Annotated in this window: 99 protein-coding genes, 1 pseudogene and 1 riboswitch (2 of these 101 only partly in view); of the genes and pseudogenes, 71 read left to right on the plus strand and 29 right to left on the minus strand. The window is 34.1% G+C overall.

Translation table 11 applies throughout. The features are described 5' to 3' along the window. Together CIB95_RS08880 and CIB95_RS08885 are read left to right on the plus strand one after the other, a co-directional pair. On the plus strand, window positions 1-946 hold the 3' portion of the coding sequence (locus CIB95_RS08880; protein ID WP_094924341.1) for an McrB family protein. It extends 1,241 nt beyond the left edge of the window; only the last 946 of its 2,187 coding nucleotides appear in the window; its start codon lies beyond the left edge, outside the window; it ends in the stop codon at window positions 944-946. Window positions 947-955: 9 nt separating this feature from the next. Then, window positions 956-2,527 (plus strand): LlaJI family restriction endonuclease, encoded by a 1,572-nt coding sequence (locus CIB95_RS08885; protein ID WP_094924343.1) that lies wholly within the window; start codon window positions 956-958, stop codon window positions 2,525-2,527. Between the two features lie 25 nt (window positions 2,528-2,552). Here the strand turns inward: CIB95_RS08885 and CIB95_RS08890 are convergent, their stop codons facing one another. Together CIB95_RS08890 and CIB95_RS08895 are read right to left on the minus strand one after the other, a co-directional pair. After that, the gene (locus CIB95_RS08890) at window positions 2,553-3,848 is read right to left on the minus strand and encodes an McrC family protein (protein WP_094924344.1); all 1,296 of its coding nucleotides are present in this window, start codon (window positions 3,846-3,848) and stop codon (window positions 2,553-2,555) included. Between the two features lie 5 nt (window positions 3,849-3,853). After that, window positions 3,854-5,413, minus strand: coding sequence for an McrB family protein (locus tag CIB95_RS08895; RefSeq protein WP_094924346.1), 1,560 nt, complete (start codon window positions 5,411-5,413; stop codon window positions 3,854-3,856). Window positions 5,414-5,562: 149 nt separating this feature from the next. Here CIB95_RS08895 and CIB95_RS08900 point away from each other — a divergent pair, with 149 nt between their 5' ends. From CIB95_RS08900 to CIB95_RS08915, 4 genes are read left to right on the plus strand one after another with little or no spacing between them, the layout of a single operon-like run. Further along, window positions 5,563-5,766: an antitoxin gene (locus tag CIB95_RS08900; RefSeq protein ID WP_094924347.1), complete on the plus strand. Its 204-nt coding sequence runs from the start codon at window positions 5,563-5,565 to the stop codon at window positions 5,764-5,766. A 2-nt stretch (window positions 5,767-5,768) separates the two neighbouring features. Continuing rightward, the gene (locus CIB95_RS08905; protein ID WP_094924349.1) at window positions 5,769-6,719 is read left to right on the plus strand and encodes a DNA cytosine methyltransferase; all 951 of its coding nucleotides are present in this window, start codon (window positions 5,769-5,771) and stop codon (window positions 6,717-6,719) included. Beyond that, a complete protein-coding gene (gene dcm, locus CIB95_RS08910; protein ID WP_198949183.1) occupies window positions 6,706-8,253 on the plus strand; it encodes a DNA (cytosine-5-)-methyltransferase in 1,548 nt (515 codons plus the stop codon). Before CIB95_RS08905 ends, dcm begins: the two co-directional genes overlap by 14 nt. A 3-nt stretch (window positions 8,254-8,256) precedes the next feature. Then, window positions 8,257-8,451, plus strand: coding sequence for a hypothetical protein (locus CIB95_RS08915; protein ID WP_094924351.1), 195 nt, complete (start codon window positions 8,257-8,259; stop codon window positions 8,449-8,451). A 15-nt stretch (window positions 8,452-8,466) separates the two neighbouring features. Here CIB95_RS08915 and CIB95_RS08920 read toward each other — a convergent pair whose 3' ends face one another. Next, complete coding sequence (locus tag CIB95_RS08920; protein WP_094924352.1) at window positions 8,467-9,288, minus strand: tyrosine-type recombinase/integrase; 822 nt, start codon at window positions 9,286-9,288, stop codon at window positions 8,467-8,469. 241 nt (window positions 9,289-9,529) lie between these two features. Beyond that, window positions 9,530-10,348, minus strand: a complete 819-nt coding sequence (locus CIB95_RS08925) for a hypothetical protein (protein WP_094924354.1) — start codon at window positions 10,346-10,348, stop codon at window positions 9,530-9,532. Between the two features lie 418 nt (window positions 10,349-10,766). On the opposite strand from CIB95_RS08925, the gene CIB95_RS08930 reads away from it, so the two are divergent. Further along, on the plus strand, window positions 10,767-13,466 hold the full coding sequence (locus CIB95_RS08930) for a hypothetical protein (protein WP_094924355.1): 2,700 nt from the start codon (window positions 10,767-10,769) through the stop codon (window positions 13,464-13,466). 108 nt (window positions 13,467-13,574) lie between these two features. Here CIB95_RS08930 and CIB95_RS08935 read toward each other — a convergent pair whose 3' ends face one another. Further along, entirely contained in the window at window positions 13,575-14,144 is a 570-nt protein-coding gene (locus CIB95_RS08935; RefSeq protein ID WP_094924357.1) for a hypothetical protein, read from the minus strand. Between the two features lie 212 nt (window positions 14,145-14,356). Here CIB95_RS08935 and CIB95_RS08940 point away from each other — a divergent pair, with 212 nt between their 5' ends. The 8 genes from CIB95_RS08940 to CIB95_RS08975 all read left to right on the plus strand — a co-directional run bounded on the left by CIB95_RS08940 (window position 14,357) and on the right by CIB95_RS08975 (window position 30,252). Further along, window positions 14,357-14,785 carry an HNH endonuclease gene (locus CIB95_RS08940; protein WP_094924358.1) on the plus strand — a complete coding sequence of 143 codons (429 nt, stop codon included), beginning with the start codon at window positions 14,357-14,359 and terminating at the stop codon, window positions 14,783-14,785. A gap of 341 nt (window positions 14,786-15,126) precedes the next feature. Further along, a complete protein-coding gene (locus tag CIB95_RS08945) occupies window positions 15,127-16,272 on the plus strand; it encodes an ImmA/IrrE family metallo-endopeptidase (protein ID WP_233144099.1) in 1,146 nt (381 codons plus the stop codon). Window positions 16,273-16,760: 488 nt separating this feature from the next. Further along, a complete protein-coding gene (locus CIB95_RS08950) occupies window positions 16,761-20,159 on the plus strand; it encodes a hypothetical protein (RefSeq protein WP_094924361.1) in 3,399 nt (1,132 codons plus the stop codon). Continuing rightward, the gene (locus CIB95_RS08955; protein WP_094924363.1) at window positions 20,122-25,350 is read left to right on the plus strand and encodes a DEAD/DEAH box helicase; all 5,229 of its coding nucleotides are present in this window, start codon (window positions 20,122-20,124) and stop codon (window positions 25,348-25,350) included. Before CIB95_RS08950 ends, CIB95_RS08955 begins: the two co-directional genes overlap by 38 nt. Continuing rightward, complete coding sequence (locus CIB95_RS08960) at window positions 25,351-27,477, plus strand: UvrD-helicase domain-containing protein (RefSeq protein ID WP_094924365.1); 2,127 nt, start codon at window positions 25,351-25,353, stop codon at window positions 27,475-27,477. Between the two features lie 352 nt (window positions 27,478-27,829). Next, window positions 27,830-28,891 (plus strand): DarT ssDNA thymidine ADP-ribosyltransferase family protein, encoded by a 1,062-nt coding sequence (locus tag CIB95_RS08965; RefSeq protein ID WP_094924367.1) that lies wholly within the window; start codon window positions 27,830-27,832, stop codon window positions 28,889-28,891. Between the two features lie 2 nt (window positions 28,892-28,893). After that, on the plus strand, window positions 28,894-29,613 hold the full coding sequence (locus tag CIB95_RS08970; RefSeq protein WP_198949184.1) for a macro domain-containing protein: 720 nt from the start codon (window positions 28,894-28,896) through the stop codon (window positions 29,611-29,613). 210 nt (window positions 29,614-29,823) lie between these two features. Next, entirely contained in the window at window positions 29,824-30,252 is a 429-nt protein-coding gene (locus CIB95_RS08975) for a hypothetical protein (protein WP_094924369.1), read from the plus strand. On the opposite strand, the gene CIB95_RS16600 is transcribed toward CIB95_RS08975, so the two are convergent. Beyond that, window positions 30,230-30,499, minus strand: coding sequence for a serine hydrolase (locus tag CIB95_RS16600; protein WP_142296494.1), 270 nt, complete (start codon window positions 30,497-30,499; stop codon window positions 30,230-30,232). The two genes, CIB95_RS08975 and CIB95_RS16600, sit on opposite strands and share 23 nt — an antisense overlap. A gap of 425 nt (window positions 30,500-30,924) precedes the next feature. Here CIB95_RS16600 and CIB95_RS08980 point away from each other — a divergent pair, with 425 nt between their 5' ends. The 3 genes from CIB95_RS08980 to CIB95_RS08990 all read left to right on the plus strand — a co-directional run bounded on the left by CIB95_RS08980 (window position 30,925) and on the right by CIB95_RS08990 (window position 33,767). Then, window positions 30,925-31,806 carry a carbon-nitrogen hydrolase family protein gene (locus tag CIB95_RS08980; RefSeq protein WP_094924371.1) on the plus strand — a complete coding sequence of 294 codons (882 nt, stop codon included), beginning with the start codon at window positions 30,925-30,927 and terminating at the stop codon, window positions 31,804-31,806. A gap of 11 nt (window positions 31,807-31,817) precedes the next feature. Continuing rightward, complete coding sequence (locus CIB95_RS08985; protein ID WP_094924372.1) at window positions 31,818-32,480, plus strand: GNAT family N-acetyltransferase; 663 nt, start codon at window positions 31,818-31,820, stop codon at window positions 32,478-32,480. A 129-nt stretch (window positions 32,481-32,609) separates the two neighbouring features. Continuing rightward, complete coding sequence (locus CIB95_RS08990) at window positions 32,610-33,767, plus strand: GGDEF domain-containing protein (RefSeq protein WP_094924374.1); 1,158 nt, start codon at window positions 32,610-32,612, stop codon at window positions 33,765-33,767. A 667-nt stretch (window positions 33,768-34,434) separates the two neighbouring features. On the opposite strand, the gene CIB95_RS08995 is transcribed toward CIB95_RS08990, so the two are convergent. Then, window positions 34,435-35,556, minus strand: coding sequence for a serine hydrolase domain-containing protein (locus CIB95_RS08995; protein WP_094924375.1), 1,122 nt, complete (start codon window positions 35,554-35,556; stop codon window positions 34,435-34,437). A 14-nt stretch (window positions 35,557-35,570) separates the two neighbouring features. Then, a complete protein-coding gene (locus CIB95_RS09000; RefSeq protein WP_094924377.1) occupies window positions 35,571-36,473 on the minus strand; it encodes a helix-turn-helix domain-containing protein in 903 nt (300 codons plus the stop codon). A gap of 346 nt (window positions 36,474-36,819) precedes the next feature. Here CIB95_RS09000 and CIB95_RS09005 point away from each other — a divergent pair, with 346 nt between their 5' ends. The 8 genes from CIB95_RS09005 to CIB95_RS09040 all read left to right on the plus strand — a co-directional run bounded on the left by CIB95_RS09005 (window position 36,820) and on the right by CIB95_RS09040 (window position 46,156). Continuing rightward, window positions 36,820-39,156, plus strand: a complete 2,337-nt coding sequence (locus CIB95_RS09005; RefSeq protein WP_094924378.1) for a hypothetical protein — start codon at window positions 36,820-36,822, stop codon at window positions 39,154-39,156. A gap of 174 nt (window positions 39,157-39,330) precedes the next feature. Further along, window positions 39,331-40,086, plus strand: a complete 756-nt coding sequence (locus tag CIB95_RS09010) for a DUF4230 domain-containing protein (protein ID WP_094924380.1) — start codon at window positions 39,331-39,333, stop codon at window positions 40,084-40,086. 106 nt (window positions 40,087-40,192) lie between these two features. Next, window positions 40,193-40,702, plus strand: coding sequence for a YkvA family protein (locus CIB95_RS09015; RefSeq protein ID WP_094924381.1), 510 nt, complete (start codon window positions 40,193-40,195; stop codon window positions 40,700-40,702). Between the two features lie 160 nt (window positions 40,703-40,862). After that, window positions 40,863-41,927, plus strand: a complete 1,065-nt coding sequence (locus tag CIB95_RS09020) for an ATP-binding protein (RefSeq protein ID WP_094924383.1) — start codon at window positions 40,863-40,865, stop codon at window positions 41,925-41,927. Between the two features lie 138 nt (window positions 41,928-42,065). Beyond that, the gene (locus CIB95_RS09025) at window positions 42,066-42,734 is read left to right on the plus strand and encodes a DNA alkylation repair protein (protein ID WP_094924384.1); all 669 of its coding nucleotides are present in this window, start codon (window positions 42,066-42,068) and stop codon (window positions 42,732-42,734) included. A 332-nt stretch (window positions 42,735-43,066) separates the two neighbouring features. Beyond that, window positions 43,067-44,041: a tRNA dihydrouridine synthase gene (locus tag CIB95_RS09030; RefSeq protein WP_094924386.1), complete on the plus strand. Its 975-nt coding sequence runs from the start codon at window positions 43,067-43,069 to the stop codon at window positions 44,039-44,041. A 120-nt stretch (window positions 44,042-44,161) separates the two neighbouring features. Continuing rightward, complete coding sequence (locus CIB95_RS09035; protein WP_158217595.1) at window positions 44,162-44,965, plus strand: inositol monophosphatase family protein; 804 nt, start codon at window positions 44,162-44,164, stop codon at window positions 44,963-44,965. A 255-nt stretch (window positions 44,966-45,220) separates the two neighbouring features. Then, window positions 45,221-46,156, plus strand: coding sequence for an NADP-dependent oxidoreductase (locus CIB95_RS09040; RefSeq protein WP_094924389.1), 936 nt, complete (start codon window positions 45,221-45,223; stop codon window positions 46,154-46,156). Between the two features lie 67 nt (window positions 46,157-46,223). Here the strand turns inward: CIB95_RS09040 and CIB95_RS09045 are convergent, their stop codons facing one another. Continuing rightward, entirely contained in the window at window positions 46,224-47,453 is a 1,230-nt protein-coding gene (locus CIB95_RS09045) for an MFS transporter (protein WP_094924390.1), read from the minus strand. Between the two features lie 542 nt (window positions 47,454-47,995). Between CIB95_RS09045 and CIB95_RS09050 the strand changes: the two genes are divergently transcribed. The 4 genes from CIB95_RS09050 to yiaA all read left to right on the plus strand — a co-directional run bounded on the left by CIB95_RS09050 (window position 47,996) and on the right by yiaA (window position 50,643). Further along, window positions 47,996-48,775, plus strand: coding sequence for a TerC family protein (locus tag CIB95_RS09050; protein WP_094924392.1), 780 nt, complete (start codon window positions 47,996-47,998; stop codon window positions 48,773-48,775). Between the two features lie 312 nt (window positions 48,776-49,087). Then, window positions 49,088-49,693 (plus strand): YkoF family thiamine/hydroxymethylpyrimidine-binding protein, encoded by a 606-nt coding sequence (locus CIB95_RS09055; RefSeq protein WP_094924393.1) that lies wholly within the window; start codon window positions 49,088-49,090, stop codon window positions 49,691-49,693. Beyond that, a complete protein-coding gene (locus CIB95_RS09060) occupies window positions 49,693-49,983 on the plus strand; it encodes a DUF6407 family protein (protein ID WP_094924395.1) in 291 nt (96 codons plus the stop codon). Before CIB95_RS09055 ends, CIB95_RS09060 begins: the two co-directional genes overlap by 1 nt. 189 nt (window positions 49,984-50,172) lie before the next feature. Beyond that, window positions 50,173-50,643 (plus strand): inner membrane protein YiaA, encoded by a 471-nt coding sequence (gene yiaA / locus CIB95_RS09065; RefSeq protein ID WP_094924396.1) that lies wholly within the window; start codon window positions 50,173-50,175, stop codon window positions 50,641-50,643. A gap of 106 nt (window positions 50,644-50,749) precedes the next feature. Here yiaA and CIB95_RS09070 read toward each other — a convergent pair whose 3' ends face one another. Further along, complete coding sequence (locus CIB95_RS09070; protein ID WP_094924398.1) at window positions 50,750-51,046, minus strand: hypothetical protein; 297 nt, start codon at window positions 51,044-51,046, stop codon at window positions 50,750-50,752. 264 nt (window positions 51,047-51,310) lie between these two features. Between CIB95_RS09070 and CIB95_RS09075 the strand changes: the two genes are divergently transcribed. The 8 genes from CIB95_RS09075 to CIB95_RS09110 all read left to right on the plus strand — a co-directional run bounded on the left by CIB95_RS09075 (window position 51,311) and on the right by CIB95_RS09110 (window position 59,457). Beyond that, window positions 51,311-51,841: a hypothetical protein gene (locus CIB95_RS09075; RefSeq protein WP_094924399.1), complete on the plus strand. Its 531-nt coding sequence runs from the start codon at window positions 51,311-51,313 to the stop codon at window positions 51,839-51,841. Window positions 51,842-52,006: 165 nt separating this feature from the next. Continuing rightward, a complete protein-coding gene (locus CIB95_RS09080; protein ID WP_094924401.1) occupies window positions 52,007-52,267 on the plus strand; it encodes a hypothetical protein in 261 nt (86 codons plus the stop codon). After that, window positions 52,264-52,659, plus strand: coding sequence for an aspartyl protease family protein (locus CIB95_RS09085; protein WP_094924402.1), 396 nt, complete (start codon window positions 52,264-52,266; stop codon window positions 52,657-52,659). Before CIB95_RS09080 ends, CIB95_RS09085 begins: the two co-directional genes overlap by 4 nt. A gap of 139 nt (window positions 52,660-52,798) precedes the next feature. After that, window positions 52,799-53,173, plus strand: coding sequence for a nucleotide excision repair endonuclease (locus CIB95_RS09090; protein ID WP_094924404.1), 375 nt, complete (start codon window positions 52,799-52,801; stop codon window positions 53,171-53,173). 90 nt (window positions 53,174-53,263) lie between these two features. After that, window positions 53,264-53,764, plus strand: a complete 501-nt coding sequence (locus CIB95_RS09095) for a YehS family protein (protein WP_094924405.1) — start codon at window positions 53,264-53,266, stop codon at window positions 53,762-53,764. A 12-nt stretch (window positions 53,765-53,776) separates the two neighbouring features. Continuing rightward, window positions 53,777-54,484 carry a M48 family metallopeptidase gene (locus CIB95_RS09100; protein WP_094924407.1) on the plus strand — a complete coding sequence of 236 codons (708 nt, stop codon included), beginning with the start codon at window positions 53,777-53,779 and terminating at the stop codon, window positions 54,482-54,484. A 605-nt stretch (window positions 54,485-55,089) separates the two neighbouring features. Further along, window positions 55,090-58,833 (plus strand): carbohydrate binding domain-containing protein, encoded by a 3,744-nt coding sequence (locus CIB95_RS09105; protein WP_094924408.1) that lies wholly within the window; start codon window positions 55,090-55,092, stop codon window positions 58,831-58,833. 150 nt (window positions 58,834-58,983) lie between these two features. Beyond that, entirely contained in the window at window positions 58,984-59,457 is a 474-nt protein-coding gene (locus CIB95_RS09110) for a DinB family protein (protein WP_094924410.1), read from the plus strand. 85 nt (window positions 59,458-59,542) lie between these two features. Here the strand turns inward: CIB95_RS09110 and CIB95_RS09115 are convergent, their stop codons facing one another. Next, window positions 59,543-60,184, minus strand: coding sequence for a 2OG-Fe(II) oxygenase (locus tag CIB95_RS09115; RefSeq protein ID WP_094924412.1), 642 nt, complete (start codon window positions 60,182-60,184; stop codon window positions 59,543-59,545). A 200-nt stretch (window positions 60,185-60,384) separates the two neighbouring features. Next, complete coding sequence (locus CIB95_RS09120) at window positions 60,385-60,930, minus strand: hypothetical protein (RefSeq protein ID WP_094924413.1); 546 nt, start codon at window positions 60,928-60,930, stop codon at window positions 60,385-60,387. A 336-nt stretch (window positions 60,931-61,266) separates the two neighbouring features. Between CIB95_RS09120 and CIB95_RS09125 the strand changes: the two genes are divergently transcribed. The 4 genes from CIB95_RS09125 (at window position 61,267) to CIB95_RS09140 (ending at window position 66,691) form a co-directional block, all read left to right on the plus strand. Then, on the plus strand, window positions 61,267-63,009 hold the full coding sequence (locus tag CIB95_RS09125; protein ID WP_233144100.1) for an ABC transporter ATP-binding protein: 1,743 nt from the start codon (window positions 61,267-61,269) through the stop codon (window positions 63,007-63,009). Beyond that, a complete protein-coding gene (locus CIB95_RS09130; RefSeq protein ID WP_233144101.1) occupies window positions 63,006-64,814 on the plus strand; it encodes an ABC transporter ATP-binding protein in 1,809 nt (602 codons plus the stop codon). The genes CIB95_RS09125 and CIB95_RS09130 overlap by 4 nt, the downstream gene beginning before the upstream one ends. Window positions 64,815-64,938: 124 nt before the next feature. Then, the gene (locus tag CIB95_RS09135) at window positions 64,939-65,895 is read left to right on the plus strand and encodes a TRM11 family SAM-dependent methyltransferase (RefSeq protein ID WP_094924418.1); all 957 of its coding nucleotides are present in this window, start codon (window positions 64,939-64,941) and stop codon (window positions 65,893-65,895) included. Between the two features lie 28 nt (window positions 65,896-65,923). After that, window positions 65,924-66,691 (plus strand): alpha/beta hydrolase, encoded by a 768-nt coding sequence (locus CIB95_RS09140; protein ID WP_094924419.1) that lies wholly within the window; start codon window positions 65,924-65,926, stop codon window positions 66,689-66,691. Between the two features lie 40 nt (window positions 66,692-66,731). On the opposite strand, the gene CIB95_RS09145 is transcribed toward CIB95_RS09140, so the two are convergent. Further along, window positions 66,732-67,304: a cupin domain-containing protein gene (locus CIB95_RS09145; protein WP_094924421.1), complete on the minus strand. Its 573-nt coding sequence runs from the start codon at window positions 67,302-67,304 to the stop codon at window positions 66,732-66,734. A 113-nt stretch (window positions 67,305-67,417) separates the two neighbouring features. Between CIB95_RS09145 and CIB95_RS09150 the strand changes: the two genes are divergently transcribed. Together CIB95_RS09150 and mscL are read left to right on the plus strand one after the other, a co-directional pair. Continuing rightward, window positions 67,418-68,014 carry a class I SAM-dependent methyltransferase gene (locus CIB95_RS09150; RefSeq protein ID WP_094924423.1) on the plus strand — a complete coding sequence of 199 codons (597 nt, stop codon included), beginning with the start codon at window positions 67,418-67,420 and terminating at the stop codon, window positions 68,012-68,014. 67 nt (window positions 68,015-68,081) lie between these two features. After that, on the plus strand, window positions 68,082-68,522 hold the full coding sequence (mscL, locus tag CIB95_RS09155; protein ID WP_094924424.1) for a large conductance mechanosensitive channel protein MscL: 441 nt from the start codon (window positions 68,082-68,084) through the stop codon (window positions 68,520-68,522). A gap of 56 nt (window positions 68,523-68,578) precedes the next feature. Here mscL and CIB95_RS09160 read toward each other — a convergent pair whose 3' ends face one another. Together CIB95_RS09160 and CIB95_RS09170 are read right to left on the minus strand one after the other, a co-directional pair. Continuing rightward, window positions 68,579-69,865, minus strand: coding sequence for a glycoside hydrolase family 18 protein (locus tag CIB95_RS09160; RefSeq protein WP_094924426.1), 1,287 nt, complete (start codon window positions 69,863-69,865; stop codon window positions 68,579-68,581). 177 nt (window positions 69,866-70,042) lie between these two features. Further along, a complete protein-coding gene (locus CIB95_RS09170) occupies window positions 70,043-72,310 on the minus strand; it encodes a beta-propeller domain-containing protein (RefSeq protein ID WP_094924430.1) in 2,268 nt (755 codons plus the stop codon). A 163-nt stretch (window positions 72,311-72,473) separates the two neighbouring features. Here CIB95_RS09170 and CIB95_RS09175 point away from each other — a divergent pair, with 163 nt between their 5' ends. The 7 genes from CIB95_RS09175 (at window position 72,474) to CIB95_RS09205 (ending at window position 81,191) form a co-directional block, all read left to right on the plus strand. Then, entirely contained in the window at window positions 72,474-73,946 is a 1,473-nt protein-coding gene (locus tag CIB95_RS09175; RefSeq protein WP_094924432.1) for a protein adenylyltransferase SelO, read from the plus strand. A gap of 195 nt (window positions 73,947-74,141) precedes the next feature. Beyond that, window positions 74,142-75,140 (plus strand): EAL domain-containing protein, encoded by a 999-nt coding sequence (locus tag CIB95_RS09180; protein WP_094924434.1) that lies wholly within the window; start codon window positions 74,142-74,144, stop codon window positions 75,138-75,140. A gap of 234 nt (window positions 75,141-75,374) precedes the next feature. Continuing rightward, a riboswitch (cyclic di-GMP riboswitch) is annotated at window positions 75,375-75,460 on the plus strand. A gap of 66 nt (window positions 75,461-75,526) precedes the next feature. Beyond that, window positions 75,527-76,222, plus strand: coding sequence for a hypothetical protein (locus CIB95_RS09185; protein ID WP_094924436.1), 696 nt, complete (start codon window positions 75,527-75,529; stop codon window positions 76,220-76,222). A gap of 89 nt (window positions 76,223-76,311) precedes the next feature. Beyond that, on the plus strand, window positions 76,312-77,223 hold the full coding sequence (locus CIB95_RS09190; protein ID WP_094924438.1) for an HD-GYP domain-containing protein: 912 nt from the start codon (window positions 76,312-76,314) through the stop codon (window positions 77,221-77,223). 168 nt (window positions 77,224-77,391) lie between these two features. Next, window positions 77,392-78,723 carry a lysine N(6)-hydroxylase/L-ornithine N(5)-oxygenase family protein gene (locus CIB95_RS09195; RefSeq protein ID WP_094924440.1) on the plus strand — a complete coding sequence of 444 codons (1,332 nt, stop codon included), beginning with the start codon at window positions 77,392-77,394 and terminating at the stop codon, window positions 78,721-78,723. A gap of 166 nt (window positions 78,724-78,889) precedes the next feature. Further along, window positions 78,890-80,500, plus strand: coding sequence for a sensor domain-containing diguanylate cyclase (locus CIB95_RS09200; protein ID WP_158217596.1), 1,611 nt, complete (start codon window positions 78,890-78,892; stop codon window positions 80,498-80,500). A 166-nt stretch (window positions 80,501-80,666) separates the two neighbouring features. After that, window positions 80,667-81,191: a DUF421 domain-containing protein gene (locus CIB95_RS09205; RefSeq protein WP_094924444.1), complete on the plus strand. Its 525-nt coding sequence runs from the start codon at window positions 80,667-80,669 to the stop codon at window positions 81,189-81,191. 46 nt (window positions 81,192-81,237) lie between these two features. Here the strand turns inward: CIB95_RS09205 and CIB95_RS09210 are convergent, their stop codons facing one another. Continuing rightward, window positions 81,238-82,014: a 3-hydroxybutyrate dehydrogenase gene (locus CIB95_RS09210; protein ID WP_094924446.1), complete on the minus strand. Its 777-nt coding sequence runs from the start codon at window positions 82,012-82,014 to the stop codon at window positions 81,238-81,240. 259 nt (window positions 82,015-82,273) lie between these two features. Here CIB95_RS09210 and CIB95_RS09215 point away from each other — a divergent pair, with 259 nt between their 5' ends. From CIB95_RS09215 to trhO, 4 genes are read left to right on the plus strand one after another with little or no spacing between them, the layout of a single operon-like run. Next, entirely contained in the window at window positions 82,274-82,678 is a 405-nt protein-coding gene (locus tag CIB95_RS09215) for a hypothetical protein (protein WP_094924447.1), read from the plus strand. A 42-nt stretch (window positions 82,679-82,720) separates the two neighbouring features. After that, window positions 82,721-83,959, plus strand: coding sequence for a vWA domain-containing protein (locus CIB95_RS09220; RefSeq protein ID WP_094924449.1), 1,239 nt, complete (start codon window positions 82,721-82,723; stop codon window positions 83,957-83,959). Between the two features lie 55 nt (window positions 83,960-84,014). Continuing rightward, a complete protein-coding gene (locus CIB95_RS09225; RefSeq protein ID WP_094924450.1) occupies window positions 84,015-84,776 on the plus strand; it encodes a CBS domain-containing protein in 762 nt (253 codons plus the stop codon). Window positions 84,777-84,830: 54 nt separating this feature from the next. After that, entirely contained in the window at window positions 84,831-85,748 is a 918-nt protein-coding gene (gene trhO / locus CIB95_RS09230; RefSeq protein ID WP_198949188.1) for an oxygen-dependent tRNA uridine(34) hydroxylase TrhO, read from the plus strand. 107 nt (window positions 85,749-85,855) lie between these two features. Here trhO and CIB95_RS09235 read toward each other — a convergent pair whose 3' ends face one another. Then, entirely contained in the window at window positions 85,856-86,713 is an 858-nt protein-coding gene (locus tag CIB95_RS09235) for a DUF2785 domain-containing protein (RefSeq protein WP_158217597.1), read from the minus strand. Window positions 86,714-86,905: 192 nt separating this feature from the next. On the opposite strand from CIB95_RS09235, the gene CIB95_RS09240 reads away from it, so the two are divergent. The 4 genes from CIB95_RS09240 (at window position 86,906) to CIB95_RS09255 (ending at window position 94,308) form a co-directional block, all read left to right on the plus strand. Next, window positions 86,906-88,474, plus strand: coding sequence for a catalase (locus tag CIB95_RS09240; protein ID WP_094924455.1), 1,569 nt, complete (start codon window positions 86,906-86,908; stop codon window positions 88,472-88,474). A 146-nt stretch (window positions 88,475-88,620) separates the two neighbouring features. Continuing rightward, a complete protein-coding gene (locus CIB95_RS09245; RefSeq protein ID WP_142296486.1) occupies window positions 88,621-89,634 on the plus strand; it encodes a hypothetical protein in 1,014 nt (337 codons plus the stop codon). A gap of 501 nt (window positions 89,635-90,135) precedes the next feature. Beyond that, window positions 90,136-93,090: a lipase family alpha/beta hydrolase gene (locus CIB95_RS09250; RefSeq protein ID WP_158217598.1), complete on the plus strand. Its 2,955-nt coding sequence runs from the start codon at window positions 90,136-90,138 to the stop codon at window positions 93,088-93,090. A 174-nt stretch (window positions 93,091-93,264) separates the two neighbouring features. Continuing rightward, a complete protein-coding gene (locus tag CIB95_RS09255; protein ID WP_094924460.1) occupies window positions 93,265-94,308 on the plus strand; it encodes a PHD finger domain-containing protein in 1,044 nt (347 codons plus the stop codon). A 75-nt stretch (window positions 94,309-94,383) separates the two neighbouring features. Here the strand turns inward: CIB95_RS09255 and CIB95_RS09260 are convergent, their stop codons facing one another. The 5 genes from CIB95_RS09260 to CIB95_RS09275 form a co-directional block, all read right to left on the minus strand. Continuing rightward, on the minus strand, window positions 94,384-95,775 hold the full coding sequence (locus CIB95_RS09260) for a M20/M25/M40 family metallo-hydrolase (RefSeq protein WP_094924462.1): 1,392 nt from the start codon (window positions 95,773-95,775) through the stop codon (window positions 94,384-94,386). A gap of 179 nt (window positions 95,776-95,954) precedes the next feature. Beyond that, window positions 95,955-96,986, minus strand: a complete 1,032-nt coding sequence (locus CIB95_RS09265; RefSeq protein WP_094924464.1) for a helix-turn-helix domain-containing protein — start codon at window positions 96,984-96,986, stop codon at window positions 95,955-95,957. A 161-nt stretch (window positions 96,987-97,147) separates the two neighbouring features. After that, window positions 97,148-97,297 carry a hypothetical protein gene (locus CIB95_RS16195; protein WP_158217599.1) on the minus strand — a complete coding sequence of 50 codons (150 nt, stop codon included), beginning with the start codon at window positions 97,295-97,297 and terminating at the stop codon, window positions 97,148-97,150. A 28-nt stretch (window positions 97,298-97,325) separates the two neighbouring features. Continuing rightward, window positions 97,326-98,192, minus strand: coding sequence for a permease (locus CIB95_RS09270; protein ID WP_094924466.1), 867 nt, complete (start codon window positions 98,190-98,192; stop codon window positions 97,326-97,328). Between the two features lie 72 nt (window positions 98,193-98,264). Then, entirely contained in the window at window positions 98,265-98,591 is a 327-nt protein-coding gene (locus CIB95_RS09275; RefSeq protein WP_094924468.1) for an ArsR/SmtB family transcription factor, read from the minus strand. Between the two features lie 262 nt (window positions 98,592-98,853). Between CIB95_RS09275 and CIB95_RS09280 the strand changes: the two genes are divergently transcribed. Beyond that, complete coding sequence (locus tag CIB95_RS09280; RefSeq protein WP_094924470.1) at window positions 98,854-99,522, plus strand: hypothetical protein; 669 nt, start codon at window positions 98,854-98,856, stop codon at window positions 99,520-99,522. Between the two features lie 45 nt (window positions 99,523-99,567). On the opposite strand, the gene CIB95_RS09285 is transcribed toward CIB95_RS09280, so the two are convergent. After that, window positions 99,568-100,767, minus strand: coding sequence for a DNA cytosine methyltransferase (locus CIB95_RS09285; RefSeq protein ID WP_094924471.1), 1,200 nt, complete (start codon window positions 100,765-100,767; stop codon window positions 99,568-99,570). Window positions 100,768-101,256: 489 nt separating this feature from the next. Between CIB95_RS09285 and CIB95_RS09290 the strand changes: the two are divergent. Next, a pseudogene (locus CIB95_RS09290) lies at window positions 101,257-101,505 on the plus strand (HNH endonuclease); the annotation flags it as partial. Window positions 101,506-101,576: 71 nt separating this feature from the next. Here CIB95_RS09290 and CIB95_RS09295 read toward each other — a convergent pair. Beyond that, the gene (locus CIB95_RS09295) at window positions 101,577-101,768 is read right to left on the minus strand and encodes a hypothetical protein (RefSeq protein WP_094924475.1); all 192 of its coding nucleotides are present in this window, start codon (window positions 101,766-101,768) and stop codon (window positions 101,577-101,579) included. A gap of 214 nt (window positions 101,769-101,982) precedes the next feature. Here CIB95_RS09295 and CIB95_RS09300 point away from each other — a divergent pair, with 214 nt between their 5' ends. The 8 genes from CIB95_RS09300 (at window position 101,983) to CIB95_RS09335 (ending at window position 108,514) form a co-directional block, all read left to right on the plus strand. After that, the gene (locus CIB95_RS09300; RefSeq protein WP_094924477.1) at window positions 101,983-102,657 is read left to right on the plus strand and encodes a hypothetical protein; all 675 of its coding nucleotides are present in this window, start codon (window positions 101,983-101,985) and stop codon (window positions 102,655-102,657) included. A gap of 166 nt (window positions 102,658-102,823) precedes the next feature. Then, the gene (locus tag CIB95_RS09305) at window positions 102,824-103,879 is read left to right on the plus strand and encodes a GGDEF domain-containing protein (protein ID WP_094924479.1); all 1,056 of its coding nucleotides are present in this window, start codon (window positions 102,824-102,826) and stop codon (window positions 103,877-103,879) included. Window positions 103,880-104,043: 164 nt separating this feature from the next. Next, a complete protein-coding gene (locus CIB95_RS09310) occupies window positions 104,044-104,763 on the plus strand; it encodes a YebC/PmpR family DNA-binding transcriptional regulator (protein ID WP_094924481.1) in 720 nt (239 codons plus the stop codon). A gap of 189 nt (window positions 104,764-104,952) precedes the next feature. Further along, on the plus strand, window positions 104,953-106,050 hold the full coding sequence (locus CIB95_RS09315) for a threonine aldolase family protein (protein ID WP_094924483.1): 1,098 nt from the start codon (window positions 104,953-104,955) through the stop codon (window positions 106,048-106,050). 112 nt (window positions 106,051-106,162) lie between these two features. Beyond that, window positions 106,163-106,543 carry a hypothetical protein gene (locus tag CIB95_RS09320; protein WP_094924485.1) on the plus strand — a complete coding sequence of 127 codons (381 nt, stop codon included), beginning with the start codon at window positions 106,163-106,165 and terminating at the stop codon, window positions 106,541-106,543. A 21-nt stretch (window positions 106,544-106,564) separates the two neighbouring features. After that, on the plus strand, window positions 106,565-106,870 hold the full coding sequence (locus CIB95_RS09325) for a hypothetical protein (RefSeq protein ID WP_094924487.1): 306 nt from the start codon (window positions 106,565-106,567) through the stop codon (window positions 106,868-106,870). Window positions 106,871-106,886: 16 nt separating this feature from the next. After that, a complete protein-coding gene (locus CIB95_RS09330; protein ID WP_094924488.1) occupies window positions 106,887-108,008 on the plus strand; it encodes an NAD(P)/FAD-dependent oxidoreductase in 1,122 nt (373 codons plus the stop codon). A 47-nt stretch (window positions 108,009-108,055) separates the two neighbouring features. Then, window positions 108,056-108,514, plus strand: a complete 459-nt coding sequence (locus CIB95_RS09335; protein ID WP_094924490.1) for an SRPBCC family protein — start codon at window positions 108,056-108,058, stop codon at window positions 108,512-108,514. Window positions 108,515-108,539: 25 nt separating this feature from the next. On the opposite strand, the gene CIB95_RS09340 is transcribed toward CIB95_RS09335, so the two are convergent. The 4 genes from CIB95_RS09340 to CIB95_RS09355 all read right to left on the minus strand — a co-directional run bounded on the left by CIB95_RS09340 (window position 108,540) and on the right by CIB95_RS09355 (window position 111,454). After that, complete coding sequence (locus CIB95_RS09340; protein WP_094924492.1) at window positions 108,540-109,313, minus strand: alpha/beta hydrolase; 774 nt, start codon at window positions 109,311-109,313, stop codon at window positions 108,540-108,542. Then, entirely contained in the window at window positions 109,310-109,651 is a 342-nt protein-coding gene (locus tag CIB95_RS09345) for a hypothetical protein (protein WP_094924493.1), read from the minus strand. Before CIB95_RS09345 ends, CIB95_RS09340 begins: the two co-directional genes overlap by 4 nt. Window positions 109,652-109,717: 66 nt before the next feature. Continuing rightward, the gene (locus tag CIB95_RS09350) at window positions 109,718-110,551 is read right to left on the minus strand and encodes a DUF7164 domain-containing protein (RefSeq protein ID WP_094924495.1); all 834 of its coding nucleotides are present in this window, start codon (window positions 110,549-110,551) and stop codon (window positions 109,718-109,720) included. 12 nt (window positions 110,552-110,563) lie between these two features. After that, window positions 110,564-111,454, minus strand: coding sequence for a glycosyltransferase family 2 protein (locus CIB95_RS09355; protein ID WP_094924496.1), 891 nt, complete (start codon window positions 111,452-111,454; stop codon window positions 110,564-110,566). A gap of 110 nt (window positions 111,455-111,564) precedes the next feature. Between CIB95_RS09355 and CIB95_RS09360 the strand changes: the two genes are divergently transcribed. Next, window positions 111,565-112,641, plus strand: coding sequence for a hypothetical protein (locus tag CIB95_RS09360; RefSeq protein WP_094924498.1), 1,077 nt, complete (start codon window positions 111,565-111,567; stop codon window positions 112,639-112,641). Window positions 112,642-112,647: 6 nt separating this feature from the next. Here CIB95_RS09360 and CIB95_RS09365 read toward each other — a convergent pair whose 3' ends face one another. Then, complete coding sequence (locus CIB95_RS09365) at window positions 112,648-113,646, minus strand: phosphotransferase (RefSeq protein WP_094924499.1); 999 nt, start codon at window positions 113,644-113,646, stop codon at window positions 112,648-112,650. A 132-nt stretch (window positions 113,647-113,778) separates the two neighbouring features. Between CIB95_RS09365 and CIB95_RS09370 the strand changes: the two genes are divergently transcribed. After that, on the plus strand, window positions 113,779-115,343 hold the 5' portion of the coding sequence (locus tag CIB95_RS09370; RefSeq protein WP_094924501.1) for a glycosyltransferase family 2 protein. Its footprint extends 1,423 nt past the window's final position; only the first 1,565 of its 2,988 coding nucleotides appear in the window; it begins with the start codon at window positions 113,779-113,781; its stop codon lies beyond the right edge, outside the window.

The raw sequence follows: 115,343 nt of genomic DNA on the forward strand, positions 1-115,343 counted from the left end.
ATATGTACCCATTGACTATAAAGATGCAGATAAATTTAACATTAAGATTAATGGGAAAATATATTCATGGGGAACATTTATTAAAAAGGTTAATGAGAAAGTCACACAAATTACTGAGAGTGATGATAAACAATTGGGTAACAGGTTTGTAAACACCTCCAATATGGATATTGATGAAGATATATTTATTAATAAAGTATTATTTTACTTATGGAATGATATTTATAAAAATGAAGATACAACAGACTCAAGGTACATATTTAAGTATGTTGAAGAACACTCACACGATGAAAAGACATTTAGGTTCAATGATTTATATACAGAAGATAGATTTAAAATTATTAGGGGATTCTTCCTATATAATAATATTCTTGATAGATTTGCAGAGTATAAAGAGGTATTTATAAACTCAAGTGACGAACAAGAAATAGAAAAAATAATCAGCAGCGGGTATTTAATCCCTAACTCTTTATTTAATATAGAAGACAAATATAAAAAAGAAATTATTAATAAAATTATTGAAAATAAGGAGAAAGGTGGGTTAAGTACAGAAGAAGATATCAATAAATTTATTAAATCTATTTATTGTGACTATTTGAGTGAACAATTATATAAATTGCAAACTAAAGAAGAATTAAGTGAAATATTGACTAATTTCCTTCAATATGATTTATGCGATGATATAAGTGAAATAAATTCTAATGAAATAGAAAAAATAGCAGAAGCAATAGAAAGTAATAAAATAGAAAAAGATGATGATAAAGATATTGTAGGAATACAGGATATTATTTCTTACCTTTATCCTGAACAAGATGAAAGTAAAGAAGATAGTGAAGAAGATAATGATCTATCTGACAATAGTGAGGAAGAAACACCTGCTAATATTGAAGAAGAAGATCCAAGCGAGAAAGAAGAATCTTCAGATGTAGAAGGGGATCAAAAGTAGGGGAATAATATGAAATTTCTATTTGAAGGACAAAAGTTTAATTTGGATGAGAGTTTTATTAAAGAAGAAATTAGTAGGCTCACTGATGAAAATACGGGGAAAATAAACAAAGTGGGCTATTTTAAAAATAGGGAAAATGATATTTATATTATTTTCCCTAAAAGTTTTAGTAATGACAAGGAATTTATAAGTAATCAATTATCGCACGATAAACAAGGCAAGGCCATCCTCTTATACAAAACCCTTAGAAGATATGCAAGTATAAATCAAAATGCTTCTAATGAAATAATTAGTAATATAAAAGAAGAACATAATACTTTCTTAGATATAATACTATCCATAATAAAATTTCATAATCAGCACCCGCATATGTATTTAACTACAAAGGTAATTGAGAAAAACAGGGGGAAAAGGGTACTTTGGAGTAAAACAATAAAAAAAAGTAATCCAATTATCAATAAAAAGGATATTTTGTATATAGATGCTCTTAAGCAGAATAATAAATTAGTAAACGAAGACATACTTTTTACGCTATTTTACTCAGTATTATATTCAATTAAAAAGAAGTTTAACTTTGCCATATCCTTGAGTGAAGGGCTGCCAATACTAAAAGGTCACCAGTTTAATAAGTTAGAAAAAAAGGCGTTAAAGATACTAAATACGATAAAACATAATTATTACTCTGATAACCAAAGAAGAATAGTGCAACTATTAATTTTTTATTTTCAGATAGAAGAGAATTCAAGGTCTAAAGAAGGTAGCCATGAGTACTTACTCACCTCCTCATTTAATTTACTGTTTGAAAAAATAGTAGATGAGATAATATCTGATAAAGAAAGCGTTCTAAATTTAAAAAAACAGATTGACAATAAGGAATTAGACCATGTGTATTATGACCAATCCTTTTTTTCTAAAAGGAATACAATATTTGTAGGGGATTCTAAGTATTATATAGGTGAGTCTATTGGAACAATGGATAGTTCATCAAAATATAAACAATACAATTATATCAAAAACGTAATTGATATTTTTGTGTTAAAAAAAGCCTCAAAATATTTTAAAAAAAACAACATAATTTTAAGAGATGAAACCTTTGAATGGTATGAACTTTTACCTAATTTCTTTGTGTTTTCAACTACAGAAAAGAACTCAAAGTTAAATAATTTAAACCAATTCTTCTGGAAAACAGATGAAAAACCTATAGAAAAAACTCATTTTCAGAATAGGATATTCGACCGAGACTCACAGTATATATTCTCTTTTAAATTAAACTTGGATTATGCAATGAAGATATTCACACAGAACGTAAGTTCTCACCAGAAAAAGGAATTTAGACACATCATAAGAGAAAGTATTAAAAAATTTTTACAAGAAAAATATGACTTTTATATCGTTGTCGATAAGTTAAAATTCCCAAATATATTAAATAGCAATTTTAAGACATTCAATGGCAAGTTTATAACTACGGATAAATCAGATTATATAATTGTCTTAGATAAAGAATTACATAAAGATAGTGAGAAGATATTAAAGATATTAAGGGATCATAAATGTGATTTAAATAATTTTAAGTTAATTTGACAAGAGGGGGTAGGTATACTACTCCCTAATTTAATAATGTTCTCTTTAAATCTTTTATAATCTCCCATTCTCCCTCTTGTGTATATAATTTATTATTAAGATTTACAGTACAAACTTGGAGTTTAGATGGTTCATCCTCATAGAAATGATATATGTCGGCCACTTCTTGAATATATTTTGGATAAAGTAACACGATTTTAGGTTTATTGTATTTATGATAATACCCAAACATTTGATATAAGTCTTTATCACTAACTCCTTTTCTTGGTTTCCCCAAATTTAATCTTTTATATTTTGTATCAATAATCAATTCAATAACTTTCTTATTTTCAATAGATATATCAGGCTGAAGGTTAAAGCACCCATTGTTATACTCGTCAAAAATAAGGTGTTTACTTCTTTTTTGTGTTTGTACTGTGCTGTTGTTATTAAAGATTTCAGGTGCGTATTCTTTTAACAATTCAGAAATGTAATCTTGATAAACAGTATTCATGTCGATATTAAATACAAATACATTATTCTCCCCATTACCTCTAAAATTGACAGATTGACTGAAAAAATAAAACTTGGCAAAGTTTAATAATTTTTCGTATTCACCCAGTAATCTGTCATATTTAACTTTATTAAAAGAAGTTTCAGAAACAGATATATCACTAACATTAGACAGGGTTTGTAAAATATTTTTAGCAATAATTCTATTCTGTTGCCATTGTGTAGTATTTAACATTTCTTTTACTACAAATTTGAAAATTTGATTAACTAGGTTGTCATCTGTGTAATTATCATATTCGTTGTAAATTTTTGTGTTTATAGGATTTCTTACAATGTTTTTACTAACTAATATCTTTCCTTTTATATAATTAGAATTTTCTTCTTCTCTTACATATGTTCTATAAAGTCCTTTGAATAATTTTAAGGATAATCCGTCCAGAAAAAGATTAATTAAGAAATCAAGTACATCGCCTCTAGAAACATTAAATTGGTTATAATCTATGTTATTGGTTGGAACCTTTAATGCTTTATTGATCATATAGTATAAATTCTTATAAATTTCAGTCTTGGTGCTACCATCCATGTTATCGTTTTCATGTTTAAATATTTTAGGTAATATCTCAATTGTTGCTTCATCAATCTTTATTATTCCTACAAAATTTTTAATATATATTCCTTCTAAATCTGTTCTTAATAGGTGAGAGTATTTTTCACTGATTAAATTATTAAGTTTCTTTAAACTTTCATAACTAGATTTTTCATTGCTTTGATTAGGGAAAATATCATGATAAGATATATGAGAATATTCATAAGTTGTTATAACTTTCATCTGTATCAACCCTTAGTGGCAATTTCTTTTATAATATCTAATAATTCCTGACAAGATATTTCATAGTTGATAGAGAAAGATAAGTTTTGTCCCTCATCAATTACTAGTTTACCTAATAGAGGTGTGATTTCACTTGGATTAGTATAAAAATACTCTTGTAGCAATGGTAATATTTGATAAATCCAAATATACTTTATGTCATTTGGAAGTTCACTTTCAGGTTGATCTAATAACCTAAAGAAGTAACTGTGACCAATCATATGCTCTCGATCAATAGTATTTTTTATTTTATTATTTATTACTTTAATTGCACTAATAGTAGTTAATATTAGTTCATTTGTAGTATTTAACAATGTAAAATCAGGTGTAATTTCATAAAAAGTAAATCTTCTTCTTAAGGCAATATCGATTAAGGCAATTGATCTATCAGAAGTATTCATTGTACCAATAATATAAAGGTTTTTTGGTACAGAAAAGGAACTATTGGAGTAAGGCAACTGTACTGTTGTTTCTTCATGTTCTCCTGCTCTTTTTGATTTTTCAATAAGTGTTATTAGTTCTCCAAAAATTTTAGATATATTTCCACGATTTATTTCATCAATTATTAATCCATATTTAAGGTTAGGATTTTCTTTAGCCTTTTTACATAATTTTAGAAATGCACCATCTTGTACAAGATACTGTAATTGACCCGTTTGGTCATTTACTTTCGCTGTAATACCTTCAATAAACTGTTCATATGCAAATGATTGATGGAATGTAATCATTTCAGAATAATCAAATACGTCTTTTAATTGGTTGGTGTAATAAGTTTTACCAGTTCCGGGAGGTCCATATAATATTAAGTTTGGATTTTTATCAAGAAGTTCTATTATTTGACTTGTTTTTTTACTTTGATATAAACTCTTTTTTTCCTTTATTCTAGGTGATAATCCGTCTGTAACTTCTACATGAGTCGGATAGACCTTTTTACTTACCGTTAACCCTTTAAAGGAATCTAACTGATACTTTGATTCATCGTTTTCCTTGATACCTAAAACAAGGTATTTTAATTTTTTTCTATATTTCAGGAAAATTATATAGTCACCGGTATACAACAGTTTCCTAAAATCAACAAATTCCATTGAATCTTCTTCAATATATGATATTTCTACTTGTTGAGAATTATCTCCTCTTCTACTCCTAGCAGTTGTAGTATAGCAATTAACTTTTTTACTATCTTCTATTGTTCTTCCTTCAAGGTAGTTTATGTTATTAGATATAATAATGATTGGTAACTCAAGAATATATCTTCTTTTAAAGGAATTAATTTTGTCTTGTTTCTCTAGATAGTTGAAGTTATGTAAATAGGGAAAAATGTCCATTTCGCTTGCTGTTAATGCAATATGAGTTTGGTTTGTAGAAGTGTTATGTGTAATTGTATTGGAAGTCGCAAGTTTTTTTACAAGCATGGCGTCAAAAGTATCATTTAGATTTTCAATATTTAGATTAAGGTCCTTGCTATTAAGTTTTTGATCTTTGATTATTTCTTTAATAGATTCCATTGTTTCATCAAAAATAGGCATTATTTTCACTCCTTTAAGACTTTAAGTAAAGGATATCACAAATAATGGAAACTAGTAATTAGAAATATAGAATGCTATTTATACCCTGATAAAAACATGATATAATTAATTTTAATACGAACAAACGATCTATGGGAGGATAGAGAGAGATGGGGAAGAAAGTAGGACGACCCTCTGGTAGGAAAAAGACTAGTAAAATTGAAATATTATTAGAACCAGTAACAAAAGAGAAATTTATGGAATACTTACGGGAGGAAGGTAAGTGTGCATCAACAGAAATTGGTTACTGGATTAGAGACTATATTAGAGAGTATGAAACTAGTTTGGATAATAGATTTGATGGAGGGAAATAAGAATGCTTAATGTTGTTTCATTATTCAGTGGTTGTGGTGGATTGGATTATGGTTTTATGAAAGCGGGATTTAACGTGGTATGGGCAAACGATGTTGATAAATTTGCTGTGCAAACTTATAGGGAGAATTTTGGAAACCATATAGTTTTAGATGATATTCAAGACATTGATATTGAATCTATACCAGACCCAGATATATTATTAGCCGGATTTCCTTGTCAGCCCTTTAGTATGATGGGTAGTGAGTTAGGTTTTAATGACGCAAGAGGAACTTTGTTCTTTCATATAGCCAAAATTATAAATGCTAAAAAACCTGAAATTATAGTATTAGAAAATGTTAGAACACTTAGGACTCATGATGGCGGGAAAACTTATAAGGTAATAATGAATATATTAGAAAATGAACTAGGATATAAAGTGTTTGATACAGTATTAAATAGTGCAGACTTTGGTGTCCCACAGAAAAGAAATCGAACGTTTATTGTAGGGTTTAGAGACCACACCTTTGAATACGAATTTCCACAAACAATTGAATTAGACAAAACTATGCAAGATTTGTTAGAGAAAGATGTTCCACAAAAATATTTCTTATCTGAGAGGATATTAAAAACAATTCTATCACATGGCACAAAAAACTACAGAGCAACTCCAGAAATAGATTTAAAAGTTGCAAGACCATTATGTGCTACAATGGCTAAGATGCATCGTGCTAGTCAAGATAATTATGTAACTGATAATGGTAAAGTAAGAAGACTAACACCAAGGGAGTGTGCAAGACTTCAAGGTTTTCCTGAGGATTTCAAAATTGTAGTATCCGACACTCAAGCATATAAACAATTTGGCAATGCAGTTACAGTAAATGTTTCTTATTACGTTGCAGTTAGTATATTGCAGGCCATTATAAGACAAGAAAACAAGAAAGATAATGAGGTGCAAGAAGTTGCAACCACTTAAAGATTTATTAAGAAAAGAAAGAAAAGAGTATATTACATTATTAAATGAAATTCAGTCTTTGCTGTCATTAGAATTTACTAATATAAATGTAAAAGAACAGTTGGTTATAGAAGATTTATATAAATATGTTTATAAACGAATTGGTATTATAACAAGTGATAACAGTGAACATGAAATTGTACAACTAAAAGAATTTATTAATCAAAATATGGAATACGATTATAATGATTTTATCAACTCTATTATTGAATTGACAAAGCATTATTGCTTTGAAGAATCTCCACTTTGTAACGAATGTCCTATACAAAATTATTGTGAAAAGTACAGAACTGACAAGATAGAAGAACAGAAAAAGAGTAATAACCCTTTGTTAATTGATTTATTTTGTGGTTCGGGTGGAATGTCCTTAGGATTTAAACAAGTTGGATTTAATATTGCATTAGCAAATGATATTGAGAAGTGTTGTATAGATACTTATACCCATAATCATCCCGAAGTTCCTAGAGAAAATGTAGTATTAGATGATATTAAAGAATTATTAACGTATGCAAATGGTTTACTCCCAAATAAAGAAATCGATTTAATTATTGGGGGACCGCCTTGCCAAGGGTTCAGCAATGCTAATCGCCAAAGGGTAATTGATGATCCAAGGAATAAATTGTACAAGCATTTTGTCGAATTTGTTAACATAATAAAACCAAACTTTTTTGTTATGGAAAATGTTAGGGGTATGAAAAACATATCTGAACAAGTAATTGAGGATTTTGAGGAGTTAGGTTATAACGTACATTGTGAAGTATTAAATGCTGCGGATTTTGGAGTTCCTCAGAATAGAGAAAGAATAATCTTTATTGGAAATTTGATGGGGATTGATAGTAAAGGAATATTTGAGGAAATTCACCATAGAAACAAAAGAATAAATAAATATGTCTTAAGAGATGCACTATATAATTTGAGAGAACTTAAGGCACTAACAATTAAGAATTCTACAGAGGTTGATTCAGAAGAATCTGGAAGAAAAATCGATATGAATCAAAAGTATAAACAAGAAAATGATTACATTAGTATTATTAATAATGGGAAGAGTTCAAAATTTATTTATAATCACAAGGCTCGTTACAATAATGATAGGGATATTGAAATTTTTAGAAGACTTGATCAAGGAGATAAGTCTGATGACCCTAAAATTGCAGACATAATGCCTTATAAAAATAGAAATCACATTTTTAAGGATAAGTACTTTAAACTTCAGAATGATAAGTACTCCAAAACAATTACTGCTCATATGAAGTTTGACTGTAATATGTATATACACCCAACCCAAGCAAGAGGCTTAACTCCAAGAGAGGCTGCAAGGATCCAATCATATCCGGATAGTTATTTCTTTAAGGGACCTTATACAAAAACATATATGCAAGTTGGAAATTCTGTCCCTCCATTAATGGGTAGAGGAATTGGAGTAATACTAAAAGAATATATAGATTTGTATAAAAAGAACAATGAAAGTAAGGAAGAGCCTAAAATAGGAGTGTAAAAAGTGATTTGTGAATGTGGAGGTATATTTTTCGTAGAAAAAGTTCATGAAGTAGATGATAGTTTAGACAGAAAAGGTAATACATTATCAAATAGATTATGTGATGTGAAATGCATAAAATGTGGTTCTTATAGATATTATCAACCATATGATCTTGGTAAACAAATTAACTTAGTCCCAAAAAGCACCGAGAAGTAGAGATCTCGGTGCTTTTTACTGTTCTATATATAAGTTTTCAAGGGCATATTGTTTATCATATAATGTAGGGGCTGAGTATCTTAGTATCATGTCAGCATTAGCATGCCCACTTAATGCCTGAACAACACTTATATCTTCACCACTTCTAATTAAGTTTGTTATAAATGTGTGACGAAGTGCATGAACATTAAATCCATATTTCTCTAATAAGTGCTGAACAGATCTAGCACTTATTCTCTTCCCTCGATTAGAAAGAAATAATGCTATTTCACTGTCAGTCCGTTCTTCTAAATACCTTGTTATCGTCCTTCTTGCTTCGCTATTTAAGGGAATATCACGTTCCCTATTTCCCTTACCAATTATTTTTGCATTTCCTTTTCGATTACTTATTTCAATTGAAGTTATATTTAAAGAGACCAATTCATACAATCTTATTCCAGTATTAGAAAGCAACGTAACAATGGCGATATCTCTTTTGTTGCCAGTCCTATCGACTTCGCGTAGAAGACGATTAAGTTCATTCCTATTCAATGCTTTTGGTGCTTCATTTCGGAAGTCCTTTACTTTAATAATATTAATATCTTCGATTGTTTCTTCTTTTCCTGCCCATCTACTGTACTTCTTGATTGCATTCCATATTTTATTAATTGTTGCTGCACTTTTATCTCTACTGGCTAAATAGTTTAAATATTGTTGGACATCGGTTCTAGCATATTCTTGTAGATTTGTTCCAGCACCATCTAACCATTCTTCAAATTTTAGAATAGCATGTTCATAGGTTTTAACTGTGGTATTTGATTTACCTCTTAATCCATTCTCAAGAAATTGTTGTAACATGGTACACTTTTCACCCCTTAATTAGTGATAAATAATTCTACGCAATCATTTTCCTTTGTTATTTACGATAATATAGTGTCAATTCAATAAAATCTAGCCTTGTAATTGCATAGAATACAAATTCTACGCAAAAATTCTACGAAGTAGAAAACTTTTATACTAAGTTGCATTTCTTTTGTTTTGATTACTTATATTTCTTACATTTTTCACAAGGAATTCTTATGCCCTTATTAAATTCAGTTTATTTTTTTGTAAATATCCAAAAATGCAGTTTAACGGGAGTTTGTAAATAGGTTCCCACGTCAAGTGTTGTATTTTCTATATGAAGTGATGAACCAAAAGTTTCTTTAATAAAGGCGTCAATAGTATTTAATGCATTTGGGTTGTTTTTATTAAATTCAGTAATTTGTTTGTAGTGATTTTTTAAAGAGTACCATTTTGGATCGAAACCTAAAGGAAAATCTATTAAAACTAAAATTTCAAAATAAGAAATACGATCATCAATTAATGTAAATTTATCCATTCGTTCGATGTCAGCAAAAATGTAATTATTACTTTTCAAAGTAGTATTTGTTAGTTGATATATTACTTCACATTTAAATTCAATCAGGGTAGTTAATGGGAAAATAGGGTTATTTTTAGGGCGTTTTTCCGGATATTCAAATAAGGCAAGGTCAATTGCTTGAGTTGAACTTAATTCATGAATGAAACATAAATTTCTTAACTCAGGAGGAAGATTTTTTAATTTCTCTTTTTCTTGGGCTCTTAATTCTTTTAATTCTCGCTTTTTGCTATTCAAGATTTTTAAGTCAATGTTTAATTTTTTGCAAAATACTTCAAAATGAATTCTTGGGATTCCCCAAGGTTCAGAAATTTGCCACTCTCTAATCGGAAATACTCTTGTGTTTCCTTGAGAGAATTGGTCAGAAAAGTATAAAGAAAGTTTATCTCTAAATAAATATTCACTCTTACTTTGGAAAGACAATTGTGCTAATTCATTAGGTAAAGAATATGTAGGGATGGAGTTAATAGCATCTTTAATATGTTGCATAGTTAACAAAATTAATCACTCCTTTTCTTTAATGAGAATTATTAAGTAACAGTTTATAAGTGATATTCTCTTCAACTAAACTAGTAATCATTCTATCAATGTAAATTATATTATACATAACAGGAAAAAATTACTAAAGGAAACATATTCTTAATAAAGTTTGAGTGTAATTTATTAGAAAGTAGTTTCAATAGCAATAAATTGCTAGATTATATTTCACACTAAGAAAACATTTAATAATTTGTTATTAATATGTTGAAAAATACTGACGCTAAAAATTTGAGATCAATAAATAAGTAACATATAATCATTTTAATCCACTGGTAAAAACCAGAAATTTAAGGAGGTTGTTAAACAAGAGGAAAAGTTGAGAGTCAAAATGTAGCATAATAATGTAGTAGTGACTCTCCTGCAAAGGAGGGATAAAATGTTTAACGAAAAATGTAGTTTGAATAACTTAAAGGACTTCAAGGTGAAAGTAAGTTTAGATGTAAGTGGGCTAGAGGCTAAACCACAAGGTGAAAGTGAGATTATCAGAATAAATAATCGTATAGCCAAATACCCTAAGGAAATTAAAGTTTGTGAATTAGCCGAGAAAATCATCACTCCTAGTGCGAGAAGTTTTTGTCCAGCAGTATTTACCAATGGCAGTAGGAAAAATGCAAATTGGCAGAGTCAACAAATATTCGCTCTGGATATTGATGAAGGCTTAAAGGTGTCAGAAGCACTGCAAAGATGTGAAAGGTATAATATTAACCCTATTATTGTATATGCAACTTTCAGGCATACTGAAAGACATCAAAAATTTAGATTGCTCTTTCTATTAAATGAAGAATTAACAGATATTCGAGCAAGAGATTATGTGCAAAAATCATTAATGTACTTGTTTCCAGAAGCAGATAGTAATACATCAGATGCTTCCCGGTTATTATTTGGAGGAAAAGAAATACTGTTTTATGATTACAAAAATTATATAAGTGTACCAAGTATAAATGAAGCGATTACAATTAAATTAAAAAATAGTAGCAATTCTACTAGAAATACTAGAAACTATTGTGCAATGGTAGGAATAAATATTATTAATGGAGTTCCGGATATTAAAATCATTAACGATAATGAAGAGATCGAAGATAATGAAAATACCTTTGTATCAATGAAAAAAAGTCGAGCAAGACCTATTAATAATAATAGGAGTTGCTCACAAATTATTCATGATTACTCTTACATTATTAATTTTTCACATAATGTTAACTTAATTCGGGAAAGTAATGAGCAAATTGGTAAATTTAATATCGAAAGTTTTAAAACAAATCGAGCAAATAAGGTTAGAAATTTTCCATTTAAACAACTTCATAGTAAATGTAGGCTATACCGTGAAGCGTTATCTGGCGAACATTGGTTATATCATCGTGAAATGTTTGGTATAATGAATAACCTTTTACATATTCGAGGTGGAGAGGCAAAAGTTAAGCAAATACTTACTAGTCGTCCAGAATATAAAAGCAAAATCAGTGATTGGAATATCATGAGCAATCAAATCATAAAGGCACAATATGCTCCTTCTCGGTGTAGTAACTTTTGTCCTTTCGCAAATGAATGTGAACATGGTACTAACCTGATAGACCAAGGCAAATTATGTAGAGGAAGTGTAAAAAGGTTTAAAAGGCATGAATCAAAAAAATTGGAAGAAAGCGAGTTAGAATTAAAAAGGATTTTCACAAATGCTACAACGTCAGATGACTTAATCACAATAATAAAGGCACCAACTGGAATAGGAAAAACGGATTTATATATAAATGCTGCTAAGGATACTCCAATGACAATTGCTTTACCAACTCATAGGTTAAAAGAAGAAGTATCAGCACGATTGGAACAACAAAACATTTTCCACTGCAAAGTTCCAAATTTACATGACTTTGAATTGTCACCTGTTATTGAGCAACAAGTAAATCAATTATACAATGTTGGTGCATACAAGTCTGTTCAAAAAATTCTGGAGGAAAATAAACATAATGATAATAGCATCTATACTTACCTTAACGAGTTAGAACATTTTAATAATGAAAAAAGTAATGTTAAATTAACAACTCATCAGCGATGTCTATATACAAATGTAGAAAAAGAAAGGTTACTTATCATAGATGAAGATATAATCCCTAACGTGTTACCAATATCTAGTGTAAGTTTTGAAGATATTATAAAATCAATCACAAAAATACTATGCATCAGTAATGAAGAAAATCTTAATGAAATTGAGGAATTTAGAAATGCTTTGTACGAGTTACATGAAAATGTAGTCTATGACTTACCAAGAAACAATTTTAGAAGAATATTTAATAATATAGATAAAGACATAATAAGTGAACTGAATTTAAATTCAGATATTGTTGGTCTTTTCGATTGTAAGCACTTTATTAAAGTTAAAAACAACGGTAGTAATTATAATCTTGTATTTATAAAAAAAAATACCTTGCCTAAAAATAAGATAATCATACTAAGCGCAACAATCAATGAAACAATTGCCAAAATGGTATTTGGAAATAAAATAAAGTTTTATGATTTAGGTTCAGTAGAACAGCAAGGTGAAATTATTCAAATACCAATAAAAAGTTATAGTAGGTTCCAGTTAACTAATAATAACAACCTTAGTTTGGAAGCGATCAATTTGAGAGAAAAATATAATCCAAATAGTAAGGTAATTACATATAAAGGGTTCTTTAATGATCTGCAAAACTCAGATAATGTTAATTTTGGAAATACAGAAGGGATAGACACATTAAGAGGTGAAAATCTAACAATTATAGGTACTCCTCATATAAACTCACTTTGTTACCGTCTAATCTCAAGTGCTTTAGGCTTTAATTCAGACAATGACGAAATGACTTATCATAAAATAAGTAGGAACGGATTTGAGTTTTATTTTAATACATATAAAAATAATGAGACCTTGAAAGAAATTCAGTTATACTTTATTGAGTCAGGCTTATTACAAGCCATAGGGAGAGCAAGAACCTTGAGAGAAAGTGCAAAGGTGTTGGTTCTTAGCAACTATCCTATTAAGGAGGCGAAACTATTAAATCTATCTTATCAAAAATTAATTAGAATTAATAATGAGTGTCTTGAATAACAACTTAATATGGAGGTTAAGTTCATGTCAAAAGTTAAAGGTATTTAGAGATCCCGACAAAGCGGTATTAGTTGTCGGGATCTTTTAATTTAATTATCTAATTCAATATTATTGAGAATTGTAAAAATTATTATTACTTTGTTTTAACAGTTGTTTATTTTTTTTAGCCTCTTCTTTATACTGCTCTTTCTTGGATAGTGGGACTAATTTATACTGAATTATATCATTCTTAAGTATAATGAAATCTTTATTTCTTTCTAGTTCAAAAATAATAGTTTCATCATTCCCTGACATATGAAGGTATTTCTCATTATGGATTTGATAAGTATATGGATAATCGCCATGTACTACATTTTCAATATATGGAGAACCACCACTTAATAAAATTTCACCGGATTCTTTAATATTAACTTCTGATTCTATGGTCCACATTAAGGCGAAAGCACGTGCCTTCATCACTTTAACATATATTTTATTTTTCTCTTCGGTCTTCATTTCTTGTATTTGTAAATTAACAGTGTACCATTCTCCTTCTAATGTACTAAGGTCTATTTTGTTACTTGTTGTTGAGGTGTTATTATTACCTACTGTTAAGGTACTATCATTACTGGAACAAGAAATTAAAAAAGTAACTAATAAAATAGGTAAAAAAGTATTAAAAACAATATTTTTCTTCAATGCTTACACACTCCCTTTTTTACTAAATATACCATATTTATTTAAATATTGTATATTTTGTATATTCTTCTTTTTTCGTAAGTAAGATTTAAAAGAGGTTTCTTAATACAATTGACCTTGTAAAAACTGTCTTTGGTGAAAAAGCATTTAGACGCTTTATTTCAGGCGATATTGATGATGTAAATGGAAAGTGGGCAACTAGTAGGATTAATATGGCTTTATTTGATATTCAAATGTGTGGTTTTGTAAATTATGATAAACATCAAATTATTTCAAGAGCTGACGAAATAAGAGAAAACTTAATAGCATTAATGACAGGAAATGAAGAATTTATTAATTCTATTGAAATTAAAACAAGTGATAAAACTGTACTAGCTAAGAGGTTTAAAATTTGGTATAAAACCTTAGAGGATGTGGTTGGAGCGCCTGTAAGTGTAGTTAGAACATTTTCTTACAATATTAAAAAGCAGCTATTTGAAAAGGATCCAACCTGTAAATTATGTAAGCAACAAATTCAAACTATAGATGATGCTGAAGTTGATCACATTACACCTTACTCTGAGGGGGGTAAAACAGAAATTATTAATGCTCAGTTAACTCATAGGTATTGTAATAGAAAAAAGAGTAATAAAGTCTATTAATGTCGAATAGTATAAAGGACCTAATTTTAGATTTTATCTATTATGATTGAAAAATCACAAATGAAATTATTGATAATGGAAAATTGTTCGTTTTCCAGATTGGCTAACTAAAACAACAGGTAAGCTGGGTTTTAAAAAGCATTGCGCAGTGTGATATGGGTAAATTATAAGACAAAGAATAAAGAGTTGTTTGATAAAGCATAAAGTAATGTTGAGATGTATTAATAGATTTGCTTATAAAAATTGATATGGCGCTAAACTAACAAGAAACTAACATCTATGTATATAGTTGATTAGTTTCTTTTTTTCTTTTTAAATTTTTAAAATTCCAAAAAATTATTATGTACCTAAGAGGGTTAAGAAATATTAAATTAACAATAATTTCAAATCGGGAGGCGGTTCAGCTGAGTATATTTACAGAGGAGATTTATAAGAACGACATTAAAAATTATTTATTGGAACTCCTAAATAATAATAGACAACCATCTGGTACGGAATTGCTTGAAGAAATAGAGAATTTTTTTGGATGGGAGATTAGATGGGCATTATGTAATATCATTGAAGAGATTTTACAGAATGATAATATCCAAGGTATAAAGAAAAACTATTTAATTGAATTGATAGACAAAAATAGTGATTATAGTGTAGTTTCTGCTCTGGGTGACAAGTCTATAAACACCAATAGTGTTAAATCAACATTAGATTATTTACTTGAGAAAGGACAACATTATCGAAAATCTGATGAATTCATAGAAATGATAGATTTTATGGGTAAGTTTCGTCGTTATTCGCCTTACAATAACATGTTAGTGAAAATCCAAAATCCTCATTGTTCATTTTACGCAACAAAACATGATTGGGAGAATCGTTTTAAGAGAAATTTAAAAGAAGACGCAAAACCAATGTTAATATTAGCACCTATGCACCCAGTAATGCTAGTTTACGATCTTGATGCTACAGAGGGAGAAGAGTTACCAAAAGAGATTACTGATTTTGGTAAATTTCAAGGAGAATGGCGCCCCTCTTTACTACAAAACCTAATGGATAATGCAAATAAGTATTTAATAAGGATAGGATACAAGAAACATAGCAGCACAAGTGCTGGTTTCGCAGCTGTTGATAGAGAAAGTAAGTCCTTTAAGATGAGAATATCAATACATAAAGATCTTGATGAACCGAGTAGATTTGGGGTTCTATGTCATGAACTAGCTCATATTTTCCTAGGTCATCTTGGATCTGATACAGATCGCTGGTGGCCAAGTCGTCAGAACTTAAATCATCAATCTGTTGAAATAGAAGCTGAAGCAGTCGCCTATTTGGTTACTAAGCGTTTAGATTTAGAAGGTAGTAGTATTACTTATTTAGCTTCATATTTAACTGAAAAAAGTATACCGGACGGCATTTCAATAGATTATATTGGGAAAGTAGCTGGAAAAATTGAAGAAATGGCAAAGGGCAGAGTAGCGGCACCAAAAAGGAAAAAGTAACTAATTAATAATATATTAATATTTTTCATAAAAACTCTTATACATTGTTTCTTTAGAATATTAACAGATCAATTAAATTACTGATTATTCCATTTGAACATCACTACTTAGTATTCTAAATATTGTGTGCTATTAACAAGGCATTGGAAACAGTTCCAATGCCTTGTTTTTTTCCTCTTAAATAACCACGGTGAACATTATCGTAATTTCACTAAGAATGAATATTATAAATACTTCTTTATCATTATTACTATCTCCATCACTTCCCATGTTCTGTAGAAGTTATATATATGAAATATTAAATAAGTGAAAGCCATTAACTATAAGTTAATGGCTTTATTAGGAAGAAATCAACATAAATATAAACCTCTAAAACTTACATATAATTACCTAATTATTTAATATTTTACAAAAATAAGTGTTATAATGTAGAAAAATGTAAATCCAAAAACAGGAAAATACAAAAGCTTCAAATTGAGGTGATTTCTTTGAGTTATAAAAAAATAGAAGAAAATATGAATTTAGCCAAAATAGAAGCAATACTAAGGGAACGGGCTAATGGTATCACAATTATTAGTCAAATAAGTATATCGACTAATGAACTAAATATATTAATAAAAACTACAAGAGTCCCTTTAAGAACAGCTGATCAAAAACATATGATTAAAACCCTTTGGGGAAGCTATCCTTATTGTTGCTTAACTCTTACAGTTTTTATTGCTATTTTCAAATATGATGGGAATTTTTGGGATCGTTTTAGAAGCATGATAAGAATAGAAAAAACAGGTTTATGGAAAACCCTTTTTCTAGAAACAATTAATAATAAAGGTTTAGTGAATTTCGACAAATCTGGCACACAAAAATATCTAAATAATATTCTTGGTCATGCCGGGATTCCAAAGGCTAATGTTAAATCATTTATTACAGATATTATCTTTCCAGCTATTGAAAATAATTTGGATGCAGAAGAGATTTGTCAGGAATTCCGAAGAGGAACCCATACTTATATCAAACCTTATAATCTATATAAGGGTGTTATTGATTTTATCAAAATGGGAGATATTGTTTCACTAAACTTAATAGATAGGTGCCTTCAAATTTGGAAAGAACAAGAAACTCCTTTTCTTAAGAAGAGCAAGGGCTTAATACCAAAGCATCTATTAATAGAATTTGATAAATACCTTAAAGAAAATGATGAAATAACTATTACAAGTCGAATTCCAAATCCTAAACCAAGATTAACTGTTAATCCTAACAAGTTAATAGTATCTATTAACTTACCTATTTTTAAGAGCAACGATAGTATGCTGAGTGATGTTAAATGGTTGATTGTTGATAATTTGAATGGAAATACAGTAACTATTGATACCACAAAGGTTAGACTATCTAATAACATAAATGAATTTTTAATTGAAGATTACCAAAAGGAATTTGCAGTGGAACCAAATAAACAGTATACAGTTAAACTATTTTTGAATAACATATTAGTTTCGGAACAGGCTTATGACACCAGTGATCTAATGCTCTTTAACTATCAAACAAATGAATTCACTGGTATCCTATCAAAGGAGTATAAGGAATTATACATTATAGTAGCTAACAAATATTTAAGAGATGAGTTAAAACTCAACTCTCCTACTTTTATCTATAATATGAATGCCGATTGGAATCATTATTCACTCATTGAAATAGAGGCAACACATATTGAAGAAATGAAAATTGGAGACAAGACTATTCTTTTAAACAATAAGGACAGCAATCCTAGTTTAATAGGGAAGCAAATTGATCACATCACCCATGAACGATTACCAGTTTTTAATTCGTTTCCGAATATACTTATCCCAAGGGAATTCACTCCATTTTTCAATAATAAATCAAATTGGCACATTAAGATTAATGCAAAAAACAATGCAGATACGAAAATTATAGCATTGGAGAAACTCAAGAAAGTTTATACCGAGGATAGTGGAGTAAGGATTATACTAGATGAAACAGGTTTATTAAAAGATATGGATTTCGGCGAATTTGAAATAACTTTATATGGCCCATTAGGAACAGATGTCAGACTTAAATTCATAGTTGGAAAAGATATAGACTTAAAAATAACTAAGAATTCCTACCAGAGTAAGATGAATTTGAAAACGATTTCTTTTTATACCCATCGTAACTATAGTGCGGAGGTTATCTGGCCTAATCATTTAAATGTACAGAGAAAGCATGAAAGGTCTAATATTGTAAACTCCCAAATAGAATGTTCAACTGATCAATATAAGTTAATTGTTCAATTTACCAATCTTGTTACGAGGGAGTCTTTACCCTTAATTGTCTATACCAAACCTTATGATATAAAGGTTACATATGGAGACAATACTTTCTTCGAAGGTTCAATGACGGATAAGACAAAAATGGATTTAGATGAAGCCTATCTCCACATTGACCTAGAAAACCCATTTTTAAATAAATACAAGTCATACGATAACCATATTTTGCTTACAAGCTATTCAAGTGGAAAAATTCAAAGGACATTTCCTAAGCCCATAAAAATGGGGAAGAAGTCGGTAATACCTTTAAAATATTTCAATGAATCGAGTAACAAAAATAACATTTCTTTAGTTTACCGGATACCTGCATTAAATAAAGAAGATAAAAGATTGTTATTTATAGATAATGATTGGAAACTTGAATATTTTAAATATAAAGAATTAGATGAAGCTATTCAAGTAGAATGGAAAGAAAACTTTTCTCTAGAGAACATGAAGTTAAAAGTTTGGCAGCTGAATGATCTCCAAAAAGCAAGCAAAACAGTAGACTTAAAGAAAAGTCAAACAGCAACTTCCATTGAAATCAATAATCCAGGATATTATTTGCTTGAATGGGAAGAGGGAAATGAAAATCCCTTTGGTTTTCTGTTAGGTGATCAACAAACTAAACCTTCATTTAAATCAGATAAATACAGAATAGTAAAGGTTAATACAGATTATTCGTTATCAATACTTACACTTCTCAATGATAATCATGGTGAGGAATATGAGTGGGAAGAAAATGAGTTTCTTGGGTTGATGAAGTCCATTCAAAGGTTTGGTCAAGATTATATGCAACTTCTGCTAGAAGACTATGACTCCTGCTGTGACTTTGGTATACGTAATATTGGTTTACTAATCCAATTATTATCTAATTCAAAAGCTGATAAGGAACTTGTTGATATTTGCTTAAAAATATCTGGATTTCAAGAGTGGGACAAAGATTCATTACTAACATGTATTTCAGAGGAGATACAACCAGGGATAGAAGAAAAACTTGATGAAATTGATTTCGATAATTTTGGTGATGGAAAAGCAGCAGAATCTTTTGCTAGTAGTATTCCTGCTCAGTTAAATGTTCTATACCAACAAACACCATTTGAAGATTCTATTGTAAAAGGTTTTAGTCATATTCATGCACATATAGAGTTCGTTAAAAAAATAAAACAGAATGCAGGTTATTTCCATCAAGTTGAGCAACTGCTGGAAAGTGAAAAGCTGTATATTAACGGACTATATAGAAAGTTAAAAACGTCGAATAAGTTTGATTATCGAATGTTTAATATAGTTAATAAAAGAGAGTATTTCATACAAACTTTTCAAATGTTTGAATACCCGTCATTAATTGCCAAAGTGGCATTATTCAATAGACTTCTTAGTATTGCGGAATTTACCTTCACTGAAAATGATAGAAAAAGAATACGATTAATTACTAAATGGTTATTGCAAAGTGATAGAAATTGGTTCATACACGATTTAGTTTATTTATCATTCTTATACGAAAATATTCAAAAGCAGAAAAAATATAATAAGGAGAGGGGTACAAGGAGTGGGTATACATCCTTTAAGTGGAAAGAAAGATATTGAATCTTCTTACATCGACTATTTAAAAACATCATTTTTTATAAATGACCACCGATTAATGAAGGAATTTGAAAATGCAGTAGAAGAAGAAGATAGGTTTGCACAAGGTCCATATCTCGAAGTAACAGCACCATATCAAAAGTCTAAATCCATGAAAGACTTAATTAATGATGGAGTACTTTCTCCTTTATTTAAGAATTTTAACCAAGAAGCTCTTCCAATAAATAGAGAACTATATTCACATCAGGTAAAGGCTGTGGAAAAAGCCTTTCATAAAGAGAATTTTATAGTAGCAACCGGAACTGGTAGTGGAAAAACTGAGAGTTTTATGTTGCCAATTTTAAATGACTTATTAAAGGAACAAGAACAAGGTACTCTAGATCCGGGAGTTAGGGCACTTTTTGTTTATCCGATGAATGCATTGGCAAATGATCAAATGAAGCGGTTGAGAAAAATATTAGAAAATACCCCTGAAATCACTTTTGGTAGATATACTGGGGAAACAAAAAACAAAAGAAAAGAAGCAGAAGAGTTATTTAAGCAAGTTAATAGGGATGAAAAACTATTAGATAATGAACTATTATCCAGAGAGGAAATGCGAGATAATCCTCCTCATATATTAGTAACCAACTATGCTATGTTAGAATACTTACTTTTGCGTCCAGATGATACACCATTTTTTGACGGACCTTTCTCTAATAGTTGGAAGTATATCGTGTTAGATGAGGCACACACTTATAATGGTGCCAAGGGTATAGAAATAGGAATGCTTATAAGAAGATTAAAAGATAGGATTTTAAAAAATAGACCTTTTCATGGTTCCTTACAATGTATTGCTACTAGTGCGACATTAGGTTCTGGAAAAGATGCTAAAAGAAAAGTTATTCAATTTGCAGAAAACTTATTTGATGAAAAGTTTGAATATCGTAACGAGAAATCAAATGACATTATTGAGGCAGAAAGAATCACTTATAGTGATTATTATGAACCACGTTATCAACCTAATTGGTCTGTCTATGACTATCTATTAGGTTTACTTGCTAAAGAAGAGGTAACAGAACATGATATTAATGAATTGAGCAAGTTCGGAGTAGCACCTCAAAAGATTAAAGGTATTAATCGTACCCCATCTCGTTTTATATATGAATTCTTAAAACATGACAAAAATTTATTTCTTTTAAGAGAAATTTTAATAGAAAAACCTAAAAAACTTTCAGTTGTAAGTAATCAAATGTTTATACATTTTGCTAAAGAAGGTCAGGGGATTAAGCAAGAAACTTTACAAGAATATATTGTTAAATTAGTAGAGTTAGCAGTAAAAGCTAAAGGAACGGATGTAGATGAACCTTTATTACCTGCAAGATATCATGTATTTATTAGATCTATTGAAGGTGCATTTGTACAATTTTACCCAGAAATTAAGTTTTCTTTGGAAACGAAGAAATTTGATGAAGAATCAAACTTCCCATATTTTGAACTAGGAGTCTGTGAAAGTTGTGGACAACCACACCTTATAGGTGAAGAAAGAGACGGAAAACTAATTCAGCAGCAAGGATTACAGTCAGATGAAAATATCCGTTTTAATGCTTATATGATCGTAAATGGAGAATTAAGTGATGAAGTGTATGATGAAGATGAAGAGTTACTTGAAGGTACGCATGATTCTCAAGATCTCTTGTATGAGCTTTGTCCATGTTGTTCTGCATTTAATATTAAAGGAGAAAAGCAGTCAGACTGTTGTAAACATGGAGACAAAATCAAAAAACTTACTTTAAAGAAAGAAGTAATAGTGTTTGATAAACATGCTAAGTGTGGTAATTGTGGAAAAAGAGGGAATAACCCAATACGGCAGTTTATTACTGGTCAAGATGGTGCAACAAGTGTACTATCAACATCGTTATACCAACAACTTATTAAAGGCGGTAAAAGAGAAATTGTTTTAAATAACTTGCAATCATCTAATGATGATAGTGGTGAATTTGACTTCCTAACTAAAACGGAAGTTAATGAATCAAAAGAATCAATTTATGATCCGCAAAAACTCCTTATTTTTTCTGACTCTAGACAGGCAGCTGCATATTTTAGTCCATATCTAGAGAGAACTTATAGTCACATCATATGGAGAAATCTTATTTATTCTGTATTAGGTGATTATAAAGATCAAGAATTGGGTGTAGATTCTTTAACTAATATTGTCATAAGGAAAGCAGAGAAAATTAACCTATTCGATTTATCTAAGGATAAGCTTGGTAAAGAAAAAGAAGCACAGCAGTATATTATGCGTGAACTAGTAAAGGGAGAAGAACGTAACTCTTTAGAAGGAGTTGGCCTTATAGATATACGGGTAGAACTTCCTCGAAATCTACTAGACAATAAAGAACAATTGGGAAGTAAGTTTGACCTTTCTGGAGATGAAGTAATAGAACTATTTAATGTTCTGTTTGATTCATTTAGATATTACAATGCGCTTGAGCATCCATCAAGTTCTGACCCAAGGGATGAAGTCTTTTTCCCGAAAAATCGCCAAGTCAGTATAAATAAAAGTCAATCGATAGCTAAGAAAAGTATCATGTCTTGGTTACCGAGTAGTAATCGAATAAATAAGCGAATAAATTATTTGTCAAAGGTTTATGAAAAGAAAGGTTATTCAAAAGAGCAAAGCAAGCAAAAAGCTATAGACACTCTAAATGATATATGGAAATACTTTATAGATAATGAACAATTCTTACCTGGATATTTTTCGTTTTTTAAAGGAAATAGAGTTATGAATTATAGCTTTTGGCGACTATATCCAATAGACAGGGCACTCCGTTGTGATACATGTGGAAATGTAACTACTAGGCACATTTTAAATGTATGTCCAAAGCATAACTGTGGTGGGGAACTTATAGAGTTCAAGCCATCCTCTGAATTTAATCACTACCGAAAACTATATAAGAACATTATTCCGGTTTCAATGTCAGTAAAAGAGCATACTGCTCAATTAAGCCCTGAAACCGCTATGAGTTATCAAGAAGACTTTGTTAAAGGAAAAATAAATGTTTTAAGTTGTTCTACTACTTTTGAAATGGGAGTAGATGTAGGGGATTTAGAATCTGTATTTATGAGAAATGTTCCACCTGAGACAGCCAACTATATACAGCGTGCTGGACGTGCTGGTCGAAGGAAATCTTCTGTAGCATTTGTATTGACCTTTGCTCAAAGAAGATCTCATGATTTAACGTACTACGAAAGGCCAGAAGAAATGATTGCAGGTATCGTCAAGCCACCAATCTTTAAGATGGATAATAAGAAAATAGTTCAACGACACTTACACTCTGTTGCACTATCCCAATTCTTCCGAGAAAATGAAGAATATTTTGGAGAGATTGAAAACTTTTTTAGAAGTGAAGAAGGCTTAGGAACTGGTCAGTATAAATTGAAAACATTTTTAGAGAGTAAACCTAACAAGCTATTTGATTCTGTTAGCAAGATTATTCCGGAAACATTAGAAGAAGAAATGGAATTGAACACTTGGGGTTGGACCAAGGACTTAATTGTTGATAGTGTAAATGAAAGTCTACTTGAAAAAGTAATGAAACTGTACTTTGAAAACATAGAAAAGCTGAAAGAACTAGCAAATAAGAACTTCCAAGAAAGCAAAGGAGTAGATATTTTTCAAAAACTAATAAGAACTCAAATGTCAGAATCACTAATTTCCTATTTCTCAAGACATAATCTATTACCGAAGTATGGATTTCCAGTAGATGTAGTGGAAATGCAAATTATGGATAAAGAATCTGAGAGAATTCGCCTAAATAGAGATTTATCTATGGCCATATCTGAATATGCACCTGGCTCACAGATAATAGCAAATGGCTTTATTTTTGAAAGTGTTGGCTTGCGTTTTGTAAAAGGATTTGAGCTCAAACGTAAATACTATACTGAGTGTAAAAAATGTAAACACTATAGTGTTCTAAAGGAAAATGATCCATTATATGAGAAGAGTCAAATGCCGTGCAAATCTTGTGGGGAAGAAGTGACTATAAATAAAATTATTGTTCCTGACTTTGGATTCGTTGCAAAAAAGAAAGGATTTGCAGGTGAGAAAAAGCCAGTTAGAGAATTTAGATCCCGAGTATTCTTCTCTGAATATGATTTTCAACAACAAGATACTAGTAAAGAGGTAGAGAAGGAAACAGTATATTCAAACTTTACTCTAAAAGCTAAGTATTCTCCTTTTGGTAAATTAGCGGTAGTAAATTCTGGTAAGGGTAAAGGATATCACTTATGTGAAACTTGTGGGCACGTTATTCGAAAAGGAAAGCAAAAGAAAACAAACAAGCATAAGGCACCAAATGGAACGTACTGTTCAGGTAAATACCAATCAAGACCAATTCATTTGGGGCATGAATTTATGAGTGATGTACTTGAGATCCAATTAGAAAATTTACTAGTGAAACATGAGCATGAGGTGTGGCATTGGGAGTCCTTACTTTATGGTATTTTAAATGGTGCAAGTGTAGCCTTAGGTATAGACCGTAATGATATCGATGGATGTATCCATTATAAGAACCAAACAAGCCCGTCTATTATTCTATATGATAAAGTACCAGGTGGAGCAGGATATATGAAAGAGGTTTATAATCAACTTGAAGTTACATTTGAGGAAAGTCTATCAATCTTAAAAAAATGTTCCTGCGGTAAAGAAACCAGTTGTTATGGTTGTTTGAAAAATTACTCTAACCAATATGCACACGACTTTCTTTCTAGAGGAGCCGCAATTGATATTTTAAAAGGTGTTTGTGATAGCTTAAATAAACCATTGGCATCTGTTACAGAAGATGATTCATTTGTAGAGTCCATAGACAAAAATGACTCCAAGTCATTTATTTTAAAACAAAAACAATTGATCCCCAAAGAATGGGAAGGAATAATTGAGCTTATTGATGAATCATGTATTAAGTTGGTCCAAGATTTAATAAAAGAAGGTGCTCCAGTACCCGATGTGGGATATGAGATTGCTGATTACACTGGGACGATTGGTGAAGCGGAATTAGCCTGGGAAAATCAGAAGATTGCTGTACTTCTTCAAGATGGCGAAAAAGTTATAAATGTTTTAAAAACAGATGGTTGGTACGTTGTCGACCGATCACAGCTTTCAGGTAAACATAACCAGTTAATGAAACGGCTAATGAGTAAGGGAGTTATGTAAGTGACACAAGTTGCAATTCATAAAGATTTCTTGAAGGCTATTTATAACATTCCAAGGAGTCAACAAAAAAAGGTAATGGAATTTACAGAGAAATTTAGAAGAGACCCAACTCAAGCAAGTATTAACTATGAACCTATTCATGACATGAAAGATAGTAAAGTAAGGACAGTAAGAATAGGACTTGATTATCGAGCGATAATTATTCACCCGCAAAAAGGGGACGTTTATTTGCTAGTGTGGGTGGATCATCACGATGAGGCAATGAGATGGGCTAAAAATAAGGTGTTCGAAATCAATGAAAATACAGGTGCTATCCAAGTTTTAGATATAGAGTACATTAACGAAAGGAAAGTTAAAGATGTGGGAGAGAACCAGGATAATGGTTACTATTTATTTGATAAATACTCTGACAAACAACTTAAAAAGATTGGTGTCCCCGCTCTTTTGTTTCCTTCAATTCGAAATCTAAAAACAGAGCATGAAATTGATGAAATAAGTAAACATTTACCGGAGGAAGCTTACGAAGGGTTATTATCTTTAGCTGCTGGTTTTTCATTTGACCAAACTATGCAAGAGTTGGAATATGCATTTGATAGTCATCTAATTGATACTGATGACTTTGAAAAAGCTCTTGAGCATCCTGATACCAAACGTCGATTTGCAACACTTTCCTCAACAGAAGAGTTAATGGACATATTAGATGCGCCATTGGAAAAATGGCGTGTGTTTCTACATCCAAGTCAAAAGAAATTAGTGACTGGAGAGTACAAGGGATCAACACGAGTACTAGGAGGAGCGGGAACTGGGAAAACGGTAGTTGCTATGCACCGGGCAAAGTTTCTTGCTGAAAAGATGTGTAATAACTCGTCTGACAAAATACTTTTTTTAACTTTTACTAGTAACCTTGCAAAGGTAATTGATAATCACCTTGATTCCATAGTAAAAGGGGAAACGAGAAATAATATTGAGGTCACTACAGTTCATAGTTGGTCTAAAAGACTATTAAATCGGTATAGGATCTATTTTAATACTGTAAATGAAGACAATATAGAGATGGCTTGGAGAGAGGCTTACACATCTGAAGAACTAGGTTTTGATCTTTCCTTTTATAAAGAAGAATGGGAAGAAGTCGTTCAGCAACATGGTATTAATAACGTGAATGATTATTTACGTATCCCTAGAGTTGGTCGTGGAACTAGAGTTTCTAGATTACAACGTTCTCAAATATGGAAAGTATTAGAACATTATAGAAACTATCTGGATCAGCATCAAATTAAGGAATGGATAGATGTCGTAAGGGATGCTCGCAAAGTGATTGAACAAACAAATAGTATCTTCCCTTATAAAGCTATCATTGTAGATGAGGCTCAGGATCTCCATCAAGAAGACTATAAATTAATGCGAATGATAGTACCAGAAGGAGACAATGATTTATTTATAGTAGGAGATGCTCATCAAAGAATTTATAAAAATAAAGTAGTACTAAGTCATTGTGGAATAAATATAAGAGGTATACGTTCCAAAAAACTAAGAATTAATTATCGTACAACAGAAGAAATTAGAAGATGGGCAGTGTCCATATTAAATGGTGAAGAATTTGATGACTTAGATGGGGAATTAGATAATCAGAATGGATATAAATCTCTTTTATATGGTTCAGTTCCTGAAGTTAGACACTTTAATAGCAAAGAAGAAGAGCTTAATTTTATAAATGACTTTATAAACACAGCTATCTTAGAAGGTGTAGAACTTTCAAATATTTGCATAGTAACTCGTTCTAAGAAGTTATTACAACAGGTATATGAACCTATGTTAAAGAATGATAATATTCCATTTATATATTTAAACCCTAATGAAAATGCATATGGTGAGGGTATACGACTTGGTACAATTCATCGTGTAAAAGGCCTAGAATTTTCTCATCTGATTATATCATCAGTAAATGATGGAATAGTGCCACCAATAAGTATTTTAAAGCGAACAAATGATGAGATTTCTAAAAATAATACTTTGCTTAGAGAAAAATCATTATTGTATGTAGCTGCTACGCGTGCTCGGGACTATTTGTTGGTTACTTCTTATAATAAGCAAAGTGAGTTATTAGTGAATTTAAAAAAGATAATATAAATTCAACTAATTTGGTTTAGTTAAATAAGATATGGCAGATATACTTTAAAACAAGGTGTTGGAAACATGCTCCAACACCTTGTTTTTTTACATTAATAGTAAAAAGGGAACCTTATCATAGCTATTTTAGAGTAGGCTCTAATTATGTGCTTAATACTTACTTAATAATAAGATTCATATTTCTCTCCGATACTTTTCTTTATCACCTGATTAAATAGAATAAATCCACCCAACTTCAATTAATTGGAGGTATTTTACATTTTTTGTTGAATGGTTTATATAAATATAAGAAAAACAATTATTTTTTCACATTTACTATTCAAATTAATTCTAATTATTAGGGGGCCAGGGTTTGTATAAAGTAGGAGAAAGAATTGAGCATATACGCTTTGGACCTGGGGAAATAATAGAAGTTAGTGGAGACAAAACCTGTATTTCAATTATCTTTACAAAAGGTTTTGGATACAAGAAATTTAGGCTAAAAGAGGCTAATAAATATATTATTAGATTGTCAGAGTTTTGTATTTTTGATGAGGAGACTAATGATTGGTATAACCTACATGGATATAATGAAGATGGCTATGATAAATATGGATATGACCAACTAGGGTATGATAGTAATGGTTTTAACAGAGATAAATTGCATAAGGTTACTAAAACTCATTTCAATCAAGATGGTTATAATTATAGAGGCTATAAACAAGATGGTTTTAATCAAAAAGGAATACATAAAGAAACAAACACCATTTATAATTTAAATGGTTATGATGTTAATGGTGTACATGCTAGTGAAGAGTTAGTAAAAGTAATTAATCAAAAGGTTTCTCCAAAATGTGAACTTAAATTTGATGGATTTTATCATATGACTCATTTTGATAATGCAGCCTCTATATTAAAAGATGGTAAGATTTTTTCTAGAAGTAGACAGAGTATGAAAGTTGATATGAACAAAAAGTTGGATATTACTAATAGAGTAATAAGTTATACCCATGCAAATATTCAAGATCATGTAAGAATGTATTTTAGACCTAAGACACCTACTTTCTGGTATTTTGAAAATTTTTCAGAGATAGTCCTTCTTAAGTTTAGCTCAAGTCTCTTAACATTGCCAAGAGCTAAAGTTTCAATAGGAAATGCAGGTAATTCATCAAGTGTAATTTGTGATATAACTAAATCCACTCTAAATCATATTAACTTTAATAGTTTATTCTTGTCATCTGAGGTTCAAAATAAGGAAGAAATGAACTTAAGACATACGGAGTTATTAATACCAGAGGAACTGGAACTATCGCACTTGGATAGTATTATCTTTAGAAGCAATAAAGATCTATTAGCGTTTAAAAATAAATTTGGTCATCATAAAGGTGTATTATATCAGGTAAATAAAGCGAAGTTTTTTTACAAGGAGACATAAAAATGGCTTACGAATACTACGACGGCAGTGTTTTTGAATGTGCAGAAACCAATCCAGTAGATATGATTGTTAATACAGTAAACTGTAAAGGGTTTATGGGAGCAGGTTTAGCACTTGAATTTAAGTTAAGATATCCAGAAATGTTTGAAGATTACAAAGAAAAGTGTTCCGACGGACTAATAAAAGTAGGCAATTTGGACATTTATGAGAATGAAGAGATAAAAATTTTAAATTTCCCTACCAAGGATGATTGGAAGAGGCCGTCTAATATAAACTGGATAAAAATGGGTTTGTTATATTTCTATAATAATTATAAAAAATTTGGGATTCATACAATTGCATTTCCAAAATTAGGTACAAAAAATGGTGGTTTGGACTGGGAAGAAGTTAAAGATTTAATGGAGCGTTGTTTTGCCAACTTGGATGAATTAACTGTATATATTTGTCTTGATAATAGTACGCCTAAAGGTACAGAAGGTAAGATGCTGTCAATATTAAACAATTTAACAGATAAAGAACTGAATGAATTAGGGTTAAGAGCTAATGCAATTGAAAATCTTAAAAATAACTTACCTATGAAAAGATTTTTTCAACTATCTAAGATTAAGGGTTTAGGTACTAAGAGTTACAAGAAATTGCATGCTTATTGTTATAAAAAAGTAACGGACACTGATAATGGAGATGAAGCATTTAAGCAACTATCGATTTTTGAAAGTGAATGAAATAAAGTTAGCAGAAAGCTACCTTCAAATTGATTTTGGTTATAAAACTCTGTGCATTCTTGCCTCGTAAATAACCACGGCATATTGTACCACACAAATAAAGGCATACGAAGTGAAAGAGCACTTCCTTAATTAAAAATAGCATTTAAAATGGCAAAAGAATTAAGTGTTGATGTTGATGACCTATTTGAATAAAAGGAGTGTTAGTTTATGGAAATTACATACTTAGCAAAAGAAATTAAGAAAATATACGATAATGTTGAAGGTTGTAAAACTAAAACTACAGAGAAAAAAGGTGATGGTTTTACACCACGAAATCGACATGGAATAAAGTGTGGACAGGTTGATGTAGATACAAATAAAGACAAGATACGTATTGTACTTGATTTATATCCTGGTAGATATGCCTTAGAAGAAGTAAGTGACATACTTGAAATCCCTGAAAGGAAAAAGAGAGCAAGTCACACTGGGTTATTAATAAAACGAACTACAAAACCAGCACCAAGTCACGATATGTTAGAGATATCACTACATTCTGATTACATTTTTACTTTAAAGGAAAATAAATTAAATACTCTACTTCAGTTTATACAAAGGTCTGCGGAAGAGAGTGGGTTTAAAACAGAGAGTAGTAGATAAAATTAGTTCTAAAAAGGAAAGCCCATAAATAATCACGGTTTTCCTGCCACTCTTTAAAATTAGGAAGCTCATTTTTATTTGGTGTGACTAGATTCGCAATTCCTATTTCGTGTGGAAAGCCTGTAGTATGAGAAAGAAGCTGTCGCACGGTTATTTTGTCGCTTAACGCTTTATTCTTCGTTTGAAAGTATGGCAAGTAATCTACTAGTCGGCGATCTAATTCGAGTAAAAAATAATAACGGAAGATTGTTTAAAGTAAGGAAAAGTAATGGAAAAAATAGATGTAAAGGTTCTCACTTAAGCTATAGGTAAGATTATGCAGAACAGAAGATGTCACTTAAAGAGGAATATTTTTATGCACAGTACAAAAATACTATTCAAGAAAATCTATCTGAGGATTGTATAACTTTTAAAGAGAATAAAAAGCCAAACATCACTACACCAATCAATCTCCAATCAACATTTAAGACATGTAAAATGTGTAGCCATTCTCAAATTTAATTAACCCTAAATCAAACTCTGCTGAATGTTAGCGGAGTTTTTTTGCTACCCCCAATTATTACTAAGTGAAAACATTTGTACTTACTTTGATACGAAGGTATCCTAGTATTATTGTAAGAACGTTCAATGTTAATGATAGATTAAATAGAACTTCCAAGAGGGGGGAAGCGTATGAAACTAAGAGTATCAGCTGTGCAATATCATCTCCATACGATACATTCCTTTGAAGAATTTGCACAACAAGTCACACATTATATAAAAACAGCGCAAGAATTTGAGGCAGATTTTGTATTATTTCCTGAGTTCTTTACAACGCAGTTACTTTCAATAGAAAAAACACCAGGAGAGCGATTAACAATTGCTGATTTGCCCGATTTTACAAAGCAGTACAGGGACTTATTTATAAATCTAGCAACCGAAACAAACATGCACATCATCGGTGGCACTCACGTAATTCGTAAAGGTGGCAAGTTATTAAACGTTGCACATTTATTTTATCCAGATGGCAGAGTTACAGAACAGGCGAAACTGCACCTTACACCAACGGAAGTAAGCGAATGGAATATGGCACCTGGTGATGGAATAGAAGTGTTTAAAACGGATAAAGGAACTATTGCGATGATCACTTGTTATGATATCGAGTTTCCTGAGATTGTAAGAATGGCAAAAGCGAAAGGTGCTGATGTCATCTTCTGTCCATCGTGTACCGATGATCGTCACGGTTTTTACCGAGTTCGCTATACAAGCCATGCGAGAGCAGTGGAAAATCAAGTGTATGTCGTAAACGCTGGAACAGTAGGGTCACTTCCAACTGTTGATTTTATGAGAGCGAATGTTGGCCAAGGCGCTGTCATCACTCCAAACGATATTCCATTCCCACCGCGCGGTATTATGGTCGAAGGAGAATTGAACAATGACATGGTCGTAACAGCAGATCTTGATTTAGAGCTTTTATATAAAGTTCGTGAAAGTGGTTCTGTTACAACATGGCGTGATCGACGGACTGACCTTTATCCAGATTGGGAAGCAGATAAGAAAATTCCAGTTGTTTAAGGAGGAAGTAAATGTATCGAAAAGAGCTTTATGTTTTTAATGGAAATCAGCCTACTCCAGCAGTCGTGCGAAACTATGAAGAAAAAGATTTTTCCGAATTAATAAACGTACAACATGAATGTTTTCCGCCTCCCTTTCCTTCTGAATTATTGTGGAATCGAGAGCAGCTGACAAATCATGTGACATTATTTCCAGAAGGTGCATTATGCATGGAGATTAATGGAGAAATTGTCGGTTCGATGACTGGTTTATTAGTGCAATACGATCCAGAGAATTCAGACCATACGTGGGAAGAAATAACGGATAGTGGATATATTAAAAATCATAACCCAAATGGAAATGCTCTCTATGTTGTTGATATTAGTGTTCGACCAGCTTACCGAAAATTAGGAATCGGAAAAGTATTAATGCATTCTATGTATGATGTTGTTGTTAATAAGGGATTAGAGCGTTTACTTGGTGGTGGGAGAATGCCAGGCTACCATGTAAAAAAGGATGAAATGACAGCGCAACAATATCTTGAAGCAGTAGTAAAAGGAGAATTGAAGGACCCCGTTATTACCTTCTTGCTTCGCTGTGGTCGTACACCAGTTACGGTTGTAGCTGATTATTTAGAGGATGAAGAGTCTTGTAATTATGGTGCTTTAATGGAATGGAAAAATCCGTTTAAGTAAGTGTCAGGCATCATTTGCAATGAAGAAATAGTAGATTCATAGTGGGAAATTAAATAATTCAATACTTTAGTCTTGTAAGTTTGATATACTATCAATTGTAAGTATTTGTATATTGAATGGAGTTTTAATATGAATTTACTTTTAGATATAAAAACCATCTGTATTGCTCTTGTAATTGGGCATCTATTTACACTCGTCCTAATAAGTGCGTATTGGCAGCAGTATGAGAAAAAAACTACATTAAAGTTCTTCTTTTATGCAAAGTTTCTTCAAGCAATTAGTTGGTTTTTAATTATGTTGCGTGGTGAAATTCCTGATTTGTTATCTATTTCCTTAGCGAACACATTTTTATTTGTCGGAACTACCCTAGAAGGTATTTCTCTCTTAATGCTACGTAGATTATTTACTAGCACTCTAAAAAAGCTATATATATATTTAACGATTATTAACATCGTTGGTTTTCAGTTGATAATATTCTTAGATAACAGTGAAAACTTAAGGTTAGCTTTTGGATCTTTATCCCCTGCAGTTATTTTAGCGATTCCTGCTTATCAATTTATTACTAACAATAAAGCATCATTGTTAATGAAGATAATGGGATATCTCTACTTGCTTGTGATACTAACTTTAGGTTATAGAGGGATAACTGCATTAATATCGAATGATACAATTGAACTTCTTGCGCAAGGATTTAGCCAAACAACTTCTTTTTTAGCTGTTTTTCTAGTTATGATTGTTAGTAATACGGGGTTCATCTTACTGTTAAAAGAAAATGCAGACAAAGAATTGGTTAGGATGGCAAGTTATGATGATTTAACTAACGTATTAAATCGTAGGACGTTTATTACTCGAGGTCAGCAAAGCATAATGAAATGTGTTAACAATAATAATCCGATATCTTTTATCCTTTTTGATATTGACCATTTTAAGAAAATTAATGATAAAAATGGGCATAGCATAGGAGATAAGGTGTTAATTGACATAGTAGATCGGATTAATGGACATCTTTCATCAAACCATTTGTTTGGTAGGTATGGTGGAGACGAGTTTGCCATTCTACTTCCTGGAATGGGAGAGTCGGAATCTACTAATTTTGCAGAAAATATTAAACAAGACATAGAGCAAGCAAATACTGATGGAGTACAATTGTCTTATACGGTTAGTTTAGGTGTACTTACAGTAACGCCGAATAAAACTCTAAATTTAGATGAGCTATACATATCGTGCGATAAAGCACTTTATTTAGCGAAAGAGAACGGTAGAAATTGTGTTTATCGAGTTTCTTAAGTAAAGAGGCTTCGAAAGGAAAGAAGTCCAACCAGTCGATATGTTCTAGGATACGACGCATTGCGAAGCGGTTGATAAAATGAGATTTGTAAAAAATAATAGGCATTTTTTTATGAGTAAAGATCATTTAATATAAATGGTCTTCTTTTTTGTGGTTTAGAGGTGCTTGTCACTTTCCGATATATGTAAAATAAACTGGTACATTATGGTATGATTAAAAAAACTAAGAGGCAATAGAAGCTGACAACTTTTATAATCATTCACCTTATGAAACGAAAGCAATCTATTAATCTGCAAATAAAGGGAAGCTTGAGTGTCTTATAGCGAATGGATTACTATAGATACGTATTGTACTGGACATATGTAATGATATATATACCTTAGAAGAAGTATGTGACATACTGGAAATCCCAGAAAGGAATAAGGGAGCTAGTCATACGGGGTTATTAATAAAACGTTCTACAAAACCAGCACCAAGCCACGATATGTTATAGATATCACTACATTCTGATTACATTTTTACTTTAAAGGAAAATAAATTAATACTCTACTTCAGTTTATACAAAGGTCTGCGGAGAGAGTGGGTTTAAAACAGAGAGTAGTAGATAAAATTAGTTCTAAAAAGGAAAGCCCATAAATAATCACGGGCTTTCCCTCTTTGCATTCACTACAAAATCAAATCAATCCCCTTTAATGCGATTTCTTGTGGGTTTGCGTGGTCAACGTTAGTAAGGACGACGACTCCAAACTTTTGCTCTGGAATCATTGCTACCCATGCTCTAATCCCAGGGTATCCGCCACCGTGTGAAATGATATCTAGCCCTTTATATTTAATTTGCCCCCAGCCAAGCCCATAGCCAATGTCTTTCACTTCTGCATTTGGTGGGGAAGGAATTTCAACATTTGGGTATGGTTTTTGCATCTCTTTTAAGCTATACTTCTTTAACACTAAACCATCTTCATCCATATTGGCTGCCAAATAAGTCGCCATATCATTGGCTGTAGAATAAATAAATCCAGCTGGTGCAGCGATTCTGTTCATCGGAAAAGGAGTTTCTAACATCCCTTCATCATTTTTGATGTAATATCGACTACTATCCTGATCATTTTCCGCGATGTCAGGTTTTAAAGTTGTGCGCGTCATGCCTATTTTTTCAAAGACGTTCTCCTGCATATGATCATACCAAGAAAGACCGCTCACTTTTTCAAACAAATCCCCAACGATGGCATACGCATCTGTGCAGTACATCCAACTTTCACCTGGTGAATAGTCTAACGTTACATTTTTAAAGTACTTCGTAATATCTTCAAATGATTGAATACTAGCGAGTGTTTCATCACTTATGCCTAACTTTTCCTGCCACTCTTTAAAATTAGGAAGCTCATTTTTATTTGGAGTGACTAGATTCGCAATTCCTATTTCGTGTGGAAAGCCTGCAGTATGAGAAAGAAGCTGGCGTACTGTTATTTTATCGCTTAACGCTTTATCGGTCGTTTGAAAGTATGGCAAGTAATCTACTAATGGTCGGTCTAACTCGATTAAGCCTTTTTCTACTAATTGCATAATCGATACTGCGGCAAAGCTTTTGGACACACTTTGGATGCTCATAATCGTGTCAGCGGTCATTTTCTGTTTTGTTGTTAGATTTGCGTAGCCAAATCCATTGGAATAAAAAATCTCATTATGATAGACAAAGGCAACAGATGCGCCAATTAGTTTTTCTTCCTTAAGGAGCTCTTCCATGAAAGATTCAAATTGCATAATTTTTTTATCGGATTGTTTGATCATTTTCCTCTCCCCTTTCAGTCCAATATTTTTTCTACTAATTGATTGACGATGTCTTCAGGTAAAAAAGGTGCAAGTGATGACAGTGCTGCTGGTGTTAGTTTGTCATCCTCTACATGATGTAATAGGGAGACTAATTTATCTTGTTGTAAAAACGGTGCTATGCTTGCTAATTTTTCAAGTGTTACTGTTTCTAAGCTACTTCTATCAATTAGAAAATCTAAAACATCTTGTGACAAAAACGGTGCCAATGAGCCGATATGCGTCCACGAAATATGTGTAAGATCAATTTGTTTCATTAAATCGTTTAACTGGTGGTGGAGAAATGGAGCAGAACTGATGAGGTCATCTAGTGTTGGTGGTGTTTCTGTCTGTTCGATTAAGTTCGCTAACATATTTTCATCAATAAAAGGGGCTAAGGAATTGATATCCTGCCAAATTACTATTCTATTTTCTAGTTTTTCAAAGATGGCTTGTATCGTGTGCTGAGCTAAGAAAGGGGCAAGTTCAACTAAGTGTTGCATTGTAAAAGAGTTAACATCGACTTCCTCTGTCACTTTTTCAAGCATGCTAGTTTTCATAATTGGAGCGAGTGACACTAATTGACTTACATTACTTTTTCCCTCATTTAAAACTTTAGCTGCTTCTCTAGGTTCGTCTGCAGCGATTTTTTCAACAACCGCTCCAATATTCTGCTTCGCAATATCATCTCTTCCGCCACTTAATAGTTTATCTATCGAAACATGGAATAGTTTGCTAAGCTCAACAAGTGTAGCTATGTCTGGCAGCGAGTCACCGCGTTCCCATTTTGAAACAGCTTGGTGGCTGACATGTACGTGATCTGCTAATTCAACTTGCGTCATGTCGCGTGCTTTTCTTAACCTACATATATAAGGTCCAATTAATTTCGTCTGTAGCATTCTAACATCTCCTTCGATTTATTCGAGAACGTCCTCATAAAGTAATCTTAGCACTAAATTTTACCAACGCCTATCAACTGCTAGTTGAATGATAATTTTGATAAACCGTGACGTGTCTTTTTCTTTTAGAGAAAAGGAATGAATAAAAATGTATAGAATAGAATATTGGAGTAATTTATATTATTTAAAAGAATACCCACAATAATCAAATCTAAATGAAAATAATTACTAAAAATAACTTAATTTCGAAAAATATTGTTTTTTCGTAAAGGTTATTCATGACGAAGACGTATTATTTTTGCATCAGTGTTTTAACATTGGTGCTTTTTTATGAGGAGGGAAAGAGATGCAAAATTTGCAAAAATGGCTGTTAAAAATTTTTCGTGTCAGCAAAGTAATTAGTCTATCAATCTGGAAATTCACCAAAATGCATATTATTCCATTAGTTATTTTATTATCTAAGCTTATTTGGAAAGGTGTACTGCAATTATATAAATTACTTTCAAAAAAAATTATCCCATTCATTTATGCATTTTATAAGGGCTTGTCACCGCAAAATAGAAAGCGGCTAAATATTTCATTTGCCGTCGTACTAATACTTTGCCTAACAATTGCTTTTGTTTTGCCGAATTTTAATCAACATATTGGAGTTAGTAAGAGCCAAAAAGAGCTTGATAAGCTTGTTGATGTTATTGTTACAGGAAGTTGGGAGGAGCAACAGGATACAGTAAAAGAAATTTTATCTTCTGTAGGTATTACATATGCAGAAGACGATGTTCCTCAAAATAATAATGCATTATTTGTCATTCCTCCTGAATTAACACTTCTCACTTATGATGCGAGTCTCAATACTTATGGTGGCAGGTTAACGTTGGAAGATTTAGCTTATCTTTTAAGAGATGCTGGATTTCCGTTTAAGGAAGGAGAAGACCCAGCGCTAATTATGAGAAATGGAGTAAGTGCATGGGTCAAAAAAGCCCAAGACGATCCAAAACAAGATGGAAGTATGGCCCCGTTATTTTTACAAGCAATGGCGAAAGCACAATCGCCTTCTATTAGCTTAGAAAAAGATGATTGGCAACCTCAAGATTATCGTATGACTTATTTAGAAATTCACGTATTTTTAGGCTCTATCCTTCAAGCAGTACGAGAGGAAGAAACGAAAACTAGTATGATAGATTGGCTGATGCCTAAAGCTAATGCAGCAGATGCAGCTGGAACTTGCTCCATTGCAAAAGATTGGTTTGGAGATATTACGAAACAAGAAGCAGCAGAAATTTCCACATTTAAAATTGATTTAGTAAACTTTCTTATTTCTGAGCTAATTGGAAAAGGATTTGATAGTATTTCAAAAGAAATTGGCAAGGTTTTAACTTCGGTGGGGATTGGTCTGAAAGTATTAAAACTAGCAATGTTGTATTGGGCAATTGAAGTAAAAGTAGAAGCTGACCATGCAGAAATTCATAAGCAAGGTATAAATGAGAAAACAAAAGAAGTTGCTTACAAAGCAATTGTAGGTGTAAATGAAGAAAAATATCAACAGTATTTGAAACAGTGGAATTCGAGCCCAGTAGCTAAGGAAATTAGAGATTGTTTTTCATTTATTGGACTCCCGATGCCGACAGATACAGGCGATATTGCTGCTGATGTAGAAAACTGGAGTGTCGAATGGGATATTGTTCATGGCGGGGGTATCCATGCCTATGTAGGAAAAAATAATGTGTTTGACTTACCAGGACAATTTCAGATGAGTGTGAAACGTGTTAGTAAGAATAAAGCAGAAGCTAATTTTCTAGTGGATATTATTGAAGAAAATAATGATCATGAAGGAAAAGAAAAAAGAAATATAGTAACTGTAAGAGCATTAGTAGAAACTAGTGCGCCTCCTGCACTTGGCACTTTTTTAAATGGAATAAAGTTAGGTTATGGTACTCATGGTTCAGACAATCCAGTATTCGATCTTTTATCATTGACTAGTGCGATTGCTGATGTAGTAGCAGGATGGTTCCAGGAGATGGTTGAGCCAGAAGCCTATGGTTTCACACATGTGGTTTATCATGAAGTAAACCCAGATCAGTATGCATACGAAGGTGTTGTCAGAGTAATGGAGACCGTTTATGACGAATACGATGATACTATTGAAACTGTATATTTAGTAGCGAAGGGTAACATTCGAGCTGAATATAGTGTTGGTACACAACATGGTCATTTTTGGAACGTTTCAGGTTTTGCCAGTAGTGAAGCAAAATATTCATTTCAATATGGTGAAGAATATGAAAATGGTTGTGTTGGTGGAACGGTTCTAATAAATTCTCAGTCAAGTCATTCCGGAGATGCAAGTGCACAAATGAATATGAGAGGTAAATTGACTATTAGAGGATCGAAGGAGGAAGGCTATACGTCAGAGCTTAATTTGAGCGGAGATAATAGTCAAATAATTATTAGTAGAGGTACTAGTACTGAGGTTAGAATTGCCCAAGGATGCGATTATGTTAGGTCCTCTAATTGGAGTGACGATGTTGAATATGACACTATGTATAGTGCCTATTTTCCGAATCTATATAGCTTACAAATGCCAGCGGATGGCGTATTTCCAAAACAAATTAAAGGAAGCCATCAAGTTGTAGATGGAAACAAAGTTACAATTTGGAGCTGGGTTCTTGCAAGGGTAGATAAAAAGTAAAAACTTTGTAGGTGCCTGTCACTTCTCGGTTTTTGTCGATTAATGACAAACTTCGGAGGTGACAGGCACCTATTTTAGGCACCTATTTTAGAAAAAAATGGTATATTGTGGTATAATAAAAATAAAACCGATTAAAAATGGATATGCATAGAATTGGTGAAAACGGGGTAAAAAATGAGTGCTAATCGAGAAATTACAGAAGAAAAAGACGAAAAAATTACACAGCTAGAAAGACAATTAATAGAATTAAAAGAAGCGCAACAGCAAATTGCTGCAACTATTGCAGTAGAACAAAGCGCAAGATCGTTTTCTCCACTAAAAGGAATATTTAATCTCTTCTTAAAAGTCCGTAAAATAAAACTTATTTTGGTCATGCTTGTTTTTTTAGTCATCACTTCAGTAGGATATTGGATAATTGCCGGCAATACCTTCAAACAAGAGTCTGTCAGGTTCGTTGAACATGTGCAAGAGCTATCGACATTGGCAACAGCTCAAGCTTATACGAAAGCGGTTATACATGAAGAAGATTATAAGAATTTATGGAGCATAAATCTCCCTGGAACAAAGCGGGAACTGCTATTGATTGTACCTGCGACTGTTCTTGCTGGAGTTGATTTGCAAGGTATTACTTCAGAGGACATGGTTATAAATGAAGAAACAAAAGAAATAGATATTACCCTTCCTCATGCAGTACTAATTCAGGAACCATCGTTACAAATGGATAAAGTACAAACCTATGTTAATGGTGGGATTTTCCGTGGTGATATTAAATGGGATGAGGGGTTTGACTTGGCAGCTAAGGCACAAGAGCAAAGTCGTCAAGATGCTATCTCTGGTGGTTTACTAGATAATGCAGAAAAAAATGCAGAAAAAGCGTTAAAGGAATTTTTTAAGAACATTGGATATAAGGTAAATATCACGTTTAACTAGTGGGACAGCCTGTCGATTCAACTTGGACAGGCCCGTACTGTAATTTTCTGGGGAAGATGATAGTTTTGGTTTGTGTAACTATTCTACTAATCATTGGAGTGATATCATGTTAAATAATCTAGTAAAGAATAAACTTTTAAAGAAGAAACCAGAACATGACGAGTTATCCGTATCTAATATTGAAATTGAAGAAGAACTAGTTACTGAGTTAAAAGATGAAGCAGAAAAACTAAATGCTGAAGATATAAACCAACATGAAGAACATTTTTCAGAGGAAAAGTTTTGGACGAAGGTTCAAAAATTCTCTAAAAGAGCTGGCACTTCTGTGGTGTACGCAGTTCTATTACTTTATTACACGCTTCAAAAGCCAGATGTACCATTAAAAGTTAAAGCGACCATTGCTGGGGCTTTAGGTTATTTTATTTTACCTCTAGACCTTATTCCTGACTTTGCAGTAGGTGTAGGATATGCTGACGACTTAAGTGTTGTAATATTCGCTTTAGTTCAAGTGGTATTATATATGGATGATGAAATAAAAATGCAAGCCAAAAATAAACTGAAAGACCTATTTGGTGAGAATGTAGATACAACTGAGATTGATAGTAAACTAGGTTAATAATATTTTATAAGTCTGTTTCCAAGGATTTAGGGAACAGACTTTATTTATTATCGGGAAGTGTCAGGCACGAATCATTTGTGAACGAAAGAAATATAAAGGTCTTTATAAATAAAATGTCGAATGTTATTAGTAACAAACTAATTAGGGATGTTATTATATGATAACTGAGAAGAGTAATTTGGATTATAAGCAATTTGTTCCAAGGGAAAGTGGATTTGTTTTTAAATTTATTAAAAAGGGCGAGCAGTATATTCATACATTTATAGAAGGTAAGTTAATCGAGAAAGTGGGATTAACCCCTAGTATGGTAGTGGGGAAAACTCTGTATGAGTTTTTACCTATAGAACAGGCATCAAAAAAGAAGCATTTCTATGAAAGAGCGTGGAGTGGAGAAAGCGTTAATTATGAGGGATACTTTGATGGACATTATTATATAGCATCATTAAATCCAGTTACAAAAAATTCTAAAGTCGTTGAGGTTATTGGAATAGCCTTAGATATAACTAAGGAAAAAGAAAGGGAAATTCATTTACAAAATATAGAGAGACTTGCAGTAGTCGGTGAGTTGGCTGCTGGAATTGCTCATGAAATTAGAAATCCACTTACATCAATCAAAGGCTTTACAAAAATAGTAAAAGAAAGCGTCGATAGTGAGAATCTAAAATCTTACTTAGATATTACGCTCAGAGAAATAGATCGAATTAATACGATCGTTAGTGAATTTATGTTCATTTCTAAGCCTCAAGAATTTATGAATCTACAATTGACCAACCTTAATAGAGTATTATCAAATTGTATTGCCTTTATGGAGCCACAAGCTAATTTAAAAAGTATAAGAATTACATCATACTTCCATTCTGAAATTCAAACAAAGTGTGATGAGAATCAATTGAAGCAAGTTTTAATAAATATTTTGCAAAATGCTATTGAAGCAACACATGATAGTGACCAAGATATTGAAGTGATATTAAAAGAAACAGAGAATAATAAAGTTTTAATACAAATTTCAGATAGTGGTGTTGGAATAACAGAAGAAAGAACGAAAAAGTTATTTCAACCCTTCTACTCAACTAAAGAAAAAGGAACAGGGCTGGGGTTAATAATTTGTAAGCGTATTATTGAGCTTCACCAAGGAACAATTGAAATTAAAAGCAAATCGAATGAAGGTACAGTAGTAAAGATACTTTTACCTATTGATATACCTTGTCAGGTAGATTTATAAAAGAAGTACTCTACGACCAATTAAGGACTTATCTCATGGTGAAGGTGTAGGTATAATTGTGAATCCATTTGGGCGTGTGTGGATGGTAGCTACACCAATATTTAATAAAACAGAACTTTAATAAAGGAGTTTAATAAAATGGATGAAAAGAAAGATACAGAAATAAAACGCTCTTCAAAAGCAGAAAGTATTCTTTCTCAGATCAATAGTAAAACGAAGCTAGGCGACTTACGAAAAGTCGCGAAGGACATTAAAAAAGATCACGAACTAGCTATGGAACTTTGGTCTAGCGAAGAGTTTTTGCCCAGATTATTAGCAATCTTAATTATGGACAAAAAACTTCTTTCACAAGATGTGATAAATAAGCTTGATAAGGATATGCAGACTCACACTTATGAAGAGCGAAATAACTTAATGGATTGGTTAATGGCTAACCAGCTCACCAAAGACAAGAAGACGATTGCATTGATGGAGTCATGGGAAGATAGCCCTTCTACTCTTCAAAGGCGAACTTTCTGGTATTATCAAGCGCGATTGAGATGGACTGGACAAACACCGCCTGATAACACCGCATACTTGCTATCTGCATTAGAAGCTAATATTACGCAGGAAGAACCGGAAGTTCAATGGGCTATGAATTTCACCGCAGGGTGGATAGGCGTTTATGATGAAAAGAATCGTGCACGTTGTATTAAACTTGGGGAGAAAACGGGTCTTTACAAAGATCAAATAGTAGCAAAAGGATGTACTCCAAGCTATTTGCCAGAGTTCATTACAATTGAAGTTAACAAACGATATAATAATTAATTACCTTTGAAGTATTTATTAAAGTTTAATGCAAAGAATAAAAGGACAAAGCATCAATATGAAAAACATTTTATAAAAATAGCAAAAGAAATTGAGGCAGAGTGTGTTTTATTTCTTTAGTTTTTACATGGTTAGGAAGAGTCTTGCACTAATAATGAGCAAGGCTCTATTTTTAATTTGCGTCATTATATAATGCCTTGATCCACTCACAATTAGTTTGATAAAACTTACTTAAACATGGTATAAGTGTAAAAGAAGCGGAACATAGGGCTTTATATTTCTGGACTGAAATACTAAATTTATATCTATAAGTGAGAGGATTGAACCTATATATGAAAGAAAATTTTTGGCGTGATTTACCAAAACCGTTTTTTGTACTTGCACCAATGGAAGATGTGACAGATGTTGTGTTTCGACACGTAGTAAGTGCCGCCGGTCGTCCGGATGTATTTTTCACAGAGTTTACAAACTCGGATAGCTATTGTCATCCAGATGGCATAAAAAGTGTCCGTGGCCGTTTAACTTTTACAGAAGATGAACAACCAATGGTCGCACATATTTGGGGAGATAGCCCCGAAAACTTCCGTCAAATGAGTATCGGTATGGCAGAGTTAGGATTTAAAGGCATCGATATTAATATGGGCTGTCCTGTACCGAATGTAGCAACGAGAGGCAAAGGAAGTGGCCTGATTCTGCGCCCGGATGTTGCCGCAGAACTTATTCAAGCAGCAAAAGCAGGTGGACTGCCTGTTAGTGTGAAAACGCGACTTGGCTTTTATGAGGTTGAGGAGTGGGAAGAGTGGTTAACGCATATTTTAAAACAGGATATTGCGAACCTTTCAATCCATCTTCGTACAAGAAAGGAAATGAGCGAAGTACCTGCACATTGGGAGCTTATTCCTGAGATCAAAAAACTTCGTGATCGTGTGGCACCAGATACACTTTTAACGATTAATGGGGATATTCCTGACCGTCAAGTCGGGCTGCAACTGGCGAAACAATATGATGTTGATGGCGTTATGATCGGGCGCGGTATTTTTAAAAATCCTTTTGCTTTTGAAAAAGAGCCAAAAGAACATAGCAGTGAAGAATATCTTAATCTTTTACGATTACAACTTGATCTACAAGACAAATATGCTGAAGAGGTTCCACGTGCAATTACAGGGCTTCATCGCTTTTTCAAAATTTATGTCAAAGGATTCCGTGGTGCAGCTGAATTAAGAAATCAGTTGATGAGCACGAAATCAACTGATGAAGTGCGTGCGTTGATTAATAAGTTTGAGTCAGAGAACCTTGATGAAGAATAAGTAGCAGTAATTTTCAACTCAGTGTGAAAGAGCCCTTCCCTTTAGTCTCAGTTCTATAGCTGACATCATTTGCATAATGCTTATTGAATGCTAGCGAACAGAATGAAAGGGGAAAAACAAATGACCTTGGACATTGATGAACTTGGTAAATTTGCTGCGGACATTGTAAAGGAAGCAGGAGCCTTACTGAAGGAATTAAGAACAGAACCTATAAAGCTAGAGGAGAAGGGCGACCATGCTAACTTAGTTACATTTGTTGATCAAGAAGTAGAAAAGTTTTTAGTAGATAATATATTAGAAAAGTATCCTGATCATGGGGTTGTTGGTGAAGAAGGGGTATTTGAAAATGTCCTAACAAACTTTGAAACAGAGTGGGTTATTGATCCAATTGATGGCACGACTAACTTTATCCATAACTTCCCTTTTTACGGCATATCTGTAGGTATTGTTCATAAAGGAGAAGGACTAATAGGTGTTGTTTATAACCCTGTAACAGACGAACTTTTTTATGGACAAAAAGGAAACGGTGCTTATGTAAATGGTGATAGATTAACGATATCCCCAGAAATTCAATTAAGTGAAGCACTAGTAGCTACTTCGATGTTTTGGGAAAATATATGGACGAAAGACGCATTACATCATAGTATTATCCAACTATATAAGGAAACAAGAGGAGTTAGAATGGTTGGGGGAGCTGCTATTACTTTATGTGAAATAGCTAAAGGGACACTAAATGCCTATATTGTGCCAATGTTGAGTACATGGGATTATGCAGGTGGTGTAATCATTTTAAAAGAAGCGGGAGGAAGTATCTCTCAACTAAGTGGTTCCCCCGTTTCATTTGAACTTGGTGGAAGCATATTAGCGGCACATCCGAGCATTCATCAGGAACTTTTAAATATGTATGTAGATTGGATAGATTAAGTGCCAGGCACCAATACAAGAAGGAGACCTAAAAGGTTTCCTTTTTTTATATTGAAGCATTTACTTTGACGCAACTCTTTTATTTTTGTTACACTCCTTATGTACCTACCAGTTGGTACAGTTAAATATTAAAGAGAAAGAATAACTTTGGGTGGATAACTGAAACCTAAAAGAGTCAAATATAATAGGTACAATGTTACATTACATGGGGATTAAAGCCAGGGAGTGTACATAAATATGAGGAGGAAAAAACAAATGAAAGCAATTGTTATTGAAGCGTATGGAGATAAGAATACACTTGTAGAGAAAGAGATTGATACACCGAAAATCTCAGAAGACCAGGTTTTAGTGGAAATACATGCAACTTCTATTAACCCGATAGATTGGAAAGTTCGTGAAGGTTATTTGAAAGAAATGATTCCTTTTGAATTCCCAATTATCTTAGGATGGGATGCAGCAGGTGTTGTTGTCGAAGCAGGAAGTAATGTAACAGATTTCAAAGTAGGAGACAGAGTATTTACTCGCCCAGCAACGACAAATCGTGGTACGTATGCTGAATACGTAGCTGTAGAATCTAACTTGCTTGCAAAAATGCCTGAGGAAATGAACTTTGAAGAAGCAGCATCTATTCCTTTAGCTGGATTAACTGCATGGCAATGTCTTGTTGATTTTGGAAAAATTCAAGAAGGTGACAAAGTGTTAATTCATGCGGGAGCAGGTGGCGTTGGAATCTTCGCTATCCAAATCGCTAAAAGCTTTGGTGCTTATGTTGCGACAACGGCTAGTGAAAGTAATATTGAGTTCTTAAAATCTCTTGGTGCTGATGAAGTCATCAATTATAAAGAAGAAGATTTCAGTGAAGTGTTAAATGAGTTTGACCTTGTGTTAGATTCTATGGGTGGAGAAATTCAATCTAAAAGCTATAAAGTGTTAAAAGAAAACGGTAAACTTGTTTCTATCGTTCAACCACCATCTGAAGAAGAAGCGGCAAGCTTTAACGCGCAAGCTGGATTCGTATGGTTAGAGCCAAATGGAGAACAGCTCCAAAAATTAGCTGACCTTTATGTAGAAGGTAAAGTGAAGCCAGTGATCGGAAAAACATTTGAATTAAGTGAACAAGGACTAAAGGATGCACATGATCTAAGTGAAACACATCATGCTCGTGGAAAAATTGTTATCCGCGTAAAATAATTTGAATCTGAAGATCAAACCAAAAAAATTGGTTTGATCTTTTTTACTTGAAGTGGATGCACTACACCTACCTATCTTCCAAAGATAATACTCCAATTAATCCAATAATAGAGAAGACAACAGGCGTGATAAAGCCATAGAAATATCCTTCGACTAGATTACCTGAAACAGCTTGAAAATGATCCAACACAATTCCAAAAATACTCGGCAGAAGTACAGCACTTAAAAAGCCACCAGTATTTGCAAAACCAGTTACGATACCCACATCTTTAATAGGAAATGTTTGCCGCACAGCAGCAAACGTTAACGCATTTGCCCCATAAGCAAGGCCAATAATAAAGAAAAGGGTAATTAGCAAAGCTAGTGGAGGATGACCGTGAAAGATCAAAAATATCGACCAAGTGAGTAATAAAGTGAGGTGGACAACTATATAAGGTTGCTTTATTTTATTTAATACACTAGAAATATGGCCAGCTAACGGAGCACCAATTAAAGCGCCGATTAAACCTAACATGATTAGCTGACTTGCCTCTGTCCGTGTCATATCATAAAGTTCCATCCCATAAGGAACTCCCCATGAACTAATAAAACCAATATATGTTCCAACGATTCCGAAGTGACATAAAAATAAAGACCACGCTTGTCGGCTAGAAAAAATTCTTCGTAGTAAAGCTAGCGTTTTTTCCCGTTGCTCTTCTCGTTTTATTTCAATAAATAAGGATTCTTTAGGCTTTTTCAAAAGAACGAAATAAAGAAGAAGTCCGCATGCACAAAGTAAAAATCCTGCGGAGAAAAATGCAGCTCGCCATCCGAGAAGGTCAATCCATAATGCGAAAGGAACAGTCGCAACTAAAAAGCCTAAGCTACCTGTCATTGCAGTAATACCGATTAAGCGCGTGAATTCTCTCCTCTTAAACCAGAGGCCTAATATTAAGACCATATTCACCCATATCGTCGCATCGCCTAACCCGATTAAAATTCTTGCGGAAAATAAGATGAATGAATGTGTGCCTATACTATAAATAATCGTTCCAATGCCTGTCAGCGTTGCACCGATAATGAGAAAAAAGTTAGGTCCAAAACGATCTGCTAAAAGCCCCATTGGAATTTGCAAAATAGTGTATACAAAAAATTGAATACTTACTAGTAAGCCAATCGTAGTCGCCGTAACATTGAAATCTACCATGATTTGGTCAGTAATTAAGCCAGGTGCAGTACGTTGGCTCGACATTAATAAATACGTAAATAATACAGAAACGAAGACAATCCAGCGGAAGTGGCTATTTTTCTTATCCATGAATCCACCCCTATTAGCAATTTTGTTATATATATGAAATGATGTAGAAGTAGGCAACACATAATCACCATGAACTTTTTTCTCGGACTTATAAGAAGACTTTAGAAATGCTTTTGTGGGTTTTAGATTTTGGGAAGTGACAAGATTAGAAAATTGACATATATAGATCAAAACTTTATTATTGAAACTAATTAAATATATCTTTTTCTCCTAAAGGGGAGTAGCTTTTACAATGAAGTCGTCATTTCGGAGATAAAAACTCCCGGCTTTATTGGCAACTGAAGTTGTTAGCAAGACCTTTACCATATGGTAAGGGTCTTTTCTGTTTTTTTTAGCCTTTGCCATCGTCGGTAAAGGCTTTCCTTTATGGTTAAGAATAAACATGGAGGTGAGAATATAGAAAGTGTGCTTTATATAAAAAGATTTTTGCAATAGGTATGAATTTTAACATAACAATTATAAAAATTATTTAGTTGAGAACAATACTAAAATAATGATCATGAATGTATTATTACAATTTATGTTAAAAAGGAGCTTAATCAATGGAATTATCGATTTTATTAGAATACGGATGGGTATTGTTATTATTAATTGCAATTGAGGGATTACTAGCTGCTGATAACGCACTAGTACTGGCAATAATGGTTAAACATCTACCTGAAGAGGAAAGGAAAAGAGCATTATTTTATGGACTTGCGGGTGCATTTGTATTCCGTTTCGGTTCACTATTTGCTATTTCTTTCCTTGTTGATGTATGGCAGGTACAGGCAATTGGAGCACTTTATTTGTTATTTATTGCAGGGAACCATATCTTCAGAAAGCTTGTTTTAAATAAAAGAAAAGATCCCGATAAAGATCAAAAGCAAGAGAAAAAAGCTGGTTTTTGGGGAACTGTTTTCAAAGTGGAACTAGCAGATATTGCTTTTGCTGTTGACTCTATTTTAGCAGCAGTTGCACTTGCAGTAACGCTTCCAAACACTAATCTACCAAAAATTGGTGGTCTTGATGGAGGGAAATTTTTAGTTATTTTTGCAGGTGGATTAATTGGGCTTATCATTATGCGTTTTGCAGCGAACTACTTTGTGAAATTACTACATTCTAGACCTGGCTTGGAGATTGCTGCCTTCCTTATCGTCGGTTGGGTAGGTGTGAAACTTTCCGTATATACGTTATCACACCCTGAATTAGCGATATTACCCGAAGGATTTGCAAAATCCCCTGCTTGGAAAATAACGTTTTATGTTGTACTTTTACTTATTGCAGCTGGTGGTTGGTTCTTATCAAAGCCAAAAGAAGAGGAAAAAGAGGCGTCAAACTTGTAGAGAAGTTGATTGGAAGGGTGGTCCTTTAGAAACACTTCGTAAAAAAGTGAGAATTGTAATGGGGGAGCTCAATTACTCTCTAGGTGTTGCAAGTGAAGGAAGCTTTGGACCGTAATGAAGGAGACCTAATGGGGTTTCCTTTTTTATTCCTGCACAACTTTTAAAGTACCTAGTACTACCCAGTTAATGAAGGAATTTTTTCAGTAATAGTCGAAGTATGTGTTAGAAAAGAAATAGTAGTGCACTATTACCTTTGGTGTGGACATGCCATGACCTTAAAGGTGAGACGGACAAAATTAGGAGGAAAGTAGTATGCAAGGTTTAAGTTGTAGCACCAGTAGAATCGTAGGGTGTCGTTTTTCCATCTATCCTATGACAGACAATTTTGTTGAGGTGATTTTAAACGCATTAAGAGAGGTCGATACAAGTAAGGTTTGGATGGAAACGGATGACGTAACAACATGTATTAGAGGACGAAGTGAACACGTATTTGATGTGGCAAAAGCTATTTTCATCCATGCGGCAAAAACGAGTGTACACGTTGTTTTTAATGGAACATTTTCTGTTGGATGCCCTGGAGATAGTGAGGGGAATAGTTATATGTCAATGAATGATGAACGCCTAAATGAGGAAGCATCAATTAAAGAAAAAGTAGAGGTGGCTACTCAAATTGCTCTCTATCCTTTAAACAATCCAGACTATTTGCAGATTATTGCAGAACAGGTAGAGGTGGCAAAGGAACATGGAACTTTCACCAAGGGTGTTCATTATGCGTCTCGCCTTGATGGAGATGCCAATGATGTATTTAAAACCTTGGAGCAATCTTTTGTTAATGTGTATAAAACACATGAACATAGTCATGTGGCGATGACTGCAACGATTTCAGCAAATAGCCCGTCAAAGAAGGAAGCAATATAATGACTATCAATTTTGAGGATTTTGTAATAAAAACAGTAAATAATATTAGTAATTTTGATAATGAAAATATGGATTGTATAAAGCAAGTCGTAAAAGAAGCAATTGCTTGTTATAAACTGAAATCGTATGAGGAAATTGAAGAGACAAAGTCAGGGGCTGTTAAAATTTTACATATCCATTCAATGGCAGAGGAAAACTTATTATCTAAAGTTGTACAATCAGCAATAAAAGGCGACAACACTTATAATGTTGAGGCTGTATATGAAGGTCGAGTTGTTAGGGAATATTAGGTCCAAACTCCCGTATCCACAATCCACTCCCTGTAGCCTGAGGTGCACATAAGCTAGGCTACTTGTTCTTCCCTAGGAAATTTTAGTTTGAAAAATTAAAATTTTCAATTAAATTTGTGAAATATTGCTATAATGGTTTGTAGTAGTGTGAAAAGCTACATGTAAAATGAAAGTAAAGGGGAGTGGCATATGTCTGATATAAATGAAAATCAGTTAATGATGAACGAAGAAAAGAAGCCAAAGATTAAGGTTGAAAGAAAAGTAGGAGAACCGACTGCTGCATTTAAAGGGGCAAGTTGGGCAGCTTTAGTTGTAGGTGTTTCTGCTTATTTGATTGGCTTGTTCAATGCAACAATGGAACTAAATGAGAAGGGTTATTACTTTGCTGTATTGGTATTCGGACTGTATGCAGCTGTATCTCTTCAAAAAGCAGTAAGGGACAAGGAAGAGGATATCCCGGTTTCGGGAATCTATTATGGACTTAGTTGGTTTGCTGTTACAGTAGCCATTTCCTTGATGGCCATTGGACTTTACAATGCAGGAAGTATTATCTTAAGCGAAAAAGGATTTTATGCTATGTCATTTGTTCTTAGTCTATTTGCTTCAATTACCATTCAAAAAAATATTAGAGATACGCAGTTGGCTAAAGAAAGAGATTAATAGGAAAATTGTTAATCACATAAAGAATAATGAACCTGAAGATCAAACCAAATTATTGGTTTGATCTTTTTTTCTTCGAGTGACAGGTATGTAGTTATAACTACTTTTATAATCCTCCCACAAATGCTTGGGCAATTACATAAACTAGAAAAACAATGGCAAAAAATATTCCACCTGTACGTATATGTGGTGTAGCATCTTTATCTTTAGATTTTGAAATCGAGTATGATAAAACCATCAGGACCAAGTGTGGCGATGCGGCAATAAAACCAACAGTTAGATACCAACCGAGGCCAAGTTCCATGCTAGCAGACAAAGCATTAGCCATAATTACTAGGAAAACACCAAAGAAGTGAAATAGCAATAATAGTATATTCAAGGATAAAAATAACCCATTACTCATAATAATTCCTCCATTTTATAGTAACTGTGATTATTAACTATCAATGAATATACCATAAAGAGGATGACTATTAAGAATATTTAAACAAATAACTTCAGAACAATATTAATTATAGATGATGTAATGATATAAGAGATTTTTTCGTTAGGGTTTTTGTGTGTTTTAAAATGCAAAATTTTATAATTATATAAGTATAAAAGTCGAAAAAAAGAGAGGTAATCTTAATTGATTACCTCTCTTTTTCAGTTGAAAGGGGAAATTAATATGAAAAGAAAAATGGAATTTATTAATATTAGTGAGGCTGTACTTAATGAGGATTTCATCGTGATATCAAAAGTGGCAATGACGGATGATTCTGATTTCCTAGCATATGAGGAGGGGATGGATTTATCAAATGTCGTTGATGTTACCCTTACAATGTTTCGAGAAGGCGAAGTGGATCATGTCATAGATGTAGGTCAAGAAATTGATATACACTTAGCGGTTACTTTAGGTTTTGGAGTGATAAAGTCGTTAGCTACTGGGGAAATGTACTTATACCAAGTGAATACAACTTCTGATGATCCGTTAGGGGATGAAGCTTTAAGAATTGCAATGTACTATCAAATAATGTACCCGGATTCTGATGACAGAAAATTAGATTACATACTAGAAAGTAATGATGGTCCTTTTTACCTATTCTTACTTCTATGTGGATTTGATGATTATCCGATAAGAAGGTTAAGGGAGATTTTTGCAGCTAAAAAGGGGAAGGAAAACAACGTAATACAGTTAACCACAAAAAGTGACAGGTGACATCAACCGCTATTTGAGTGCAGTAGAGTTAAATAAAGATAGAATATTAGAGTCCACTTAGTAGACTTCTTTAAATTGTTTAATATTAAGGGAATAGGGGTACATGAATATTGAAAGTGTTATAATTAGAAGAAGAAAATGTTGAGGATGCGGAGGGACTAAAAGATGAAATGGAATGAAGTTCGCAAACAATTTCCAAATCGCTGTGTCTTGGTAGAATCACTAAAAGCTAACAAGGTAGGAAAAGAAAAGGTAATAGAAGATATGTCTGTCATTAGTAACTTTACTAATGGTAATGATGCCTGGAAAGAATATAGAAAGTTACATCGCAAATACCCTACTAGAGAGCTCTATATTTTTCATACAAATAATGATGAAGTGAAAGTTATTGAGCAACAATATGTAGGAGTACGACGGAAAATATGAAGTTTATAATAAAAGATTATATACCAGTGTCATCCATCCCTATTCAATACAAAGATAGTATTAGAGTTTACGATCACGTTTTAGTTGATACAGGATGTTCATCTACTATTCTGGACACAGACCTAGCACAAGAAATAGAAATCATAATAGATTTGGAAAATGCAATTACTAGAGAGATGTTTGGAATAGGTGGATCAGAAATATGTATTGAACAAAAAGTGGAAAATCTGATTATTGATAAATATAAATTTGATCAATTCACAATTCAATTAGGAGATATAAAAGAATTATATGGATTTGATGCAATTTTGGGTAATGACTTTTTCATGGCAAAAGAATTACTAATTGATTTCTATAAATATGAGATCAATGCCCCTTTCAACAACTATTAAGGTGAAAAATGCGAATATTGATGTATTTGTTGGCAATACTAGAGAGCAAAAGTGAAAGTGTTAAAAAACGTTTCATAGTATTCTTCACCCAAAAGTGTTAGGATTAATCTTTATAGTGAATAAGAGGACGTGACCAATAATGATTAACATTACAATTCCAAAGGCAGATGTCTCCATTACGGAGAGAGAACAAATTATTACAGGCGATGAACCATTAATTCCTTCGATTGAAGGCTTTATTGATCTTCACCAAATCCCAAGAGACAAGGGCGGCATGATTTTATTTTATAACAGCAAGAACGAGCTTCTCTTAGTTGGTAAAGGTAGAAAACTAAGACAACGAGTAAAAAAGCATTTAGAAGATAATGTTTCTCCACTTAAACCCCATCGTGCTGAAGTACATCGTATTGATGTCATCATCGTCGAAGACGCAATGGAACGAGACATTTACGAGACGTACTTAATTAATAAACTTAAAGCTAAATATAATGTAGATAAAGTCTATTATAAATAATGGAAATGTCAGCTTTCTTTATAGAGGCTGGCATTTTTAACGAGAACTTTTTCTAAGCATTGCTTAGGTAATAATACTGGAGGTTTACATATGGATAATAACGATTTAATTATTCGCTTAAGATATGCGTTAGATATAAAAAATACCGATATGGTAGAGATATTTAAGCTTGGTGGGGTTGAAGTGACAAAGGCTGATGTCATGCGAATTCTCATCAAAACAGAGTCTGCTGATGCGGAAAACCAAATCAAATGTAATAACAAAATGTTCGATGCCTTTTTAAACGGGTTTATTATTTTCAAACGAGGCAAGCAAGAGCCAAAACCTGGGATGCCAACTCCGCCACCAGCACCAGCACCGAAAAGCCCGAACGTCAATAACCTTCTATTAAAGAAAGTGAAAATAGCACTGTCGTTAACGACGGAAGATATGCTCGATATTTTGGACGAAGGCGGGATTGCTGTTTCCAAAGGGGAACTAGGTGCGTTATTACGAAAAGAAGGCCATAAAAATTACAAAGAGTGTAAAGATGGTTTCGCAAGGAGATTCCTAAAAGGACTAGCTATTCGCTACAGAGAATTAAAAGATTAAACAGGTGATAACATGTTCCATACATATGATGGTAAGACGCTTCAATACGAGATAAAGTACAAACAACGGCAATCAATACGTATGACCATTGATCACCATGGCTACGTTGAAGTGCATGCTCCGAAAGGGACTTCTAATGATAAAATCATTCAACTATTAGAGGGAAACTGGGATGTCATTCAACAAAAGATAGCCGAGACAAAAGCGAGAATGTCTGGGCCTCAGGAAAAGACGTATGAGGACGGAGAAAGTTTTCTCTTTTTAGGCAAATCGTATCGAATTAAAATTTCCGTAGATGAAAAAATTGAGCAGGATTTAGTACAATTTAACGAAGATCAGCTTTTTATTATAGTGAAAAAAATAGATGATGACAGAATAAAACAAGCGTTAAAGCGATTTTATTACAAGCAATGTAAAAAAATAGTGGAGAAGCGCATCAAATATTTTCAAAGTCACTTTAAAGTGAAACCTCGATCGGTCAGCATCTCTGATAGTAAAACAACATGGGGAACGTGTGATGCAAAGCTTCAGTTAACTTTCAATTGGCGGCTAGCGATGGCACCACAACATGTGATTGACTATGTCGTTGTTCACGAAATGTGTCACATGCTCCATTTAAATCACGACAGATCATTCTGGCGTCTCGTTGGAAAAATAATGCCAGATTATAAAGAGCAGGAAAAGTGGTTAGCTAACTCAAACTGGAAGATGACGGTTTAGCCATTTTAGTGAAAAAGGAAAGGCGGGATTCTTTCATATTTCGTCTTAAATCAAATCCTGTCGGAGTAAATAAATATGATAAGCACGAAACCTTTGGTCAGTTTTCTGATTAGAGGTTTTTTTATTTGGAAATGAAGTAACAAATTCTGATAACATAACTCTTTTAATCTGTTATCTTATTTTTTCGATGTGTTGTTTTTTTCTACGGTTAGTTTGCCAAAGGTGTAGGGGTTTTGTTTCATAAGTGCTTGTAACTATTGATTTTTCTAGTGTTTTTTAAATGATATAACATATTTATTCTAGCGATAACCTCTAAAAACAATAGTAGACGTAAGAATATTACTCGATTTATAATTTAGAATAATCTGTACAATCTCCATATTTTAGTAGGTTAAGTAGAGTTCATAGATTTATTAAATAGATAAACTTATGAATTGAATTGACAGCGCTTACACATGAGATTTAAAATAAATAGATTTTTGCATCTAAACTAAAATGTTTTTGGAGATAGATTGAACGTACTTTAGTACTGAGAAGGGGGAAGAGGAGTTCAAAGATTATATTAATTCTAGTAAAAAACACTAATATTAGGAGGCAGAAGTAATATGAATTCAAAAATGTTTAACACATTCTTAATCGTCATTTTATTATTCCCGAACTTATTACCTATCGTCGCATCTTCACAAACAAACCAAGATTCTACTAATGCAAGAGTATTAGAAGACTCTGATTGGACTTTAGTATGGAGTGATGAATTTGATGGTACGGAATTAGACCAAACAAAATGGTCATACGATACTGGAAATGGATTTGTACAAGATGATGGTAACTACGTTCCAGGATGGGGAAATCAAGAATTACAATATTATTCAGAAGATAATGTAAAAGTTCAAGATGGAAAACTTGTCATTGAAGGAAAAAAAGAAACGATTTCAGATGACAGAGGAACATATGATTATACGTCTGGAAAGATTACTACACGAGGTCTTTATAGTAAAAAATACGGAAAATTTGAAGCAAGAATGAAATTGCCAGAAGGTCAAGGTTTTTGGCCAGCATTTTGGATGATGCCTGAAAATGATGTTTATGGTGGCTGGGCTGCTTCAGGTGAAATTGACATTATGGAGGCTGCAGGAGCGAGAGTTGATCGAGTTGGCGGTGCTCTTCATTACGGAGGTCAATGGCCAAACAATTCATATACTGCCGCAGACTACCATTTCCCAAGTGGGGAAAGTATTACAGATTTTCATGTGTACAGTGTAGAGTGGGAACCAGGAGAAATTCGTTATTATGTTGATGGTAACTTATACCAAACACTAAATAACTGGAGCAGTACTTCTAATGGAAACCCTGCAAAATTTGCATATCCTGCACCATTTGACCAGGAATTCTTTTTAATTTTAAACTTAGCCATCGGTGGTTGGTATGGTGGAAACCCTGATGATACAACAAACTTCCCAGGAGTTATGGAAGTTGACTACGTCAAAGTATATGAGTTAGAAGGAAAAGAATACTTAGAACCAGTTGAGCCTTCGTTTGAAAAAGAAGAATTACCTGCAGATTCTAAAACTGCTATTAATGGTAGTTACGTATACGATCCTGAATATACAGAAGGATTTACTGTTGTAAAAACTGGTGCTGATCAATTAGATGAGACTTACTGGAACTTTGTTCATTTAGATTTATTCGGTGGAAATGGTTCAGTCTCAGTCGATACGATTGATAGTACGAACTTTGCAAAAGTAGATATTTCCGAACAAGGAAGTCAAACGTATTCGATTCAATTAATCCAAAATGTAACATTAGGTAAAGGAAGATATTATAAGCTCTCATTTGATGCAAAAGCAGAAGCTGCTCGTAATATGAATATAAAGTTAGGTGGAGGAGAAAGTAGAGGGTATAAAGCTTACTCTCCTAACTATGAAATACCTTTAACAGATGAAGTGAATTCATATGAGTATGTATTCCAAATGCAAGATGAATCAGATGCTCTTGCGCGCCTTGAGTTCAACTTAGGTCTAAACAATAAAACTGTTTGGATTGGAAATGTTGTACTAGAGGAAGTGGAAGCAGTAGATCCATACAATGAAACGGAAGATAAAGAGCCTTTAGAGGATGGCAATCATGTATATAACGGAACATTTGATTTAGGTCGCATGGATCGTATGACATATTGGGAATTCTCTGCTTCAGATAATGGAGCAACGGCTTCTGTTGATGCAGATGCACGTGAACTAGCTGTTGCAATTAGCAATGGTGGTGCTGAAGATTCTATTAAACTCGTTCAAAGAGGGATGAACTTACAACCAAATGATGAGTATCAAATTTCATTTGATGCAAAAGCTGCTGATGCTCGTGACATTAAAGTAGTACTAGTAAGTAGAGATGGAAGTGTTCAATATACCGACTTACAAACAGTTTCTTTAACAACAGCTATGGAGGAAAAGGTAATAACGTTTGTAATGCCTGATACATTGGATACAGGTGGTCAACTAGTATTCTTGTTAGGTGGTTCAAGTCATGATGTTGTCTTAGATAATGTAAAAATGACTCGTCTAACAAATAATAATGCTAGCCTTACGCTTGAAGAAATTTTCCCATTAAGAAATGGTGATTTTTCAAACGAACTAGCAAATTGGAACAATCACGTTCAAGGTAACTATGATGGACCTTCATCTGCTAGTTTTGCAGTAGAAGAAGGAATGGCTAAAGTTTCAATTGGACATGAAGGGGTAAACCCATGGGATGTCATCTTCATGCAAGAAGGACTATCTTTAAAAGCAGGTAATCAATATGTCGTTTCATTTGATGCGAAGTCTACAGTTGAGAGACAATTTGAAGTAATAGTAGATAACGCAAGCTACCATCGTTATTTTTCAGAAACATTAGACTTAACAACAGATTCTAAACATTTTTCGTTTGAATTTGAAATGACACAAGATGATACAGTAGGACTAAAATATTTACTAGGTAAAATTTCAGGTGCTTCAGAAATCGGGGCAGCACATGATGTTTACTTTGATAATGTAAGATTAGAAGTAAAAGGTGAAAGAGAAAAAGCTTTCCCACTGAAAAATGGTTCATTCAGTGAGGGAGATGCAAATTGGGGACAACATATTCAAGGTGTATATGATGGAAGCTCGAAAGCTTCAATGAGTTTTGAAAATGAAGCGAAAATCTCTATTGAGCATACGGGTGTTAATCCGTGGGATGTTCTTTTAGCTCAAGAAGGATTAACATTATATCCTAACAAACAATATGTATTACAATTTGAAGCTAAATCGACAACAGATCGTAAGCTAGAAGTAATCATTGATAACGGAGCACCAAGTTATCATCGTTATTTTGCTAACATTTTAGATCTAACTACTGATACACAAACGTTTACGTTTGAGTTTGAAATGCCAAATGAAGATGTGACTGGCGTTAAGTTTTTACTAGGTTCAGTTGACGGTACTGTTATCGACACATTACACGATGTAGTCATTGATAATGTAAGATTAGAAGTGAAGGGTGCTAGAGAACTGTTAGGTTCAGATACAACTGGAACAACAGATCCTGAGGAACCGACAGATCCTGAAGAACCAACAGAACCGACTGAACCAGAACAAGAAAAGACTTGGAAAGAAGTTGGAGAAAATTTATTAGTAGATGGAAGCTTTGATACAACAACTTCTTTTGGAAATCCGGATCAACCAGCTGCTAACGGATGGAATATCTTCAACCAAGGTGTTTATGAGGCTTGGGCTGGACTAGCAGATTTCTCTGTAGAAAATGGAGAACTAAAGGCTTCTGTAACACAACCAGGTTGGGCTTGGTGGCAAATCCAGCTTTACCAAGAGAACATTGATGTACCAAGTGGTTTTTATAAACTTTCATTCGATGCAAAGTCAGACCAAGAGAGAAAAATCTACGCGGAACTAGCAGGTTCTGGAGTTCCGATGGAAGCATTTACAGTAAATGAAACGATGCAAAGCTTTGAGACAATTATCGAAGTGACAGAAACAGGTCAATTCAAGTTCTTATTTGGTTTCGGTAAGGAACCTTCTGAGCCGGATTTATCTTCTCCAAATACAATTTTCTTAGATAACGTTAGACTTGTAGAGGTAGTTGAAGATACAAGCACGACGGAAGATCCTGAAGAAGATGGTAATGAGGACGAGGGCAATGAAGAAGAAGGTAACGAAAACGAAGGAAACGAAGATGAAGGTAATGAAGAGGAGCAAAATGAAGAATTACCGAACACTGCTACTTCTTTCTATAACTGGTTAGCACTAGGGTTTACTCTTGTTATGACTGGATTTATCTTCTTAGTCGTTCAAAGAAGGAAGTTTAATAAAGTATCGTAAATAAAGAAAATCTAGATATTGCGAGAAATCTTGTAAGTGAAAGAAGCCTTCCGGTGTTGGAAGGCTTCTTACTTTAGAGGAAATTATATATCTATGGCGAAATCTAAGTAAGAACTCGTATCTTGTACATTATTTTTAGGAGGAATACAGATGGAAGAAACTATGTTGTTTCAACAGTTAGATTTTTATCGTCATTTAACACTTTCTTTACTTGATAGTATCGAAGAGGAAAAGATAAATGAAGTTCCAGCTGGCTACAAAAATTCGGTGTTATGGAATGCTGGGCATATCTACGTATCTACGGAGTTTATGGTCATTCGTCAAACAGGTGAAGAGTTGAATATTCCTGATGGATATCGTGATTTATTTAGTGGTGGCACAAAGCCTGCTGATTGGACAGTTGAGCCACCAAGTATCAATGAAATAAAATCTCTATTAAAAGAACAACCAGAAAGAATCAAAACTTCTTTAAAAGGAAAAACAAGTAATGATTTACTTTATCCTTTTGAGATTCCAAATCTTATTAAACTAACAACAATTGGTGAGGTACTTAACTTTGCTCTCTACCATGAAGGTCAACATACTGGATTTATGAAAGGGTTAAAGAACGCTATAAATAAGTAAGATAAAACCATAGTTAGATGAATGTAAAAAAGGGAGCGGCCAATTTCATTACTCGATGAAAAGACCGTTCCCTTTCATATTGTTATTAACTATATATTTTTCGTCTCATCCACTGAGTAGCCGCCCATTTTTCTCCTATGACAACAGGTGATCCACCATGTAATGTTAACTCATTTAAGTTTTGAGCATCATAGAAATATTCGAAATAAACAGCCATCCCTTTTTGTGGAGATACTAAGAAGTTAAGTTTAGGGAAATAAGTTTCTCCGCCTTCTTCTACGTCATTTAAGTAGATGACCAGTGTACTAATTCTTGGATTATTCACTACTTTACTTCCTGAAGAAAAGTAATCATAGTGGGCCTTATACTCTTGCCCAACTTGATAATTTAAAACTTGTAGGCCTTCGCCATGTTCAACAGGTATATTCATAATTTGCGAGATTCTTTTTTCTACTCGAGTAACTACTTCACTTTGCCCTTCTGGTAAGAAAGTACTACTACTCGTTCTTAGTTCATTTGCTTCGCGGGTAATGCCAATTTTAGAACGTGCCATCTTATCTTTTGACAAACGAATTAGCTCATCACATTCTTCATCACTTAAAACATTTCCAAGTAAAACAATTAGCGGTTCTTCTAATCTAGCAATAATGCTAATATCCCTGTCTTCTGTTTTAATTTTATTGCCAATGTGATTAAATATTGTTTGTTCTTTTACTTCTAGTGTCAATCTTCATCAACCTTCTTAAATAGTATTTTTAGTGATATAAAAGGAAGCTAGTTTTAGAAATAATACAGTTTATTATTTAAAAAATATCAACACTACATCCATATTAAATTGTTCGGCAATACCTCCACAAAATGATTTTTTTAATAGTTATCATACATCTATTATTCTTTTATTGCTATCTATTTTTTCCGCCGTCAAATTTAGAAAATGATTTTAAGAATGACAGCCAAAATAACCGGTATTGCAAACCAAAGGACTTTTTTGTTTACGTCTTTATTTAGTTCAGTAAATTGTTGCTTACTTACGTTAATTGCTAAATGGTTTGCTGTTGCGCTAGGTGTCTTCTGAATTAGTTGCTTTAAAAGTTCAACTTGCTGTTTTCTACTTAAGCCAGCTAACTTACATTCTAAGTTATATGGTCCTCCTAGTTTTAAAATACTTTCTCCTTTTGAACCTGTCATTAAATCGATACGTTTTATTTCTGAATAAAACAGTTCATCTCCAATTTTGATAAACCTTGAATATCTAAATCGATCATTAGACAGTTCAATAGAATAACTCATTTGCAGTAAAGCAATAAATGAAAAGAGAATGCTAATGACAATAGCTGCTGCAGTCATAAAAATAAATTTCTCTTGTGGACCACCACTTCCTTTAATAGCTGCAAAAGAAATAAGCGCTATTGCCATCAAGAAAATAATCCAATACAGTTTTGTTGGTCTAAAAATAATAGTTTCAGAGCCCATGCTTTTATCCCACCTAACTCCTTAAACTTCATACTTCAATTATTACTTTAATTGGACAATAACCTTTATAATCCTCCAGGCTAAGAATTATTTTATTCACTCTTGGACAAAAGAAGAGACGCTTCACTTTTGCGAGCTTTCCATACCTACATCGAAAGTCGTAGAACAGTTCGGACTTTAATTCGATGTAGTTTCTTTAATAAATCTATATTGTAATATTAGGAAGAAAATTAAATGTTTTGATGAAGGTATGAAGAAAAGTGGTTTACAAGGTTTTCTAATTTTTAGTGTTTATTTCTATTTTCTGTAATAAAATAGAATCTTGTGAGGAGGAAGATGATGAACTTATTAAAAACAACGTTACGGCATTTTAAACCCTATTGGAAAAGACTTCTGTTAGCACTTGTTTTTTCTTTAATAGGTGGAGCATTTACTGTCATGCCTCCGATATTAGTAGGAAAATTAGTAGATGAAGTATTAGGTGCGAAGGAAATGGCCTTCCTTTTATGGACCGTGGCTGGAGTCTTGTTTGCCTTCTTAGGAAAGTCCTTATTTGAGACGATGCAGGAATTTGTCCAAGTGAAAATTGGATTAGATGTTATCACAGATATGCAAATTCGTGCTTTTAGACGATTACATCGGACACCAATGTCATTTTTCTCAACGACTCCTCGAGGAGATATGTTATTTCGCTTAACGCACGATGTTGAGGCGATTCAAAACTTAAACAATCGGGTAGTACCAAGAATTTTACAACAAGTCATTGGTGCGATAGCTGCTTTCTCGGCAGTTTTTGTATTATACTGGCCAGCTGCAATTGTGATGTTTGTAGTATTTGCAATTTACATTCTTCCTTCTTTTAAACTAGGAAAAACGATGCGAAAAATGAGTGCAGTTCAGCGTGACATGAGTGCTGATATGTATCACCATTTACAAGAAAGTATCGAAAGTGCGAGATTAGTAAGAACGTACCAAACGCAACAAAACGAAATAGAAACACAAGAGAAGAAACTATCTGCCTGGAAAGCTTATTCCATTCGTGCGGCATTAATCGGAAAAGTGAACTGGCGGTTAGGAAACTTATTTAATATCGCGACACCAGGTGTTGTTATGTTAATTGGTGGATTTTCTATTTGGAATGAAGAAATTACAGTCGGAACATTGATTGCCTGCCTTAGTTTCATTCCAATAATGTTTTTACCTGTCCGTTCCCTTGCGGAGAATGCGTTAACAATCCAACAAGCAATCCCGGCATTACAACGTATTTATGAATATTTTGACTTACCGGAAGAGCATGAAGAAAGCTTGCCATCATTTGGTCCTGTAAAAGGAAAAATTGAAATGGAAAATATAAAGTTTTCCTATCCAGGAAGTGATAAGCAAATTCTTAAAGGTGTTTCGCTTTCTCTTGAACAAGGAAAACATATTGGAATTGTAGGTACGAGTGGTGGAGGAAAAAGTACACTTGTGCAAATTTTACTAGGGTTATATGAGCCGAGTGAGGGCTCAGTCAAAATAGATGAAAAAAATCTATTTGAATATAACCGCAACAGCTTCAGACAACAGGTAGGTGTAGTTTCTCAAGAAACGTTCCTATTAAATGCGACCATTCGTAAAAATCTTTTATATGGTAAACCAGAGGCTACGATGGAAGAGCTGGAGCGAGCGGTTGAAGCAGCTGGACTTAAAGACTTAATTGAATCATTAGATGATAAATATGAAACGATTGTTGGTGAACGTGGATTAAAGCTCTCTGGTGGGCAAAGGCAAAGGGTCGCACTTGCCAGAGCAATTTTAAGACAACCGCCAGTGTTAATCTTCGATGAGGCGACTTCATCATTAGATGGAGAAACAGAAGAAAAAGTGCAAGCTTCCTTAGAGCAATTAATTCCCGGAAGAACGACGATTACGATTGCCCATCGCTTAATTACGGTGCGAAATGCACATAAGATTATTCTGTTAGATCAAGGCGTTATTGCTGAAACGGGTACGCATGACGAACTACTTGCCTTAAAAGGGCAGTATTATGATTTATATAAAGCGCAATATAGTGAGTTGGAGAGAGAGGTGATTGGATGAGCATGAATACTTATTCTCCACCAAAAAATCGTGATGGTAGAAGAGTGCTAGCTTTTTTAAAACCGTATAAAAATTGGGTGATTGCTGATTCATTCGTTATCGCAATTAGTCAGGTCTTTTCTGCACTGATTCCAACATTAGCACTAAGTTGGCTCGTTGATACAATTCTCCCAAGTGAAAACAATACATGGCTTTGGGGCTTAATGTGGTTACTAGTTTTTGCAGCTGTGATGGATTTAGTCATGATGGTTATCGATGAATATTTTTGTCATCAAACGGCAAAGACGGTAACGAATTGGCAAAAGTTAAGGCTGTTTAAACACTTACAAGTATTGCCGTATTCGTTTTACCATAACAACTCTTCTGGTGAAATGTTGGCAAGAGTTTCTGATGACCCTGATACACTTCATAACTTCCTTGCTTGGGAAGGCTCAACGTTTATGGCTAGTGTGCAAGGCGTTATTATTTATAGTTTTGTTTTACTTTGGATTCATCCATATTTAATGATTACTAGTGTAGTCCTTGGTGTCATTTTTTATTGGACGTCTAATTATGTTGGTGCCAGAACGAGGGTCGCGTCAGCAGATGCTAGAAAAGAAGCTTCCAAATATCTTGAAAGATTACGAGAATCCGTGACGGGAATTCATTTATCACGTGTCATGGGAGTTTCTGATAAGGAAGTAGAAAGTGTCGTTGCTATTAGAGATACATTCGTTCAACATTCGATCAAAGAGCTGAAAGCAAGAATGCAATCAGTAATCGTAATTGCTAGTTATAATGGTTTTGCTTTAGGTTTAGTATATTTTATTAGTACGATGTTAATTTGGAATAGTGGGTTAACGAGCGGACAAATGTTAACGGCAGGTGGATTAGTGACAATTGCCGCAAATGAAATGCAACGTTTATTGCGTAACTGGCTTTCTGTCAGAAGAACAGGACCTGCACTTGATCGTTCAGACATTTTACTAGCTGAAGAGCCTTCTGAAGCGGAAACGATGGAAGGTGTTCGTGGTGAAAGAGCAACTGGAACAATTAGCGTCAAGGACGTGACGTTTGCCTACCCTGGCAAAGAAGAAGATGTATTATCTCGTGTTTCCTTTAACATCAATGCTGGTGAAAAAGTCGCATTAGTTGGTCCGAGTGGATCAGGAAAATCAACGATTGTTGACTTACTGTTTCGCTTGTATCAAACGAAAAATGGTTCGATTGAAGTTGATGGACGAAACATTGAAGAGTGGGATACTGCGTGGCTTCGCTCACAAATGGCTATCGTTACACAAGATGTCATTTTAAGAAGTGGGACATTGGCTGACAATCTACGAATTGGTAGACCAGAAGCTACTGAGGAAGAACTAGTTAAGGCAATGCATGATAGTGGATTATCAGAGTTACTTGAAACATTACCAGACGGGTTAGATACAAAGGTTGGCGAAAGAGGAAGCCTTCTATCTGGAGGGCAAAAGCAGCGTCTATCATTAGCGAGAGCAATTTTAAAAGATGCGCCGATTATGATTCTCGACGAAGCAAGCTCGGCACTTGATCCAATCACTGAAACAAAGATTAACGAAGCTGTCCTAAGATCAGGTAAGAAACAAACAATCATGATTATTTCGCACCGACTTTCGACGGTTCTTTCAGCAGATAAGATCATCGTTCTTGAACATGGAACAATCGTTGAAGTTGGAACACATAAAGAATTGTTAGAGAAAAATAGCGGTGTTTATTCAAGGTTATTTGGTAGAGAAGCTGAGATTGGAAAGAATACAGTGAAAACCGGCAATGTACATTCAATTGTTGAATTTTAATAACTTAACTGCACGGTAAGAGTCCATTTTTGGGCTCTTTTTTTCGTTGAAGTTATGTCGACTGTAGCTAGTCAGTTTCGCATCTTCCATATGATACAATTGTGTCATTGGTACAAGAGATGTGATGGAGTTGATTAAAATCGAACCGATCTTTTACATATATAATTATTCATGGGATGAAAATGAAGAAGCGTTATGTGCGCTGGAGAAACGTGCATTTTTCGAAGAAAGTTCTTCATCGACAATGTTAAAAAGTGCAGTAAAAATAGACCCTAGCAGAAGTCCATTTATAAGAGGTAGACTTGATGTTCTCTTTGAAGAAGCTAGTTTAGAACTATTAATGGAACAAGTGAAAAATTTAGAAGTAGTGGAGACGAGCTTTAAGGTTGAATTTATTCAGCAGCCTAAGTTTGCCTCGCCTGAAAGAATTCCAATGGACGAACGAAGAAAAATCGAAAAAGAAGTTGGGCTTCACATTCGAGGAAAAGTAGATTTAAAGGATCCAGAAATATTGTTTGGAATAATGGAGTACAGTGGACGTTGGCTTTTTGGGCAATATGTAAAAAATCAGGCGATATGGCTGAAGCATCACAATAAACCGAATAGTTATTCGACTGCTTTAAGTACAAGGGTTGCAAGAGCTGTTGCTAACATTGCAGCACCAAATCCAGATGGGATCAAACTTATTGATCCATGTTGTGGAATTGGCACTGTTTTAGTGGAGGCTTTGTCCATGGGCATGGATATTGTCGGCAGTGATCGGAATCCCTTAGTCCTTCAAGGTACGAGAGCGAATTTAACACACTTTGGTTTGGAAACAGATGTAAAGCTGCAAGATATTCACGATGTTACGGGGAGCTATGATGTAGCGATAATCGATTTACCTTATAATTTATGTTCTGTTATTTCCACAGACGAGCAGCTCGAACTACTCAGCAGTGCAAGAAGGATTGCAACGAAAGTAGTAATCGTTACGTTAGAAGAGGTCGATCAAAATATAGAAAAAGCTGGTTTCACTATCGTCGATCGTTGTGACGTGCGAAAAGGAAAATTCGTTAGACAAGTGCTCGTTTGCAAGTGAGGGTGGAAAAGAAATAGGGGGAAGGGTTATGTTGGAACAATTCGAAGTTTTTATGAAAAGTTTAAACAGAAAACGGATGGTAAGAGTGTATTTGCCAAACAATTATGAAAGCACAAATAAAAACTATCCAGTACTATACATGCATGATGGGCAAAATTTATTTAAAGATGAAGACGCTACATATGGAATGTCATGGCGTATATCTGATTACCTTGATAATAGTAATCTTGAGATCATTGTCGTCGGCATAGATAGCAATGATGAAGGTTATAAGCGGTTGGACGAGTACTCCCCGTGGGTAAGCACATCAATAAAAGAGTTTTTTCCAGAAATAAAAGAAGATGTTGGTGGAGAAGGCAAGGAGTATGTTGAATTTATTGTTCAGCAATTAAAGCCGATGATTGATCGAAAATATCGAACAAAAGTAGAGGAAACAGCAATGGCGGGTAGTTCAATGGGTGGATTAATCTCGACCTATGCAGCCTGTATGTACCCAAAAGTGTTCAAGCGTGTTGCTTCCGTTTCTTCAGCCTATTGGTTTAGCCAACAAGAAATTGAACAGTTATTAAAGCAAAGTGACTTATCAGCGTTAGAGGCGTTTTATTTAGACATTGGAACGAATGAGTCTGCTGAAGAGATTGAACGAGAACATGATATTCAGTCCAGTGCAAAGGTATATGAGATTGTAAAAGATAAAGTGAAAAATTGTACGTTTGAAATCATTGAAGGTGCGGCTCACAATGAAAAAGCGTGGCGTGAAAGGGTAGGACATATTTTTTCGTATCTCTATAAATAGAATGAACCTTCCAAAAGGTTAAGGAAGGTTCTCAGATGTACTAGTAATGTTCGGCTGCTTCTGCTTCCGCTTTCGTTTTATGAACTGTACCGCGCGGATGGTTTGGTGGTGCATAAATCGAATACAGTTTCAGTGGTGTATGTCCTGTATTAATCAAGTTATGCCAATGTCCAGCAGGGATTATAATGGCAAAGTCATCAGAGACGTTTTTTTGGAAATCTAACTTATCTTTCCTCGCCCCCATCATTACAAGTCCTTGCCCTTCCTCAATTCGTATAAATTGATCGACATTCGGATGCATTTCTAAGCCTATATCATCGCCAGGGTTAATGCTCATTAACGTCACTTGAAATTTCTTTCCTGTCCATAATGCAGTACGGAAAGTTTTGTTTTGCACAGTAGCTTGCTCAATATTCACAACGTATGGTGCCGGACCATAATCTTTCAATGGAATCATAGGGTGCGGATAGTGGGAGCCATGGGCAGGTGGAGTTCCCCAATAAGAATAGGGAGTTTGCGTAGTGTGATATGGTGATTGCATATGCTGCGCCGGATACATAGGTGTGTATTGGTTTGAATGGTAAGGATTTGGATAGTAATAATTATGATACATAGCTTCATTCCTTTCATTTCGTTATAAGTTTACATATGCTTAAATGGCTTATTAGGTGCTTTTGCGCATGAAATTAAGGAACTATAAAAATAGAAAAAAGGGAGACGACATTGGTGAATCATTGGCATGAACGATTTAAAGATGAAAATTATATTTATGGAACTGAACCGAATGTATTTATTGCAGATATGCATAAGAAGCTACAGCTTTCAGGAAATGCGCTTGCGATTGCTGAGGGGGAAGGGCGTAATGCAGTCTTTTTAGCAGAACAAGGAATGAATGTTACGACATGGGATTACGCACAGTCAGGGCTTGAAAAAACAAAGAAATTAGCAGCGAAAAAAGGCGTAACGATTAATACGAAACTCATTGATTTGAGTGAAGCAAACTGGGAAAAAGAACAATGGGATGAGATTATTTGTGTGTTTGGTCATTTCCCGGAAAATCTTCGGAAGAAAACATTGAATGGTGTAAAGGAGGCAGTTAAGCCAGGCGGTTATTTTATTACCGAAGTTTATTCCCAATACCAAATTCCCTATAAAAGTGGTGGTCCCAAAGATGAAGGACTTTTGTATAAACCAGAAGAATTTTTACAAACATTTTCCGATTGGAAAATTGTCCACTTTTTCATGGGTGAAGTGATGCGTAGTGAAGGTGAATCTCATAAAGGCTTATCACATGTAATTCAGTTCGTTGGGCAAAAACGTTAAAATTACTCTGCATATACAAGCTATCTTTACATAGGTTTGTAGTAAAAGCTGATTGTGAGGGTGAAATATGTGGAGAGAATTTAAACAGTTTGTCGCACGCGGGAATGTCATCGAGTTAGCTATTGCAGTAATCATTGGAGCTGCCTTTAGTAAAATAGTAGATTCTCTAGTTGAGGATGTCATCATGCCTCTCGTAGGTATTATTGTCGGGGGAATCAATCTCGAAGCGCTTCAATTCCGAGTTGGAGGGGCTGTTGTTCTTTACGGGAATTTTATTCAAACGATGGTTGACTTCCTACTTATTTCAATAGCAATTTTCGCCGTAATTAAAATACTGAACAAATACCATGCAAAAAAAGATGATGAGAAAGCGGAAGAGGAACAAGAAGTTAGTAATATAGAATTGCTTTCTGAGATTAGAGATATTTTAAAGAGAAATGAAGAAAACGATCGAAGAAGAGGGAAGCGAGAAGACCCAATCATCCGTTTTAATCGAAAAGTAAAGTAAAAGAAAATAAAGAATCCGAGGAATAGCCAATGAATCCAGCTACCCCTCGGATCTTTTTATTGTTTTACAACATTAAAATTTTCTCTTATTAATAGCCAGTTTTGCGGGAACGGTAATCCAAGTTTCCAATAACTCATTCCTCGTAACCCGAGCTCTTTCATCAAATCAAATTTGGCTTGGATGGAACGGGCATCTTCAAACCAGACTTTATGTTGTTTTCCTTGAGCATCCCAATAATCGAAATGAGGTGCTTGGTTTTTATAATCATATTGAATAGCCACACCTTGTTTTAATGCTAGTGCTATTGCTGCTTGCGGACTTAAAGCTTTCGCATATTCACCACCAGGTTTATAAGGGAGTGTCCAGTCATAGCCATATAAATTTTGCCCCATTAATATTTTACTTCCCGGCATTTCAGTTAAAGCATATTCTAGCACCTTCCGAACTGGTCCAATTGGTGACACTGGCATTGGTGGTCCACCACTATAGCCCCATTCGTAAGTCATGATTACGACGAAATCGACAATTGCGCCAATGCCTTTGTAGTCATGTGCTTCATACCATTCCCCTTTTTGCGTTGCACTCGTTTTCGGGGCTAATGCAGCTGAGAGGAGCCAACCTTCTGCTTTAAATCGTGTTCTCGCTTTTCGTAAAAACTTTTGATATGCTTCGCGATCGGCTGGTCTAAGGAATTCGAAGTCAAAATGAATATCGCGATAACCTAATCTTTTCGCGGCGGATACAATGTTATTTAATAATTTGTTTTGGATGTTTTCATCGTTTAAAATGACTCTACCGAGTTCATTGCTAAATTGACCTTCTTCAAGGTTGGTGACAACCATCATTAACGTGACGTTGTTATTTTGGGCAATATTAAAGTAATCATTAAGAGGAGGTTCTTTTAGTGATCCGTCTCTTTGCACTTCAAAACTGAATGGAGCTAAGTAAGTTAATTGCGGCGCGGCGTCTCGTGCTGCTTTTTCTAGTTCAGGGCTAACTGTTTCTTCAAAAGATTCAATGTATGCATTAAATTCAGCATTCACTTTTGGCTTTGGTGGAATATAGAGCCGCATGCCAATAGAAAGATAGCTTTGAAGCGGAATTCCATTAATTCTCGCAAGTTCCCGATAATCAACCTTAAACTTTTTGCCAATTCCATAAAGTGTATCCCCGGGCTGTACCCAATAGAAACTGCCGTAAATCGGAATAACTAACGCCTGACCAACAACTAGGGCACTTGGGTTTGGTATTTCATTTGCATTTACAATGGCTTGCACAGAAGTGCCATATGCTTGTGAAATTCCCCAAAGTGATTGGCCTGGCTGGATGACATGTATTTGCACAGTGTATCCCCTCCTATTCTATTTCCTCTTATCATCGTATTAAGCTATTTCAAAAAACATGCTAAAGGACAAGGTAGAAAAGGATATACTTTAATAACTTTGCTTTATTCAAAGGTAAAAAACAAAAAATCTGCCCAACTTCGTTTTAAGCTGAAGTGGGCAGACAATATCGGTTACTTAATAATTTTGCTTCATTTTAGGTAAATTTAGTTCGTAAATGACTTTTTCACTTGAAAGATCATAAACCTTCATTTGATCAAATGATAGCGTATATAGAAGGTCCCCAACTGATACCATTCGTTGGATTGATGAATACCAATCAGAATATCCATAATTATTCTGTGGTTTTTTTTGATGGGTAATTGTATCTTTCAACGTGATCCCTGTTTCAGGAGATATTTCGTATAAAAAGGCACCTTCGAATACGAAAGCATGCTCTTCGTAAACGGCATCACCTTTTTGAATTGTTTTTGTTTCATAAAGGTTTGCTGGGAAACCGAATAAGTTCTTCTCTGGATGTTGGTACAATGCTCGGTGGTTATGATTGACCTCTGAATAGGAACCACCTTGACCGAGTATTTCCACAAATTTTTCAATTGGATTTGCAGGATCTGTAACATCAAATACTGAAATCTTTAATCCTTTTGGTCGGACAACAGGTTCGTCGCGCCATTCCACTTTTTCTAGTGCGGTATGTTGACCAAACCCGATGACATGGTTATCATCAAGCGGATGTAAATAATTACTAAAGCCTGGAATCTTCAACTCTCCTAGCACCTTCGGATTCTTCGCATCTTTAATATCAATAACGAATAAGGGATCAACTTGTTTAAACGTGACCATATAAGCGACATCTTCCATAAAGCGAACACTATAAATACGTTCCCCTTCGGCAAGGCCTTCTACCTGTCCTAATGGGTTTAAATTTATATCAAATGTATATAAATTGTTTGTAGAAGGATTTTGTTCATCCCAGCTGTTTCCTTTTGTCGTCGCAACGCGGAATGTATTGTTTCGTTCATCCATCGCAAATTGATTGATCAACGTTCCATTGACAACCGTTTTCGCACTAAAAGCAATAGTTTCATTTTGAATATGGAATTGAATAATTTGTGTATCAGCAGGCTCAGCAATTCTTAACATTTTTGTACCGTCTGCACCTTTTGTTTCATTTAAATTGTATTTATGAATGGCAGTATAAAGATTATTTTCTGACATGTATATCTGGTTTGATGAACCTAAATAAGCTTTCAAGTTATGTTCTTTGTTCATATCATTTAAGTCGATTGCACTAATTAGCATAAAACTTTGTTCGTTGCTATCAGGGAAAAAGTGCATGTGACCAAAATCAACTGGTTTTGGATCATCACTAATTGCTGTATCTTTAACAAATGGTCGTGGGTCAATGGTATCAGATTTCTCATCTTCCATTAAAATATGATATGGCGGATAATTATTAGCAATTAAATATAAGTAGCCATCCATTTTTCTTGAAGCAGTGAAATTACCTTCCATTGTAAACTCACGGACTTGTTTTGGATCTTCTTTATTAGATATATCATAAAAATAGACGGTTGTTTGTTGGGCGTAATATGGGTACATCGAATCAGCGGCGATACGTGTATCACTAGTCTTATTACTTGTCACTTTTTCTCTTATTTGCTGATGTGTTTGCCCAATTGTAATTAATAAATCATCATGTAAGAAAATTTCCTGAATGTAAAAACCATCTTTTTTTATAACGCTCTTTACAGTACTCTTTTCACCATTTGTAGATACAATGACGATATCATTATCTCTCACAAAATAAAGGAAGTTGCCATCTACTTTGATGCGATCTCCTTCATCGATACCTTCTACTTGCACATTCGTTTTCGAAGTAGTTCTAGAGTTACTAGTGGATGAATCAGCCGATTTAGCTTCTGCACCCGCCATGCCATCCATACTATCTTCCATTTCGACAAAGCCATCACGGTAATATTGCGATTGGTTTTCCATTCGTTCTTTTAATAATGTTATTAACTGTTCATGATCTTGAATGTTTGGTAGTTGTGCGACAGCTTGGAATGAATGTGTAAAGTCTGTTGCTAGTGTAGTGCCTTGAGCAGACGCTACATGTTTTGAAATAATGATGTTGTATTTCTTACCAACTTCCCAACCATCATCAGGTGACTTTAACGTGAGAACAGTATAATCATCATTCCACTCAAGTGATACAGTACTCTTTTCACCATCTTCCGTGACGACAGAAACTGTTTCTGTAGTAAATGATTCAGGATTCATTGGTTTTGTAAATTGGATCTGCCAATCCTTTAAAGTAGGAGCGTAGCTTGTTGCGTATGGGATTTGAACAGCTACATTGGATGTGGAGTTTGTATAGTAGTTATAAATAGAAATGACACCTATAAATAAAGCTAGGCCGGTTACCCAAAGTATTTTCTTCATAAAGACACCTTCGTTTCATTAGAGTATTTACTTATTAGACGGTCCAAAATACGTTTTGTTTCAAAAGTGTTACAAAAATATGCGTGCTCTAGCTCACTATGTATAATAAGAATAGCATGGAAAAAGATAGAATATATAAAACCATCTTTAAAAAGGAGAATTTATGAAGGAAAACAAAGAACAAGAAATGGGCTGGAAGTTTGATAACAGTTATGCACGCCTTCCACAATCATTTTTTTCGAAAATATCGGTAAATCCAGTTGCTTCGCCGAGTTTAGTAATTTTAAATAAAACGCTAGCTACTTCATTAGGATTAAACGTTGATTACTTGCAAAGTAAAGAGGCAGTGGAAGTACTGGCAGGAAATAAAGTTCCACAGGGTGGAGCAGCACTCGCGCAAGCATATGCAGGGCACCAATTTGGTCATATTAATATGTTGGGCGATGGTCGAGCCCTTCTCCTAGGCGAACAAGTAACACCTGCAGGCAATCGTGTTGATATTCAATTAAAAGGGTCAGGGAGAACGCCTTACTCTCGTGGAGGAGATGGCCGGGCAACACTTGGGCCAATGCTACGTGAGTATATTATTAGTGAAGCAATGCACGGTTTAGGAATACCAACAACCCGTAGTTTAGCTGTTGTTACAACAGGTGAGGAAGTAATCCGTGAAAAAGTACTCCCTGGGGCAATTTTAACTAGAGTAGCGGCAAGTCATATTCGCGTCGGAACATTTCAGTATGCAAGAGGTATTGGTAAAATAGAAGAACTTAAAATCTTGGCAGAATATACGATAAAGCGTCACTATCCAACCATTGAGGATGAGGAAAACCCGTATCTATCTCTCCTTCAAGAAGTAATTAAAAGACAAGCGCAGTTAATTGCAAAATGGCAACTAGTTGGTTTTATTCACGGTGTTATGAATACTGATAACATGACAATAAGTGGTGAAACGATTGACTATGGACCGTGCGCATTTATGGATACATACGATCCTGCAACAGTATTCAGCTCGATTGATCGTGAAGGTCGCTATTCTTACAAAAATCAACCTTATATTGGTGGTTGGAATCTAGCAAGGTTTGCTGAAACATTATTGCCACTTTTACATGAAGATGAAGATGAGGCAATTAAGTTAGCACAAGAAGCGATTTCTAATTTCACCACGTTGTATCACATGAATTGGCAAAAAGGCATGAGAGAAAAATTAGGTTTATTCAATGAAGAAATAGAAGATGAAGCACTGATTGATCAGCTGCTTGGCATGATGGAGAAATATCATGCAGACTACACGAATACGTTTGTAGCGTTAACGCTTGATAAGGTAAAAGGAACGGATATGTTTGCAAGTGAAGCATTTATTTCCTGGAATAAGCGTTGGCAAGAAAGACTAGAGAGACAAGAAGAAACAATAGAGGATGCAAAAGAATTAATGAAAAAAAGTAATCCAGTTGTTATTCCTCGCAATCATAAAGTTGAAGAAGCATTAGAAGCAGCAGTGGAAAATAGGGATTACTCCGTTATCGAAAATTTATTAAAAGTATTGGTAAATCCTTATGAATACACGTTGGAAAGGGAAGATTATTGCAAACCGGCTGACCCTTCCGCCGGAAATTATCAAACATATTGTGGAACATAACTAGTGGAGAGCCTGTGCAAGGCTCTTTTTTATGTTTTATATTTGTTTGTAAAAAAGAGGAAGTACATAATTCTATTGTATTTCTTTTTTTTATGGTCTAATGAGTATAGAAAAAGAAGATTATAATTTTGAACCTATCTATAGATGGAAAGTTAGAAAAAAGACATAGATAGCGGTCAAGAGGAGAAAATTTATATGAATTGTAGCAGTTGTATCGTAATGGATGTGCTATTTGAAATAAAAATGGAGGGAGAAGCTAATCTTTCTCTCCTAAATGATGTTATCCTCCATTTAAATAGAGAACATGGAATTGTCAAATTTGATGATAATATTTTAACGATAAAAGAAGCATCTGTTAGAGAATTTGTTTATTTTTGTAATGACCATATGGAACCTGAAATGGTTTATTTTCGAATTGACAACGAAGACTGGAAACCTATTAAACAAATTAACGCTGTGATTGACGTCCAATGGATTGACGAAATTATTATTAAAGAATTAGTAACTTGCTATTATCAACCAATCGTCAATGGTAATGAAGAGATATATGCTTATGAACTTTTAGCTCGTTTTCAACACGAAGACGGTTCAACGTTATATCCAAACGAAGTCTTTGCAGCGGCAAAAGAGCGAGGTAGGCTTTATGCTTTAGACCGTCTATGTCGAATGAATGCTGTTAAGGCTGCAGCACGTATCGATAAAAAAGCTTTTATCAATTTCATCCCAACCTCCATTTATTCACCAGAGCATTGTTTAAAGTCAACAGTTGCATTAGCAAATAAATTAAATGTAGATCCGTCAGAACTTGTTTTTGAAGTAGTAGAAACGGAAAAAGTAAATGATATAGATCATCTGAAAAAAATATTAGCTTATTATAACGAAAAAGGGTTTAAATACGCGCTTGATGATGTTGGAGAAGGTTTTAGTACTACGGAAGTATTGGCTGACCTTAAGCCTCACTATATGAAGTTAGATAGGCAATATGTAAACGGAGTCGCAAATGATATAACAAAGCAAAAAAACGCACTGTCTTTTTTGGAGCACGCTTTAATGAACGGATCTACACCTTTGGCTGAAGGAATCGAAGTGAAAGAAGATTTTGAATGGTTACAAACAAAAGGATATCAACTTTTTCAAGGTTACTTATTTGGGAAACCATCTCCAACACCGATCAAGCATACGAAAAAAGTGTAAGGCACTCATTGCTCTACACTTTTTTGTGCAATCAGGGACCATAAATGAGATTCAATTTGACATACAATCTATTAATAACATTCTCTAAATATATATTAGCAATATATATTGGTATTTATCGACTAAATATGCCAATATTCGCAAATGAATATATGAAATTATTTAATAAAATAGTAGATTTAGGAAATAAGTAGGTCTATAATAGAATTATAATAGATTGAATTAATAGAATAAACTAAAAAAGGGCAACCTATTCGAAAGAATATGGACGCAAAACTAGAGGGGCTTCAGTAGTAATACTATGCCAGCCAGTTGCATCGATACCCTTTCGCAAAAGATGGGGTTATTTTTTTAGGAATTCAGTATAGTATAGGGGGATTATAAAGATGAAAAAGTTACTTGCATTATTCTTTTCTACAATTTTAATTTTCACAACATCTAGTCCTATCTTTGCATCTGAGAAAACTAACTATGACGAAGCGTTAGAAAAAATAGAAGAGACAAATCTTAAAATTGATGAGGAAATTGCAAAAGCAGTAGAAAAATCTGACGAGCTTCAAGCTAAGTATCTTTTAGAACTTCGAGAACTTGAAGAAGGTGAAGAAGTTGTAGAACTGAAAATTGAAAAAGAGGAAGTTACTGCAGAGTATGTTTCTACTAAAGATCAACAAAAGAAGGAAAAGTTAAAAGAGAAATTAGCTAAAATAGATGAGAAATTAAAAAAAGAAGAAGATAAAATTGATAAAAAGATTGAAGAGCTTAACACGGAACTAAACGAACTTACAACACAGTTAATGGCGGAAGCTGATGAAGAAGATAAAAAGAAAATCATAGAAAAAATAGAAAAAATAGAGGAAAAGTTTAATAAGAAATATGAAAAGTCAAAAGAACTTACAGAAAAGTATACAGAAGAGCTTGACAAAATAATTTCTGATGTCTTCAATAAAACATTAGAAATGTCGGCTAAAACAATCGAAGAGGCAGCAGAATTAGGTGTTATTGCCGAATGTAGCTGGAAACTAGTACGTTTTGCTGATCGTGAGGCGTGGATCGATCCTCTCCGTGTTATCGGAATAAAGTAATATTATTTTTAGTCATCATGTTAAATTAAAAAAGAGTTCATTTTTTCGGACTCTTTTTTCCATTTCATGTATTCTTTGAGGTGAATACTATGCAAGGATTTAAATTAGGTAAAAAGGGAACATACATAGAAAAAGTTAAATTTGATACTAATGAGATAAGCTTGCTTTCTCGTGGAGATGGAGTAGAGATAATGACCCATTCCATAAAGAAGGATAAGCTTTTTTATGCATTTCCTTCTGAAAATGCAAACGTGCTAGAGTTCTTTTATGTGCTTAGTGGGGAAATCCTTTGTGAAATTGATGATAGTAAGGTGACAATCGGGCCAGAGGAGTATTTTAAAATTCAAAATATACCTGAACCAATCCATTTTAAGGCTCTATCAGACGTTCATTTACTATGGGTTAGCTCTGAACCAACCTTTGGACAAATGAGCAATGAAATTTCTTCACTTATGGAAATTGTAAAAGAAGTGGAGAAGAAGGATTGCTATACAGTTATGCACAGTGATCGAGTTGCTAATTACGCAATAAAAATTGCAAAGAAAATGAAGTGCAATAAGGAGCAGTTAGAAAGACTCAGTTTATCTGCATGTTTACATGACATCGGTAAAATTAATGTTCCTGAAAATATCTTGAATAAACCAGGCAAGTTAACAAAAGAAGAATTTGAGATTATAAAGAAACACCCATCTGATGGAGCGGATATGTTAATAGGTACAAATTATAAAGAACTTGCTCCGATCATTGAACAGCACCATGAACGTTTGGATGGAAGTGGCTATCCTAAAGGTTTAAAAGGTGAAGAGATTTTATTAGAAGCTAAAATAATAGCAGTATGTGATACATTTGATGCAATGACTGAAGACCGTTCTTATCGCAAAGCATTTAATGCGGAATTTGCTATAAATGAAATAAAAAGCCTCATTGGCATTCACTTTGAAAGAGAAATCGTAGAAGAATTTGAAAAAGTTTTAAAAGAAGATGGATATATAGAGGTATAAATGTAAGGGATACTATCATGTGAAAATGACAGTATCTTTTTCTGTTATAACGGGCTAATTTCAAAGAAAAAAATTTATCACTGTGTATCCATGTTAAAATTAGAATGTACTAATAAAAAAATAATAGTTAATTAAAAAAGCTAGACGAAAAAAACAACTAAGGAGTGCATGATGGAAAATAAAGTATATGACTTATTAGGAGTAGGTATCGGTCCATTTAACTTAGGACTAGCAGCATTATTAACTGACTACCCTGAAGTAGAAACCGTATTTTTAGATCAAAAGCCAAGTTTTGATTGGCACCCTGGCATGTTAATAGTTGGTACTAGATTACAAGTTCCCTTTATGGCTGACTTAGTAACATTAGCAAACCCAACGAATAAATATAGTTTTCTAAACTACTTAGCAGAAAAAAATCGCCTTTATCCTTTTTACTTTTTACAAAGACTAGACATTCCACGACGTGAGTACAATGACTACTGTCAATGGGTAGCCAATGAATTGGAGAATTGTCAATTTGGAAAAAGAGTCGAAAACGTAGAATATAATGAAAGCGATTCCAATTATGTAGTTACAGTGAAAGACGTAAATTCGGGAAATTTAGAAGAACTCCGCTGTAAACATTTAGTGTTAGGTGCTGGAACAACTCCTTCTATGCCTAAATCGTTCCAAGGTCTGCCAAAGGAAGATGTTTTTCATACAGCAGATTTCTTGAAGTATCAAGACCGGTGCCGAAAAGCAAAGTCGATTACTGTGGTTGGTTCAGGTCAAAGTGCAGCTGAAGCATTTCGCGAACTATTAAAAGAGCGAATGGAACATAAATATCAACTGAACTGGATTACACGTTCAAGAAGTTTCCTTTCAATGGAAGAATCAAAGTTAAGTGTGGAACAATTTTCTCCTGACTATGTAAAGTACTTTTATAAATTTTCTCAAGAAGAAAAGGATCGTATTTTTGCATCCCAAGGGTTACTTTATAAAGGGATAAGCTCGCATACAATTACAGACATCTATAATTTGTTATATGAACATAGTGTTTGTGGGGAAGAGTTAAATGTTGGCCTTCAAGTATTAACTGAAGTAAGTGGTGTAAAAGAGAAAGATGGAAAATACGAACTGCAATGTCACCAGTGGCAACAAAAGAAAGATTTTACCCATGAAACAGAAGTAGTTATTGTTGGAACTGGATACCGACCGAATGTTCCGTCATTTATGAAGAATTTAGGGGAACACATTCAGTGGGACGATAAAGGACGTTACAAAGTTGAGGAGGATTATCGTCTTACGCTTAATGTCCCAAATGAAATTTATGTGCATAGTGGTATTTCCCATTCGCACGGTGTAGGATCAACGAACCTTGGACTTGCTGTTCACCGTAATAAAATAATTATTAATCATTTGCTTGGAAAAGAAGTGTTTGAAATGCATGATAAAAATGTCTTCCAAAACTTTGATGCGGATAAGTTCAACTCGATTAATAAAGGTATTTTAACTGATTAATCCCAAAGAAAAGCGTAATAAAAGAGTCCAATAGGGCTCTTTTTTATTAAGATAAGGAGATTAGCAGTAATAGTAGATAATTGTTACAATGAAATAAATACATATGAACGAACAGGTAAAGAGATTTTTATTCGAGCGCTTCTTACTTCTAATGGAGGACAATCATATGAAAAACCTACTAAGAAATAAAAAAGTGAAACTATCGGGGTTACTAACGACTTTAGTCTCTATATCAGTTTTATTAACCATAATAATTTTGTTAATTTCTGTCCATCAATCTGAAAGAGAATTTATGGAAGAAACACATTTGTCCTTAAACTATTCAAAGGTTAAAAAAATTAGTCAAACAGTTGATAACTTGTTTGTCTCAATGAGCATGAGTTTGCAAGAAATAACAAACTATATCGCAAGTCACGAGGGACTTACAGATGATGAAATACAAGAACAGCTAGAAATATATAGAAATAGTGGTCGCTATTTTAACTCTGTTGCTTGGGTCGATCAAACAGGATTAGTAAGAAATATTGCCCCGAGTAGTGTTGGTTTAAGAGGGCATCGAATTACGACTGGAGTTACCAAGGAAATTCTCGATAATAAAACACCGGCACTATCAGACCCTTATATTGCTCCAACAGGTCGGTTAATACTTTTAATAAGTAAACCTTTGTATAACAGTAGAGGGCAATATAAAGGAATGATTGCCGGAACGATATACCTCCATGAAAAAAATGTCCTTAATGAAATACTTGGCAATGATGTTATTGAAGAGAATGGCTCGTATTATTATGTAGTAGGTCCAGAAGGAAACATTCTGTTTCATCCGATTAGTAAACGAATCGGAGAGAATGTGAAAAGTAATACAGTAGTAGAAAAGATAATGCAAGGAAAAAGCGGTATGGAGCAAGTGACCAATACGAATGGTATACCGATGCTTGCAGCATACAGTTATGTTCCGGAAATCGGTTGGGGAGTAGTGCAACAAACACCAGTTTCTTTTATTGATAAAGTGATCCTAAGTCACCATGTAAAGATGATCTTGTACATGCTCGCACCTTTTTTAATTATCTTAATGATTTCAATCCTTATTGCCAGAAAATTGGCTGCGCCATTTAAGAATTTAGCTGAAATTGTTAATCGAGTTGCAGAGGGGAAAAGTGTTACTATTCCGGACGATCAGACTCATTGGAATTGGGAAGCAGAAATGTTAACTAAAAGTGCGAGAATTGCAATTAAAGCTGTCCAAGAAAACAATGAAAGACTGATGGCGACTGCAACAACGGACGCTCTTACAAACATTCCAAACCGTAGTAAATTAAATACAATTATGGAGAATTTAGCTGATATAAATCAAGTATTCTCAATAGTGGTTATTGATATAGATCGCTTTAAAGATGTTAACGATACTTACGGTCACCAAAAAGGGGATGAGGTATTAAAGTTTTTAGCTAACATGTTAAAAACAGCATCCCGAAAGGAAGATTTTTATTTCCGCTATGGCGGAGAAGAATTCGTTCTGTTATTACCACAAACTAAATCGAAAGAAGCATTTCTAGTTGCGGAAAAAATCCGCCTTAAAGTAGAAAAAACTGATAGTCCAGTAGGCTCACCAATCACTATTTCTTTAGGAATAGCAGAATTCCCTAAGAATTCAGGTAAACTAGAAGAGCTGTTCAGTAAGGCAGACAAAGCTTTATACGAATCCAAGTTAAATGGTAGAAACAGAACGACAATTTGGAATGACAAAAAGTCACACTCGAAAAATAATAAAGTAGAATAATGTTGGAATAAGAAAGGGCAACAGACAAGGTTTTTTCCTTGTGTAGTTGCTCTTTTTGTATTCCATAGCCAAAAATTGGTTCCCATTCTTCAACAATAATTGATTATCTTTTATGAAAATTGCCTATAAAGGTAATAGAAATGATTGAAGAAGGAAGGGTACTATTATGCATTGGGCCGTAGAAACAGTATTAATTGTAGTGATTGGCACAATTATCATGAGGATAGGTGGAAGAAAATCAATTTCACAAATGACAATCGCACAGACAGTTGTCATTATTTCAATTGGAAAAGTTTTAATAGAACCAGTTGCCACGAAAGACGTTGGACAAAACTTTTTAATTGCAGCAGTCATGGTCGCTGTTCTATTGTCGATTGAATTTATTATGTTAAAAAGCAAAACGTTAAAAAATATCATAGGTGGTAAACCTGTTGTTGTCATACAAGATGGTAGCCAAGTACGTAAAAATATGAGAAAACTTCGCATGCCAAAAGGGGAGTTAGAAGCCCGTTTGCGCCAACACGGAATCCAAAGCATTAGTGATATCGAATATGCCACGATTGATCCGAATGGAGAACTAGGATTTCGCTGGAAGAAAGAGAAACACCCTTCGACGAATGAGGATATTAAACAGTTGCATGACCGTCTGGAACGACTAGAAAATTTAATAAAAGAAAGAACATTGAAGTAAAAAGTCAGGGTTTTATAATAATCCTGACTTTTTATTTCCAAAAAACCTACCAACCACCAGATACACTAATTGTTTCTCCGGTTATTGATGCGGCTTCGTCAGAAGCTAGAAAAAGTGTTGTTGCTGCAACTTCTTCTGGTTTAATATATCTTTTTAAAGCCTGCTTATTTAATAGATGTTTATGTAAGGCTTCTTCACGAGTAATGCCATCTTCATTTGCTAGTTTTTCTAACTGGTTTTCTACAAGTTCCGTTTGTACTGCACCTGGCATTACAGCATTTACTGTAATATTGTTATTTGCAACTTCTAGGGCAACTGTTCTAGTTAAGCCAACAACGCCATGTTTTGCCGAGATGTAGGCGGCTTTAAAAGGAGATGCAGTTCTTCCATGAACGGATGAAATATTAATAATTCGCCCGAAATCTCTTTGTTTCATATGTGGTACAACATATTTCGTTAATAAAAATGGTCCTTTTAACATGACATTAATAAGTAAGTCCCACTTCTCTTCAGGGAAATCTTCAATAGGAGAAATGAATTGCAGCCCAGCATTGTTTACAACGATATCTATTCGTCCAAATCTAGCTATTACACGTTCTACCAATTCTTTCACAGCAGCACTATCTGTTATATCTGTGACATAGCCAACTTGTTCGCAATCATAGTTATCTGCTAGATTTGTAGTCGCCTTTGCCACAGCTTCTTCTGTTAAATCAACAATAATCGGCTGATCCCCATTTTTAGCAAAGCTTGCAGCTATAGCAAATCCGATACCTCTTGCTGAACCTGTAATAATTACTACTCTTTTATGGTCATTACACATAATAATACCTCCATCACAAGAAATACTACTTTTTTATGGATATAAAGATGGTTTCGTTAAAGGTAGGGGATTTCCTTCTAAATGTTAATGTAAACTTATTTTATTTGAAGTTTCACCACCTACTAGAGGCAAGTGGCCTGCAAGTTGCGCTACCATATAATTACAATTGTTATAAAGGTATTGGATATATGCTTTAGGTAGTTATCATAAAATAACGTAAATGCTTTCAAAACATAGTACTGAAAGGAGCTGGAACTGGTTGGAAAATATCCAAGATGAATCTTCACGAATAAGTACGCTACAAAAAGAGAAAAAACACCTCCATGAACCACAAAAGAGTAATCCTCAACTAGAAAATACATTCACTTCAGAAAAAATAAACCACATTATTTCAAGCAACATTCCAAGTAAAGAGATGCAAACATGGGTACATATGAAACAACTGCCTACCCTACAGAAGAAACTACTATGGCACCTCATTAAAATTTCGAATAAAGATAATATAGCTTTGTATCAAGGTGTAAAGCAGGATTTAGTTGGATTAATTGAGAAGAAGTTAGTTATAGACAATCCAATTAAAATGCGAATGGGGATAAGTGTGTTCGTTTTACCCTATACACCATACTTAATGAGAGAATTAAAATCATTGCGTAACTTGTTTTAAATCCAAATGTAAACGAAGTATATTGAAAAAGGAGCTATTATAATGACGATCTCTTTGACACACTCTCACCAGCATGCTCAAGTCCCAACATACGGTAAGGAAAAGAATCACTTGTTAGTAGAGCTAAAAGGTAACGCAACAAAGCAGGTAGAACGTTCGCCTATTAATCTAGCAATAGTATTAGATCGAAGCGGCTCAATGACTGGAAACCCTCTACATTATTGTAAAGAAGCGGTTAAATTCGTAGTAAGCCAACTAACGGACAAAGACCTGTTAACTGTTGTCGTGTTTGATAACGAAGTAGAAACAGTTTTCGGTCCGGAAAATGTCACACATAAAGATTTGTTAAAACATAAGATTGATCAAATTAGTACGCGTGGATTAACTAATTTAAGTGGTGGTCTCATACAAGGATGCCAACACGTCTTGAAGCAAAAAGAAAAAGATTATGTTAATCGAGTCATCGTTTTATCTGATGGGCAAGCAAATAGAGGAGTCACTGATTTTAACCAGTTAATGATGATAACAGATGAATACCAATCAGCTGGAGTTACTATTTCCACAATTGGCGTTAGTGAACACTTTGATGAAGAGGTAATGGAAGGGATTTCCGAGCATGGAAAAGGAAACTTTTATTTTATTGATGAAGTCGAGGGAATTCCAGCAATATTTGCCGAAGAATTAGAGGGTCTATTATCTGTTATTGCACAAAATGTTACTTTAGCGATTAATCCTAAGGATGGTGTTGAAGTTCATAAAGTCTTTGGATACGAGCCGAAACAGGAAGAAGAAGGTCTAAAGTTAAACTTAGGTGATATGTATGCTAATGAAGTGAAATCAATTTTAGTTGCATATGGCATACAAGCAAAACCAGAAGGAATCCATGACATTTTTGATTTACAGTGGTCGTTTGTAGATATAACAGATGGAGTAAAAGAGTGTAAATGTAAGGCAAACGTTCCAATTCACTATACAACTGATTTAAAAATTCTTGAGGCGAAGCCGAATGCACATGTCGAAAAGCAAGTACAAATAACAAAGTCTGCAACGATTATTAATGAAGCGATGGATTTCTTTGATATCGGTGATATAGAAGCGGGAAAACAGTTGTTGCATAAGCAAGCGGTGAACATGTCTATCATTGCCAAGGAAATGAATGATGAAGAATTATTGAGTGAGTCGAAAATTCTGATGGAGAAACTGAACAACTTTGAATACTCAAAGAAAACAAGAAAAGAATTACATCACCAAAGATATAGACAAATGAAGCGAAAAAAATGACGATGCGCCGCCAATAGGCAAGATAGTTAAATACTAGCGATGGGAAGGTGAGTAAATGGAAAAAACAAATAAAATGCATATTAGTGATGAAGAAAAAGTAGAACGTTTTGAAGTCGCCTATAATAAAATTCATACGAAACTAAAAGAGTTAGTAGGAGACACTCGTTTATATGCTTCCTATTCTGATATTCTCTATCAGGCCAAAACTAGGCGAAATATTGTTCACCATAACTATGAAATGTTGAAAAAGTTTGGACATCTCCGCAATACCATCGTCCATGAAAAATTAAAAGAAAACTATTATATAGCTGTTCCGCATCTCCACATTGTCGAAGAAATAGAAAGAATTTGTCAGCATTTATGGCGGCCACCGTTGGCATTATCCATTGCCTCTCAACCGGTGAAAATATGCCATCCAACTACTAGTTTAAAAGAAATATTAGAGATCATGCATACGAATGGCTATTCACAAGTGCCAGTATATGATGAAGAAGGATTTCTAGGCTTATTAACCGAAGGTGGCATCGTAAAGTGGATTTCCGAAAATACAATTGCTGGATTAGTAGAGATAGAAGATGTAAAGGCGCAAGAAATCTTACCACTGGAAGATGAACATAATGTCCATTTTATTTCTAGAAAACAAACAATCTATGATTTAGAAGATGTCTTTGAAAAGTACTATGATAACAATAAAAAACTAGAGGCAATATTAATAACAGAACATGGTAGAAAAGTGCAAAGACCAGTGGGCATCGTAACATCATGGGACTTAGTTGAGATCGATAATACAGCGTTGTTAGTTTCGAATCATATTTAAAAAAGCAATTTTATCTGCTATGATAGTCATTGAAAATCAATAAACGAACAGGTGATTAAAATGGACTATCAAGTTTTACTTTATTATAAATATGTACCAATTGAGGACCCGGAAGCGTTCAAAGAAGAGCACCGTGCTCTATGTGAAGAAATTGGCTTAATGGGGCGCATTCTTGTTGCTGAAGAAGGAATGAATGGAACGGTATCTGGAACAATAGAACAGACGGAAAAATATATGCAGGTTATGCATGAAGATTCACGTTTTGCTGACATGCCTTTTAAAATTGAAGCATCAGAAGGTCACGCTTTTAAAAAGCTGAAAATAAAAGTAAAGCCAGAAATCGTTAATCTTAGCTTGGAAGAGGACCTTAACCCGAACGAAAAAACAGGTAAACATCTTTCTCCTAAGGAATTCTATGAAGCGATGCAAGATGAAGATGTCGTTATCCTTGATGCTCGTAATAATTATGAGTACGACCTTGGCCATTTCAAAAATGCAATTCGCCCAGATATTGAAGCGTTTCGTGATTTGCCGAAATGGGTACGAGAAAACTTTAGTGAGTACAAAGATAAAAAAGTTCTGACATATTGCACAGGTGGGATTCGCTGTGAAAAGTTTTCCGGCTTCCTTGTCGAAGAAGGCTTTAAAGATGTTTCACAACTTGAAGGTGGCATTATTTCCTACGGTTATGATCCAGAAGTGAAAGGTCGCCTTTGGGATGGTAAAATGTACGTATTCGACGAACGTATTTCCGTTCCAGTTAACCGCACTGAAGAAGCAACAGTAGTCGGAAAATGTTGTCACTGCGGCGAGGCAGAAGAACGTATCGTTAAATGTGGAAATCCAGAATGTAACGTTCACCTCATTATGTGTGAGGATTGTGAGCATGAGCATAAACGCGCTTGTAGCACAGAATGTCAAGAACATCCTTGGAACCGCTATGTCAAAGAACACGAACAAACAACGAAATAAAGCAATAAATAACATGAAAAAAGCTCAGAGTAACTTGCTCTGAGCTTGTCTTTTTTAAGGAGTTAATTTAAGTAAAGTGCGTTTAATTGAAAGAAACTAGAACTTGCTCAATAGATTTTTTCAAGGCTCTGTTCTATCTTTTTCTGGAGTGGCAGCAGTTTAGCATTACCGTTAATTTTAATATGAAAAGTTTTTAAGAATAATTTAATGTTAAATACTAAGAAAAAATACTTTTCATCTTCCATTTGTTCCTTCTGAATCTTTAATTCATTTGGCAGACTTTCTAGTAATTTTTCAATTTCGAGTATATGTAATCCTCTTTCTAGCATTTCTAGTATTGGAGTTAATAGCCTCTCATCTTCTCCATGAACATAAACACTACTGGATATTAGAATCTTTCTCCACAAAGTTCGCAGTATTTCTGGATAGTCATCTATATTTAGTTTTGGATTTTTCACGAGCTCATCAACTGTGTCAGCAACATGTGCAACACTGTGGGCCCAACCTTTTCCTGCGATAAACCCTCTTAAGTCTTTCTCCCAGTCAATGTACTTCATTAACTTTTCTTTAACGCTAAAAATTGTGCTTGGGGGTAAGAAATTTTCATGATTATCTCTATAAAGAATTAGTGCAATTAAGAGAGTAGTAAACGCTCTTGTAAAAACGGTGTCTGTGTCCTTTTCGCCAATTCCTTTAAATAGTAGTTCATCTATACTAAAATCTAACAGTTCAGTTAAAAGTTCAATTTCAATTTGATTATTTTCAACAATTAATCTATAAAAAGTAGTGTAAATTAACTGGTCGCGCAGTTCGCTATCCGTTGTGCCGATATGATCTAACATAGATTTCAAGATTCTAGGTTTATCCGCCACATCTTGCCAATGAATCTTTTCAGATTTAAGTTCAGTTAAGATAGACTTTAATTCAGCCTCACCTAACGAAATAACCGCTAATGATAATTTCATAAATATCCCCTTCATTTATAAAGTAATTAGTACTGGGCTGGCTGTTATTTATTTTGTCATTAATTTGCTTCGAAAGGAGCAAGACCAATTTTTTCTAATTTCATTTTAACATAGCCAAAATTATCCTTCATATATGTATACCAAAAATCTATCAGGCAATAATGTTTATGGTTATCTAAAGGAGGGTATTGAATGAAAGAGGAACAAAATAAAAATCAACAAAACAATAAAGATGAAACATTAACAAATCGTCAAGGGCATCCAGTGACAAACAATCAAAGTGTACGAACAGTCGGTGACAGAGGCCCAACGACGTTAGAAAATTACGATTTCCTTGAAAAAATAAGTCACTTTGACCGTGAAAGAACACCAGAGCGTGTCGTTCATGGACGAGGTGCCGGAGCGCATGGGTACTTCGAATCGTATGGAACGGTTAATGGCGAACCAATCTCAAAATATACACGTGCAAAAGTATTTACAAACACGGAAGTGCAAACACCTGTATTTGTACGATTTTCCACTGTTGTACATGGGACACATTCTCCAGAAACGCTGCGTGACCCACGCGGATTTGCCGTTAAGTTTTATACAGAAGACGGGAACTGGGATTTAGTCGGGAACAACTTAAAGATTTTCTTTATCCGAGATCCGTTAAAGTTCCCAGATATGGTTCACGCTTTTAAACCAGATCCCGTAACCAACATCCAAGACCTTGAAAGAATGTTTGATTTCCTATGTCAAACACCAGAGTCGATGCATATGGTAACTTTCCTCTTTTCTCCATGGGGAATTCCAGCGAACTATCGCGAAATGCAAGGGTCTGGAGTCCATGCATATAAATGGGTCAATGAAGAAGGAAAAGCAGTGCTCGTAAAATATCATTGGGAACCAGTGCAAGGGATTAAAAACTTATCGCAAAAAGATGCTGATAAAATTCAAGGTAAAAACTTTAACCACGCTACGCAAGATTTGTATGAAGCGATCGAAAAAGGAAACTATCCAGAGTGGGAGCTTTACGTACAGATTATGGAGGATGGTGAACATCCAGAGCTAGACTTTGATCCGTTAGATCCAACAAAGCTCTGGTATAAGGAAGACTACCCGTGGCACAAGGTTGGTAAAATGACGTTAAACAAGAATCCTGAAAATTATTTTGCTGAAGTCGAACAAGTTGCATTTGGTACAGGAGTTTTAGTTGATGGGCTTGATTTTTCAGATGATAAATTATTACAAGGAAGAACGTTCTCCTATTCTGATACGCAACGTTACCGAGTTGGATCGAATTACTTACAACTACCAATCAATAAGCCGAAAAAGCATGTCGCAACAAACCAAAGTGCAGGGCAAATGGATTACAGAACAGATTACGGTAAACATTCCAATCCACATGTAAACTATGAACCGTCTCTGTTAGGTGGTCTGAAAGAAGCGAAGAACCCAGGTAAAGAACATGAACCATATGTTGAAGGAAATATTAAACGTGAAAAAATTTCCCGAGAAAACAATTTTGGACAAGCTGGTGAAACATACAGACGCTTTAATGATTGGGAGCGAGATGAGTTAATCATGAACTTGGTCGATGCGCTGTCTGGCTGCCATGAAGAGATTCAAAAACGAATGGTCGACATGTTTACGCAATGTGATGCTGATTATGGAAAACGAGTTGCCGAAGGTCTGAAAATGGCAGAAAAAGAAATGAACAAGATGGAAGAAGCTGTCCAAGAAGCAGAAGAGATGGGACATCCGTCAGATCCATACTAAAATAAGAAAATTTGGGAGCCAAGTCATAGTGATTTGGTTCTTTTTTATTTACATGCATTAAAGTACTTGAGATAAGCCATCCAGGAATATGAATAGGGTATTAAATCTATTGGTAAGTTTGGTAAAGTGTATATACTGGGGGCTAAATGATGAAAAAGGTATTATTTTTAGGCTTAGTTTTAATAGGATTTTTAATAATCGGGATAGTTTTATTAAACTACGAGACTATTGAGCCAATACAGACAATGGGACTAGATGACAAGGAAGATGCAGCTTTTTTAGAAAGTGAAGCGTTTATTGCTGAACTTGAAGCGAAACTTGGAGAGAAGTTTTTAATAGATAGTTTTACAGCTGAAATGGATGGTCCCTTCATAGAAGTAGACGAAGAAACGATGCTAACTGTCTATGAAATAAACGGTGATACTATTCAAAACAAAATCGATATAGAAACTAATGATGACTTACTAGCTATTCAAGAAGATGTGGAATTACAGCAAGAATTATGGACGCTATTTCAAATGATTATCCCTTTAGAAAATCGAGGAAATATAGTAAAATTCGGTTTTTTTACAGACGGACCAGATAATACGCTAGCCTATGTAGAACAAGTAGAAGATGACCCGACAAAATGGATAGTAGTTATTGATCTCCAAGATGGTACTAACTTAGCTACCGTTTTTGCGACACTTATTCATGAATATGCCCATGTTTTAAGTTTGAACGATAAGGAAGTCGAAATTAATGAAGATGTCTTTTTTGATGGAGATGAAGATCTGATTAATGACATAAGAGAAGCGTGCCAGAATCTTTATCTCGACGAAGGATGTACAAATGAGGACTCCTATATTAATCAGTACTATGAAATGTTTTGGTTAGATCTGCAGTTAGACTGGGAAGCAGAAGTTATCATTGATGATGAAGAATCAGTTCGGCAATTTTATGAGAGACATGAAGAAAAATTCGTAAATGAATACGCAGCGACAAATATTGTAGAAGATTTTGCTGAAACGTTCACTTACTTTGTGCTAAAACCTAAGCCTAAAGGTGAAAATTATATTGAAGAAAAACTATTATTCTTCTATCAATTTCCAGAGTTAGTAGAATTGAGAGCAAAATTACTGCTAGGGTTGGAGGAATATTTAGATTATAAAGAGAAGTAGACATAAAGTGAGAAATAAGGGGAGGCTGAAACTATTAAAATCATAAAAAAAATTGGCAATCAATACAATATTCAAAAAGACGGTAACCAGTTTAAAGTTACAAGGACGATTAGAAATTTTGACAAAGTAGAAGATGCTTTTAAAGCGGTCCGTGAGCTTGCGCGTGGAGAAGTTAGCGAGGATGAAGTAATAAAAAGGTAAAGAAAAGACCAAATCCATGGATTTGGTCTTTTCTTTACCTTTTTCTTCTAGAGCATTAGCATATTTTCTCTTATGCTAGAGATTACATTTACACTATTTACAAGAATGATATTCTTCCTTAATTTATAATAAAATCTATTTTTTGATATATTCATTTGGGATAAAGAAGGAAAACATTAAACCAAAGAGAATATATGGGAGTAGTGCTTTTTCTCCAAGAATTATCATACAATTGCAGAGTGCTTTAATAAAAAAGTACTATACAAAAAATAAGCAAAAAGATAAATGAAGGAGAGAAAAATGTTGAAGAAGTTAGTAAATGTATTGTTATTGTTTGTGCTTGTCTTTGCTGTCGTCGCACCAACAGCCTCAGGACAAGGTATCACAAAAGAAGATCGATTTAACCTCATCCAAGCGAAAGCTAAAGCTCCACTCACAACAACTCCACCAATGAACTACAAACAAAAAATTGTTAAAAAATCCATCGACGACAATGAACTTAATGGAAACATCAATGTACAAAATGCACAGGCAGACGTCTTAATATTAGAACATATAAAACCTTGGTCTGAAGATTCTACATCAATAGCCCTAACGGATTTAGGAATTTCGCATGAAACAAAACGCATGGACGAAGTAGGCGCAATTAATCTTAGTCAATATAAGTTAATCATTATCGCTAATGACCAAGACCAACTATTCTATAATACCTATGGACAAAATAAAGTTCTGTTTGACAATTACGTTAGTACTGGTGGAACGTTACTATTCGGAATTGCTGACCAGGGATGGAATTTCGGAACATTACAAGCAACATTACCAGGTAATGTAGAAACTTTCATGTTATATGAAGGTAACAACACCATCGCAGATAATAATCATCCAATTGTAACAGGGGAGCTAAGCGATGGAATTCCCTTGATCAGCAGCGACCTTTCCGCCTTATATGCAAGTCATAGATCTATAGTAGAAAATACATTACCTGCAGGAAGCAATGTAATACTACGAGCTGCAAGCGATAATTCGCCTACATTGGTTGAGTATTCACTTGGAAAGGGTACTGTAATAGCATCAGGGTTAACTTGGGAAATTTTTTACAACAAAAACTGGGGATATGAATTTTCAAATAAAGCTTATGATGACCTTTTATTATATGCTTATGGTGGAGGTGCACCTGCGAGTGAGATTGTTTTCTTTCTTCCTGGCCTTTTAGGCTCAGAATTGTATACGGTTGATGAACATATCGGTACTACACCAGGACTCGAACATCCATTAATGAATCATCGTGTATGGGCTCCAACACCCAATGATGGCTATTTTGCAAAACATATGGTCGACCATTTAGCGATGAACGCAGATGGTAGTGAAATTGATAAACTAATAGCTGGCGATCCTTTGCTTGCGTATTATGGTCAAATGATGCAGCAAATTCAAGCTCAAGGTTATGTTGTTGTACCTTTTGGCTATGACTGGCGCCTTGATAATGCAGTTAATGCTGAAAAGTTATCAGCTATGATTGAAACTATCCGTAATCAATACGGGATAGATAAAGTAAATATCGTTGCTCACAGTATGGGTGGCCTAATTGCTGCGAAATACTTGAGCAATGGAAATGCTGATAAAGTAAATAAAATGGTAACAATAGGAACTCCTTATTTAGGTTCACCTAAGACAGCATATGTATTTGGAACTGGACGAATTTTAGGAGGACTTGCTGGAGAAGTTATCTCTGAAAACATTGCTGGAGTTATTAATAACATGCCATCTGCATATCAAAACTTACCTTCACCTCAATGGTTTGATTTATTAGGTGAAAGTTATTTAAATGTTGAATGGGATCACAACTGGTTTACAGAAAATACGTATAAAAATTTAGAAACGTATAGTGCAACGAAAAATCTTTTAAATGAATGGCTTAACGGCAGTATGGTTAACAATGCAGAAACGTTCCATAACTCATTAGATTTATTAAATAATGTAGTAGCTCAAGACAACACTTATTTTATAATAGGTAATAACAAGCCGACAATTGGTAAAGTTAGCGTTGAAATGGATGAAACAAATGTAGGTTGGGAACTAGATAATATCAAGGATATTGATTTAGTTAGTGGAGATGGAACTGTGCCATTATTTAGTGCAACAATTGGCAACAATACTCCAGCAGATAGAACGTATTATGTAGCAGAAGAACATGATGGTTTAACTAATAATCAAGATGTTATTATGCAAGTGTTGAACATTTTAAAAGGTGATTCTAATGATCTTGCAGGAAACATTGATAGACTTCCACAAGAAACAAAAATGATAAAGTTAAAAGTTGAAAGTCCAGTAGAATTACACGTTTTAGATGCATTCGGTAAGCATATGGGACCAAATGGTTATTATGTTGAAGAAAAGATTAAAAATGGATCTTACTACTTATTAGGGGAAAATAATCATAAAAAAGTAGCATTCCTTAACAACGGCACATACCAAGTTGTTCTAAAAGGAACAGGTACTGGAACAATGGACTTCACTATGCAAGTGGTAGATGAAAACGATGCAGTACAAAAAACGATTCGTTTTAACGATGTAAACATAACTCCTACTACAATCATTAAAGCGCAAATTGTAAACGAAACAATTGTAATGTTATTAGCTGACTGGAATGGAGACGATGTTGTAGATGAAACGATCTACCCATCTTTACTTCTTAATCAAGTACAAAGTGATGATGAAACTGCTCCTGAGCTTGATGTGATTGTAGACGGCACAAAAGGAAATAATGACTGGTATGTTTCTGACGTAACAGTTGATATGGTAGCAACTGATGCTGAAACTGGAGTAAGTAAAATCGAGTATATTATCAATGAAGGCGGATTAACAAACCTATTCAATCAAAAACTCTCATTTAATCATGATGGAATTTATGAAATCCTTGGAAAAGCTTGGGATAATAATCAAAATTTCAATGAGAAATATATTGAATTGAAAATTGATAAAACAAAACCAACAATTGCTCTATCAACAATGAATAGAGTATACGCATATGGTGAGGAGTTATCAATCGAATACGTTACTAATGATAACTTATCTGGTGTTGCGACAGTCACTGCAGAATTAGACGGAAAACTTTTTGCAAGTGGTGAAACAATTAAGCTAAATAAACAAGGGTTTATAAAACTAAAGATTACTACCGTAGATAATGCCGGAAACATAAACTTTGTTTCAAGACACATTCTTGTTACTGATAAACCTTACTTATTTAGAAGATAAATAAGCAATTTAACAATTTAGAAGTTTATAAACTATTGTGAGAAATCCCCTCTGGAGATTTCTCTTTTTTATTTAGTTGATGTATGCGAAATCACTCGGCGTATGTATGGTGAAAATGGCTACCGTACCAAAATAAAAAAAGTGAATGTATCTATATAGGTGAGGAGGGATTTGATGAAAATATCAAAAAAAGATTACAACACTTTTATGGATTGGGCACAGAAATATTTTAGGAAGGCTAGAGAAGCGACAAGTGATACGGTACTAGAAAAGTTTCAGAAAGAGTACCGAACTGCAACGAAGCGAATGAAAAAGCATACTAAAAATATTGGTCTAAAAGCATATATAGGTAGGCATATCTTCAGAAACTCGCCTTGGTTAAAAAGTGTAAAAGGGATTTGGCAGGTAAATCCTGGCGAAGACTTTTGTGCCTATTGTTTAAATGAACTTGATAAGGAGATTTACTTATTTGATTTAAATGACCACTACTATTGTGACTATGAATGTATGGAAGAAATGTTTTCATTAATGAGTGAGCTGGAAGACGATGAAGAAAAACAGCACCTCGCTGTAGAAGTAGAAGAGCCGTGGGATAGCTATTGGTCTGATTGCCAAATGTTGTTCGATCAATTTCGCGACTTAAAACCTGATTCAAGATATTACGTATCGAAAGAAGTTGAAGCAACCGCAGAAAATCACCTTGATATTTTATTACTTATCCAAAGAATTAAACATGTCATTTATAGCGGAGTTTATGACTCTGTCTGGATGAATGGTGGTCATGATGGACCGTCCGCTTGGCACACGTATCAAATGCTCCAATCGTTAGAAAAAGATTTAGAAAAGTTACAGGAGTTAGAAGAAAAGATGAAAGATAAGCGTGAACCACAAAAGGTAGTCTACCGTATATGGAATTTTGCTAGTACATTGCCGGAAAAACGATCTAGAAGCATGTTTAATAGGTTAAGACGTAAGTACAAGTGTGGAGAATTTAAGGAAGTGAATGCTAGCTTATGGGACGTAGAGGACGAAGCAGTAATGCAATATATTGTTGGTTGTTTTAAAGATGTGAGATTACCGTATTCTGTTGAAAAGCAATTGTATTGTGAATTATGTGAAAAACCATACAGCAATATTGAAACTAATTATAACCGTGGTAAAGATGATTACTACTACTGTGATGATTGCTATAGGTACTATAAGGATGGGTTTAAGTAATGCTCAAACAAAGAAAAATGAAAAAGATACAAAACTAACGTGTATCTTTTCCATCTAGTTATTTATATAAAAATGTTACGTAATAAGTTTACGGAATAAAGGAGACCTATTTATATTTCTTTTCATATTATTTATCTCTCGAAGCGTTGCCCTTAATTCGTTACTTTTTAAGAAGATAGCTTCAACTAGTTTCGTAACTTCATAGGAAGCTTCAATATCTAAGGTTTCATCGTCTGTGTGTTCATTCATATAACCAGCAGATAGGTTAACGCTTTGAATATTATGCTCAGCCCATATTTTTGTATCACTGCTTCCACCTGAAGTTGCTTTCCAATAAGGCATCCCACTATCACTTGCTACCTTTTCAATGAAATCACTATAGGCTTTATCACAAAATGGAAATGCACCATAGCAAGAGGTCACAATGTCACCTTTACCGCGGCGATCAACGACTAGTGCAGCGTCTACTCCCCAAAGAAAATAATCGTTTACGTTTCTTGCACCAAGCAACCCTATCTCTTCTTCAACCGTAAAAACAAATTTTACTTTTCCATTAAAATGTGTTTGTGGGAGAAATTTTGCCACGGTTAATAGTATTGCAATTCCGGCTCTGTCATCAGCACCTAAAATACCATTGCTACTACTCCAAATCGGACCATCTTTAACTATTGTTCGCTCCGAAGCAAATGCTTCAAATGTATCTAAATGAGCATTTAATAAAATTGTCGGCCCATTACCATTTCGAAACGTCTTTTCCGCTAATAAATTACCATATTGGTCTTCCGTTATATGATCAACAAATGGAGTCAAATAATCACGAATAAACGACCTAATTTTACTTTCATTCCGACTTTCTCCATTAATAGATAGTAATTCTTCTAATAAGGTGTTGAAGTGTCCTTTTTTAATTGCCTCACTGTCTTCATTTAAGGTCGAGCAATCAATCAGACTAAGTTCTTCGGCATAATTTAATAATTGCGGAAGAGAACAACGGAAATTAATTGTGTAACATCTTTCAGATTCACGTAACGTGATGGAGCCATCATTTATTGCTGTTACTAATGTTATCAACTGTTCTATGTTCTTTGTCTTTTTTACTACTGCCTTTGCACTTCTTATAGAATGGCCGTCACATGAGCTAGTTGTTTCAAAGCCTAAACTGTTAAGTTGACGAACGATTCCAGCAATATACGTATCTAATTGGGAAATGTCGGCTTGTTCCCATATATTTTCTGTTCTTCCGCGACGCTCAAAATCTAAGATATCAATCCACTTTTCTTCACTAATTGGAGCTTGGTAAATAAATAAGTGACCACTAATTAAAAAATGATCTACACGAGCTTTCTCTAAGCTTGAAGTTAGATATTTTATATTTTCTGCTGTTTCCCCTTCCAAACTAAACTGATTCTCCTTAGCTTCTGTTATTAACCAACCATGACGAATAAATAATTCATTCCACGTTTTCATTAACAATCATCTCCTTTTTGATTTGTAAATACATTATCTCAAGGTGTTGATGACACACCTGTCATCGAAAAGAATTGGAGCTAGTTAAGCAAATATAATAGTGGAACTTCCGAAGTGTTAATTAACAATAAAAGCCGAAAAACCGATTACGAAAGGTAAAAGGTTCTCCGGCTATATTTTTAAGATAAGATAAATGAGCGGTCGCTTCGATAAATTACAGTATACGGATGTAACTCCGTATAATAGTATGCAATATTTTTTTGAACTCTTGAATTTTCAATTAACGTGGTCCCGGTAATAAGTGATGCAAGTTTGCTGCGAAGTCTCGTGATATTTTGGGTGTAAGTATTATTAGGAATCTCATCATTGTTATTGCTATTACTAAAAAGGTCAAAGAACGCATGCTTGGTAACAGGGGTATCTTTTGAACTAAACAATAGTAAATAACGTAGTAACTCCCCTTGATTTACACTTAATGAAGTCTCTTTACCTCTATAAGAGACAGAAATTTGCTGATCAGAAAAATAAAGGATTAATCTATTTGATTCGTAATCTATTATTTCTTCAACATCCGCAGGAGAACATTGCCTGCTACCAGTTGCACTTGTTGCTGTAAATGCGTTTTCCGATAAATAGTTATTATTTTTCATGATTTTTTCATAAAGTGGTGACAGTTCAGCAGTAGGAATGGGAGAGATTTCCCCTTGTTCTTCTAAAATACTCTGTGTGTTTTGGACAATATAAAGAGCACTATTCACTAAATATAATTGTGCATGATATCGTTGCTGCTCAGTGAGTTTAAAGGTAGAGGTTGATGAGGACAGCGCGTTTTCAAAATACGAAATTGCATCTGTATAATTCGCTTCTTTATAGGAAAGGAATCCGAGTCGATAATTTGCTTGTGGGATATCTCGGTCATAAGAAAGTGCTTTTTTCAAAGTTTGTTTAGCAAGCGTATCATCTTGTGACATTTCCGTCTTTAAATATGTACCATACTGCACAAGGTTAAGTAATAATTTTCTTTTGATTTCCTCTAAGATATATTGGTATTCACTGTCTCTGTTTTTTCGAACTTTCCGATATAACACTTCATATAATTCAACTAGTTTTTGACCCGTCATAGGCATATCTTCCGACCGCTGGGAGAGTAATTCTTGTTCCAAATCGAGTAATTCTTCTTCCGATAACTTTGAAAGTCGAAGTGTTTTCATAGTGTCCTCCTTTAAATTGAAAACTGTGAGTTAAATTAACGCTGAATTCAAATAAGTGAGATATTAATTAAGAAAAATGGACTTCACCTTACAATATAAGGTGAAGTCAAAAACTATTAACAACAGGGAATAATTAATTCTTGTACAATAGATTCGATTTATTAAGAATGGTTTCCTTCTTTCTTTTCATCTGCACAGCAAGCGTCTTCATCTTCCTTTGCCTCTGCTGTTGTTTCCTCTACTTCCTCAATCACTAAATTACAGCACTCTTCTTTGCCCTTCTTTTTCTTTGAGAAAAATCCTTTTAACATGATTAAAAACTCCTTTAAATTTTTATATTTATATTAAATAGAAAATAAATCCTGAAAGGGATGCCATCGTAAAGACGGAGATTATAAACGTAATGACTAGTTCTTTTTTGAATATCGATTTTAATAAAATAATCTCTGGTAAACTGGCACCTGCTGAACTAATGAGTAAAGCCATGACAGATCCAGTTGCCATTCCATTCGTAATTAAAATTTGGGATATCGGGATCATGGTTGAGAGGCGAATATATAGTGGGATACCGATAATTGCGGCAACGGGAACGAGCCACCATTTTTCACTTCCTAATGTGTTGGCAATCCAATCTGTAGGAACTAAGCCGTGAATAGCTGCACCAATACCAGCGCCTAGTAAAAGATATGGAAAAACTTCTTTCATTAGTACGACTGTTTCTTGCCATGCTTCTTTTACATTAAATCTTTTCGTTTCTTGCTTGCCACCTTTAATGACAACATTTTTGACAGCCCGCTCAAACCCAAGTGCTTCTAAAGTGAAACCGATGAGAACGGCAAGTGTTGCGGTAACGATTGTGTAAATAAAAGCTACCTTCCACCCTAAAATAACACCCATAATGGTTAAAATAGTTGGATCGAGCACAGGGGAAGCAAATAAAAAGATCATGACAATCCCGAACGGCAATTTTTTCTTTAACATACCTACGACTACTGGGATCGTTGAGCAGGAGCAAAATGGGGTTATGAAGGCGAAAAGTAGTGCAGCTAAAGCGGCAAAAGCTTTGTTTTTGCCAGAAAGTTTTTGCTCGATTTTTTCAAAAGGCAGTAAACCTTGTAGCAAATTAATGACAAAAGAAACAACGATAAACAAGACAGTTAACTCAAGTGCAATCCATAAAAAGCTTTGAAAAAAATCGTTTAACATGGAATTCAACCCCTTATATCAAAATTATTTGTTTTATATATCAAAAAAAATTGATGTATTGCGCAAAAAAGATTACTTGCTATCTGGGCGAAATAAACAACAAAGCTCTTCAGATAGTAAGTGATTCACTTCTTTTTCATTTACTTTATAGAAGTTCCAAGTCCCGCGCTTTTCTCTGGTAATTAAATTAGCATCAAGTAGCATCTTTAAATGGTAAGAAAGCTTTGACTGTGGCATATCCATTTCAGGAGCTAAATCACAAACACAAACTTCGCCGCGAGCAGTTAAAATGTTCAAAATCTGCAGCCTCTTTTTATCAGCAAGCGCTTTGAACTTCTTCTCGTATGTTTCAAGTGTTTTTTCTAAAGATAGATCAATTAAAGGGATTTCTTTTTTCATGAGAATGACCTCCTTAAAGAGTATACATCAAATTATTTTGATGTTTATATATGTATTGTATGCCAGTGATTTCCAAGTGTCAATATAATAACACTAGTAGGATTTATAAATTGTTTTACTTTAGTTATTATAAAAAGTATAATTAATTGTAAAAGTTTGTTAAAAATGTATTTTTTTCATCTTTATACATAATATTGGTGGAATATAGTTAGGTGTTGTTAAATATTATTTATAAACAAATAAAATAAAAGTGGTGGATGAATTGAGAAAAGAAAATATTGAAATAAAAGATTACCTTAATGAAAAAATTTTAAAACAAAAGAATAGAGGGGACTGGTATGAAAAGCCTGGAGAAAATTATGGGACAAAACTTCAAAAGCTTATAGGGCAGTATTATGAAGATAATAAAAATAAGTACTTGATTAAGCATGTTGAAGTTACCTTGGATCCAAATTCTCCCAAACCTGATATTCAATTAACATTTATTAATAACACCCAAGAAAATATTGAAGTTAAAAGCTGTAAAAATAAAAAATTAGATGGTGTAACTATTTGTAACAGTCCATATTTATTAACTGATACAAGAACTTTTTTGGTTAACTACATTTTTAAAGATGGATTACTTTATGTAAATAATTTATATGATACAGAGTTACACAGGTTAACTACTATTCAGGAGAAAGGTAAATATATCGGAACAATTAAGTGCACAAGGGATACGGGAAAAAAGGTAAAAGGGAGGTCATTTTCAAATTTCTTAACAACAAAACCTCAAGATGATTATTCTCTGGAAGAATTGAAAAGTCCAGCTCTCATTCGTAAGACAATATTAATGTATTCAGTTTCAAAATTGGTAGATCAAGAACATAAGTTTACTAATGATGAGATTATTGAAGCTGTAAATTGTCTTAAAGCCCATTCTAAGAATTAAAAGTTTACTAATGAAGGAAGAAGTATAATAGTGAATTAGTCACTATTATACTTCTACATATTCCTGTTCAATCATCTGATTACTATCAATGTCTATTCTTAAAGGGAATAGTTGTCTAGCTATTTGGTATGCCATTAATACTGGAACAGCGTTTCCTATTTGACGGTAACACGCAGAGTTAGATCCAATAAAAATAAAACTATCAGGAAAAGTTTGAATTCTTGCAACCTCTCTAATAGACATTCTTCTATGAGCATTGGGGTGAGGGATTATTAAAGGCCCACCGGTTCCACTACCTCTCCCCATAATTGTAGGTGAGTGTTTTTCCCAAAAGGTTGGTCTATTTCCTACTCTATTATTTAAAGAAACTTTACATTTTGTTCCATAATGATTATATAACCCGTCTATTCCATCATCTTCTTTATGAATATAATCGGTTGGTAGATCAGATATTGCATCTCGCAATGTAGTATGTTTAATTGGTTTATCATAAGAGGGTAAAATAATATTATCTTTATCTATTGGTATATCATTCTTCCAGCTATTATATAAAATATCTATTTTATTGTGCGGTGAAATATCATTTATTAATTCACCTTCTGAGGAATGAGTAGGTCTAACTAAGAGCTTTTTTCTATATGGCGCGTTATGCAATGTATTATCTAGTAAACTTAATTTCGCAGATTCAACTAGGTCATTTCGAACGCCATATATAATTACTCTTTCTCTACTTTGAGGAACTCCATAATCTAAAGAGTTTAAAACGTTATAGTATACCGTATATCCTGGGCCACCTAATTTAGTACCTGTTAACTCTAAATCTGTAAGTATCATTTCTAGTACTTTACCTTTTTCTATATTCTCTAAACCTTTTACATTTTCTAATAAGAAAAAGGGTGCGTTTTTGGCCTCTATAACTCTCAATAATTCTAAATATAAATAATTTCTTTCATCTTCCATGTTTCGATCTACGTTTGCAATTGAAAAACCCTGACAAGGGAAACCACCGATAACTATATCTCCATCGGGGATCATCTTGTTTAATTCAGCATAGTCATTTGGGAGCAAAGTACTAATGTCGCCACATGTTATATGTGTTTTATTATTATTTTGGTCTTCTAAGTTATACTTATAAGTCTCTACTGCTGCCGAATCGAAATCATTTGCCCAAACAATCTCATGTCCCGCTAATAAAAAACCTAAATCCATACCACCTGCTCCAGAAAAAAGTGATATAACTCTCATTTGTTTACCTCCCTTAACTTTAATATATACTCAATTTAATTCACTTAACTATTATCCAAAAATTAATAGATAATTCTATTATAGATAAATACTCTTCCAAATCAATTCCAACATCATTATTAGTATATTTTGTTAAAAACAAAAACTATTAATTCTAATATCATAAATTAAATATATATACATATAATAGCATGATTTAGTATTATGGACAAATAATTAAGAACATACATTCTCATTTAATGAAGTGATTTTCCTTGTAGATGTAAAAAAGGAATTCGCTACTGTTTTTATTTCGTAGCTTCTTTGGCTAATAAAGGTTTTCAAGCTCACGAGTATAATGATGTAATAAATGGAAATGAAGATAAAGGAAGTTACGATATGAACGAAAAAGAACTTAAAGATAAACTATCCAATATAACAATTTGGAAAAAAGGTGAGCAACGCGCCTCACACAAACCTTTGCTCTTTTGTATGCACTAGCAGAGTTGCAATGGCATAGCACTGTGCTCCATGCATCATAAGTTATTTGACCGTGGCGTATTTACACTTTCAGATAGCCAAGTCTTCCTCGTTGCTGAAGAAGCGCATGGATCTAATGGCTTTAATGAATGGCTCATGAAATACCATGGCCATCAAATTCGTAAGCCTATTCACCCAGACTATCAGCCAAATAAAATTTTCCTCGGTTGGCATGTGCGGGAAGTATTTAAAGGGCCGGAGAGGTATGTTGTTAGTTAACTAGTTTTTAAGAGGGGAATGAAAACATAGCACTCAAGCTATTTTCCGTTTCCTTCTCCTTTTTCCCCTAACTATTCCCACTCCTCCACTTCCTCCTCAGAAAATAGAAAAGTTACCGCTGCAAAGAGCGCGATGGCTCCGTCAAAAAGCCCAAACAAAACAGCAAAAACAGGGTGTAGTCCCAATTTAATAAACAATAAAATACTGAGTGCAAAAACAAAAATCGCAAATCCGAACGCAATGATATTCTTGATTTTCTCCATCTTTTTCTCCTTCCGAAGACCTCTCGTTTTCCAGTGAACTTAATTAAAGACACCTTTTCATAAATTTTTGTATATACATAAAAATGATTACCTTTTATTGCCGTCTCTTTCGTGTTTAAAGTAGACAATCTTTAAATCTATTTTCTTAGTGATACTATAACAAATTTTGATAGCTATTATTCTTATCTACAACTTATGAATTGAGGGATTTCTATTGTCTTTTTTTAATAAAGTAACTTGCATTTCGTTTGTTTTTATATTAATTGCATTTATTTCTTCGTGTAGTAGTACTGAAGATACACCAGTTGAGGACCCGACAATTGTCGCTTCATTTACCCAGCAAGGAGATAAGGTGACAATTACTTGGAGTAGTAACATTACCATATCAGCAGAGCATTACGGTCAAGATCATGTCGAGGGAGAGGGGCATGTCCAAGTTTTGGTGAATGGGAAAGAGGTAGCAACATTAAAGAACAGAGACCCGTACATCATTGAAGGGTTAAGCCCCGGAACACATGAAATAAAGCTAGAACTTCGAAAAAATAATCTTGAACCATATGGAGTTGAAAGGTTAAAAGTAATCGTCGTTAAGGCTAAAGCTTTTAAAGCAACATTAGATGCTGAAATTGTCCAAAGTGGAAATAATGTCACGATTACCTTGGATACCAATGTCAAATTCTCAGCTGAAAATTACGGTGGAGCTCACATAGAGGGTGAAGGTCATGGGCATATTTTTGTAGACGGAGTAAAAGTATTTGAGATAATTACGAATGAGCCACTCACTATTGAGGGCTTAACTGCTGGAAAGCATGTAATTGAGATTACTTTACAAAAAAATGACCATCGATCTTATGGCGTATCTAAAAGGATTGAAGTTGAAATAAAGTAAGCAATAGAAGGAGTTAGTGGTTTGATAGCGCTAGTTCCTTTTCTATTCATTTTGTTTGTTCCAATTCTTTTTCTTAGTTGTATTGGTTTTACCAATTACTTAAAAATGTTAAACTGTACATATTGTCTTTTAAAAAGTCACACCATAAAGAGGTTTAGAATTCTTAATGAAGTTAAAAAATTACTTATTAGAAGAGAAATTATTAATATATAGTTTGTTTGCATTCATATTGGTTTCAATTTTATCTATTATTAGCAATATTTTAATAGGGTTTGCCTTTTCAATAAACTACAAATGGTTTGGTTCGATTATTTTTTCTGCTATTGCTTTGAAATTAGCGCTTAATAAAACGTACTTAACTCCGATTAAATATATTATGAGTAGTTTTATTTTATTTGTTTTCTTACCGATTGGATACATTACATCGGGAGGATCGATACTTGTAGTAGGCTATTTATTAATCGTAGCTAATATGATAAATTATTTATTTTCTGGGAAGTCACGTGTCTTCTTTAACGCATCTATTGTTATTGTGTTTTTCGCAATGATTTTCTTAAAAGAGAGCTATCCAAGTATTTTTCCAGTATTCACCGAAAGGCAGCATTTTTTTGATGCTCTTTTTCAAGTGCCAATCATTCTCTTTCTTTCATTTTTAATGTTATCTGTTTTCTCCAATGCATATCGCAATGAGAGAATAAAATTAGAAGAGTATGGGAAGTTACTGAATGAGAAGAATAAAGAACTTGAGAAACTTTCCGTAACCGATCATTTGACCGGATTGTACAATCGTAGGTATATTTTTAGTCTTCTTGATGAAATTAGCAAGGATAAGACAAATTCTGTAATTATTTTGGTTGATTTAGATAATTTTAAGCAAGTAAATGATCGTTTTGGCCATGATGCTGGTGATAAAGTGATATTAGATTTTAGTGATAAGATAAGTGCTGTCATTGGCGACAAAGGAATTGTCGGCAGGTACGGTGGAGATGAATTTCTTATCATACTTCAAGACGTTAACTTAGTTGAAGGGGAAAAAATTGCAAACCACATACTAGAAGAAATAAGTAAGTTAACATTTGAATTAGATTTTAACATTAGTGTTAGTGGTGGGGTTACCCTTTATGATGGTAAGAAAAACATAAAAGAGGTTATCTCAAGTGCTGATCAGTTACTTTATAAAGTGAAATCTAGTGGAAAAAATGACATAATGATTGAGAGTTAAACGAACGCCACCTTACTATTGTGAGGTGGCATTTTACTATTCATTTGCTTGATAATGCTCGAAACAAACGCAGGACATGATGTATAATAGTAATCGTATATAGATGAAAAAATAGAAGTTTAATAAAAAACCTTGAATTTTCATAAAGAAAGAGAGTGTTAGTCATGGGTCGTAAGTGGAATAATATTAAAGAAAAGAAAGCGTCAAAAGATGCTAGTACTAGTAAGATATACGCAAAATTTGGTCGTGAAATTTATGTAGTTGCCAAGCAAGGCGAGCCAGATCCAGAATCAAACCAAGCGTTAAAATTCGTTTTAGAGCGTGCGAAAACATATAGTGTACCAAAAGCAATTGTTGACCGTGCGATTGAAAAAGCAAAAGGTGGCGGCGAAGAAAACTATGATGAACTTCGTTATGAAGGCTTCGGTCCTAATGGAACGATGTTAATCGTAGATGCGTTAACGAATAACGTAAACCGTACTGCTGCTGAAGTTCGCTCGGCATTCAATAAGAACGGTGGAAACATGGGTGTGAATGGCTCAGTAGCATACATGTTTGATGCGACGGCAGTTATTGGTCTTGAAGGAAAATCTTCTGATGAAGTACTTGAGCTGTTAATGGAAGCTGACGTCGATGTCCGTGACATTATTGAAGAAGATGATTCGGTTATTGTATATGCAGAGCCGGATCAATTCCATGCTGTGCAACAAGTTTTTAAAGACGCTGGGGTTGAAGATTTCACAGTTGCAGAGCTAACAATGCTTGCACAAAATGATGTAACATTATCAGAAGAAGACCAAGCGCAGTTTGAAAAGCTAGTTGACGCACTAGAAGATCTAGAAGACGTACAGCAAGTGTACCACAACGTTGATTTAGGGGAATAATACATGGAAAGCAGTCCTTCGGGGCTGTTTTTTTGTTTAGATAAATAAGATAATACACTAGATTTTTGAAGTGACGTAGCAGGGCTAAAACCATAATAGTAGAATGTATCTAAGATGACTACTTTTAGCAGGGTAATTAAACTCGTAAGAAGCGGAATTGCAGTTTAAATATTGAGGAGTGTTAAGACCGTGAGCGAAAAGAAAACATTAATAGAAGCTTATAAAGAGGCAAACTACAAAATACTAGGACATGGTGCAAGAGATGTTCAAACATTGCAAGATGCTTTTTCAGAAGTAGATGGTAATCTGGAAAGCGATATTTATGGCACAGGTAAAATAATCGAAGAATTCCAAGAAAAAATGGCAAACATTTTGGGGAAAGAAGCATCAGTCTTTTTCCCGAGTGGGACGATGGCTCAGCAAATTGCCCTCAGAATTTGGTGTGATGAAAAGGGGATAAAGAAAGTAGCTTATCACCCTTTATGTCACCTTGAAATTCATGAAGAAGACGGATTGAAGGAATTACATCAAATTGAACCGATTCTTCTTGCTGACAAAGATCGTCTTATTAGATTAGAAGATGTCACAAATATACAAAAAGATATATCATGCCTTTTGCTCGAGCTACCACAAAGAGAAATAGGTGGGCAATTACCTAAGTACAGTATGCTTGAACAAATTTCAACCTATTGTCGTGAAAGAAATATTAAGCTTCATTTGGATGGTGCAAGACTGTTTGAAATCTTGCCTTACTATGAGAAGACTGCTGCTGAAGTTTGTAGTCTTTTTGACAGTGTCTATATTTCTCTTTATAAAGGAATTGGTGGAATAGCAGGAGCAATTCTAGCTGGTGATAAGGAGTTTATAAAAAAATCAAAAGTTTGGAAAAGGCGTCATGGTGGTGACTTAATTAGTCTTTATCCTTATATCATTTCTTCGGACTATTATTTTAATCAGCGCATTAATAAGATGGAGGACTACTATAAAGAGGCAGGAGAGCTTGCTAAGTTATTTAACAGTTGCCATGCAATCAAGACGAAGCCAGAACTTCCTGTTTCAAATATGTTTCATGTACATTTTTTGTTACCAAAAAAAGAAGTAGAGCAGATATTAATAAAAGTTTATGAAGAGACTGGAGTAGGAATAGCTCCTTATTTGCGAGAAATGAATGAAAAGGAATGTTATTACGAAGTTAGCATTGGTGATATGTATTCGAAAGTACCAAAAGACGAGCTAAATAAGTCTTTTGCCATGCTTGATAAAGATCTGCAACAAGCGTCCAAATAATTGATTTAAATGCAGTCCTATTTTGGGCTGTTTTTTTGTTTTTAAGAAAATTAAAGGTGTTTCTTCAGCATAACTAGAAAGTAGTTACCAACAATAATTTATGGGTGGAAGGTTGAGCGTATTGAAAGAAAAGTTTGATAGAATTAGCAATAAGTTAATTAATAATAATTACTCATCCCTTTTAATATTCCTTTTTTGTCTTGTAGCAATAGCTGTTGCTATGTTTTTATTCTTTATCGTCGCTGGAATAATAGGTGCAGTTTTTTACGGGACAAATTATGATGCAGTTAAAAGTTTCCTAGATGGTCCCATAGCTTCTTTTATAGGTATTCTTCCAATGCTGGCTAGTATTTTTGCTTTACTAGTTTCTCTCGTTGGAGTAATCATTGCCTTAATGCAAATCAAAAGTCACCAAGCAAAGATAGTACCGATTATTGGGTTGCTTTTAAATAGTTTAAACGTAAGCTTGTTTTTTAGTATTATCATACCGTAATAAGTAACGGAGGTATCAGCGATGTTTCAAAAATATAAAAAGTTTAATTTCATTCTTTTACCTTTATATCTATTTTTAGGTTTAGCAATGACATTAGGCATCTTGTTAACGTTTGATGAAGAGATGTATTTCGAACCCGTGTTTTATTTGATCCTTCAATTTTGGGGTATAATAGGTATAGTAAATCTAGTATATTTTATTATGAAACGTAAAGAAGTTGGAAACGGGAAGGCATTTCTTCAAATGTTCTTTTTAATTCCAGTTCCATTTGTAATACTAGCACTTCTAATGAGAGTTGTTATGCCAATATTAATTAAACTTCAATAACTGTAAGGGTGTTTCTATGAATAAAATTATCGTAGTTGGTGCTGGAATTCTTGGCGCATCGACTGCTTATCATTTAGCGAAAGCGGGCGCAGACGTAACGATTGTTGATCGAAAAGACAAGGGACAAGCAACTGATGCAGCGGCTGGAATTGTTTGTCCATGGATATCGCAACGCCGTAATCAAGCATGGTACAAGCTCGTGAAAGGTGGAGCAAAGTATTATCCTGAACTAATTGCTCAGTTAGAAGCAGACGGTGAAACAGATACAGGTTATCGCCGCGTTGGTGCGATTAGCTTACATACCGATGAAAAAAAGTTAGAAAAAATGATTGAACGAGCAACAAAGCGTCGTGAAGAAGCACCTGAAATTGGTGAGATTAAACGACTATCTCCAGATGAAACAAGAGCAATGTTTCCGCCGTTATATGAAGAATATAGTGCTGTTTATATAAGTGGTGGTGCGCGGGTGAATGGTCGAGCTCTTCGTGACTCACTAGTGAATGCTGGCAAAAAGCATGGAGTGAAAGTTCTCGAAGGAAATGCCGAGTTAATGTTTAACGGAAATAGAATTACGGGTATTAATTATAATGAGAGTACTCTTCAAGCAGATAAAGTTATAGTAACTGGAGGAGCTTGGGCGAAGAAGCTAATTGAGCCGCTTGGGATAGAATTTTTAGTTACCCCGCAAAAAGCACAAATTGTTCATTTAGAAATGCCAAATACTGAAACAAACGACTGGCCAGTAGTGATGCCGCCAAATAACCAATACATGCTCTCTTTCGGTGATGGTCGAGTTGTTGTCGGGGCAACGCATGAAGATGAAGCTGGCTTTGATAATAGAATTACAGCGGGTGGTATAAATGAGATTTTAGGAAAAGCGCTTGATGTCGCGCCTGGCCTTGCTGAGGCGACGATGGTGGAAACACGTGTAGGTTTTAGACCATTTACACCAGGATTTCTACCAATAATCGGCCCACTTCCTACTTATGAGGGCATATACGTAGCCAATGGGTTAGGAGCATCTGGCTTAACGAGTGGTCCATATTTAGGCGCACAACTTGCGAATCTTGCTTTAGGTAAAGAGATAGATCTTGACTTGCGAGACTATGACGTAGCAAAAGCCTTAACAATGGTATAATAGTACTAAGTAAGAAAATATTGCTAGTAATAGGGAAGAGGTTTATTATGGAAAGTTTTCAAAAAACACAAGTAATAAATGCTGCACCTAGAGAAGTGTACAAAGCTTTTACTACAGAAGAAGGTTTGCGTGGGTGGTGGACACCTGATTGTGACGTTGGCGAGAAAGTGGGCGACGTGCATCATTTTCGATTTTCTAATGGTGACTTCAACAAGTTGGAAATCGTAGAGTTAAAACCAAATGAGCGGATTCATTGGAAGTGTATTGATGGCTGGGACGAATGGATTGGAACGGAGATTATTGTCAATTTCGTCAGAACTGAAAATGGAAATACAACGATGTTCTTTATGCACAAAGGTTTAACTCCTAATAAGCTATGTTATAAAGGTTGCAAAAAAGCTTGGAGTGAATACATATCACAAAGCATAAAAGGGTATGTGGAAACTGGTAAAGGGAAACCTCATATTCCGGAGGCGGAAAATGTAATAGCGTTAAAAAAAGCTTGAGAAAACATTCTCAAGCTCTTTTTTATTAATCCCCCAACAAGTATTGCAACACATCAGGTATTCTCTTTTTAAAGTCATCGTAATGATGTTTTGCCCCTGTAATTACTTCAAAGCGAAAGTTTTTCACTTCTTTTTCCATTAATAGATTTACAACCTTCTCATTTGATTGAAGGAAATTTTCACTGATCACTGCATCTTCACCAGCTTCTGTTGTTCCACAATCTAAATAAAATCTCTCAACATTAGCGAGATTAACAGAACTCACTAGTTCCTCCATCTTTTCTTGGTTTGCATAAAAGGCAGTAGAAATACCAGCAATTCTCGTAAAAATGTTAGGGTAAGTACAAGCGGCATAAACGGAAATTAAGCCACCAAGGGAGATTCCCACCATAAAAGTTCGGTCTACTATTGTTCGATACTTTTCATCAATTACAGGTTTAAGCTCATTAACGATAAAGTCGACATAGTCTTTTCCTTTTCCACCATATGTTTCAGTCCGCCCGAAAACGTCTCTACTAAAAGCACCATTTTCCCAAGGGCATAACTCATTGGCCCTTTCTTCAGTAGAATCGATTCCAACGATAATAACATCTAGTGGATGCTCTTCTAAGTATTTTTTTAACTCTAATGATTGCCCACTTTTCGTTGCGGCATCTTCATTAGAAAATAGGTTTTGCCCATCGTGCATATATAAAACAGGATAAGTTTTATCGAATTTTTGATAATCCTCAGGCAAATGTACTCGAATCGTTCGTTCTAGATTAAACGCAGTTATCTTTACGGGAAATACTTCAATCATTTCACAAGCCTCCACTTAATCAAGTGCATTGTTCCGTAACCTAATAGAAAAATTGGTATGTAAAAAATTAAATGATCTAAGGCAATACTATTTAGCCAGACGAAAACAACGATAATATAACTTGCGACTGCGCTACTCAGTGAATAAAGAAGGTTTGAATTTAAGAATCGAGCGTATAAGCCTTGCATAAAAAATAAGAATGGAAAAGTAAAGATAAGCAGTCCTATAAATGTGTCGTGCGTCGGTTCAATACGCATTTTCATACCATGAAAATAGCCAAGAACTAAAATAATAATTGGGATGACTAACGGGTAAATTGATTTAAGTTTTTGATACATAAAGAAGTCCTCCTATCTATCTATTAGACTTATATTCGTCAAGTAGATTTCATTACCTGCAAATTATTAAATCTTAAATATCCCTTTTGCTTCTAAGGCAATCTTCAAGCAATACTCACGTATGGAAGTAGCGTTTAGTTGATGAGGTTCATACTGATCATACTCTCCGTTCAAATAGGCGAATTTTGAAAAGACTTGATCTGTATGCCAACAATGAATGTGAGGGTTTTTATGGATTGAGTTTACTGAAGTGCTTGGGAAATCAAGTGAATGGTGGTCAGTACTAATGTTTTCGAGTAGATGGTTTGTTGCGATTTCTAGTGCATACATACTACTAACTCCTTTATACCAGCCTGGCCATGTTCCACTAGTATCTTTAAATACTGCGAGAATGAGATGTTTCGTTATTTCTGACGCAATACGAGACACGTCACGGACAAGTTTAGCTTGGCCATAGTGAGTCGAGCCGATGTTGTGCCAACCGCGATGTTTTAATTTGAATAAAGTTGCAGTTTCTTTTATTTTTAACTTCACACCAGCTTGGTCAGCGTATTGCCCTTTGCCAACGGTATATTCTTTCGGATAAAAGTTATTCCAGGCAGGTGTGAGAAATGTATCAACGTCAGAGCGCAATAGATAATCATAATCCTCGGTAAAGTCAGCTTCTTTTTTTGCTAGGCAGGCTAGGGAATGGATGTAAGGGTAATTTGAAAATTTCCGGTCAGGTTGAATTGCAACTTTAATACAATCATCCGGAACAATTATTAATGTGTCATCCTCTCCAAAAACGACTAAATCAGTATCCGGACTTTGGATATGCTTAAAAGAAGCATACAAGCAGCGGAACATTTTCAATTGGTCAATTTTATTATCGAGATAAACGACTACTGCACGCTTCATTTATAGCACTTCCTAAAAAGGTATTTTAAACTTTTCCATAAACCAATCGTCCGAATATTTCCGTAGTTTATTATATTTTTCTCTTTGTTCCATGACATCACTTGCCAGCACTTTTTCTTTGATAGTTTCTGCATTGGCGTTTGTTATGAGTGACAGGCACTTTTTAATTCGCGCTTTGCTGAAATGACTATATGCCATTCGTAATAAGTTGTAGTAAATGTGATCCCAATTAAGTGTAAATGGTGGCTCTCCTTCGCGAAAAACATGAAGGACAGTAGTATCAGGAGTAAGGTAGCATTTGAATCCGAACAGCCATAACTTTAAGGAAAACTCTTCATCTTCACGCCCCCATACTTGGAAGCCTCTTTCAAAGCCATTAACTGCTTCGAATGCATTTCTAGTAACAGCTAAACAGCCTCCTGCAAGTAGCGGTGATGGAGTGAGTGTTGTTATATCACTGTTCCACTTCGGATCTAAATTTTCATCCCAGCTATAACCAAAACCGACTCGGTCTGGTTGAAAGACATCAGCTATTCCAGGATTAACAGCATCTGCAGTTCCAGCCAAAATCGGAGTAATTAACTTTTCAATCCAATTTTCGAAAAAAAACAAATGAGCATCGCAAAATATAAATATTGACCCACAAGCTTTTTCCGCGCCAATATTTCTTGCCATCGCCGCACCTACTCCACTTGTCTCAAGCAGTTCAACCTTTTTATCAGAACTGTTCTTTAAAAAGTCACAACAACCGTCATCTGAATTGTCATTTACTATAATTACTTCATATGGAACTTCGTTTTTCACCTTTTTTATAGATTCAATCGTATTTTTAAGGTGAAGTCCTTCATTTTTTACAGGTATGATAATCGACACAAGTATTTTTTTCGTTTTTTCATCTAACATTATTAACCTCTTTTCTAGCAAACTAAGAAAGTAGTCCAAACTATTTTATTTATAATTCATATAGTAAATAGAGCAGCCAATTTTACAATAGAAAGGATGTGAATAGTTGGATGCCTATTTTATCTCAATTATTAGGTACAGGCCCTAATGGGGAAGTATTAACTGCTGTTCTTTCAGCTGAGCTTATGAATAGGGGAGAAATCATTGTATTACAAGTGAAAAACACAAGCCCTGTTGCAGGTAACTTACCAGGTCCTGTAATCAATGAACTCTTATTAAACATAACTCCAAAAAAAGAGAAGTTTTATATGGAGTTAAAGTCTTGTTCAAAGCAACAATGGAAAATCTATGCTCCTGAAGATGAAAAAACATTTCAAACAATTCTTTATACAAAAGAAACTGGCAAAGGATTAAAGCCCGGTGAAAAAATGGAAGTTGTGCTGAAAACATCGAAATATTTAGAGGAACAAACTTTTCTTGAAGCATTGTACAGTTCCTTAGATGGCAATTCCATTCAACTCGGAGCTGGCTTTATCAATGTTGGCAAAAAGGCTGGATGCAAAAAGGTCGGTGGAAATTATTTGTATCATAGGGTGAAAGGTAAAAACAAAACGACTTTCTTTCCACCTAAAAAAACAACAACAAAATGTCCACCACTAACAACGAAGTTTCCACCTGTCACAACAACACAGGTTCCACCGGTAACGACAACACCGCAACCTAAACCGTGTCCGGAACCAAACCCGCAAACGTGTTGCCAAGTAGTTGTTAAAGGCCGAACACAATTAGTGGGACCAGCATTGTATGACGAGAATGATCCAAACCTTTATCCAATTACGCAAGAAAGAACACTACACGTTGAAGTGAAAAAAGTACTAGCTGAAAAGGTTTTAATATGTGGTACTGTCAAGAAGGAAATTAAATATAAAGAACTTAAGAAAAACTTCCTAGGGAAAACAAATATGGTTAATGGAAGTACACATGATGAAATGGAATTTCATTGCTTTATTGATCGTGAGGATGCTAATGAAGGAGATCAATTCGAAATTGTTGGGGCGCACTTCTTAAGTAATGATATGTGCGAACCGAAAAACTTTGGTCAACATCCAAGTAACAATAAATTCCCTGTTGCATGGAGCTTTGAAGAAACAGCTGTAGTTAAAATTTGTATTCGTAAAAAACTATAGAGACTGTTAATTTTCTTTTTCAGTAATAAATACCTTTTCAAAAGATAAATTTTTCACTTTTGCAAAAAGATCTCTTTTCAGAAAAGGGGAAATATAAGATTTTATAAAAGAAGGTGTAAGCTCTTGCTGCACCTTTTCTTGTATATTCATTTTCCAATACGCTTTTGCTGGCACAAGTAATTGTGACTTAATAATGTCAAATTCAAGTTGACTGAGAGGTCGTATTTGATGATAAGAGCGCAGTATATCCGAAATGTATCTCCCATCAGTTCCCATATGAAGTTGAATAAGAAAAATTAAGTCTGTAATTCGTATATTAAAGTTCACGTTATCGAAGTCAATTAGAAAAGCATTGTTGTTTGGTGAAAGTATAATATTTGAGTAGTTGTAGTCTCCATGGACAAAAGCTTGTTCTTTCTGTTCACTATTCCACAATTTCTTGTATTTTTGGTAAGGAAAGAAACTGATTGCTTCTTCAAATAGTTGGATTGCTGTAAGGAGCTCATGGTAACTGTACTTTCGCTGCAAATACAGCAATCGTTCTAAAATCATACTGTTGTAATACGGTCCAATCTTCACGTGCAAGAATTGCGGTGGTTTATGGAATGATGACCGGACCCTAACCTCTTTATTTACATTTAATTTCAAAGAATAATTATGCAAGTTTGCAAGTGCTTGAGCAGCTTTTTTTAATTGGTTTAAATTAGAAAAATTGAAAGCTTCTCCATTTATCCAATCAGCCAGAAAGTACGTATGATTATTGTGACTTATAAGTAGTTTCTTCTCAATTGTTGGTATAATCGTGTATGTTGATTGGAAGTTATTTCCTTGTAAATGGTGCAAAACCTCCATTTGAAAATGAAGAGATTCATGCTCTTTATTTTTATATTCTTTTAAACAATAATCTCCTTCGCTTGATGAAATTTTATAAACCTTTCTAATCTTTTCAATTTTTAATGGCTTAATATTGTAATATTTTTCTAAAATGTTAGTTATGTCCTGCAAATAATCACCTCGATATTATCTAAGTTATTCAATTAGCTAGTAAAGGTTTCTAGGGTAGTGCCGTGCCACTTGAAAGAAAATAAAATAATATAATTTATATCGAGTGTCATCGAACATCAAGGAGTTGACGAAATGGTTAAAGTTTCGGTCGTCTTGCCATTATGTAATGAGCAGGAAAACATTAGAGCAATCGTTACAGAAATAAAAAAATTACAACCATATGAAATAATTGCAGTCGTCAACGGTTCAACAGACAATACGAAGAGAATTGTTGAAGATATGCATTGTAAGATTTATGAATATAAAGAACCTCTAGGACATAACGTCGGCAGGGCTATCGGTGCACGTCATGCCACAGGTGATATTTTACTATTTTTAGATGGTGATATTGTTATTAAGGCATCTACTTTAAAAATTTTTATTGAAGCTATAGAACAAGGAAATGATATTGCCTTAAATCAATTAAGTTACTTCTGGGATAAAGTTAAGCCCCCACACCATATTTCCATTGCTAAAAGAGCGTTAAATATTTTGAGTAACTACGGTGAACTATCGATTAATTCATTTGTAGCTATTCCTCATGCAATGAGTAGAAATGCTTTAAATAAGATTAAGTGGTGGAATTTAGCTTTTCCACCAAAAGCACAAGTAATTGCGATGGAACAAAAACTGTCAATTACCTGCCCAATTCTAGTTGATGTAGTTTCTAAAAATAAAATTCGAAAGGACCAACATCAAACGATAGCTAAAGGCACTCCATATGATATCAGTTCAAGCCGGATTATCGGTGATCATTTACAAGCTTTAGCTTATCTTACTAGGAAGAAGGAAGGTGAGGGGATAGGTTCGCCTATATATAATAATGCAACCCTTCTTCCTCAACAGAAGAACGTAACAAGTGGAAAATGTAGTGTAATAATTTCGTTTCAGACAGGCGAAATGAAAGCTCAATTGCTAGAAAATATAATGCTAGCAAAAATAAACGATATTGTTGTTGTTATTAGCGATAGTGATAATCATGAAGCTTTACTTGATAAATATAATGTGAAAATTGTGCCAGTATCTGATTTACTCCCTAGTCATCTAAAATTCTTTATCGGTGCTGCATTTGCACAAGGAGAAAAACTTCTTTTTTTACAAGGTACTGAACGGTTATCTATTTCAGATATAAAAAAGTATTACAATGCTTTAGACAATGGGGTAGATGCTGTTTTAACAAATACCGATAATGAGTTAATGAAAGAGAAAGTAAGTGACCAATGTGCTTTACTTTCTTTTTTAAACGTGATTGGTAAGCAACCTGATTTATTATGCAGCACCATCTTCACAACCCCATATGCAATGACACGAAAAACGGTAATTGAACTCGGAGAAAGTGGTTATGTTAATCCATTTTATACGCAATTACTCATTACTTCTAACAATAAAAAGATTGAAAAAGTCTCGATTGAAAGTGATATCGAGAGAAAAAATGAAGAGTTGATTAATGCAGGTGTATTGGAGGCGATAAATCGATACTTACAACAAACGGATAATAGAGGAGGGTATCTTATAGGAAATCGAAAAATGAAAGAAATTGAGAAATTAAAGAGTGCAAAAAAGCTCTCCGTCATCATACCTCTAATGAATGAAGAAGGCACAATAAAACATGTCATAGAAGAAGTTCAGAAATTAAATCCTTATGAGATAATTGCTGT

It is taken from the genome of Lottiidibacillus patelloidae, from assembly GCF_002262935.1.
Lineage (GTDB): Bacteria > Bacillota > Bacilli > Bacillales > SA5d-4 > Lottiidibacillus > Lottiidibacillus patelloidae.

Coding starts and splice junctions, on each gene's coding strand:
- CIB95_RS08885 (WP_094924343.1), top strand. CDS start 956: ATGAAATTTCTATTTGAAGGACAAAAGTTTAATTTGGATGAGAGTTTT.
- CIB95_RS08890 (WP_094924344.1), bottom strand. CDS start 3,848: ATGAAAGTTATAACAACTTATGAATATTCTCATATATCTTATCATGAT.
- CIB95_RS08895 (WP_094924346.1), bottom strand. CDS start 5,413: ATGCCTATTTTTGATGAAACAATGGAATCTATTAAAGAAATAATCAAA.
- CIB95_RS08900 (WP_094924347.1), top strand. CDS start 5,563: ATGGGGAAGAAAGTAGGACGACCCTCTGGTAGGAAAAAGACTAGTAAA.
- CIB95_RS08905 (WP_094924349.1), top strand. CDS start 5,769: ATGCTTAATGTTGTTTCATTATTCAGTGGTTGTGGTGGATTGGATTAT.
- CIB95_RS08920 (WP_094924352.1), bottom strand. CDS start 9,288: ATGTTACAACAATTTCTTGAGAATGGATTAAGAGGTAAATCAAATACC.
- CIB95_RS08930 (WP_094924355.1), top strand. CDS start 10,767: ATGTTTAACGAAAAATGTAGTTTGAATAACTTAAAGGACTTCAAGGTG.
- CIB95_RS08940 (WP_094924358.1), top strand. CDS start 14,357: ATGGCTTTATTTGATATTCAAATGTGTGGTTTTGTAAATTATGATAAA.
- CIB95_RS08945 (WP_233144099.1), top strand. CDS start 15,127: ATGTACCTAAGAGGGTTAAGAAATATTAAATTAACAATAATTTCAAAT.
- CIB95_RS08970 (WP_198949184.1), top strand. CDS start 28,894: ATGGCTTACGAATACTACGACGGCAGTGTTTTTGAATGTGCAGAAACC.
- CIB95_RS08975 (WP_094924369.1), top strand. CDS start 29,824: ATGGAAATTACATACTTAGCAAAAGAAATTAAGAAAATATACGATAAT.
- CIB95_RS08980 (WP_094924371.1), top strand. CDS start 30,925: ATGAAACTAAGAGTATCAGCTGTGCAATATCATCTCCATACGATACAT.
- CIB95_RS08985 (WP_094924372.1), top strand. CDS start 31,818: ATGTATCGAAAAGAGCTTTATGTTTTTAATGGAAATCAGCCTACTCCA.
- CIB95_RS08990 (WP_094924374.1), top strand. CDS start 32,610: ATGAATTTACTTTTAGATATAAAAACCATCTGTATTGCTCTTGTAATT.
- CIB95_RS08995 (WP_094924375.1), bottom strand. CDS start 35,556: ATGATCAAACAATCCGATAAAAAAATTATGCAATTTGAATCTTTCATG.
- CIB95_RS09000 (WP_094924377.1), bottom strand. CDS start 36,473: ATGCTACAGACGAAATTAATTGGACCTTATATATGTAGGTTAAGAAAA.
- CIB95_RS09005 (WP_094924378.1), top strand. CDS start 36,820: ATGCAAAATTTGCAAAAATGGCTGTTAAAAATTTTTCGTGTCAGCAAA.
- CIB95_RS09010 (WP_094924380.1), top strand. CDS start 39,331: ATGAGTGCTAATCGAGAAATTACAGAAGAAAAAGACGAAAAAATTACA.
- CIB95_RS09015 (WP_094924381.1), top strand. CDS start 40,193: ATGTTAAATAATCTAGTAAAGAATAAACTTTTAAAGAAGAAACCAGAA.
- CIB95_RS09020 (WP_094924383.1), top strand. CDS start 40,863: ATGATAACTGAGAAGAGTAATTTGGATTATAAGCAATTTGTTCCAAGG.
- CIB95_RS09025 (WP_094924384.1), top strand. CDS start 42,066: ATGGATGAAAAGAAAGATACAGAAATAAAACGCTCTTCAAAAGCAGAA.
- CIB95_RS09030 (WP_094924386.1), top strand. CDS start 43,067: ATGAAAGAAAATTTTTGGCGTGATTTACCAAAACCGTTTTTTGTACTT.
- CIB95_RS09035 (WP_158217595.1), top strand. CDS start 44,162: ATGACCTTGGACATTGATGAACTTGGTAAATTTGCTGCGGACATTGTA.
- CIB95_RS09040 (WP_094924389.1), top strand. CDS start 45,221: ATGAAAGCAATTGTTATTGAAGCGTATGGAGATAAGAATACACTTGTA.
- CIB95_RS09045 (WP_094924390.1), bottom strand. CDS start 47,453: ATGGATAAGAAAAATAGCCACTTCCGCTGGATTGTCTTCGTTTCTGTA.
- CIB95_RS09050 (WP_094924392.1), top strand. CDS start 47,996: ATGGAATTATCGATTTTATTAGAATACGGATGGGTATTGTTATTATTA.
- CIB95_RS09055 (WP_094924393.1), top strand. CDS start 49,088: ATGCAAGGTTTAAGTTGTAGCACCAGTAGAATCGTAGGGTGTCGTTTT.
- CIB95_RS09060 (WP_094924395.1), top strand. CDS start 49,693: ATGACTATCAATTTTGAGGATTTTGTAATAAAAACAGTAAATAATATT.
- yiaA (WP_094924396.1), top strand. CDS start 50,173: ATGTCTGATATAAATGAAAATCAGTTAATGATGAACGAAGAAAAGAAG.
- CIB95_RS09070 (WP_094924398.1), bottom strand. CDS start 51,046: ATGAGTAATGGGTTATTTTTATCCTTGAATATACTATTATTGCTATTT.
- CIB95_RS09075 (WP_094924399.1), top strand. CDS start 51,311: ATGAAAAGAAAAATGGAATTTATTAATATTAGTGAGGCTGTACTTAAT.
- CIB95_RS09080 (WP_094924401.1), top strand. CDS start 52,007: ATGAAATGGAATGAAGTTCGCAAACAATTTCCAAATCGCTGTGTCTTG.
- CIB95_RS09085 (WP_094924402.1), top strand. CDS start 52,264: ATGAAGTTTATAATAAAAGATTATATACCAGTGTCATCCATCCCTATT.
- CIB95_RS09090 (WP_094924404.1), top strand. CDS start 52,799: ATGATTAACATTACAATTCCAAAGGCAGATGTCTCCATTACGGAGAGA.
- CIB95_RS09095 (WP_094924405.1), top strand. CDS start 53,264: ATGGATAATAACGATTTAATTATTCGCTTAAGATATGCGTTAGATATA.
- CIB95_RS09100 (WP_094924407.1), top strand. CDS start 53,777: ATGTTCCATACATATGATGGTAAGACGCTTCAATACGAGATAAAGTAC.
- CIB95_RS09105 (WP_094924408.1), top strand. CDS start 55,090: ATGAATTCAAAAATGTTTAACACATTCTTAATCGTCATTTTATTATTC.
- CIB95_RS09110 (WP_094924410.1), top strand. CDS start 58,984: ATGGAAGAAACTATGTTGTTTCAACAGTTAGATTTTTATCGTCATTTA.
- CIB95_RS09120 (WP_094924413.1), bottom strand. CDS start 60,930: ATGGGCTCTGAAACTATTATTTTTAGACCAACAAAACTGTATTGGATT.
- CIB95_RS09125 (WP_233144100.1), top strand. CDS start 61,267: ATGATGAACTTATTAAAAACAACGTTACGGCATTTTAAACCCTATTGG.
- CIB95_RS09130 (WP_233144101.1), top strand. CDS start 63,006: ATGAGCATGAATACTTATTCTCCACCAAAAAATCGTGATGGTAGAAGA.
- CIB95_RS09135 (WP_094924418.1), top strand. CDS start 64,939: ATGGAGTTGATTAAAATCGAACCGATCTTTTACATATATAATTATTCA.
- CIB95_RS09140 (WP_094924419.1), top strand. CDS start 65,924: ATGTTGGAACAATTCGAAGTTTTTATGAAAAGTTTAAACAGAAAACGG.
- CIB95_RS09145 (WP_094924421.1), bottom strand. CDS start 67,304: ATGTATCATAATTATTACTATCCAAATCCTTACCATTCAAACCAATAC.
- mscL (WP_094924424.1), top strand. CDS start 68,082: ATGTGGAGAGAATTTAAACAGTTTGTCGCACGCGGGAATGTCATCGAG.
- CIB95_RS09170 (WP_094924430.1), bottom strand. CDS start 72,310: ATGAAGAAAATACTTTGGGTAACCGGCCTAGCTTTATTTATAGGTGTC.
- CIB95_RS09175 (WP_094924432.1), top strand. CDS start 72,474: ATGAAGGAAAACAAAGAACAAGAAATGGGCTGGAAGTTTGATAACAGT.
- CIB95_RS09180 (WP_094924434.1), top strand. CDS start 74,142: ATGAATTGTAGCAGTTGTATCGTAATGGATGTGCTATTTGAAATAAAA.
- CIB95_RS09185 (WP_094924436.1), top strand. CDS start 75,527: ATGAAAAAGTTACTTGCATTATTCTTTTCTACAATTTTAATTTTCACA.
- CIB95_RS09190 (WP_094924438.1), top strand. CDS start 76,312: ATGCAAGGATTTAAATTAGGTAAAAAGGGAACATACATAGAAAAAGTT.
- CIB95_RS09195 (WP_094924440.1), top strand. CDS start 77,392: ATGATGGAAAATAAAGTATATGACTTATTAGGAGTAGGTATCGGTCCA.
- CIB95_RS09200 (WP_158217596.1), top strand. CDS start 78,890: ATGAAAAACCTACTAAGAAATAAAAAAGTGAAACTATCGGGGTTACTA.
- CIB95_RS09205 (WP_094924444.1), top strand. CDS start 80,667: ATGCATTGGGCCGTAGAAACAGTATTAATTGTAGTGATTGGCACAATT.
- CIB95_RS09210 (WP_094924446.1), bottom strand. CDS start 82,014: ATGTGTAATGACCATAAAAGAGTAGTAATTATTACAGGTTCAGCAAGA.
- CIB95_RS09220 (WP_094924449.1), top strand. CDS start 82,721: ATGACGATCTCTTTGACACACTCTCACCAGCATGCTCAAGTCCCAACA.
- CIB95_RS09225 (WP_094924450.1), top strand. CDS start 84,015: ATGGAAAAAACAAATAAAATGCATATTAGTGATGAAGAAAAAGTAGAA.
- CIB95_RS09235 (WP_158217597.1), bottom strand. CDS start 86,713: ATGAAATTATCATTAGCGGTTATTTCGTTAGGTGAGGCTGAATTAAAG.
- CIB95_RS09240 (WP_094924455.1), top strand. CDS start 86,906: ATGAAAGAGGAACAAAATAAAAATCAACAAAACAATAAAGATGAAACA.
- CIB95_RS09245 (WP_142296486.1), top strand. CDS start 88,621: ATGATGAAAAAGGTATTATTTTTAGGCTTAGTTTTAATAGGATTTTTA.
- CIB95_RS09250 (WP_158217598.1), top strand. CDS start 90,136: ATGTTGAAGAAGTTAGTAAATGTATTGTTATTGTTTGTGCTTGTCTTT.
- CIB95_RS09255 (WP_094924460.1), top strand. CDS start 93,265: ATGAAAATATCAAAAAAAGATTACAACACTTTTATGGATTGGGCACAG.
- CIB95_RS09260 (WP_094924462.1), bottom strand. CDS start 95,775: ATGAAAACGTGGAATGAATTATTTATTCGTCATGGTTGGTTAATAACA.
- CIB95_RS09265 (WP_094924464.1), bottom strand. CDS start 96,986: ATGAAAACACTTCGACTTTCAAAGTTATCGGAAGAAGAATTACTCGAT.
- CIB95_RS16195 (WP_158217599.1), bottom strand. CDS start 97,297: ATGTTAAAAGGATTTTTCTCAAAGAAAAAGAAGGGCAAAGAAGAGTGC.
- CIB95_RS09270 (WP_094924466.1), bottom strand. CDS start 98,192: ATGTTAAACGATTTTTTTCAAAGCTTTTTATGGATTGCACTTGAGTTA.
- CIB95_RS09275 (WP_094924468.1), bottom strand. CDS start 98,591: ATGAAAAAAGAAATCCCTTTAATTGATCTATCTTTAGAAAAAACACTT.
- CIB95_RS09285 (WP_094924471.1), bottom strand. CDS start 100,767: ATGAGAGTTATATCACTTTTTTCTGGAGCAGGTGGTATGGATTTAGGT.
- CIB95_RS09295 (WP_094924475.1), bottom strand. CDS start 101,768: ATGGAGAAAATCAAGAATATCATTGCGTTCGGATTTGCGATTTTTGTT.
- CIB95_RS09305 (WP_094924479.1), top strand. CDS start 102,824: ATGAAGTTAAAAAATTACTTATTAGAAGAGAAATTATTAATATATAGT.
- CIB95_RS09310 (WP_094924481.1), top strand. CDS start 104,044: ATGGGTCGTAAGTGGAATAATATTAAAGAAAAGAAAGCGTCAAAAGAT.
- CIB95_RS09325 (WP_094924487.1), top strand. CDS start 106,565: ATGTTTCAAAAATATAAAAAGTTTAATTTCATTCTTTTACCTTTATAT.
- CIB95_RS09330 (WP_094924488.1), top strand. CDS start 106,887: ATGAATAAAATTATCGTAGTTGGTGCTGGAATTCTTGGCGCATCGACT.
- CIB95_RS09335 (WP_094924490.1), top strand. CDS start 108,056: ATGGAAAGTTTTCAAAAAACACAAGTAATAAATGCTGCACCTAGAGAA.
- CIB95_RS09340 (WP_094924492.1), bottom strand. CDS start 109,313: ATGATTGAAGTATTTCCCGTAAAGATAACTGCGTTTAATCTAGAACGA.
- CIB95_RS09345 (WP_094924493.1), bottom strand. CDS start 109,651: ATGTATCAAAAACTTAAATCAATTTACCCGTTAGTCATCCCAATTATT.
- CIB95_RS09350 (WP_094924495.1), bottom strand. CDS start 110,551: ATGAAGCGTGCAGTAGTCGTTTATCTCGATAATAAAATTGACCAATTG.
- CIB95_RS09355 (WP_094924496.1), bottom strand. CDS start 111,454: ATGTTAGATGAAAAAACGAAAAAAATACTTGTGTCGATTATCATACCT.
- CIB95_RS09360 (WP_094924498.1), top strand. CDS start 111,565: ATGCCTATTTTATCTCAATTATTAGGTACAGGCCCTAATGGGGAAGTA.